The organism is Parasphingomonas caseinilytica (genome assembly GCF_036663755.1).
Classification (GTDB): Bacteria; Pseudomonadota; Alphaproteobacteria; order Sphingomonadales; family Sphingomonadaceae; genus Sphingomonas.
In genome coordinates this window covers 626,378-740,738 of sequence record NZ_JAXOJL010000001.1, presented here as the reverse complement: position 1 = coordinate 740,738, position 114,361 = coordinate 626,378, and the positions used below count along the sequence as shown (strand labels likewise).

Here is a 114,361-nt window from a genome sequence, read left to right as displayed (position 1 = left end):
GGCTTCCGCGTGATCATGCCGGACCTGCGCGGGCACGGCGATAGCGCGCGGCCGCACGACGCGGCGAGTTATCCGCCCGATGTGCTGATGCGCGACGGGATGGCTTTGATCGACCATCTCGGGCTCACCGATTACGATCTTGGCGGCTATTCGCTCGGCGCGCGAACGACCGTGCGAATGCTGGCGAACGGCGTTGCGCCGGGGCGTGTCGTGCTGTCCGGCATGGGGCTGCGCGGGCTGACCGATACCGAAGGACGGGGGAGCTATTTCCGGCGGATCCTGACCAATCTCGGCAGTTTCGAACGCGGCACGCCGGAATGGCTGACCGAAGCGTTTCTCAAGACCACCAATGGCGATCCCGAGGCTTTGGTCCGCGTGCTCGATACGTTCGTCGATACGTCGGAGGCGCAGATCGCTGCGATCCTGCAACCGGTGCTGGTCGTCTCGGGCGACGAGGATGAGGATAACGGCCCCGCGCCAGCGCTGGCCGATCTGCTGCCGCATGGGCAGTACCGCGCCGTGCCGGGCGGGCACATGAGCGCGGTGGTGAAGCCCGAACTCGGACAGGAGATCGCCGACTTCCTCGCCGCTTGACCGGGTGACGGCGGAGGGACACTCTGGGCAAATCTCCAATTTCCCCAAGGCAAATACATGATCCGCACCGGTATTTCGATTGTCGCGCTAACGCTGGCGATGGCGGCCGTTCCAGCTTTTGCCCAGAGCGCCCCCACCGCAGCGGTGGCCGATGCGTTCATCGCGCAATCCGAAAAGACGCTGTACGATTTCTCGATCCAGTCGAGCCAGGTGAATTGGGTCAACGCGACCTACATCACCGACGATACCGACGCGATGGCCGCGCGCATCAATGCGGAGGGTACCGAACTCTCGGTGAAGCTCGCGCTGGAAGCGGCGAAGTACGACAAGGTCGCGGACCTCTCGTCCGACACGCGCCGCAAGCTCGATCTGCTGCGTGGTGGCATCACCTTGCCGGCCCCCACCACGGCGGGTGCGGCAACCGAACTTTCCACGCTGGTGACCAAGATGTCGTCTTCCTACGGCAAGGGGAAGGGCACGCTCGACGGCAAGCCGATCAACGGCAGCGATATCGAAGCCGCGATGGGCACCGAGCGCGATCCTGCCAAACTGAAGGAGATGTGGGTCAGCTGGCACGACCAGGTCGGCGCGCCGATGCGCAGCGATTACGCGAAGACGGTGGAGATCGCCAACAAGGGCGCGGTCGAACTCGGCTACAAGGATGTCGGGTCGATGTGGCGGTCGGGCTACGACATGAGCCCGGAAGACTTCGCCAGGTTGACCGACAAATTGTGGATCGAGGTCGAGCCGCTCTACAAATCGCTGCACACCTATGTCCGCTGGAAGCTGAACGAGAAATATGGCGACGCGGTGCAGCCCAAGACGGGCCCGATCCGCAGCGATCTGCTCGGCAATATGTGGGCGCAGGAATGGGGCAATATCTATGACGTGGTCGCGCCGAAGGGGGCGGGCGATCTCGGCTTCGACACGACCGATCTGCTCAAGGCCAAGGGCTATGATCCGCTGAAGATGGTGAAGACCGGCGAGGGTTTCTATTCCTCGCTCGGCTTCGCGCCGCTGCCGACGACGTTCTGGGAACGGTCGCAGATCACCAAACCCGCCGACCGCGAAGTGATTTGCCACGCCTCGGCCTGGGATCTCGACAACAAGGACGACGTGCGGATCAAGATGTGCACCAAGGTGAATGGCGACGATTTCGTCACGATCCACCACGAACTGGGCCACAATTATTACCAGCGCGCCTATCAGAAGCAGCCGATGCTGTATTTGAACGGCGCGAACGACGGCTTCCACGAGGCGATCGGCGATTTCGTCGCGCTGTCGATCACGCCGGATTATCTCGTGCAGATCGGCCTGCTCGACAAGGCGAAGGTGCCGAGCGCCGACAAGGATATCGGGCTGTTGCTGCGCCAGGCGATGGACAAGGTGGCGTTCCTGCCGTTCGGCCTGTTGATCGACAAATGGCGCTGGGGCGTGTTCTCGGGCGAGATCCCGGCGACCGGATACGAAAAGGGCTGGAACGATCTGCGCCTGAAGTATCAGGGCATCGCGCCACCGGTCGCGCGCGACGAGACGAAGTTCGATCCGGGTGCCAAATATCATGTGCCGGCCAGCGTGCCGTACACGCGCTATTTCCTCGCGCGGTTGCTGCAGTTCCAATTCTATCAGGCGGCGTGCAGGCGGGCGGGCTGGAAAGGCCCGCTGCATCGCTGCTCGTTCTACGGCAACAAGGCGGTTGGGGAGAGGCTGAATGCGATGCTGGCGATGGGGCAGTCGAAACCCTGGCCGGATGCGTTGCAGGCGTTCACCGGCAGCCGGGAGATGTCCGGCAAGGCGATGGTGGCGTATTTCGCGCCGCTGAAGGCGTGGCTCGACCAGCAGAATAAAGGGAAACCGACGGGATGGTGATGATCTCTGTAGCGGCGGCATTGCTCGCCGGGGCCAGCGCGACGCCGGTTACGGTGGAGATCGTCGCGTCCGGACATGTCGAAACGCCGGCCGATCGCTACCGGATTACCGGCGGCGTGCTGGCGTGCGCGGCGACGCAGACCGAGGCGGATGCGATGCTGGCGCAGAAGATTGCGGCGATCACGCGAACGATGAGCGGGATGCGGGTCGCTCCGGCGGCGAGCGCAGGGGAGAAACTGTCGCTGGCCAGAATGATGGGGGCGATGTCGGCCGGGCGTGGCGCGAGCGAGTGCAACAAATCGGCGCTGGAAGACATGTTGTCCGGTGCCGGCGAGGAAAAGCCCAAGAACAAGCCTGCCGAAAAGGTGGGTGCGAGTGCGCCGCTGTCGTTCGACGCGCCCGATGCGGCGACGGCGGCGCGGGCTATAGTGGCGCTGAAGGCCGCAGACGCCAAGCCGTCCGACAAGGCGACGCCGGTGTTGCTGGACGAGACGGCGGCGAAGCGCGCGGCCAAACAGCAGGCCCTGGCGAAGGCGCGGGTGGAAGCGGAAGCTTACGGAGCGCCGCTCGGTCTGGGTGCCGCGACCCTGACAAAGATCAGCGAGCGGCAGGATTGGGGATCACTGGATTTCATGGGCCAGATGATGCGCACGATCGGGCTGGCGGGCACCGGCCCGAGCGACAGGGTGATGACGGATGTTGCGCTGACGGTGGAGTTCCGGCTGGACGGGCGGTGACTGACAGGGGGAGCGCGATCAGCTATCAAACGCTTCCCCGGCGAAGGCCGGGGCCCAGTAGCGATTGCCGGAGTTACGTCGCGCAACGCAAGACCATCACCGTTTCCCAACTGGGCCCCGGCCTTCGCCGGGGAAGCGCTAGAACGGATCTAAATATTACTCCGGAATAGTCCCCTCATCGGCGATACCGGCCTCGAACGACTTGCTCGAATCCTTGCCGTCGGCCTGATGCGCTTTCTTGCCCTTGTTGGGCTTGGCGACATCGTCATTGGCAGGCGTGCTGCCCCGGAGCGCAAGAAGCCCGGCGGTGAGCGCCGCGCCGACCGTGCCGACGACTGCGGCAATGCCCCATTTGCGGTTGTCGCCGGTAACGGCGGCTTTGGCCGAGGTGAAGGCCTTGGCGGTCGCCGATTTGCTGGTGGCCGTGACGGTCGTCCGCTTTGCGGCGGTCTTGGGCGTCGTGGCCGGCTTGGTCGCAGCGGCAGTGGCCGGCTTGCTCGCCGCAGGCACCTTGCGGGCGGCGGGCTTGGCGGCACTCGTCGCAGCGGTCTTGCGCACCGTCGTCTTGCGCGGCGTGGCAGGCTTGCGCGGGGCGGGGGGCTTGGTCGTGCCGTCGGTCGGCTTCTTCGGCGGGGTGGCCATCGCGAGGGACTCCTGAAATCGTTGCGCTAGGGTAACGCATAACTCGCCTCGGGTTTCCCTGCCACGCGGATTCGTCTCAGCGGAACGGCGGCTCGTTGAACGCGCGCAGCTTGCGACTGTGCAGCTTCTCGCCCTCGCGGCGCAGTTCCTCGCAGGTTTCGATGCCGATGCGCATATGTTCGTTGATCGCGCGTTCGTAGAAGCGATTGGCCTGGCCGGGCAGCTTCAATTCGCCGTGCAACGGTTTGTCCGACACGCACAGCAACGTGCCGTAGGGAACGCGGAAACGATAACCCTGTGCGGCTATCGTCGCAGATTCCATATCGATGCCGACCGCGCGGCTGAGCGAGAAGCGCAATGCCGACCGCGAATAGCGCAATTCCCAATTGCGATCGTCGGTCGTCACGATCGTGCCGGTGCGCAGGCGGCGCTTGAGTTCCTCGCCCGACTGGCCGGAGATCGTCTCCGCCGCGCGTGCCATGGCGACCTGCACTTCGGCGATGGCCGGCACCGGAATCTCCGGCGGCAACACATCGTCCAGCACATGATCGTCGCGCAGATAAGCATGGGCGAGGACGTAATCGCCGATCCGCTGGCTCGGACGCAGGCCGCCGCAATGGCCGATCATCAGCCATGCCTCGGGCCGCAGCACCGCAAGGTGATCGGTGATAGTCTTCGCGTTGGACGGGCCGACGCCGATATTGACGAGCGTGATGCCGGTGCCGTCGGCGGCCATCAGATGATAGGCCGGCATCTGGTGACGGCGCCACGCGCTGTCGCTGACGATCTTGTCGGCATCGTCGCCGGCATGGATCATGATCCCGCCCGCGCCGGACAGACCGGTGAAGCGGCTCGGATTGCCCTCCGCATCGGGTCCGAGCTGGCTCGCCGCCCAGCGGACGAATTCGTCGACATAGCGATGATAATTGGTGAACAGCACGTAGCGCTGCGCGTGCTCCGCCGGCGTGCCCATGTAATGGCGCAGGCGGGCGAGGCTGAAATCGGTGCGCAGCCCGTCGAACAGCGCCAGCGGCTGCGTGTCGTCGCTCGCCACCCACAGGCCATCGGCGATCTCATCGCCGATATGGGCGAGTTCGGTGGCAGGGAAGAAGCGCGCGAGATCCGAGGCGGACACCTCGTCCAGGCTGAGCGCGTGGCCGGGATCGATCACATAGGGAAAGGGGATTTCCTGGCGGCCGGCGACCGCCTCGACCTCGACATCGTAATCCTCGATCAACAGCGTGAGCTGTTCGATCAGATAATCGGCGAAGATCGCGGGCTTGGTGACGCTGATCTTATATTCGCCCTCGGTTACGAGGCGGCCGAACGAGCGCATCGGCGCGGGGCGATCGCTGCCGCCGCGATAGATCAGGCGGATTTCGGGATAGGCGAAGCTACCGTCTCGGCGCGCGGCGGGATCGGGGATCGTGCCATCGGCGATATAGGCGGTCAGCGCGGCCTGCAGGCGATCGACCGAGGCGCGATAGAGGGTGTCGAGTTCGGCGACGATGGCGGCGGCTTTTGTCATCTGCTGTCGCTAAGGCAGGATCGTTACGCTGGCAAGACAGGGGTGGATTAGGCCGGCGATTCTTAGCCCCTCCCCTTCAGGGGAGGGGTTGGGGTGGGGCAGTGCAATCTCATCGAGACCAATGCCAGAATTTGCGGCACGGCCCCACCCCAACCCCTCCCCTGAAGGGGAGGGGCTAAGAGGATCAGGCCTTCTTCGGCCCCGGCTTCTTGGCGGCAGGCTTGTCGTCCTCGAGCAGTTTGCTCACACCGAACGCAGCACCGGCGACGGCAGCGGCTGCGCCGGCGGCAATCGCTGCGGCGGTCTTGGGATTTTCCTTGGCGGCTTCCAGCGCGGTGTCGAATGCGGCGGTGACCGACTTGGTCGCGCTTTCGATCGCCGCCGTGACGGCTTCCTGCGCCTGATCGAAGATCGACTTGTCGCCAACAGCGTCCTTGGCGGCGCTCTTGATGTCTTCGGCGATCTTCTCTGCGGTATCGGTTGCGTCGGTCATGGCGATGTTCCTTTTTGGCCTTGGGTGTCGTTTCGATAACGCAACACCGTGCGGGCCGTTCCGTGCCTGCGCCACATTCGGGCGCAGGCACGGGGCATAATGGCTTAGAGTTCGCCGAGCAGATATTCGGCCGACGACACGTTGAACTCGCCGGGTGCCTCGACATTCAGCTGTTCGACCACGCCGTCATTGACGATCATCGAATAACGCTGGCTGCGCTCGCCCATGCCGAATTTCGATCCGTCGAAGGTCAGGCCGATCGCCTTGGCGAAATCGGCATTGCCGTCGGCGAGCATCGTGATCTCGCCCGCGTCGCTCGCCTTGCCCCATGCGCCCATCACGAACGCGTCGTTGACGGAGGTGAAGGCGATCTCGTCCACGCCCTTGGCCTTGATCTCGCCCGCCTTATCGACGAAGCCGGGCAGGTGGCGGGCCGAGCAGGTCGGGGTGAAGGCACCGGGGACGGCCACGAGTGCCACCTTGCGGCCGGCGAAATACTCTTCCGAACTGACCTGTTCCGGGCCGCTGCCGGTAACCTTGGTAATCGTGGTTGCGGGGATCTTGTCGCCGACGCTGATGGTCATGGGAAAACTCTCCTGTGCGCGGCGCAAAGGGCTGCGCTGCGTCCGGCACACATTTCGTACGGACGCGGACTGATTTCAAGCATGGCTAGGCCGCATCCGGGCGGCTAAGAGGCTAAGTGATGGACAGCGCGCGATATCTGACCGGGCAATTCCTGCTCGCCATGCCCGGCATCGGCGATCCGCGCTTCGAACGCGCCGCCATCGCGATGTGCGCGCATGACGGCAATGGCGCGGTGGGCATCGGGCTGGGCGAGGTGATCTCGGGGCTGGGGCTGCACACGCTGCTGGCGCAGTTCGAGATCGATCCCGGCGTCGCGCCCGATGCGCCGGTGCACCTTGGCGGGCCGGTCGAGCCCAGGCGCGGCTTCGTGGTGCATTCGACCGACTGGGCCGGGCAGGACACGGTCGATGTCGCGGGGCGCTGGGCCTTGTCCGGCACATTGGACGTGCTGCGCGCCATCGCGGCGGGCAACGGGCCGCGCCGGTTCGTGGTGGCCCTGGGCTATGCCGGCTGGGGCGAGGGGCAGCTCGACGAGGAGCTCACCCGGCACGGCTGGTTCAATGTCGGCGGCGATCTCGGGCTGCTCTACGATATTCCGGCGGCGGAGCGCTGGGCGCGTGGCTTCGAAGAGGCCGGGGTGGATTCGCGCCTGCTGGCGAGCGCGGCCGGGACGGCTTAAGCCGCGCGGCGGCGGATCGCGGCGACGCCGTGATGCACGATCACCAATGCCACGACCGCGACCGACATGCCGAGCAGGATGTCCGACAGATAATGCGTGCCCTCGACCGGGGTCGACAGCAGCATCGCGCCGTTCACCGCGATCAGCGGCCAGCGCAACCGCGCCACGCGCCACGCCGAGGCGGCATAGAGCGTGCCGGCGCAGGCGTGGAAGCTCGGTGCCGAGACCAGCCCGCGCAATTGGCCGAGATCCACGACATGGACAGTATGCGCGCGAAGTTGCGGGATCAGGTCCGGCTGCCAGAGTTCGCTTTCCGGCATGTAGGGGATCGCAGCGTGCCACAGATACGAGAAGGGGCCGACCGCTGGCATCAACGTGAACAGGCTGAGCGTGATGATCGCGGCGAGCCAGAAGGTGAAGATGAAACGGTGCGCTTCCGCACGTTGCGCCGTGACCGCATAATATCCCAGCAGCACGGCGGGCGTGATGAAGATGCTGCGATAGGCGGCGGTGCCGAGCAGTTGCAGCGTCGGGCTGGCCGCGACGGCGGTGTACCAGGCGAGCCAGTCGAAATGCAGCAGCACATCCACCGCCTGCAACTTCGCATCGGCATAACCCTGGGTCAGAGCGGAGACGGGGTAGCAGGAGACTGCTCCCATCAAGGCGATGGCGGTGAAGATGCCGTAATATTCGGCACCATCGGCGACCGTGCGGGCATGGCGCCACGTGCTGCCCGGCAACATCGTACGCGCGGCTATCGCGACGATGCCGACGACGTAGAAGGGCAGGGTGCTGCGACCCAACGGATCGACCGTCAGCCCGGCGCGCTGCATCATCAGCGCGAGGATCGCGAAGGTGGCGAACAGGCCGCTGGCGATCCAAACCGCCGGAATGCCGCGATTGGCGCGTGGCGTGCTGGCCGTAGCAACGGAGGCCGGAATGGCGAGGTCGGACAGGAACGCGTGCGGGCGGTTCACCGGTTCCGAGGATGTACCGCCGAGCGGTGGGGACATAAGCTTTACCTTATTCGACCGACATGGTTGAACAGGGTCGCCCTTACGGCATGCTGAACCGCGCGTCGATGCTACGGATTTGTTACGGCGGCGGTGCTGCTTTCGTGCAACATATAAAGACATCTTTATATTTGATCCGGAGCGCCGCAGACGCTAAGAGCGCGCCAACTTTGACACCTTCCGGAGACATCCCGTGGCCACCGTCCTCGACGCCAAGACCAAAGACTATGTCGTTGCCGACATCTCGCTCGCCGATTTCGGCCGTGCGGAAATCAATATCGCCGAAACCGAAATGCCCGGCCTCATGTCGCTGCGCAGCGAATTCGGCCCGACGCAGCCGCTGAAGGGCGCACGCATCACCGGGTCGCTGCACATGACGATCCAGACCGCGGTGCTGATCGAGACGCTGACTGCGCTCGGTGCCGATGTGCGCTGGGCGACGTGCAATATCTTCTCGACGCAGGATCACGCCGCCGCCGCGATCGCCGCGACCGGCGTGCCGGTGTTCGCGATCAAGGGCGAGAGCCTGGCCGATTATTGGGACTATGTCGGCGACATCTTCAACTGGGGTGCGGATACGGACGGCCAGACCGCCAACATCATTCTGGACGACGGCGGCGACGCCACCATGTTCGCGCTGTGGGGTGCCAAGCTCGAAGCTGGCGCGACGCTCGGCGAGCCGGAGAATGACGAGGAAGTCGAATTCCAGCGCGCGCTGAAGGCGTTCGTCGCCAAGTATCCGGGCTACCTGACCGAGACGGTCAAGAACCTGAAGGGCGTTTCGGAAGAGACCACCACCGGCGTGCACCGCCTGTACGAGATCGCGAAGAAGGGCGAGCTTCCCTTCCCGGCGATCAACGTCAACGATTCGGTGACGAAGTCGAAGTTCGACAACCTCTATGGCTGCAAGGAATCGCTCGTCGACGCGATCCGTCGCGCCACCGACGTGATGCTTGCCGGCAAGGTCGCCTGCGTCGCCGGCTTCGGTGACGTCGGCAAGGGTTCGGCCCAGTCGCTCCGCAACGGCGGCGCCCGTGTTATGGTGACCGAAGTCGATCCGATCTGCGCACTGCAGGCGGCGATGGAAGGCTTCGAAGTCGTGACGATGGAAGAGGCCGTGACCCGCGCCGATATCTTCTGCACCGCGACCGGCAATGCCGACGTCATCACCGCCGATCACATGAAGGCGATGAAGCCGATGTCGATCGTCTGCAACATCGGTCACTTCGACAGCGAGATCCAGATCGCCGCTCTGTCGAACTACGAATGGACCGAAGTGAAGCCGGGCACCGACTTGGTGAAGTTCCCGGACGGCAAGCAGATCATCATCCTCGCCAAGGGGCGCCTGGTGAACCTCGGTTGCGCAACGGGCCACCCGTCGTTCGTGATGTCGGCATCGTTCACCAACCAGACGCTGGCGCAGATCGAATTGTGGACCGCCGGCGAGAAGTACAAGAACGAAGTGTACGTCCTGCCCAAGCACCTCGACGAAAAGGTCGCCGCGCTGCACCTCGAAAAGCTCGGCGTGAAGCTGTCGCAGCTGACCGCGAAGCAGGCCGGTTACATCGGCGTGCCGGTGGAAGGCCCGTTCAAGCCGGATCACTACCGCTACTGATCGCAGGCTTCGGCCGATTACAAAGAGGGGCCGCGGAGCGATCCGTGGCCCTTTTTTGTGTCGAGTGAAGAACCGTCCGTCGGCTCGAAGCTTCGGGTAGAATTCAAGTCACTATATCAACTGTTCTTCTTCGATCGGATGGTCCGACAAGCTGGCAAGACCGCAGTCGTGGCAACAAGAAGGTGACGGCCGGTCCTCGTCGGACCCCGCCCGTCGTCGCATCATCTCTCCTATAATTGCCCGATAGAACCGAGATGCAGCACCTGGGGGACGGGTGACGATCACCGTTGTTCTGAATCAATCCTTTACCGGGGGGTAAGCCGCAATGAAGAACCTGACGATCATCGGACGCCTTAAATTCGGGTTCGGCGTAACCCTTGGCCTGCTTCTCCTTTTGTCTGCCGTCAGCATGTACCAGGTGCACAGCGTGACGGTGGAACTGGAGACGATGAACCAGAAGAACAGCGTCAAACAGCGGTACGCGATCAACTTTCGCGGTAGCGTGCACGATCGGGCGATCGGAGTGCGGGACGTTACGATGGTCGATGAATCCGAGCTGGCGGGCGTGATCGACACTATCGACACGCTTGCGGCGAAATATGCCGCGTCGTCCGCTCCGCTCGATGCGATGTTGACGCCGGACAAGTCGCCGTCCGCCGAGGAAACGCGGATCCTGGCAGATATCAAGCAAACCGAACGTCTGACTCTGCCGCTGGTGCAGCAGGTGATCGCCGAGCGAAAGCACGGTGACCTAGCCGCCGCGCGCGTCACCTTGCTGACCAAGGCGCGGCCGATGTTCGTGCAGTGGCTGGCGCAGATTAACCAGTTCATCGATTTCGAAGAAGCCGCCAACGCGGTCATCGCCAAGCAGGTCGATAAGGCGACGTCGATGTTCCAGATATTGATCGGGCTGCTTTGCCTTGTCGGCGTCGGTGTCGGACTGGCCATCGCCAGATGGGCGACGCAGGCGATCAGGCCGCTTCCCGTCATCGCGGACGCCATCCGTCGCATCGGTGAAGGCGATCGATCCGTCGTCGTGCCCTCGACCGACCTGGCCGACGAGCTGGGCCAACTGGCCCGCGCCACCGCCTCGGTTCGCGATCAGCTCGCCGCCGCCGAACAGGCCAAGGCTGAGCACACGCGCATCATCGTGGATAGCGTGGGGAATGGGCTGAATCGCCTGGCCCAGGGCGATCTCACGGCCCGGATCGATGCCGAACTGACCGGACCCTATGCCAGCCTGCGCAGCGATTTCAACGAAGCCGCATCGCAATTGCAAGTGTTGATCGGCGCGGTGAGCGAAAGCGCAACGACGATCCAGAGCGGATCGGGGGAGATCGCGCAGGCATCCGAGGATCTGGCGCGGCGCACCGAAAGCAATGCCGCTGCGCTTGAAGAGACGGCTGCATCGGTGACCCAGATGGACAATCGCCTGAAGGCATCGGCAAATGCCGCCGCCCGCACCGTCGAGCGCGCAGATCAGGCCATAGCCACGGTCGGCGGCGGCCGCGACGTGGTCGATGAGGCGGTGCAGGCGATGGGCCGCGTGTCGGACAGCGCCAAGGGCATCGATAGCGTCATCGAAGGGCTCGACAAGATTGCGTTCCAGACGCGCGTGCTGGCCATGAATGCGGCAGTCGAGGCCGGTCGCGCCGGCGAGGCGGGGCGCGGTTTCGCCGTGGTCGCCGATCTGGTTTCGGCTTTGGCGATGCGCGCGGAAGAAGAGGCGAAGCGTGCGCGCGATCAATTGACGGTGACGCAGACCGATATCGTCACGGCCGTGGCGGCCGTTACCAAGGTCGACGGCGCGCTGGCGAACATTTCAGGCGACGTGGGACACGTCCATGAACTGCTCTCGACGATGGCGGCGGACAATCAGGCGCAGTCGGCGGCGATCACGCAGATTGCATCGGCGATCGGGACGATGGACCGGGCGACGCAGCAGAACGCCGCGATGGTGGAGGAAACGTCGGCCGCCGCACGCAATCTGGCCGCCGAGATCGGCCATCTCAGCGATCAGGCCCGCCGGTTCGAGGTCGGTGCAGCTGCGTCGATCGCGAGCAAGCCGAATGTCGCGCGCACGTCACGCAAGGTCGATGCCCCGGCTTACGCCTCGCCGGTCAAGCCCTTGTCCAGTGGGCGCGACGCGGATCTGGTGCTTGCGGATGATGAATGGAACGCGTTCTAATCCTTCGACGAATGTCCTCCGTCGGGCTTGTCTTCGGACTTCGAGCGATCGCCACTTCCTAAGCGGGCAAACACCGGCTTAAAGGGTGGCCATGCATTTGCGTCGTGGCACTTCGTTTGATCTCCCGGATGGCCTGTCATGAGCGGTGAGCTTGCGCCCGTGCTGGGTGGGGTGGTGCTGGCTGTGCTCGTCGTGCTGGCGATGTGGGCGCTGTATCTGGGCTTGCGGGCGCAGCGCGGGGCGGCGTCCGCGATTGCCGCCAATGCCCGGCTGGAGGCACTGGTCGGGTCCGCGCCGGCGCTGGCGATGGTGGTACGTGCCGACGGGCGGCTGGAATTGCCGGATCGGCTGGCGGACTGGTTCGGGTTGTCGCCCGCGCCGGGGTATCTCGCCGATCTGTCCAGCGGGGCGACCGGGCTGACGGCGGCGGATGCTGCCGCATTGGCCGAAGATGTGGCGGCGGCGCAGAAGGCCGGGCGGCCGTTTACCCGGGCGGTGCAGGCGCAGGGGTCGCAGCGGTCGTTGATGATCCACGGCGGCCGCGCGCCGCGCGATCTGGCGGCGCCGGGCGGCGTGGTGCTGTGGATTTTCGACGCGACCGGCAGCCAAGCCGAGATCGCGCGGCTCGCCGATGCGGGCGCCGAGGCGCATGCCGCGTTCGATGCGCTGACCGGGCTGATCGAGGCCGCGCCCTTGCCGATGTGGTATCGCGGTGCCGATCTGCGTTTGGCGATGGTCAACTCCGCCTATGTCGCGGCGGTCGAGGGCGTGGATGCCGAGGATGTGGTGCGGCGTGGGGTCGAACTGGTCGAGGGATCTGGCGTTGGCGGGCCGCTGGCCAGTGCGGTGCTGGCGCGCGATACCGATCACCCGCAGATGCAGGCGATGCCGGCCACGATCAAGGGCGCGCGTCGCATGCTGCGTGTGCACGACGTGCCGTTGCCGGGCGGCGGCGTGGCGGGCTTCGCGGTCGATATCGAGGAACTCGAGCAGGCGCGCAGCGGCATCAAGCGTTTCGGCGATGCGCAGCGCGCGATGCTCGATCGGCTGTCGGCCGGCGTGGTGCAGTTCGCCGCCGATCGCACGCTGATCTTCAGCAACCAGCCATTCCAGCGCCTGTTCGCGATGAAGAGCGAATGGCTGTCCGATCGCCCGGAATTCGACCGCGTGCTGGAGCGCATGCGCGAGGCCAATCGCCTGCCCGAGGTGCGCGATTTTCCGGGCTGGAAGGCGGAGCGGCGCGACTGGTTCGTCGCCACCGGTGGCGCGATCGAGGAGAATTGGCATCTGCCCGGCGGGGTGCATCTGCGCGTGGTCGCGCAGCCGCTGCCCGATGGCGGATTGCTGCTGATCTTCGAGGATCGCACCGAGCAGGTGCAGCTGGCCAGCGCGCGTGACACGTTGTTGCGGGTGCGGACGGCGACCTTCGACAATCTCTACGAAGCGCTCGGCGTGTTCGCGGCGGACGGGCGGTTGCAGATCTGGAACAACAAATTCCGCGCGCTTTGGGGCTTCGACGAGGAATTCCTATCGACGCATCCACGCGTCGACGCGTTGTCCGAGGCGGCTGCGAGCAAGCTGTCCAATCCGGCACGGGCGGGGTTGATCGGCGATCTGGTGCGCGCGGCGACGGTCGATCGGCAGCAGCGCGCCGGCCGCGTGGCGTTCGCCGATGGGCGGCATTTCGAATTCGCCGCCGTGCCGCTGCCGGACGGCAACGGCCTGTTCACGATGCTCGACATCTCCGACAGCCGGCGGATCGAACGGGCATTGCGCGATCGCAACGAGGCGCTGGAGGCGGCGGATCAGGTGAAGACGGCCTTCGTCGCCAATATGAGCTACGAATTGCGTACGCCGCTCACCTCGATCAGCGGGTTCGCCGAGATGCTGAGCGAAGGCTATGCCGGCAAGTTGAGCAAGGCGGGCGATTCCTATGTCGATGCGATCCTGGAATCGGTCGGGCGGCTCGGCATGCTGGTCGATGAGGTGCTCGACCTGACGCAGAACGAGGGCAAGACGCCACCGCTGGAAATGCTCGACGTCGATCTGGAGCGGATCGCGCGGGTGGCGGCGGATGCGTGCGGGGTGTCGGCGAAGAAGAAGGGCCAGGATTTCGTGGTCGAGATCCAGCCCTCAACCGGCAGCATCAAGGGCGATGCGGAACGGCTGCGCCAAGTGATCGAACATCTTCTGAAGCATGCGGTTGCGGGTACGCCCGAAGGTGGCCGCATCTTGCTGCACACCGATGGCACGGCGGCGGCGGCGCGGATCGTGGTATCGGACGACGGTGCCGGAATGGCCCCCGCCGCGGTGGCGCGCGCGTTCGATCGTTTCGCGCAGGAAGGAGCGGTGCGCGGCGAGGAATTCGGCCTTGGCCTGCCGCTCGCCAAGCAGTTCGTCGAGGCGCACGGCGGCACGATCCAGTTGCTGTCCGAGCCCGGCGAGGGGACGCTGATCACCGTGGAATTGCCGCGGCGGTGAGTTGTTTTGACTGGAGGCAAAATCAGAGACAGCCTATGTTTGCAGCGTGACAAGAAACTCGCCCAGTCCGAGCCTGCGCGCCGAGCAACGTGCGCGAGAGATGCTCCTGACAAGAGAGGAGCGGGCGGAAATCGCCCGCCGGTGGACTGGTGAAAACAAGCTCGCGCTGGAAGCCTCCAATGCTTGGGTAGCCGAGCACGGGCTGCCCCTGGAAAGTACCGGCTCTTTTGAAGAAAATAATTAGATCGTCGGGTTCGACCTCTTGATCACTTTGCGGGATGCCGAGGCAACCGAAGCGTTTGGCGCGCGGCTGGCGATGTTGATCGCGCCCGGTGACGTCATCACGCTGGCCGGGCAGCTCGGCGCGGGGAAGACGAGCATCGCGCGCGGTTTGCTATCCGCCCTCGGCCTGGCCGGGGAGGCACCTTCGCCGAGTTTCGCGATCTTGCAGCCATATGCTCCGCCCGAGGTTCGTCTGCCGGTGCTGCATGTCGATCTCTACCGGATCGAGGATGTGGCGGAGATGCAGGAGCTCGGGCTGGACGAGGCGCTGTCCGATTCTGTGCTGGTCGTCGAATGGCCGGAACGGGCACCGGACCATTGGCCCAATGCACTCGCTTTGTCGCTAGAGATCCTAGCCGATGGGACGCGCGCCTTGACAGCGCAGGTGCCGGCGGCATGGAAGGCGCGATGGCAATCGATATGATCCCACCGGCCGGCGCGGCCGATTTTCTGGCCGAACATGGTTGGGGCGGGGCGGACATCCTGCCGGTTGCGGGCGATGCCTCTTTCCGGCGGTATTTCCGTGCGGTTTCAGGCGGGCGCAGCGCGATTTTGATGGATGCGCCGCCGCCGCATGAAGACCCGCGGCCGTTTATCGCGATCGCCGAGTGGCTGGTCGAGCGTGGTTTTTCGGCCCCGGCGATCCATGGCGTCGATCTCGATCAGGGCCTCGTGCTGATCGACGATTTCGGCGACGTGCGGATGTGCGAGACGGTGAACGAGGCGCCGGCCGATGCGACCGCTTTGTACGAAAATGCGATCGACATATTGATCCGGTTGCGCGGCCATGAGGCGGGCGATGTCGCTCCCTACGACGCCCCCGTGCTGCGCCGCGAGGCCGATCTGCTGACCGAATGGTATTGCCCCGCCGTCGGGATTACGCCGGATCTGGCGGGTTACGATGCCGCGTGGGACGCGGTGTTCGATGTCGCTCTGGCCGGCCCAAAAGTGCGGGTGCTGCGCGATTATCATGCCGAGAATTTGATGCTGATCGGGGACGGTGCGCTCGGGCTGCTCGATTTTCAGGACGCGCTGGCGGGGCATCCGGCCTATGATCTGGTGTCGCTGCTGCAGGATGCGCGGCGCGATGTGCCCGCCGAACTCGAAGCTGTCATGCTGGAGCGCTACAAGCGGATTACCGGTGAGGGCGATGCGTTCGATGCCGCCTATCACGTGCTCGGGGCGCAAAGGAACGCGAAGATCATCGGCATCTTTACACGGTTGTGGAAGCGCGACGGGAAGCCGCGCTATCCCACGCTCTGCCCGCGCGTCTGGAGCTATCTGGAGCGGGATCTGGCGCATGCGGCGCTGGCCCCGGTCAAGGCGTGGTTCGATGCCAACATCCCCGCCGGCAGGCGCGGCGACCCGATGGCGATCGGAGCATGAAGACGCTCGCGATCCGGCCCGATCCCGGCGGCGCGGTACCGGAAACGGCGATGGTCATGGCGGCGGGCCTCGGCAAGCGGATGCGCCCGTTGACGGCGACGCGGCCAAAGCCATTGGTCGAGGTGCGCGGCAAACCGCTGATCGATTACGTGTTCGACCGCTTGCGCAGCGCGGGCGTGAAGCGTGCGGTGGTCAATGTGCATTATCTGGCCGATGCGCTGGAGGCGCATCTGGTCCACCGGGTGAAGGGCATCGACGTGGTCGTGTCCGACGAACGCGGGCAGTTGCTGGAAACCGGCGGTGGCATCGTCAAGGCGCGCGACGTGCTGACCGAACAGGGCGGCGACAAACCGTTCCTGGTCGTCAATTCCGACAATCTGTGGCTCGACGGGCCGACTGATGCGATCCGTGCGCTGGCCGCGCGCTGGAATGACGAGACGATGGATGCGCTGCTGCTGATGGTACCGCTGGCCCGCGCACATTGTCATGGCGGGCAGGGCGACTTCCGGCTCGATCCCGACGGCAAGATCGTCGGGCGGCGTCTGCCGGGCAAGCCCGCGCCGTTCGTCTATACCGGCGTGCAGATTCTGTCGCCGCGCGTGATCTCCGACTGGCCGGAGGGGCCGTTCTCCACGATGCTGTTCTGGGAACGTGCGATCGCCGCAGGCCGCGCTTATGGGCTGGTGCATCAGGGGCTGTGGTTCGATGTCGGCACGCCCGGCGCGATCGGACAGGCCGAAGCGATGATGGCGGATGGCTGAGGGCCGCAAGCCCTCGCTCTACACGATCCCTGCCCACCGCGCGTTCGCCGACGCGCTCGCCGCCGGACTGATCCGCCGCGCGGGCGGCGACCGGATGCGGTTGGCGCGCGGGCTGGTCTTGCTGCCGAACAATCGCGCCAAACGGGCGGTGACGGATGCGTTCGTGCGCGCGAGCGAGGGCGGATTGCTGCTGCCCCGACTGGTGGCGATCGGCGATCCCGAACTGGACGAAGCGGCCGGCGCGGCGATCGATCCGGTTGACGATCCGGCGGACGAGCGCGATCCGGTGCCGCCCGCCGTGCCGCCGTTGCAGCGGCGGATGATCCTGGCGCGGCTGGTGTCCGAGGAACGTGACAAAGCCGGGCAACCGGTCGACGCGGCGGAGGCGGTGCGGCTGGCGGGCGAACTGGCCCGCACGCTGGACCAGTTGCTGGTCGAGGAGGTGCGTCCGAGCCGCCTGCGCGAACTGGAACTGACCGAGGAATTGTCGAGCCATTGGCAGAAATCGCTGGCGCTGTTCGGTATCGTGCTGGATCGCTGGCCGGGCGAACTGGAGCGGCTCAAGCGGATCGATCTGGCGACGCGGCGGTCGTTGCTGCTGGATCGACTGACTGCGCGGTGGAAGTCCGCTGCGCCCGCCGGTTTCGTTTGCGCGGCGGGCATAACCGATAGCGCGCCGGCGGTGGCGCGCTTGCTGCGCTGCGTATCGGAATTGCCCGAGGGAATGGTGGTGCTCGCCGATCTGGCGACCGAAATGGACGAGCGGGAATGGACGGCGCTTGGCCCTCACGCGCCCGATCCGGTGACCGGGCGGCGCAAGCGCAGCATCGAGACTCATCCGCAATTCCACCTCAAGCTGCTGCTCGACCGGATGGGCGTGAACCGCGCCGAAGTGGATGTGTGGCGCGGCGGCAGCGGCGGAGCGGATGCTACGCTGGCGCGCAGCCGCGCGGTCGCCAACGCGCTGGCCCCGGCGGATTTCACCGGCAAATGGACGACTTTGGATGCGGACCAGCGTCGCCTGTCGGGCATCGCCGCGGCCGAATTGGCCACTCCAGCCGAGGAGGCGCAGGCGATCGCTCTGGCGCTTCGGCAGGTCTTGGAGACTCCTAGTAAAACGGCTGCACTCGTCACGCCGGATCGTGCGCTGGCGCGGCGTGTGGCGGCGCACATGCAGCGCTGGGGCGTGGAGATCGACGACACCGCCGGTCGGCCGCTGTCGATCCTGCCGCCGGGCACGTTGCTGACCGCGCTGGCCGAGGCGGCGGTGCAGCGGTTCGCGCCGCTGGGGTTGCTGGCGTTGCTCAAACATCCGTTGGTTAAGAGTGGCGCGGGGCGCACGGCGTGGCTGGATGGCGCTCGCAGTCTGGACTGCGTGCTGCGTGGGCCGAGGCCAGCGGTCGGGTTGGTCGGAATCGACGGGCATTTGTCCGGGTCCGACGCCTTTCCTTCTCCCCTCCCTGGAAGGGAGGGGCCGGGGGTGGGTCGGTATGGGGAGATGACATCGCTCCCCGGAGAGCAACCCACCCCCAACCCCTCCCTTCCAGGGAGGGGAGCCAGTCAGCGTGCTCTGTTCGCGCAGGCCGCGGCATGGTGGCCGGAAGCACGCCCGTTACTCGCCCCGGTAGAAGCTTTGTTCGCAGGTGGCGCTCAGCCGTTGCCTGCGATGATAGCGGCATTGCGCGAGACGGCGCAGGCGCTGTGCGGCGATGAACTCTGGGCCGGGCCGGCGGGGCGCGCGGCGGCGGAATTGTTGTCCGATCTGGAGGTGCAGGCGGCGGCAGGACCGGCCTTGGTGGAGCCCGATAGCCTCGCGCCGCTGCTGAAAACGTTGATGGACGAGATCGCCGTGCGACCGCCGCAGGGCGGGCATCCGCGCCTGGCGATCTACGGCCTGATCGAGGCGCGGTTGCAGACCGCCGATCTGATGATCCTCGGCGGCCTTAACGAAGGAACATGGCCGGGCCAGCCCGCGCCCGATCCGTGGCTCGCGCCGCGCATCCGCAGCGAACTCGGTCTGCCGGGGTTGGAGCGCCGCGTTGGTGTTTCGGCGCACGATCTGGCCGGGGCGCTGGGGGCGCCGACGGCGCTGATGACGCGGGCGCGGCGCGATGCGAAATCGCCTGCCATCGCCTCGCGTTTCTGGCTGCGCTTGCAGGCGCTGGCGGGCGAGCGCTTCGAGCGGGCGCGTGCTCTGGAAGGCTGGACGCGAGCGCTGGATGCACCGGGCGATTACGCCCCGGAGCCTCAGCCTGCGCCGGTGCCGCCGGCCGAACTTCGCCCGAAACGCATCGCGGTGACGGATGTCGATCGCCTGAAGGCGGACCCTTACGCTTTCTATGCCAAGCGCATCCTGCGGCTGGCGGCGCTCGATCCGGTCGATGCCGATCCGAGCGCGGCGTGGCGCGGCACGGCGGTGCACGATGTGCTGGAGGCGTGGGCGCGCGAGGATGATTGCGACCCGGCCCTGCTCCGCCCGCGCGCGCTCCGGATGCTGGCCGACGAGCGCACGCATCCGATGATGCGCGCCTTGTGGCAGCCGCGCCTGATGGAGGCGATCGACTGGATTTCGGGCCGGATCGTCGAGGGTTTGGAGACGGGCCGCAAGGTGCTGGCGGTCGAGCAGGGGGGCAAGATCGCGATTGCCGGCGTGACACTGACGGGCAAGTTCGACCGGATCGATCGGATGGCCGAAGGCGGCCTGGCGGTGATCGACTACAAGACCGGGCAACCGCCCTCCGCAGCTGCGTTGCGCGCGGGCTTCAGCCTGCAATTGGGGCTGCTGGGGTTGATCGCTGAGCGTGGTGGCTATGAGGGCATTTCCGGAACGGCGACGGCGTTCGAATATTGGTCGCTCGGGCGCAAGGGCGACGGGTTCGGTTACGTGACGTCGCCGGTCGATCCGGAAGGCAAACGCGACCGCATCGTCACGTCCGAATTCACCGCCACCGCCGCGCATCACTTTGCCGAGGCGGTGCGCGAATGGCTGACGGGCGACGCGCCGTTCACCGCGAAGCTGCATCCCGAATATGCGCCTTATGCCGAATACGACCAGCTGATGCGCCGCGATGAATGGTATGGCCGTGAACGCTAAATCCGCGCTCCCGATCCTGAAGGACAATCAGGCGCGCGCGAGTGCGCCCGATGCGCATGTCTGGCTGTCGGCATCGGCGGGGACGGGCAAGACTCAGGTACTGGCGGCGCGGGTGTTTCGGCTGTTGCTGCGTGGCACCGAGCCGGGGGCGATCCTGTGCCTCACCTTCACCAAGGCGGGCGCGGCGGAGATGGCGGCGCGCATCTCCGGGCGGCTGGCGGCGTGGGTGCGTATGGCCGAGGCGGATCTGAAGAAGGATCTGTTCGCGCTCGGCGAGAACCATCTCGATCCCGAACTGATCGCATTCGCCCGCACCCTGTTCGCCAAGGTGCTCGACGCGCCTGGCGGGGGCATCCGCATCCAGACGATCCACGGCTTCTGCCAGGGGTTGCTGGCGGCCTTCCCGATAGAGGCCGGACTGGTGCCGGGGTTCCGGCCGCTTGAGGGACGCGAGGAGGCGCTGCTGGCGCGCGAAACGCTGGCGGCGATGCTCACCGATGCGCCGCCCGCCGTGATCGAACAGGTCGGCAAATTGAGCCTCAGGCTGGGCGAGGGCGAGGCGGAGAATTTCCTGCGCGCTTGCACCCGGGCTCCCGAAGGGATGGCGGCGCTCCCGCCGGAGATCGGGCCGTTCCTGCGCACCAGTCTCGGCCTGCCGCTGGGTGACATCGCGGTGCAGATGGCGCGGTGTGTCGCCGACGACGAGTTCGATACAGATGCCGTCGCCGCTTTGGCCGCCGCGAATCGGGCGTGGGGCACGAAAACGGGCGGAGACCGCGCCGATATCGCGGAATGTTGGATCGAAGCTGATCCTGAGATGCGCGTGCGCATGCTTGGAGATCTAATGGCGATCCCCTTCACCGCACAGCGCGTTGCAAGGGCACACCAAGCAAAGCTGATAACCGCCGAACCGGATTATGCCGAACTTGCCGAAGGCGTCGGCGGGCGCTGTCTCGAACTGCTCACGATGGCGGAACAGGCCGCTTATGCCGATCTGCTGGCCGAAGCACTGACCGTCGGGCGCGATTATGCCGCCGCTTATGCCTTGGCGAAACGCCGCGTCGGTGCGGTCGATTTCGACGATCTGATCCGTGCGACCGTCGATCTGTTCGATCAGCCGGGGATGGGCGAATGGATCCGCTACAAGCTCGACCAGACGACCGAACACGTGCTGATCGACGAGGCGCAGGACACCAATGTCGCGCAGTGGCGTATCATCCGCGCGCTGGCCGATGAGTTCTTCACCGGGCGAGGAAGCCATGCGCCGGGCACGCGCACTTTGTTCACTGTTGGCGATCGCAAGCAGGCAATCTTCGGGTTCCAGGGGACCGATCCGCAGAACTTCCAGGCCGCCGAGCTGCATTTCAGCCGCCGCGCGGCGGAAGCGTTGGGCGATGAGGATACCGATCCCGACGATCGCGGCCTGCCGATGGAGCAATTGTCGCTCACCCAATCGTTCCGATCGACCCGCCCGGTGCTGGAATTCGTCGATGCCGCGATCGAAGCGGTCGGCCCGGCGGCGATGGGCGCGGCTGAGGTCGAATTGCATGCGAGCGAAGTGCGCGGGCCGGGCACGGTGACGCTGTGGCCGCCGGTGGTGACCGGCGGCAGCGAGGAAGACGCCGAGGGCTGGATCCCGGACGCGACGCGCGCGCTGGCCGGGAACATTGCGAAGGCGGTGAAGGGCTGGCTCGACGGTCCCACGGCGCTGATGCTGGAGAGTAAGGGGCGTCCGCTGCGGCCCGAGGATATCATGATCCTGGTCAAGCGGCGCGGCGAACTCGCCTCGCTGATCGTCGCGCGGCTCTATGCCGAGGGCGTGCCGGTGGCGGGGGTAGACCGGTTACGGTTGAATGCGCCGCTGTCGGTGCAGGATCTGCTCGCCGCGATCCGCTTCGTGCTGCAGCCGGGAGACGATCTGTCGCTGGCGAGCCTGTTGGTGTCGCCGTTGATCGGGTGGACGCAGGACGAGCTGATGGCCGCCGCGCCGCGCGGATCGGGGAGTTTGTGGCAGCATCTGTCGCGTACGCAGCCGCGAGAACGGCTCGCGCCGTTGCTGGGGATGCTGGGGCGGGCGGACATCGCCACGCCGTATCGCTTCTTCGAGGAATTGCTGTCCGGGCCGCTCGACGGGCGGCGCAAGTTGCTGCGTCGGCTGGGGCAGGAGGCACGCGATCCGATCGAGGAATTGCTCAACGCCGCGCTGGATTTCGAAACGCAGACGACGCCCTCGTTGCAGCGCTTCCTCGACTGGTTCGATCGTGGCGATGTGGAGATCGTGCGCGATCCGTCCGCGCCGCTGGACGCGGTGCGCGTGATGACGGCGCATGGCGCGAAGGGGCTGCAGGCGCCGCTGGTGATCCTGGCGGACGCCACCGCCGATCCGTCGCGCACGCCGACGCGGGTGCTGAACTGGTCGCCGGACGGGGTGCAGAAGCCGGTGCCGATCTTTCGCCCGCGTGGTGGCGAAAAGAGCGGCGCGCTGGCCGAGGTGATCGAGGCGGCGGCGACGCGGGAATTGCAGGAACATTGGCGGCTTTTCTACGTCGCTGCCACCCGCGCGGAGGAACGGCTGGTGATCGCGGGGGCGCTCGGGCCGATGGCCGGGGGCGTGCCGCCGGAGCAGAGCTGGTATTCGGCCGCCGACCGGGCGTTTACGGCGCTGGGTATCGTCGCGGACGAGGGCGAGCGGGTGTTCGGCGGGCGTGAGCGGCAGGCCCCGGTGGCGTTGCAGCGCGGGGGCGACGAGGCGGATGCGGCGGTCGATGCCGTGCCGGATTGGGCGCGTCGGCAGGCCCCGCTCGAGGCGAAGCCGCCACGGCCGCTGGCACCGTCTTCGCTCGGCGAAGATGCGGTTGCCGATCCGCCGCCGTCGCCCGCGATGCGTGTGGCGGCGGAGCGTGGGCGGCTGATCCATGCGCTGTTCGAACGCCTACCTGCGGTGGCTGCGGAAATGCGCGCCGAGGCGGCCGAGCGGTGGTTGGCCAGTGCGGGTGGTGCCGAAGATGCCACCGCGCGCGCGGAAATCGCCGCCACTGTGTTGCGCGTGATCGATGCGCATGCCGATCTGTTCGGCCCGGAATCGCTCGCCGAGGCACCGATCGCGGCGGTGGTGGGGGAGGGCGTCGTCGTCTCCGGTACGGTCGATCGGTTGCTGGTGACGGAAGAGCGCGTGCGGCTGATCGATTTCAAGACCGGTCGGCATGCGCCGGCATCGCTGGCCGAGGTGCCGGTATACCATCTGCGCCAGATAGCGGCCTATGTCGCGGCACTCGGCGTGATCTTCCCCGATCGCCCGGTCGAGGCGGCGTTGCTGTACACGGCGGGGCCGATCCTGTTCGCGTTGCCGCAGGTGGTGATCGACACGCACAAGCCCGGCTTCGCTGGCACGGAGCAAAGCTTGATCTCAAGCGCTTGAGCCTGTGACGCGCGATCCCTAGATTGACGACAACAAGGAGAAACATGATGGCGACCAAGCAGATTACCGATGCCAGCTGGGACAGCGACGTGCTCAAGGCCGATGGCCCGGTGCTGGTCGATTTCTGGGCGGAATGGTGCGGCCCGTGCAAGATGATTGGCCCGAGCCTGGAAGAGATTTCCGAGGAACTGGGCGAGCAGGTGACGATCGCCAAGCTGAATATCGATGATAATCCCGACGCACCGGGCCGCTACGGCGTGCGCGGCATTCCGACGATGATCCTGTTCAAGGGCGGCGTCCCCGCCGCTACCAAGGTCGGCGCGGAACCGAAGGGCCGGCTAAAGGCTTGGCTCGAGGGTGAATTGGCCTGAACTGCGCTGGGACCGGGCGTCAACGCGCCTGGTCTTTACACTGCAATTCCATCTTCTGGATTGAGCACGAAAAAGCCGCCAGTCATTGGGCTGGCGGCTTTGTCTTTTCAGGCGCCCGAACCGATCGGGCACCCTGCCTGATCAGGCGAACGTAACCTTCGGCGCGCGGCGGCGATAGCGCATCGCCGATCCCATCATGCCGAAACCGACGATCATCAATCCCCACGTTGCGGGTTCCGGCACGGCGGCGATCGCGATATTGCGCAGGCCGGCAGTGTTGCCGAGCAGGGTTGCTGCCCCGGTCGTCAAATTCACCGAATAGAATTTCGTCCCGCTCGACAGGAACGCCTGGCCGCTGCTGGTGATGTCCAGGCTGGCATCGGCATCGACGTTGAAACCCAATGCGCCGATCGTGGTGATCGTGCCGCCGTTCGGCGCGTTGATCAGCGCGAGCGTATCGAGCATGTAATCGATGCCGTACAGCGTCGTGCTCGTCGCGCCTGCGAAGCTGTTGGTGTAGCCGACCGCGGTAATGGCGGGCGTGCCTCCGCCGGCATAGGTATAGGCGGTATCCGTGGCGGCGATGGCGCCGGTGATCGGGTTCAGCCGCAAATTCTGGCCGGTATCGCTCACCAGGCGGATGCGATCGACGGTCGGGTTGAAATCGAAGCCGAAATTGCTGCCCGAAAGCCCGGCGATCGGACCACCCACGGCGGTCGCGACACCGGTCGAGGTGCTGATCGTGTACAGCGTCGAATTGCCGCCGAGCGCGAAGAGTTCTCCGGTCGCTGGACGGAAATCGAGACCGAGGATCGCCGAACCGATCGCGCCGCTGATCGCGGTGGACGACAGGACCGTGCCCGGCGTCGAGGAATCGAAGGTCACGAGGCGACCGCTAAGGTCGATACCGTATACTGTGACTGCCCAGGCCGACGAGGAGGCTAGCATCGAACATGCGAGTGCCGCCGCTGTGATTATTTTGCGCATCTTATATCTCCCGACATCGACATACTTCCAGCGGACGCCGGACCCCGAGTGTCGATATGAAGTTAACGCCATTTTAACCATTGGCGAGTCAAGTATCCCGGAGCGGAAAAGTGATGATTTGGCCGATCAAATCGGCATATTTTTGTGGGACAAAAATATATTGCATCCGCAAGCAACTCTGCTGCGTATATACTTCCTTACCCCGCTCAAATCTTCAGTATTGTGGCCTAAAAAATAGGCTTTTTGAGAGATTTAAGCGCCGTTAGTCTGAAAATCGCAGCATCGCCGGTGACTGTATGGGATCGCGCCCGTCACTTCTTCGGCGTGTTCCCCGAATCGGATGGAGCCGCGTCTTGCGGAGCGGATTCGGGTTTCGGTGCGGGTGAAGCGGGAGGCTTGCTCTTCAGTCGGATCGGGCCGGTCGGGGCTTCGGACATCGGGCTGCTGTTGTTGATCGCCCGTCCGCGCAGATGGTCGATCTCGGCCTGGCGGCGCTGGAGGTAGAAGGCGCGGGTGTTGGCGTACGGATCCGGCACATTGTCGTGCAGCGTGTGCAGCGTCTCGTCGAACTCGGCGCGGTGATCGAGTACGCCGAGCACACCGAAGGGGATCGCGAATTGCGGTTTGGTGATGCGCCGGCCGAATGCGATCGGCAGGATCAGGCGATCCACCGTGCCGCCGAACAGATCGCGTACTGTCGTCGGGCCCACGATCGGCAGGAACATGAACGGCCCCGATGGCACGCCGTAAAAGCCCAACGTGTTGGCGAAGCCGTTGCTGCGGCGGGGCAGCTTGAAGGTCTTGCGCTTGGCCATGTCGAAGATGCCGAGCACACCGACGGTCGAATTGATCGCGAAGCGCGCGACAGTCTCCGCCGCCTTGCCGATTTTGTGCTGCAGGACGAAATTCACGAAAACCACCGGCTCACGCAGATTGTAGAGCACGTTGTGCACGCCACTGCGGAAAGGCGACGGAACGGTCCTTTTATAGGCCATCGAGATCGGGCCGATCAGCGCATCGTCAACCGCCTGCGTGGCGTTGAACGCGGTGACGTTGACCGAGCGCAGCGGATCGGGCGCGCTGGATGGATCGCGTCCGGTGACGACGATTTCGCCCTGATCTTCGGGATGCGCTGGCGCAGGCTTGGTCGTCTGGCCGACGACAGGCGGTTCGGCCGGCGCGGGCGAGGACGGCGTTTCCTGCGGGGCGGCGGTCGTCGTTGGCGCAGCCTCGACGGATTGCGGGGTGACCTGCGCCATCGGCGTGACGGCAAGCACCGTCGCAGTCGTCAGAATCAACAAGCCCAATTGTACGCCCTTCGCCTGATCCCCAATACGTACGAGGACTTATCCCTGAAACATAGTCTGCGATGATTTTGAACCGAAATCATCCACCGTCCGGGGGATGGAACAGCGTCAGGTGAGCGGAATCATCACACTGACGACGAATGCGGGCCGATCGCGCAGACGATCGTACCAATTTCGGACATTGCGGAGCGTCGGACGGGCGATGTCGAGCGTGAACCAAGTGTGGATGTAGACGCCCATCGGCACGTCGCCGAGCCCGAAACCGTCGCCCGACAGCCAGGGTCGATCCGCCAAAGTGGCGTCCAGGATAGCCAACAGCTTCGCACACGCCTCCGCCGACCGGACGATCGCCGCCTCGTCGCGATCCTGCGGTGCCTTGCGCACGAGATTCAAGAACGCGTCGCGCTGCGCATCGGCATAGCCGAATTGCCAGTCCATCCAGCGATCGGCCCGCGCTCTTGCCGCTGCATCTGCGGGCCAGAACGCCGGCGAGTGGGCGGCGGCGAGATAGCGCAGGATCGCGTTCGATTCCCACAAGACGAGGCCGTCATCCTCGATCGTCGGGACCAGCGCATTGGGATTGAGCGCGAGATATTTCGCGCTCATGCCGAATGGCCCGCCGACATCGTGGCGGACGAACGGCAGGCCGATCTCGTCGGCGAACCACGCGACCTTCTTCACATTGTGCGAATTGAGCCGACCCCAGATCGTCAGCACCGCGTTCAGCCGAACAGCACGCGCGCTGCGTGGTCCCACAGAGCCGGAGAGGCGGCGCCGATCATGCCGCGTCGCGTATCGCCGACGCGGTAGTCGCTGCCATCGGGACGGCGGACCACGCCGCCGGCCTCGGCGACGAACAACGCGCCTGCCGCGTGGTCCCAGGGCAGGGTGCGGTTGAACAAAGCGATGTCGTTGGTGCCGAGGACCAGCCGGGGATATTGCTCGGCGGCGCAGCGCGGGATCGCCGTGAGCATGAGTTCGCCGTCCGCGCGACGGGCGATATCGGCGCGTTCCTCGTCGGTCAGGAAATAGGTCGCGATGGCGGTGATCGGCAGCGCCTGGCCGCTCGGCCGGGCCATGATGCGCTGCCGGTCGATATGCGCGCCGCCATCGCGCACGGCATGGCACAGGCGGTCCGACACGGGGTCGAGAATCCAGCCGACCTGAGTCACGCCATCCTCGACCAAGGCGATCATGATGCCGAACGGGGACTTTCCGGCGGCGAAATTGTTGGTGCCGTCGATCGGATCGATAATCCACACCCGGCCACGATCGATACCGTCGAGCAAAGCGGGTTCGGCGGCGCAGGCTTCCTCGCCCACGATGCGCGCCCGTGGGTCGATCGCGGCAAGGCCGGCGGTCAGCGCATCCTCGCTTTCGCGGTCGGCGATCGTGACGAGATCGTCGGGCGCTTTTTCCTCGATTTCGGCGGCGGCGAGGTTCCGGAAGCGTGGCAGGACTATGTCGCGTGCGACCTGGCGCATCAGCGCGACGACGGCGTCGTGATGCGCGTTCGACTGCGCCATCAAGAACGGTAATCCGCGTTGATCGAGATGTAGCCGTGCGTCAGATCGCAGGTCCACACCGTGGCGCGGCCTTCGCCGAGGCCGATGTCCACGCCGATATCCACGTCGCTGCCTTTCAAGTGCGCGGCGACCGGGGCCTCGTCGTAACCCTCGACCGCGAGGCCGCCCTCGGCGACCTGCGTCTCGCCGAAGCGGATCGCGAGCTTGTCGCGCTCCGCCGCCTCGCCGGCCTTGCCTACCGCCATGACGATGCGGCCCCAATTGGCGTCCTCGCCGGCGATGGCCGTTTTGACGAGCGGCGAGTTGGCAATGCTCATCGCGATGCGGTGTGCGCTCTTGTCGCTTTCCGCGCCGTCCACGTCGATGCGGATGAACTTCGTTGCGCCTTCGCCGTCGCGTACGACTAGTTGAGCCAGTTGACCGCATAGATCGGCAAGTGCGGCGGCGAAGGCATCCGCGCCGTCGTCGTCGGAAGAGGCGAGGGGGGTGTTGCCCGCCTTGCCCGTCGCGAAGGCCAATACGGTGTCGCTGGTCGAGGTGTCGCTATCCACCGTGATGCACGAGAAGGTCTGGGCGTTGGCGGCGGTCAGGCAGCCTTGCAGGAACGCCGGATCGACCGCTGCGTCGGTGAAGATGAAGCCGAGCATCGTCGCCATATCCGGCGCGATCATGCCCGATCCCTTGATGATACCGACGAGGTTGACCGTCCTGCCCTGCACGATCGCGGAGGTCGTCGCGGCCTTGGGGAAGGTGTCGGTGGTGCCGATCGTATCGGTCGCGTCGCGCCAGCTGCACACCTCGGCCGCAAAGGCGGCGTCCAGCCCGGCCTCGGCCTTGTCGATCGGCAGCGGCACGCCGATCACGCCCGTGGAGGCGACGAACACGTCCGACGGCTGACAGCCGAGATGCTGGGCGGTGCGCGCGGCGATCGCCTCGACGGCGGCGCGTCCGCGGTTGCCGGTGAAGGCGTTGGAGTTCCCGGCATTGACCACCAGCGCCCGCGCCTGCCCGAGGGTCAGCGCCTTGCGGCACCATTCGACCTCGGGCGATGGGCATTTGCTCTGCGTCGTGACACCGGCGACCGTCGTGCCCGCATCCAGCGTGACGAAGGTCAGGTCGCAGCGATCCCATGTCTTGTAGTGCGCGCGGGCGACGCGCGGCGCGACACCGGGAATCGCGGGCAGGACGGGGTAGGGCGTTGCGAGCGGCGAGATGGTCATGTGCGCTCTCTTAGAGGGCGAGCCGCCCCAAGCAAATAACTGGTTCAGGCGGAGGAGCGCGCGTCGAACGCGGCGCGGCTGTCCTCGATCCGCCGCAAGTTCGCCTCCGCCCAGGTCCATACACCGCAAAATGCCTCGGACAGGCTGTGGCCGAGATCGGTCAGCCGATATTCCACCCTGGGAGGCACGACCGGATGGATCGTGCGAATGACGAGGCCGTCGCGTTCCATTTGCCGCACGGTCTGGGTCAGCATCTTCTGGCTGATTCCGCCGACCGCCTGCCCCAACCGCGTGAAGCGCAACTCGCCATGCTCGGTCAGCGCTTCCAGCACCAGCATGGTCCATTTGTCGGCAACGCGGCCGATGATCTCCGTGACGAGCGCCTCCACTTCGGGGGACACTTCGGGATAGGTTTTGGCTTGAGCGGTCATGCTTTCCTCGGGGTAAGTACCGCACATTACGGTGCCTACTTTCTGATGGAGAGCATGATTTCTATATCGCTCTTCACGCGTTGGCGAGACGCGAAATCATCGAAGGACACTCCCATGAACATTACCGGCAATACGATCCTGATCACCGGCGGCAGCGCGGGCATTGGCCGCGCGCTGGCCGAGGTGCTGCAGGCGGAAGGCAATACCGTCATCGTCACAGGCCGTCGCGAAGCGGCATTGAAAGAGGTCGTCGCGGCCAATCCGGGCATGGATCATGCGGTGCTCGACGTCAGCGACGCCGATGCGATCGTAGCGTTCGGGGCACGGGCCGCCAGAGACTGGCCGGCGCTGAACGTGGTGATCCACAATGCCGGCATCATGATCGCCGAGGATCTGACGGCGGACGCGTGGGACTTGGGTGTGGCGGAGGACATTATTGCGACCAACCTGCTCGGCCCGATCCGGCTGACGGCGGCGTTGCTGCCGCAGCTGAAAGCGCAGCAAAATGCGGCAGTGGTGACGGTGTCTTCGGGCCTCGCATTCGTGCCGTTGGCGATCACGCCGACCTATAACGCGACCAAGGCGGCGATCCATTCGTGGAGCCAGTCGCTGCGCCACCAGCTGAAAGGCAGCGCGATCGACGTGATCGAGATCGCCCCGCCGGCGGTCGCCACCGATCTGATGCCGGGTCATGCCGAAAACCCCAATTCGATGCCGCTGGAAGCGTTCATCGGCGAGGTGGTCGATTTGCTCAAGGCGCATCCGCAGGGGCCGGAAATTCTGGTCGAGCGCGTTAAGATGCTGCGCGGTGCGGAGGCTTCGGGCAATTTCGACACGGTGTTCGGAATGTTGAACGGGCAGCACTGATCTGAAAATTGCCGGCTCCCCGTCCCGCCATGGTCGGCACGACGGGGAGCCGGCGATCCGTTCCTCAAACCTGCGGCGTGATAAGATACTTCTCGCCAGTCGCGCGCTTGTTGTACGCGGCGATGGTGGCCGGATCGATCGCCTCGGCCAGCGTGATGCGGCTGGTATAGGCGCTGGCGAAGGTCGTCTTCAGTTCCGCGCCAACCTTGGTGCGCAGCTTCGCGCTTTCCTCCTGCCCGACGCGTTGAAGGAAGTAGGTCAGCAGATAACCGCCGATCCCCCACGACATGCCGAAGCCGCGCGTCAGTTCGGTCGGCGCGGTGTTGAGTCCGCCATAGAGATAGACCTGCTTATACTGCGTCGAACCGTACGGGCCGTTGGCCTTCTGCGTCTTGAGCGCGGCGGCTTCCATCGCGGTCAGGATCTGGTTGGCGAGGCGGCCACCGCCGGTCGCGTCGAATGCGAGGAAGGCCTGAGTCTCGCCGATCGCGGCGACCAGTTCGGTGTGGAAATCGGGCTGGCTCAAATCGCATACATATTTGGCGCCGAGCGATTTGAGCAGATCGACCTGTTCCTGGCTGCGCACGATGTTCACCAGATCGACACCTTCGTTGAGGCAAAGCTTCACCAGCATCTGGCCCAGATTGGAGGCGGCGGCGGTGTGGATCAGTGCCTTGTAGCCATCCAGCCGCATCGTGCCGATCATGCTGAGCGCGGTCAGCGGATTGACGAACGACGATGCGCCTTCCTCGGCGGACGTGCCTTCGGGCACGATCATGCAGGCCACCGCCTTGGCAGTGCGATACGTGGAATACATGCCGCCGCCGGCCAGCGCGACGGTCTTGCCGAGCAGGGCCTGTGCGGCGGGGGCGGAGCCGGCCTTCACCACCAGCCCGGCGCCTTCGTTACCGATCGGAATCGAGATACCCTTCCGCGCAGCGACCGCACGGGCGAGCTTTTCGGGGATCGGGGCGGAGGCGCTGTCGTCGCCCGCTTCGAACGTGTCGCTATCCGCCACGGTCAGCATCACACCGAGATCGGACGGATTGATCGGCGCGGCATCGACGCGGATCAGCACTTCGTCGTCGGCCGGTTCGCCGACGGGCACGGTGCGCATCGCCAGTTCGAGGCGGCCGTCTTCGGTGACGGTGGAGAAGAGCTGCTTGCCCTGGGTGGGGATCGTGTCGGTCATGGAAATCCTGCTCCTGCGGTTCTGATGCGTCCGGGTGGAGTGTGGGTATGAAGCTTGGCCGCGTTTGACCAGTGGCTTTTTGAAACTGGCTGGTTGAGCGGGGGCTTTTTGGGGCGGGGCGATGCCTGATCTTCTCCCCTCCCTGGAAGGGAGGGGCGGGGGTGGGTCGCTATCGAGGGAGCGCTGTCCTCTCCCCACACCGACCCACCCCCAACCCCTCCCTTCCAGGGAGGGGAGTAGAGACGCCAGAAAGCAATTTCCCGCTTTCCCCATTGTCCAGACGACCGCCTCATTCCAGCACGGCCCGATCACGCACGCGAGTGGACGGCGGCGCTTTCAATCCCTATGTCGCGATTCAATCGACTTAAGGGGCCCTACCGCTTGAACCTGTTGCTGTTCCTCTCCGCCATCCTGAGCGCGCTGACCGGCGTGATCTCGGGCGGGCGCGTGGCGGAGGTTCAGGTCGAGCGTAGCTATGGCGCGAGCGCGCAGGCTCAGGCCTCGTCCGTCGTTCTTATCGCCCCGGTGCGGGCGATTCGGTCCTGGCTGGCGCTGGCCGGCGTCTGGGCTTCACCCGCTGCCACGATGCTTTCGATCGTCACGGCTGCTGCGCCTACCGCGCTGGCACCGCTCTATCTGGACAAGCCGCGCGAATAAGCCCGGCGGGCGCGGTGCCTCGTGGTGCGCGTCCCTTCAACGATTCCACCTCTATCTGCGCCCGGCGAACGCTCGTCCGCGCCTCTCATATCCACAGGAAATTGCCATGCTCGGCGGGTTAGCCAAATCGCTCTTCGGATCGTCCAACGACCGGTACGTCAAATCGCTCGGCGGGATCGTCGCGAAGATCGCCTCGTTCGAAAGCGCCGTTTCGGCGATGTCGGATGAGGATCTCGCCACGCAGACGGTGAAGTTCCGCGCCCGCCTGGCCGAGGGCGAGACGCTCGATGCGCTGCTGCCCGAGGCGTTTGCCACGGTGCGCGAGGCGGCCAGCCGAGTGCTGGGCCAGCGCCATTACGACGTGCAGATGATCGGCGGCATCGTGCTGCATCGTGGCGAGATCGCCGAGATGCGCACGGGCGAGGGCAAGACTTTGGTCGCCACGCTCGCCACCTATCTCAACGCGCTGCCGGGCGAGGGCGTCCACGTCATCACCGTCAACGACTATCTCGCCGCGCGCGATGCGGAGTGGATGGGGCAGGTGTACAACTTCCTCGGCCTGACCACCGGTACGATCATCCCGAACCTGACCGACCAGCAGCGCCGCGATGCCTATGCCGCCGACATCACCTACGGCACGAACAACGAATTCGGCTTCGATTATCTGCGCGACAACATGAAGTACGAACGCAGCCAGATGGTGCAGCGTCCGTTCGCGATGGCGATCGTCGACGAGGTCGATTCGGTGCTGATCGACGAGGCGCGCACGCCGCTGATCATCTCCGGCCCGACCGACGACAAGTCCGATCTGTATCGCTCGGTCGATCTGGTGGTGAAGGAACTGGTGCCGGAGGATTACGAAAAGGACGAGAAGCAGAAGACGATCATCCTGACCGAGGACGGCACGGAGAAGGTCGAGCGGATGCTGGAGACCGCCGGGCTGCTGCAGGGCGACAACCTCTACGATTTCGAGAACACGCAGGTCGTGCATCACCTCAACCAGGCGTTGCGCGCGATCGTGATGTTCAAGGCCGACACCGATTACATCGTCAAGGACGGCAAGGTCATCATCATCGATGAATTCACCGGCCGCATGATGGACGGCCGGCGCTGGTCGGACGGCCTGCACCAGGCGGTCGAGGCCAAGGAAGGCGTGACGATCGAGCCCGAGAACCAGACGATGGCCTCGATCACGTTCCAGAACTATTTCCGCATGTATCCGAAGCTTTCCGGCATGACCGGTACGGCCGCGACCGAGGCGGCGGAATTCTACGACATCTACAAGATGAACGTCGTGACCATCCCGACCAATGTCGAGGTGAAGCGCGTCGACGAGGAAGACGAATTCTACAAGGACACGCCCGACAAGTTCGCGGCGATCGCCAAGAAGATCAAGCATCACGCCGAGCTGGGTCAGCCGGTGCTGGTCGGTACGGTTTCGATCGAGAAGTCCGAACTGCTCAGCGACTTCCTGGTCAAGGAAGGCGTCGAGCATAAGGTGCTGAACGCGCGCTTCCACGAGATGGAGGCGCACATCGTCGCGCAGGCCGGGCGCAAGTCGGCGGTGACGATCGCAACCAACATGGCCGGGCGCGGTACCGACATCAAACTGGGCGGCAATTTGGAATTCCGCATGCTCGACGAGCATCCCGATTTCGTCGTCGGCACGCCCGATTACGACAATGCGGCGGCGCGCATCACGACCGAGATCGAGGCCGAGAAGCAGGCCGTGCTGGCGGCAGGCGGTCTGTTCGTGCTCGGCACCGAGCGGCACGAGAGCCGGCGCATCGACAACCAACTGCGCGGCCGTTCGGGCCGTCAAGGCGATCCGGGCCTGAGCCGCTTCTACCTCAGCCTGGACGACGATCTGCTGCGCATCTTCGGGCCGGACACGCTGTTCGCACGCATGATGCGCAACAATATCGGTGACGGCGAGGCGATCGGCAGCAAGTGGCTGAGCAAGGCGATCGAGACCGCGCAGAAGAAGGTAGAGGCGCGCAATTACGACATCCGTAAGCAGGTCGTCGAATATGATGACGTGATGAACGACCAGCGCAAGGTGGTGTACGAACAGCGCAGCGACATCATGGATGCCGAGACGGTCGGCGAAGTGGTCGAGGACATGCGCACCGAGACGGTCAATGCGATCGTCGGCGCGGCGTGCCCGCCCAATTCCTATCCCGAGCAGTGGGACGTTGCCGGCCTGCGCGAGAGACTGATGACGACGCTGGCGATCGATCCGCAGATCGAGGCGTGGCTGGAGGAAGAGGCGATCGATCCCGAACTGGTCGAGGAGCGCGTGCGCGCGCAGGCCGACGAGCAGGTCGCGGCCAAGGCGGCGCAGCTCGAGCCGGACGTGTGGATTCAGGTCGAAAAGTCGATCCTTTTGCAGAATCTCGACCATCACTGGAAGGAGCATCTGGCGACGCTCGATGCGCTCCGCCAAGTCGTCCATCTCCGCGCCTACGCCCAGAAAACGCCGATCAACGAGTATAAGCAGGAGGCGTTCTCATTGTTCGAACGTATGCTCGAAAATATCCGTGAGGACGTGACCCGCACCATCGCCTTCGCCGAATTCCAGGCGCAGCAGGCCCCGGCATTGCCGGACCTGCCCGACTTCATCACGACGCATTTCGACCCGTTCACCGGCGACGACAATAGCAACGATGTGGATGCCGGGTCGCTGGGGCTGATCCAGACGCGCATCCCGCCACTGTCGATCCCGCAGCCCTCGGGCGAGGATTTCGGCAGCGATCCGGACGAATGGGCGGGCAAGGTGAGCCGCAATGCGCCGTGCCCATGCGGATCGGGCAACAAGTACAAGCATTGCCACGGGGCGGTTTGACGAGACTTCGAGTTGCCGCCTTTTTCAAAAAGGCCGTTACCCTGAACTCGGCTCAGGATCCATTTCGCCTCTCGGGCGATCGTTGGTGAGGCGCGATGGATCCTGAAACAAGTTCAGGATGACGGCAGCTTTTATATATCGATCAGGCACAAAAAAGGGCGACCCTCGGGCCGCCCTTTTTCGTCTCAGCAATCGGTGATCCGTTACTTCGGCACCACCACGCTCGGCCCGATGCTATCGACCACCGCGCGGGCGTCGAAGGAGCGGATGTTGTCGCGTGGCTTGGGGCCCTTGCCGAGCACGATTTCCGCATTGGCCTCGAACTTGTCGATCGTCTGGATATCGACGCCGCGATCCCAGAACGGATCGCCGCCGAAACCATCCCACGAACGCCAGCCGAAGCCCCGGCCGCGATAGCGCCAGCTTGGGCCCCAGCCGCCAAACCCGGCATAGCCGAAGCCGCCGCCATATCCGAACCCGCCGCCGATGCCCGGCGTGCTGTAGGTGCGGCTACGCAGATCGGTCTGCTTGTCCACCAGGATGAAATTGTCGAAGCCGCGCGACAGCGTCAGTTCGGCGGCGCGGAACAGCAGGTAGCGCTCGACCGTGTCGCGCGAAGTGTAGCTGTTACCTGAAAAGCTGACGAGATAGCGGTTCGGCTCGATCTGGCGATCGCTATACCCGGTGCGGGCGAAACCCGACCCGGTGGCCGGTCGGTACGACGTCTCGGTCGCGCATGCGCCCAAGGTGAGGGTTGCGGTAGCAGCGAGCAACGCGCCACTGAATTTCAATCTGGACTGCGACATGACTTCCTCCGGGTGGTCGTCCCGTGCGGCGGGGCGACCGAGACCTGCTATGAGATGGGGAACGAACGATCCGGCACAAGTGTCCCGATGGACACGCCGCAAATATCGAACGCTTTGTCTGAACACAGGCTGACGGAAATGGCGTGAAGACGCCGGACACCCGCTTTTTCAGCGATGTCTGAAGACTGGCTCCCTGAGTAGGATTCGAACCTACGGCCGCTCGATTAACAGTCGAGAGCTCTACCGCTGAGCTATCAGGGAATGAAGCCGAGGGCGGCTCTATAAACGGCTGAAACGAGGATGCAAGGCTGTTTCGACGCGATCTTTTCACGAGGCTTTTCAGGCGGCGAATTGCTCCATCGTGATACGGTCGTCGAGCGCGTGTTCGGGATCGAACAGAAGGGTCAATTCGCGGGTGCGATCGATCGAGATATCCACGCGTGCGACATCACGCACTTCGCGCTGATCGGCGACGGCGCTGACCGGGCGCTTGGCGGGCTCGAGCACGCGGAGCGTGATGCGGGCCTTGTCGGGCAGGATCGCACCCCGCCAGCGCCGCGGGCGGAACGGGCTGATCGGAGTGAGCGCGAGCATCGCCGAGCCGAGCGGCAGTATGGGGCCCTGCGCGGAGAAATTGTATGCGGTTGAGCCGGCAGGGGTTGCCACTAGGATGCCGTCGCAGGCCAGTTCGGGCAGGACGATGCGATCGTTGAGCGTCACCTCCAGCTTGGCCGTCTGGCGGGTTTCGCGCAGCAATGAGACTTCGTTGATCGCGGGCAGGGTGACGACCTCGCCATCCATCGTCTCGGCGGTCATCGCGAGCGGCACGACCTTGAACGGTTTCGTGCGCGCCAGGCGGTCGTCCAGGCCGTGGCGACGCCATTCGTTCATCAGGAAACCGACGGTGCCGAGGTTCATGCCATAGACGGGCACCGGCGGTTTGCGCCGTTCCAGCATCGCGTGGAGCGTTTGCAGCATGAAGCCGTCGCCGCCCAGAGCGACGATCAGGTCGGCCTGCTCGACCGGCACCCAATCATGTGCGTCGGCCAGCTCCTTCGCCGCCGCCTGGGCTGGCGGGGTGGGCGAGGCGACGAGCGCGCGGCGTTGTTCGCTCATCCGCCGGTCACGCTCATGTGGCGGGAGACGGCGGGGGAGGCTGCGGTGATGTCGAAATCGTGGCGCTCGGGCTTGGTGTGCATCGCGGCGTCGAGCGCGGCGTCGAGACCGGATACGCCGTGTTCGCGCAGGATCGTTTTCAGATCGACCCGGTCGTCATGGCCGAGGCAGGTGTAGAGCAGGCCTTCGGTGGTCAGCCGCACCCGATTGCAGGTGCTGCAGAAATTGGCGGTGAGCGGGGATATGAGGCCGAGCCGCGTGTCCGTGCCGTCGATCCGCCAATAGCGCGCAGGGCCGCCGCTGCTGTGCGTGTCGCGGACCAGCGGAAATTCAGACTTTAGTTCGTCCATCACAGCGGTGAGGGGCAGGAACCGGTCGGTGCGATCCTCGTCGATCGCGCCGAGCGGCATCGTTTCTATAAGTGTCAGGTCCAGCCCCTCGTCACGGCACCACGCCAGCATTGGCGCGATCTCGCGATCGTTCTGGCCCTTGAGGGCGACCATGTTGATTTTGACGCTAAGACCCGCGTCACGAGCGGCGAAGATGCCACCGATGACCCGCGCTACGTCGCCGTGGCGGGTGATGTGGCGGAACAGGTCGGGATCGCGCGTGTCCAGGCTGACGTTGATGCGGCGCAGACCGGCATCGACCAGACCCTGCGCGTGTTCGGCAAGATGGTTGCCGTTGGTCGTCATCGTCAGTTCGTTCAGGCCTGCGCCGATATGGCGGCCCAAGCGGTGAACGAGCTGATCGACATCGCGGCGCACGAGCGGTTCGCCACCGGTGAGGCGGATTTTGCTGATCCCGCGAGCGATGAAGCGCTCCGCGATGATCGCCATCTCATCGAGACTGAGCACCTGCGCGCGAGGCAGGAACGTCATATGCTCCGCCATGCAATACCGGCAGCGCAGATCGCAGCGATCGGTGACCGAAATGCGCAGATAGGTGATCGTGCGACCAAAGGTATCGATCAGGGTGGGCGCACAGGTCATGGACGAGAGCTAAGCCTTTGGCGAGAGCGCGACAAGGGTTGGATGACGAACGGGGTTTGATGACGAACGGGGGTTGGATAACGCAGACTGCCGCAGGACGGCTTGTTCTTACTTTGTAAACGTCGGAGAGTGAAAGAAGGGACCAGGGCATTTTGGGCGGAAGGGATATTGTTGACCGACATACACCCGCCCCCACTCTACATCCTGTCGTTCCGCCAGCGCGACGAACTGGCTGCGTTGGCTGCAAGCGCCGGATGGCAGGTGGTTGCGGCACGACGCGCGGAAGGCGCAGAACGGCGCTTCCTCCACAGCGGGTCGGCGGTTGCGGTGATCGATGCGCGCGGTGCTTTGACCGAAGGCTTGGCGGCGGCCGAGGCGTTGAACGGCGCGATCGGATCCAACGGTGGCGCGATGCTGGCTTTGGTGTCGCGTGGCGATATCGCGAGCGTAGCGCGGTTCCATGACGCCGGGGCGACGCATTTCCTGGCCAGCCCATTCAGCGAAACGGAATTCGTCCAGGCGCTGCGCTTCGCCGCACGCCACGCCGAGCGTATGGCCGGCGAATGGCGGGCCAGCGCACCGGCCGATCCATTGGGCTGGCGCTTCGATCTGCGCGGCGGAACGATGCAGCTCACTCCGGCCTTCGCGCGATTGCTGGAGATCGCCGAGGACGCTCCGCCACGCGCGGTGTTGCGGACACTGGACCGGGCGGAGCGGCATGCGGCGTTTCTCGCGCTCCGGCGGCTGGCGGGCGAACGGGCGGCGACCGCCTTTGCGCACGATATCGGCGGGATCGGGCGCGTGGTGCAGCATCTGCAGCATGATCGTAAGGCGCAACGTATCGATGCGCTGGTAGAACCGCTGGGCAGCGCGCCGGATTCGACCGCGGCGATGCGCGAGGCGCTGGCCGGGGCACGGGATGCCGGGGGCGCGCGGCGCTGGGTCGAGCGGCGTCTGGCGACGGGCGGGCCGCTGGCGGTGGTATTGGTGGCGCTGAACCGGTTCGAGGTGGTCAACACTGCCTATGGCCGCGTGGCGGGCGATGCGTTGCTGCGAGGCGCGCATCGGCGGATCGAGGAAGCGGTGCGCGAGACGCTGGAAAAAGGCGCGTTGATCGCGCGGGTGGGCGGTTCCGAATTTCTGATCGCCACCGACGGTGCGCGGGAGCGGATCGACCTGGCCGTGGAGCGCATCGCCGGCGCGCTGGCCAAGCCATTCGTGGTGGGGGATTCGATCGCCGTACTCGGCTGCCGTATCGGCATGGCGGAGCGCGGCGACGAGGAAAATGCTGCAACTTTGCTGCGCCGCGCGAGCGAAGCTCTGGCCGATGCGAAAGCCTCCGACAGCGCGACGTTGCGCGTCGCCGATGCAGGCGAGGACGATGCGCCGGTCGATCGGCTGGCGAGTGAACTCGGCCCGGCGATCGATCGTGGCGAGATCGACATCGTGTTCCAGCCGCAGGTATCGATGGCCGATGGCGTGATCGTCGGGGTCGAGGCGCTGGCGCGCTGGGAACATGCCGTGTTGGGGACGATCGGTGCCGACCTGTTGTTCGCCGCCGCGGCGCGGGCCGATCTGGAAATCGCATTGTCGGACCATATCCAGCGCATCGTGCTGGACCGGGCGGCAGCGTGGCCGGCGGTGCTGTCGAAGCTGCGATTGTCGTTGAACCTGACGGCGGGAGATATCGCGCGGCCGGGTTTTGCGGACCTGTTCCTAGACCGGATCGACCAGAGCGGTTTCCCGCGCGGTCGGCTGACGCTGGAGATTACCGAGAGCGGGTTGATCGAGGATTTGAGCGTTGCCTCGGCGTTGTTGACGGTGTTCCGCCAGGCGGGGTGCCGCATCGCGATCGACGATTTCGGTACGGGCTATTCGAGTCTGGCGTATCTTAAGTCGCTGCCGCTCGATTATCTCAAGATCGACAAGAAGCTGGCGCAGGACATTACCGGCACGGCGCGCGACCGCGTGGTAGTGCGCGGCGTGATCGACATGGCGCGCTCGCTCGGCCTGTCGGTGATCGCCGAAGGGGTGGAGACCGAGGAGCAGCTTGAGTTGCTGGCGAAGGAAGGGTGCCAATATTATCAGGGCTTCCTGTGTTCCGAGGCGATTTCGACCGCCGCACTGGCGGCATTGATGGAGGCACGAGCATGATCGGTATCGCAATCGTGATGGCGGCCGCTGCGGCGACGCCCGCCACCGTCGCGCAGGCGCAGATCATGGCGGCGATGGCGGACAGTGCGGCGGGGTGGAATTCGGGCGACCTGGACCGCTTCATGCGCGTCTATTCGGATGCGCCGGATACGAGCTTCGTGGTCAAGGATGGCGTGATCACCGGCAAGGCAAGGATCGCGGCGCGCTATGCTCCGCGCTTCGCGCCGGAGGGCGCGGCGAAGCGGGGCAGTCTGTCGTTCGAGACGTTGCGCTTCATGTTGATCGATGCGCGGCATGCTTTGCTGGTGGCGCGCTATCGGTTGAAGATTGCGGGCGTGGCGGATCAGTCCGGGCCGACGACGTTGCTGTTCGTTAAGGAACGCGGCGGGTGGCGGATTTCGGCCGACCATAGTTCTTAAGACGAGTTACTTCTCGCAAATTTTCCCGTCATCCTCGCGAAGGCGAGGATCCCGCTTCTTCCAATTCATGCGGGGCAAGGCAGCGGGATCCCGCCTTCGCGGGGATGACGAACTGGGCGGCAACAAGATGCCGATGCCGCCCAGCCCGGATCCCATCACCAGATGCGAACGCGATCGGCCGGGGCCAGGTATTGCTTGTCGCCCGGTTTTACGTCGAACGCCTTGTACCAGGCGTCGGCGTTGCGCAGCGGGTTGATCGCGCGGATCTGGCCGGGGGAGTGCGGGTCGCTGACCAGTTGCTGGCGTAGCGCTTCGGTACGGAACAGCGTCCGCCAGACCTGGCCCCAACCGAGGAAGAAGCGCTGGTCGCCGGTATAGCCGTCGATCACCGGCGCCTTCTTGCCGCCGAGCGAATTGTGATAGGCATCGAGCGAGATCAGCACGCCGCCGAGATCGCCGATATTCTCGCCCATCGAGGCGCGGCCGTTGATGTGGACACCGGGCAGGCCTTCGAAGCTGTACGCCTCGTACTGCCCGCCGAGTTTCACCGCCTGCACTTCAAACTTTGCGGCATCCTCCGCGGTCCACCAGTCGCGCAGCACGCCCTTGCCGTCCGACTTGCGACCCTGATCGTCGAAGCCGTGGCTGATCTCGTGCCCGATCACGCCGCCGATGCCGCCATAGTTCACAGCATCGTCCGCCTTGGGATCGAAGAAGGGCGGTTGCAGGATGGCGGCGGGGAAGACGATCTCGTTCTTCACCGAGTTGTAATAGGCGTTCACGGTCTGCGGGGTCATGCCCCATTCGGCCTTGTCGACCGGCTTGCCCAGGCGGACCCGGCGATAGTCATATTCGAACCGGCCGGAGCGTTCGGCATTGCCGACCACGTCGCCCGGCCGGATATCCAGCGCGGAATAGTCGCGCCATTTGTCGGGATAGCCGATCTTGACGTTGAAATTGGCGAGCTTGGCCAGCGCCTCCTGCTTGGTCGCCTCACCCATCCACGGCAAATTCTTGATCCGCCCGCCGAGCGCGACGCGCAGATTGCCGACGAGCGTGTCCATCTTCGCCTTGGAGGCCGGCGGGAAATACAGGGCGACGTAATCGCGCCCGATCGCCTCGCCCAGCGCGCGTTCCGAGAAGGCGACGCCGCGCTTCCAGCGTTCGCGCTGCTGCGGCTGGCCGTTGAGGAATTTCGAGCGGAATTCGAAATTGGCATCGACGAAGCGCTTCGACAGCATCGGCGCGATATCGTCGGCGGTGCGGAACGCTTCCCACGCCTTCAGCGTATCGAGATCGGTGGTGGCGAAGATTTCGGCGATCTTGGGAATCGCGGTGTTCTGCGCGACGATCACCTTTTCCGCATTGTTCATGCCGGTCGCGGTCCAGAACGTCGCCCAGGGGAAACCAGGGGCCTGAGCCTGCAGTTCGTCGAGCGTCATGAGGTTGTAGGTCTTGTCGCGATCACGGCTTTGCGCGCGGGTCCAATGGGCCTGCGCGATCTTCGTTTCCATCGCCACGATCTTCGCGGCAGCGGCCTCGGGTTCCGCCCAGCCGGACATGCCGAGCACTTGCGCTACATATTGCTGATAGCGTTCGACCTGCGGCTTGAATTTCGCATCGAGATAAAGGTCGCGATCACCCAGGCCGAGGCCCGACTGGCGCAGGTACAGCGCATAGACGTCCGGGTTCTTGGCGTCGTCACTGACGCCGGAGCCGAAGAAGCTGGCGCCGAAGCCGCCCATCGACTGGCCCATCAGCCTGGCAATGTCGTCCTTCGATGCGGCGGCCTTGACCGCGGCGAGGCGCTGCGTGAGCGGCGCGGCATCGGCCTTCTCGATCGCGGCTTCATCCATGAACCCGCGATAGAGCGTCGCGATCTTGGTGCGGTCGGGCTGGGTCGTGTCGCTTGGCTGGTAGCCCTCGATCAGTTTGCGCAGCCGTGCTTCCGAGACATCGCGCAGCACGGCGAACGCGCCGTAGGAGGAGCGATCGGCGGGGATCTTGGTATTCTTCGCCCAGGTGCCGTTGACGTATTCGAACCAGTCGTCGCCGGGCTTCACGCTCTTGTTCATGCCGGCGAGGTCGAAGCCCCATGCGCCGTAGCTGGCGGCGGCATCGGCGCTCGTGCCGGCATGAGCACTGGAATCTTGGGGTACGATCGACTGCATCGTGCAGCCGTCATCGAGACAGGCGTGATCCTGCGCGAGTGCGGGCATCGCGGCGCCGAGCGCGATGATCGAGGCGATAGCGGCTAACTTCTTGATCACAAGCAACTCTCCGGGGGAAGATGGTGCGCGGCCCGGGATCGGGCGCTGTGATCACGTTGCCCGAAGACGCCGCAGTCCGCAATCAGCCCGCTGCCTTGGCCAGCCCCTTCGACAATTGCAGCGCGCCGTTGAGGCGGGATTTGGGATCGCCCCAGATACGGTTAACCACCAGCTTGCTGTCCGGGCGCAGCTTCGCCACGCCGTTCAGCTTGTCGACCCAAGCCAGCAGCCCCGGAATGTTCGGTGGTGTATCGTCGTGGAAGGTGACGAGTGCGCCCTTGGGGCCGATATCGATCTTTGCGACACAGGCTTTCTTGGCGTTCAGCTTGATCTCGATGACTTTGACGAGATTTTCGGTCGCGTCGGGCAAGGCGCCGAAGCGGTCGATCATCTCGGCGGCGAACGCCTCCAGGCCGTCCTGATCGTCCACGTCGTTGAGGCGGCGGTACAGGCCCATGCGCAGATCGAGATCGGGGACGTATTCTTCCGGGATCAGGATCGGCGCGTCGACGGTGATCTGCGGGCTGAAATCCTTCGGGCGCAGCTTCTGTCCGCCGGCCTTGGCGTCCATGATCGCCTCTTCCAGCATCGACTGGTAGAGTTCGTAGCCGACCTCCTTGATGTGACCCGATTGTTCGTCGCCCAGCAGATTGCCGGCACCGCGAATATCGAGATCGTGGCTGGCGAGCTGAAACCCCGCACCGAGACTGTCGAGATCGGACAGCACCTTCAGGCGCTTCTCCGCCGTCTCGGTGACGATGCGGTTGGGCGGCGTGGTCATATACGCATAGGCGCGGGTCTTGGCGCGGCCAACACGGCCACGCAGCTGATAGAGTTGCGCGAGGCCGAAGCGGTCGGCGCGGTGGATGATCATCGTGTTGGCGCTGGGGATGTCGAGGCCGGATTCGACGATCGTGGTGGAGACCAGCACCTCGAACTTCTTGTCGTAGAAGGCCGACATGCGCTCCTCGACTTCGGTCGCGGACATCTGGCCGTGTGCGACGACGGCGCGGACTTCCGGAACGTGATCGCGCATGAACTGCTCGATCTCGGGGATGTCGGCGACGCGTGGTGTGACGAAGAAGCTCTGCCCGCCGCGATAATGTTCGCGCAGCAATGCCTCGCGCAGGACGACCGGATCCCACGGCATGATGTACGTGCGCACGGCGAGACGATCGACCGGCGGGGTCTGGATCACGGAGAGTTCGCGCAGGCCAGACATCGCCATCTGGAGCGTGCGCGGGATCGGCGTCGCGGTGAGCGTGAGGACATGGACGTCGGTCTTCAGCGCCTTCAGCCGTTCCTTGTGCGTCACGCCGAAACGCTGTTCCTCATCGACCACGACGAGGCCGAGGCGCTTGAACTCGATGCCCTTGGCGAGGATCGCGTGCGTGCCGATGACGACGTCGATCTGCCCGCCGGCGAGACCCTCCTTGGTCGCCTTGGTCTCCGTCGTGCCGACCAAGCGGGAGAGGCGGCCGACATTGATCGGGAAGCCTTCGAAGCGCGCGGCGAAATTGTTGAAATGCTGGCGCGCAAGCAGGGTGGTCGGGCAGACGATTGCGACCTGCATGCCGGCCATCGCCGCGGCGAAGGCGGCACGCAGGGCGACTTCCGTTTTGCCGAAGCCGACATCGCCGACGACGAGCCGGTCCATCGGCGTGCCCTTGGCCAGATCGCCCAGCACGTCGTTGATCGCGCGATCCTGATCGTCGGTTTCCTGATAGGGGAAGCGATCGACGAACTGGGTGTAGCCGTGGTCGATCTCGATCACGTCGGCCGGGCGCAGCGCGCGTTCGGCAGCGGTGGCAATGAGTTCGCCCGCGATTTCGCGGATGCGCTCCTTCATCCTCGACTTGCGGCGCTGCCACGCTTCCCCGCCTAGCTTGTCGAGCGACGCACCTTCGCTGTCGGAACCGTAACGCGACAGGACTTCGAGATTTTCTACGGGGACGAACAATTTGTCGCCGCCGGCATAGCTGAGCGCGACGCAATCGTGCGGGCTTTGGCCCACGGGAATCGAGGTCAGGCCCTCATAACGGCCGATGCCGTGATCGGCGTGAACCACGAGATCGCCCGGCGTGAGCATCGCCAGTTCGGCGAGGAACGCGTCGGCGGATTTCTTGCGCTTTTTGCGGCGGACGAGCCGGTCGCCGAGCATGTCCTGTTCGGTGAGCAAGGCGACGCCGGGCGCGGTGAAGCCGTGGTCGAGTTGCAGGACGAGAAGGGCGACATTGCTGGCGGCGATGCCTTGCGCTTCCTGCCATGTGTCGACCTTGGTCGCACTCTTCAGGCCGTGATCGGCGAGCAGGGAGGACAGCCGCTCGCGCGCGCCGATCGAATAGCTGGCGAGAATGACCTTCTTGTCGTTCTTGCGCAGCGCCTCGACATGCTCGACCACCGCCTCGTAGACGTTGACGCCGGACGAGCGTTCGGCCCCGAAATCGCGTGGGCCATCGACGTTGAAGTCGAGCACCGTCGCCGATTCGGGTTCGTGGAACTGGGTCGTCTGATGCGTGGGAATAGCATCGGCGCGTTCGGCGAATTCCTTCGCGGTCAGATAGAGCGCGTCGGCGGGCAGGGGGCGATAGCTGCCCGGATCGCTGCGTTGCGCGGCGACCCGGTTGCCGTGATAATCGGTGATCGCATCGAAACGCTGCTCCGCCGCGCCGATCACCCCGGCGTCGCGCACGACGACCGCGCCATCCCCGAGGTGATCGAACAGGGTCGCCATCTTCTCTTCGAACATCGGAAGCCAATGTTCCATACCGGCGAGACGGCGGCCTTCACTGATCGCCTGATACAGCGGATCGCCGGTCGCAGTGGCGCCAAAGCGTTCGCGGTAGCGGCTGCGGAAACGCTTGATACTGTCTTCGTCGAGCAGGGTTTCCGAGGCAGGCAGCAGCGTGAAACCCTCGACGCGGCCGGTGGTGCGCTGATCCTGCGGATCGAAGGTGCGGACGGATTCGATCTCGTCACCGAAGAAATCGAGCCGCAGCGCCTGGTCGCGCCCGCTGGGGAACAGATCGACCAGACCGCCGCGCACGGCGAATTCACCCGAATCCGCGACCGTCTCGACCCGGACATAGCCGTTGGCCTGCAACATCATCGCGAGCCGATCGCGATCGATCCGCGCCTTTGGTGCGAGCGTGGTGACGAGCTGGCGGATGCGGAACGGCGTCAGCGTGCGTTGCGCGGCGGCATTGGCAGTGGTGACGAGGAGCTGCGGGGCCTTGGTCGGCTGTTGCAGGCGATGGAGCGTCGCCATGCGTTCGGCCATGACGCCGAGCGTCGGGCTGGCGCGATCGTAAGGCAGGCAATCCCAAGCGGGGAAGGTCAGCACTTCCAATTCGGGTGCGAACACCTGTGCGGTCGCGGCGATCGCGCGCATCGCGGCTTCGTCCGGCGCGATGAACACGGCGCGCGTCGGCGCGGCGCGGGCGAGATCGGCAAGCAGCCACGGTTCGAACCCCGTCGGCACGCCGGACAGGGTGAGGGGGGACTTGGCGGCGAGGATTTTTTTCAGGTCGGGCATTTTCAACTCGATAGCCCCTCCCCTTCAGGGGAGGGGTCGGGGGTGGGGCGTGCGTCTGCACGCTTGAAAAGAATCCGGTATTCCGAGGAAACTTCCCGGTCTGGTATTTGCGGCACGGCCCCACCCCAACCCCTCCCCTGAAGGGGAGGGGCTAGAGATTACTCGGGCGCTTTCACGTAGTTCAGCAGTTTCAGCGCTTCCATGATCGACCCCTCGTACCGGGCCGGGCAGGCCTCGATCCCGATTGCCCAGGCCATGATATCCACGTCCTGTTCCTCCAGCAGATCTTCGAACAATTGCATTTCAGCCTCGTCCCATGACCGGCCATGCGCGTCGAAGAATCCGCCGATCAGCAGATCCGCTTCCTTCACGCCGCGGTGATGCGCGCGGAAGTGCAGGCGTTTCAGGCGTATCTCGCGATCCATGCAGACTCCAACGACGATTGCCGGCGGGCGCTAGCGGCGCACGTCGGGGAGGGGTAAGGCCATCAGATAGTCATGCGGCCCGATATCCTCAATCCATTGTTCGCCGAAGTCACGGCGCTGAAAGGCATCGGCCCCGGTCTGGCCAAGCCGCTGGAGCGGCTGGGGCTGGAACGGATCGTCGATGTTGCGTTCCATCTGCCGACCGGGTGGATCGATCGGGTGCCGCGCCTGATCCTCGACATGGCCGATGCCGGGCGCACGATCGCGATCACGCTGACCGCGCAAAGCTATCGCTCGGGCAACGGACGCGGGCCGACGCGGGTGCAGGCGACCGATGCGGCGGGCAATTACGTTAGCCTGGTCTATTTCGGCGGGCATCCCGGCTGGGCGAAGAAGCTGGCACCTTTGGGCGAGGCGAGGCGCGTCTCGGGTCGGCTGGAGATGTACGGGCAGGAATTGCAGATCGTGCATCCCGATTACTGCCTGCCGCTGGAGGAAGCGCCGGATGCTGGCGAGCGGGAGGCGATCTATCCCCTATCTGAGGGCATAACTTCGCGCCGCATGGGGCAACTCACGGCACAGGCGATCGAGCGTGCGCCGGAACTCCCTGAGTGGATCGAGCCGGGTTTGCTGGCGAAGCGCGAATGGCCGGCGTGGCGCGAGGCGCTGGCGCGGATCCATGCCGATCCGTCCGATGCCAAAGCGAAGGAGCGGTTGGCCTATGACGAGGTGTTCGCCAACCAGCTCGCGCTGAGCCTGGTGCGGCAATCGTCGCGGGCGCGGCGGGGGCGGGCGTTGCAGGGTGATGGGCGGCTGCGCGATGCGCTGAAGCTGCCCTATGATCTGACAGGCGCGCAGGCGCGGACGGTGCGCGAGATCGAGGGCGATCTGGCACAGGAGCAGCCGATGTTGCGCCTGCTGCAGGGCGATGTCGGATCGGGCAAGACGCTGGTCGCGGCGATGGCGCTGCTGATCGCGGTGGAGGCCGGCGCGCAGGGCGCGTTGCTTGCGCCGACCGAGATCCTCGCGCGGCAGCATTACGAGACGCTACGGCGGCAACTGGCAGGCCTCGGCGTCGAAGTCGCGATCCTGACCGGGCGCGACAAGGGCAAGGTGCGGGAGGCGACGTTGATGGGCCTCGCGGCGGGCACGATCGATATCCTGATCGGCACGCATGCGATCTTCCAGGAAGCGGTGTCGTACAAGGATCTGGGGCTGGTCGTGGTGGACGAGCAGCACCGCTTCGGCGTGGCGCAGCGAATGATGCTGCAGGCCAAGGCGAAGGCGGTTCCGCATCTGCTGGCGATGACCGCGACTCCGATCCCGCGCACGCTGACGCTGGCCAATTATGGCGAGATGGACGTCAGCCAGCTGGACGAAATGCCGCCCGGCCGCCAGCCGATCGAGACGCGAGTGATCTCGGAGGACCGTCTGGCCGACGTGGTCGATGCGCTGGCGCGGCACCTGTCCGATGGCGGGCAGGCCTATTGGGTGTGCCCGCTGGTCGAGGAGAGCGCCAAGAGCGACCTTGCCGCCGCCGAGGCGCGTGCGGAGACGTTGCGGGCGCGGTTCGGCGATCGGGTCGGGCTGGTGCATGGGCGGATGAAGGGGCCGGAGAAGGATGCGGTGATGGCCGACTTTTCCGGGGCCAGGACCGGCGTGCTGGTGGCGACGACGGTGATCGAGGTCGGCGTGGACGTGCCGAATGCGACGCTGATCGTGATCGAGGCGGCGGATCGCTTCGGCCTCGCACAATTGCATCAGTTGCGCGGGCGCGTCGGGCGGGGCGGGGGCAAATCGAACTGCCTGCTGATTCGCGGCAACGCTTTGGGGGAAACGTCGCGCGCGCGGCTGGCGCTGATGCGGGAAACGAATGACGGGTTTCGCATCGCGGAGGAGGATTTGCGGTTGCGCGGGGCGGGCGAATTGCTGGGGACCAAGCAATCGGGCGAGGCGGCGTTCCGGATCGCTACGCCCGAGATGCTGGGTGACCTGTTGCCGGTCGCGACCGACGACGCTCGCCTGCTGATCGATCGCGATGGGGGATTGAGCGGCGAGCGGGGGCAGGCGGCGCGGACGGCCTTGTATCTGTTCGAACGCGATGCCGGGGTGGCGTTGTTGCGGTCGGGCTAGCGGCCCTTCACCAGCACCGCGAGCAGGTCGTAATATTCCGCGACACCGATCGCGCTGTCCAGCTCGCAGCCGATGCGGCCGAGATGCGACCAGCGCACTTCCGCCACGACCACGCCGACCACCGGCAGGGTGACGCGCAGACGCGCTCCGACCGGCAGATCGTGATCGTAGCGCGCCATCAGCCCCTGTGCGGAGATGTTGACCACCAGCAGCGACAGGGCGCGCGCATCCGGGCCGAAGGCGCGGGCGCGGTAATGAACTTCGTCGCGTGGAGCGACGCGGCTGTCGGCGTAGGCGGCGCTGCCCATGGCCATGGTCTTTGATCCCCCAAATGATCGCGTTACCAACGCTATGGTCAGGGGCGTAAAGCAGATCGAAATGAACCTGCTTAACGATTTCGATCACGCAAAAAATTACGTAAAATGAGGCAGATCGACCCGTTCTGGGTGCGATAGGCGATTAGCCGGCGACGAGCAGGCCGTGGTTCTTCTTGCCCGCCGCGATCGCCACCGGTTCGCCGCCGACCGCGATGGTCATCGCCTCGTCGGTGACCTTCTCGCCCGACACCCGCGCGCCGCCGCCCTGGATCAGGCGGCGCGCCTCGCCCTTGGACTTGGCGAAGCCGAGGCCGATCAGCGCATCGACCACGCCGATGCTGCCGGACACGGCGAAGGTGGGGAGCGATCCGCCGACCGAGCCTTCCTCGAACGTGCGTCTTGCGGTCTCCGCCGCCTCGTCGGCCGCCACCGGGCCGCGGCACATCGCGGTGGCGGCGTTGGCGAGGATCTTCTTGGCCTCGTTGATCTCCGCACCTTCGAGCGATTCGAGGCGGGCGATCTCGTCGAGCGGCAGATCGGTGAACAGGCGCAGGAAGCGGCCGACGTCGCGATCGTCGGTGTTGCGCCAGAATTGCCAGTAGTCGTGATGGGGCAGCTGATCCTCGTGCAGCCAGACGGCGCCGGACATCGTCTTGCCCATCTTGCCGCCGTCCGCGGTAGTGATCAGCGGGGTGGTGATGCCGTAAACTTCGGTGCCGTCCATGCGGCGCGAGAGTTCGATGCCGTTGACGATATTGCCCCATTGATCGCTGCCGCCCATCTGCAATCGGCATGCCGCCCGGCGCGACAATTCCAGGAAATCATAGGCCTGGAGGATCATGTAGTTGAATTCGAGGAAGCTGAGCGACTGTTCGCGATCGAGCCGCAGCTTCACGCTGTCGAAGCTGAGCATGCGGTTGACGCTGAAATGCTGGCCGACATCGCGCAGGAACGGGATGTATTCGAGCGCATCGAGCCATTCGGCATTGTCGAGCATCACCGCGTCGGTGGGGCCATCCCCGAACGTCAGGAAGCGTTCGAAGATGCGCTTGATCGAGGCGACATTGGTCTGGATGCCGTCACCGCTGAGCAGCTTGCGCGCTTCGTCCTTGAAGCTCGGATCCCCGATCTTGCCGGTGCCGCCACCCATCAGGACGATCGGCTTGTGCCCGGTCTGCTGCAAGCGGCGCAGCAGCATGATCTGGACGAGGCTGCCGACATGGAGCGAGGGGGCGGTGGGATCGAAACCGATGTAGCCCGGCACGATCTGCGTATTGGCGAGCTTATCGAGCGCGGCCGCGTCGGTGGTCTGGTGGATATAGCCACGCTCGGCGAGGGTGCGCAGGAGGGGGGAGGTGTGCTCGGTCATGATGCGGTGGCGCTTAGCGGGTTTTTGCAGCGATCGAAACTATAGTGTCGGTAATTGCGCGACCGGATTCACCGGCGTCCGGCCTTTGCGCATCTCGAAATGCAATTCGGGGCGATCCGCAAAGCCCGAATCCCCCGACAGGGCGATCGTCTGGCCGCGCTTTACCGCCTGGCCGCGCTGGACGAGCAAGCGGCTGGCATGGCCGTAGACGGTGGTCCAGCCGTCGCCATGCTTGACGATCACCAGCCCGCCCAGCGCGGCGATCTCCTCGCCGGCATAGGCGACCACGCCGTCGGCGGCGGCCTTGATCGGCGTGCCGATCGGCGTGGCGATCTTGATGCCGTTATTCTTCTCGCCACTCGCGCCGGGGCCGAACTTGCCGACGACGCGGCCCTGCACCGGCCAGATGAAGGCGCCGCGCAGCCGCTCCGGTTCCTTGAACGGGGTGGTCGGCGGTAGCACGCGGGCGGGCGATTTAGTCGGCGCGGCGGGGCGCTCGGTCGCGGCGATGGCGGGCATGCTGCCGGTGACGAGATCGTCGACGTCCAGTTTGAAGGCGGCGGCGCGTTCCTCGATACTGCTGCGGCCCGGAGCATTGCCCGGGATGACGATGCGCGATCCGACGCGCAGCACGAACGGCGCGGAAAGATCGTTGGCGGTGACGATGCGCGACCAATCGATGCCGTAAGCGCGGGAGATGGCGATGCCGGTCTGCCCCTGCCGGACGAGGTGATAGCGTCCCGCCGGGATCGCCAGCCGCTGACCGGCGCGGATCGCATAGGGTGGCGGCAGGGCATTGGCGCGGGCGATCGCCTCCGATCCCGCGCCAGTGCGATCGGCGATCGCGCGCAACGTTTCGCCGGGGCGGACCGTGTAGCTGCCGGCGGGAATCGTCTGCGCATCCGGGGTGACGGGGCGGGATTGCCAGGCGGGCGGGGGGCTGGGCAATTGCCGCACGGTTTTACCCGCGTAGAAGGGGTCGGCGCGCTGTGGTTCGTAGGCGACTTGCGGATCGGTCTCGGGGCGGGGTGCCTGTCCGGCGGGCGGGTAACGATCGTAGGAGGCGGGGCGCTCGCCATTGGGGATGCAGCCCCCGAGCAGCGAAGCGCCGAGCGCGGCGGTGGCGATCAGTGCCGCGATCCGTCCGCCCATGCCTTCGCTCCCGCTATCGATACGCCGCGTTCAGCATATCGACCGATTCGTAATGTGTCAGGTCGAGATGCAGCGGGGTGACCGCGACATAGCCATCGGCGACCGCTTCGAGATCGGTGGCATGCGCCGGGGTCTGGATCACCGGCCCCAACGAGAACCAGTGATATTCGTAACCGCGCGGATCGCACCGCGTATCGACCTGCAGGCGGCCGTAATCACGCAGGCCCTGATGGGCGATGCGGATGCCCTTGACCTGATCGGCAGGGCAGGCAGGGAAGTTGATGTTGACGAGCGTGCGGGGCGCGAGCGGCGCATCGATCAGCGGTGCGAGCACGCGCTGGCCCCAGGCGGTGGCGGCCTCGAACGGCACGGCGTCGCCCATGCCTTCTCGGGCATAGACCTGGCTGAGCGCGATCGAGCGGACGCCGGCCAGCGCGCCCTCCATCGCGGCGGAGACGGTGCCGGAATAGGTCACGTCCTCGGCCAGATTGGCACCGCGATTGACGCCGGACAGGATCAGATCGGGTGGCGAGTCCTGCATGATGCGGGCGAGCGCCATCATCACCGCATCGGTCGGCGTGCCGGCGACGGCATAGCGTTTGTCAATATGTTTGCGGACGCGGATCGGACGGCTGAGCGTGAGCGAATGGCCTGCGCCGGATTGCTCGTCGGCCGGCGCGACGACCCAGATATCGTCGGAGAAATGCGCGGCGATATCCTCCAGCACCTTGAGGCCGGGGGCGTGATAGCCATCGTCGTTGGTAATCAGGATGCGCATACAACCTCCGTTCGCCCTGAGCCTGTCGAAGGGCATGCGCAGCGCGTGGGCTTCGACAGGCTCAGCCCGAACGGAAGTCGATTAGCGACCGTCACGCCGGCTCCAGCCGGTTGAGCCCCTTGAGGTATGGCTGCAGCACGTCGGGGATCGCCACCGATCCGTCCTCCTGCTGATAATTCTCGACCACGGCGACCAGCGTTCGCCCGACCGCGAGGCCGGAGCCGTTCAGCGTGTGGACGAAGCGGGTCGCCTTCTCGCCTTCCGGACGATAGCGCGCGTTCATGCGGCGAGCCTGGAAATCGGTGCAGGTCGAGCAGCTGGAAATCTCGCGATACTGGTTCTGGCCGGGCAGCCAGACTTCGAGATCGTAGGTGCGCGCGGCGGTGAAGCCCATGTCGCCGGTGCACAGCTTCATGCGACGGAACGGCAGGCCGAGCGCGTCGAGCAGGCCTTCTGCGCACGCGGTCATGCGCTCGTGTTCGGCTTCGGACGCGTCGGGCGTGACGATCGAGACCATCTCGACCTTCTCGAACTGATGCTGGCGGATGAAGCCGCGCGTGTCGCGGCCCGCCGATCCGGCCTCCGAGCGGAAGCAGGGAGTGAGCGCGGTAAAGCGCAACGGGAGTTCGGTTTCGCTCAGGATTTTTTCGCGCACAATGTTGGTCAGGCTGACTTCAGCGGTGGGTATCAGCCAGCGGCGGTTGGCTGGTGAACCTTCAAATATCTTCTTAAAACTCTCAAAAGAATCATTTTTGACTTTATCGGTCTGCTTCTCGGTGAGCGAAAGCTCGCCGTATTTATAAATCTCGTCATCAATTTTCGATTTTACGTCGTTATGATCGAAACTTAACATCGTTTTGAACAAATCTTCGGTAAACTTTGGTAACTGGCCGGTTCCAAACATCGCCTCGTCGCGTACCATTAACGGCGGCACGCAGAGTTCGTAGCCGTGCTGCTCCGTCAAAGTATCGAGCATAAACTGCCCCAGAGCGCGATGCAATTTGGCGGCGTCGCCGCGCACCAACGTGAATCGCGAACCCGACATCGCCGCGCCAGTTTCGAAATCGAGGCCGAGGGCTTGGCCGATATCGTCATGCTCCCTTGCACGGAAAGAAAAAATCGTGGGTGTTCCGCAAGTGTGAATGAGCTGGTTGTCGTTCTCGTCTGCGCCTTCTGGGACATCGATGAGGGGGAGATTTGGAATCGCCGCGAGGCGTTCGCTAAGACCGGTTGCGGCGTTGCGTTCCGACGCTTCAAGCGTCGGGACTCTCGTTTTGAGGTGTGCAACTTGATCCATCAAAGCGCGAACCGCCAGCTCGTTTCCTGCAGCCTTAGCTGCACCAATCGCTTTCGCTGCGGCGTTTCTTTCTGCGAGTTCGGCCTGAAGCTGGGTAGCAACTTTTCGCCGTTGCTCGTCAAGTTGAACCAATTCGTGAGCGATGGGCGACACACCACGCTTCGCCAGCGCGGCGTCGAAAGCTTGCGGGTTTTCGCGGATCAGGCGGATGTCATGCATGTCGCGGGCTATGCCGCCGCGTCCGCGCTCGCGCAACCCGCAGCCGTTGCGGGGCGTTACCCTGCATACGATCAACCAGAAAAAGGATATTCCGCATGCAGGTCCCGCACAATTCCGTCGTCGTCGTCGCCGATGGCCGCAAGATGCTGTTCCTGCGCAACGAAGGCGATGCCGTGCATCCCAATCTGATCGTGGAACGCGCGGTCGAGCAGGACAATCCCAGTGACGGCGCACAGAAGAGCGACCATGCCGGGCGGTCCTCATCCAGCGTGGGCGGCGGACAGAATTCGATGCAGGAGGTGGATTTCCACCAATTGGAGGAAGATCGCTTTGCTGCCGAGACGGCCGACCTGCTCAAACGTCGCGCGCTGAAGAACGATTTCGAATCGCTGATCATCGTCGCGCCGCCCAAGACGCTGGGCGAATTGCGCAAGCATTATCACAAGGAAGTGAGCAGCCGGCTGACCGGCGAGATCGACAAGGATCTGACCGGGCATCCGATCGACCAGATCGAGAAGGCGCTGCTGGCGGCGTGAGATAGGGGCCTGTCCCCAAATATGCCGTCATCCCGGACTCGATCCGGGATCCAACGTGCCGCACGCGTTCCTGCCAAATTCGGCCGCACTACCAAGCCGCTTGTTGGATCCCGGATCAAGTCCGGGATGACGGTGTTGAAACAGGAAAGGGCCACTGCCTCACGGCGGTGGCCCTTTCCTGTTTTGAGCAAAGCGTGAGAATGTCAGGCCGCGACTGCATCCTTCTTCGCGAACCGCTTGCGCGCCACCAAAGCCGCCGCTGCCGCGCCGAACAGCAGAACCATCGGAGGGGCCGGGACGGGGGCCGGGGTGCCGCCGGTCGATCCGGTGCTGCCGCCGTTCGATCCGCCGGGCGGATCGCCATGGCCGCTGCTGCTCCAGCCGCCGTTCGAGCTCCAGCCGCCGCTGCTGCCCCAGCCATGGCTGCTGGACCCGTAGCTGCTGGACCCATAGCTGCTCGAACTTGTCGAGCTGCTGTTGCCGCCGCTGCCGTTCGACGAACTGGCGGACGAGGTGCTGGTCGAACTGCCGTTAGACGAGCTGGCCGAGGAAGAGGACACGTTGCCGCTCGACGCGGAAGACGAGGAGACGTTGCCGCTGGACGACGATGAGGTCGACGACGACGACGACACGTTGCCGCTCGAGGAGGACGATACGTCGCCGCTCGAGGCCGAGGAAACATTGCCGCTGCTGCCGCCCGAGGCGGAGGAGATGTTGCCGCTGGACCCGCCCGATGCGGACGAGACGTTGCCGCTGCTACCGCCCGAGGCGGACGACACGTTGCCGCTCGATCCGCCGCTTGCCGAAGACGATGTGCTGGAGACCTGCGCGCCGCCGGTGCTGCTGCTGGTCGACGATCCGCCGCTGCCGCCCGACGAGATGTCGCCGCTGGAGCCGCCACTTGCCGATGAGGTCGAACCGCCGCTGCTGCTGGTCGATCCGCCGGAAGAACTGCTGGTCGAGGAGATGACGATACCGCCGCTGCCGCTCGATCCGCCGCTGCCGCCGAAGAAGCCGCCGCCGAAGAACCCGCCACCTCCGCCAAAGCCGCCGCTGCCGCCGATCACCGTCAGGCCGCCACCGCCACCGCCGCTCGAACCCGCGAAGGCGGGTGGGGGCAGCGGAATCGGCGCGCCCTGGCTGGTCAGCGTGACGACAGCGGGCGGGCAGGCCGTGCGCGTCTGCGTCACGATTCGGCGCACCCGGCTGGCCGAGTGGCCGGCGGCGCTGGCGACCTTCGTGGTGGTCACGCGGCGCACGACGCGCTTGGTCTGCTTCTGGGCGTAGACCTGACGTGCTTTCGCACCATCCGCGACGTGCACAGCACCGCCGCCGATCAGGGCGCCGCCACAGGTGCAAGCGCACAATTTAGCCAAGGCCATACGCACCGACATGATGTCACTCTCTTGTTACCGACGTTGCCGTCGACCCCGTTTCACAGCAGCTGATGGGCCGCTATTCCACCAAAGTGCCGAACAAAGAATTAAGTTCAAGATCGTTAACCAAGCTTTCTGAAGATGACTTGGCTTTTTTCTCGAATGACTGCGCTACATCACGGTTAACGTATCATTGCGGTACGGAACGACCGTTCATTACTATCATAATATTAACTTTATTGCATTGTTGATCGCGCGTGATGAATGATGTGCCGGAACCAAGATTTCACGAAACTGCAACCCCGCGCTGCTTAAGGCGGTGCGTTCATGAGCCCCGCCACCGGATTGCTTGTCGAGCGGCATCGGCGCTTGTATAGGCGCGCCATTAGGGGTGTGGGCAGCATGGGCGACACGGGCGCAAAAGCGTCGGGCGACCAAGGGAGAGTGGGATGGCAACGGTCTTGAATCGGTTTGACGACTCTGGAAAACCTTCGGCTCCGGCCAACGACGCGGGCTATCGGCCCAGCGCCGACGAAGAGTTTATGAACCCGAAGCAGCAGGAGTATTTTCGTGGCAAGCTTCAGGCGTGGAAAGATGCCATCCTGAAGGAGGCCGCGGGGACGCTGTCGCAATTGCAAGTCGACTCCCTGCGCGAGGCGGATCTTACCGACCGTGCATCGAGCGAGACCGACTGGTCGATCGAACTGCGCACCCGCGACCGGCAACGCAAGCTGATCTCGAAGATCGACGCGGCCATGCGTCGCATCGACGAGGGCGAATACGGCTATTGCGAAGTGACCGGCGAGCCGATCAGCCTGGCGCGGCTGGAGGCACGACCGATCGCGACGATGACGGTGGAGGCTCAGGAAAAGCACGAGCGCAACGAGAAGGTTTCGCGCGAAGACTGAGACGCGGTTCCGATTAAGCGAATTGGTAGCATTTTCGGCTTACCCACAGATCGAACGGAGGCCGTTTCGAGCGATCTGATGGACCATTTTCCTCACGACCCCTTCGACGGCCTGGCGGCCGAAGAGACCGAGCGCGGGCGCGACAGCCTATTCCTGATAGCGGACCTTCGCCCGACCGGGTCCGACCAGGGCAAACAGGTGCGCGTGCGCAATCTCTCGCCCGGTGGCCTGATGGCCGAATATCAGGGGGAATTGGCCGCCGGTACAGAGGTCGAGTGCGAGATGCGCGGGATCGGCAAAGTGTCCGGCGCGGTCGCCTGGGTGAAGGCTGGGCGGATCGGAGTTACGTTCGGTCGTCAGATCGACCCGATGCGGGCGCGCAAGTCCGCAGGCGTTGCCTCGAAAACTTCGGTCTATTTGAAACCAGCGCCGCGCCGCTGAAGCCTCGCGATCCGGCAACGTCCGGACGCGAGGCGAAACGGTCAGCCGCTATTGCGCGGTCATTTCTTCCTTGATGCGGAGTTTCTGTTTTTTGAGCGCCGCGAGCGTGGTCGCGTCTGGGAGGGGGCGCTGCGACTCGGCTGCGATCTTCTTGTCGAGGCCGGCATGCTTGGCTTCAAGTGCTGAGAAATGTGCGGTCTGCATGGAAGCAATCCTCCTTCAGTGCTTGTGCTGGGGACTGATAGAAACACGCCAAAGGTAAATTGTCTTCATCCGATTTGTAACATTTCGGCAGGCGGAGCAGATTTATGCGCCAGACCGTTTTGCCGTTCACGCTGGCCAGTGCAATTTGCTAGGGTGCGTGCGACGGGGGATGCATGGACGAAACGCAGATTGCCAAGCGACTTGAGGTTCTGCGCACGGAACATCGCGATCTCGATTCAGCGATTCTCGCGCTGATCGAATCCCGGTCCACCGACCAGTTGCAATTGGCGCGGCTGAAGAAGCGCAAGCTGCGCCTGCGGGACGAGATCGGAATGCTGGAGGATCAGCTGGTGCCGGACATCATCGCCTGACGCGCGCCTGCCGATCCATGAGCTTGCGGGCTCATGCTCCGCTTTGGGACGATCGATTCTTACAAATATACCGGCGCAGCTATGTCGCTGACCCGGGCTTTCTGCCACTCTGGTGCGAATGAGGGGTATTTTGACCGACCCGCGCATGCAGCGCCGCCTGATCGACACGTTGTATGTCGATGCGATGGTGCTTGCCGACGAGGCACGGAGTTATTTCGACGAGGCCGGGCGCGTGGAACGCGAGGCGCTGGACCCGATGTCGCGGGTGTCGTTCAGCTGTGAATCGCTGAAAGTGACGACGCGATTGATGCATGTGATCGCCTGGTTGTTGACGCAGCGCGCGGTCGATGCTGGCGAATTGCGGGCGGCGGATGCGCTCGATCCGTCGCGGCGGCTGGGGCCGGCACCGGTGAGCGAGCCCGGCGCGGTGGCGAACATGCCGCCCCAGGCGCGGGGCCTGATCGCGGCGAGCGCCGATCTTTATCGCCGGGTTGCCCGGTTGGATGATTCGCAGGCGGAGATCGTGGCGGCGAGCCCGGTGCAATCGCTGCATGCGCGGCTGGCGATGGCGTTTTAAAAGCCGGATATATCGCTGGCAGGAACAGCCTGATTGAATCCTGCTCGCGATAACCCGGCCACTATAATCAACCGCCGTTCGTCCTGAGCCTGTCGAAGGGCATGCTCAGGACGTGTGCTTCGACAAGCTCAGCACGAACGGGGTTTAGTCAGCTTCCAATCGAGAGGAATGCTCAAACCCCCAGCCGCGCTCGTGCCGCTTTGTATTCGCGCTCCATCCGATCGACGCGCACCGCGACCGATTCCACCGCCGTGACCGCGCCGATGCCCTGGCCCGAACCCCAGATGTCCTTCCACGCCTTGGGCTTAGATCCGCCGCCATCGTTGCCGCCGGAGCCGAAATTCATCGTCTTCAGATCGCCCTCGGGCAGATTGTCCGGGTCCATGCCCGCGGCCTCGATCGACTGGCGCAGGTAGTTGCCGTGTACGCCGGTGAACAGGTTCGAATAGACGATGTCCGACGCCTTGCCCGCGACGATGCCGTCCTTGTACGCCTGATCGGCATTGGCCTCCTCGGTCGCGATGAAGGGCGATCCGATATAGCCGAGATCCGCGCCCATCGCCTGCGCCGCCAGCACGGCATCGCCGGTGGCGATCGAGCCGGACAGGGCCAGCGGGCCATCGAACCATTGGCGGATTTCCTGGATCAACGCGAAGGGCGACAGGCGCCCCGCATGGCCGCCGGCACCGGCCGCGACCGCGATCAGGCCGTCGGCACCCTTTTCGATCGCCTTGCGGGCAAAGCGATCGTCGATCACGTCGTGCAGCGTGATGCCGCCCCAGCCGTGGACGGCGGTATTGAGATCTTCACGTGCGCCCAATGAGGTGATGACGATCGGCACCTGCCACTTGGCGCAGGTCGCCAGATCGGCCTCGAGCCGCTCGTTCGATTTATGCACGATCTGATTGACCGCAAAGGGGGCCGCCGGACGATCCGGGTTGTCGCGATTCCAGACCGAAAGTTCCTCGGTAATGCGATGCAGCCATTCGTCGAGCAGCGCCTGCGGGCGGGCGTTGAGCGCCGGAAAGGAGCCGACGATACCCGCCTTGCACTGGGCGATGACCAGATCCGGACCGGAGATGATGAACAGCGGCGACCCGATGATGGGCAGGCGCAGGCGTTGCAGGATGGGGGGCAGACTCATGGGTGCGTTTCATAGCGCAACTGAAATGACTGTCCAGCGCATCGCTCGCGTGCTTGCCGCGAGAGGCTCTTGCCAAGCGTGTCGATCGTATTAGGGCGGCAACACACAAAGATAAGGTCGTCCTCCCCATGAAGCGTGTCATCCCGTTCCTTTTGCTTGGAATTTCTTCGCCTGCTTTCGCCGCAGGACAATTGCCCACGACCGTCGCGCCGGTGTCCTACGACATCCGCATCACGCCCAATGCGGCGGCGATGACCTTTTCCGGCACGGAGACGATCAAGGTCGATGTGCGCGAGGCGACATCGACGATCACACTGAACGCCGCCGATCTGGCGATCGCCACCGCGACGTTCGACGGCGCGAGCGTGCCGGTGACGCTGGACAAGGAATCGCAGGAACTGACCGTCAAGCTGCCCAAGGCGGCGGCGAAGGGGCTGCACGATCTGCGCTTCACCTGGACCGGCAAGATCAACCAGTCGCCGCTCGGCCTGTTCGCGATCGATTACAAGAATCCGGATGGCAGCGCGGCGCGGATGCTGGCGACTCAGTTCGAGGCTCCCGACGCGCGCCGCTTCGCGCCGTTGTGGGACGAGCCGTCGTTCAAGGCGACGTTCAAGGTGAGCGCGATTGCACCCGCCGGGCAGCTCGCCTTTTCGAACATGCCGGCCACCAGCGTGACGAAGCAGGCGGACGGGACTCAGCTCTACAGCTTCGCAATCAGCCCCAAGATGTCGAGCTATCTGATGTTCCTCGGCATGGGGGACATGGAGCGCCATACGGTGATGGCCGGCAAGACCGAGATCGGCATCATCAGCCGTCGCGGCGTGGGCGCGCAGGGTGATTATTCGCTGAACGCCGCCAAGCGCCTGCTGTCTTATTACAACGATTATTTCGGCGTGCCGTATCCGCTGCCCAAGCTGGATATGATCGCCGGCCCCGGATCCAGCCAGACGTTCGGCGCGATGGAGAATTGGGGCGCGATCTTCTACTTCGAGAACGAATTGCTGTTCGATCCGGCACGGGCGACCGAGAGCAACCGGCAGCGCATCTACACCGTCGTCGCGCATGAAATGGCGCACCAATGGTTCGGCGATCTCGTCACGATGGCGTGGTGGGACGATCTGTGGCTGAACGAGGGCTTCGCCTCGTGGATGGAGAACAAGGCGACCACCGATCTGAACCCGAACTGGAACGCGAAGGCGACCGCCGTATCGACCGATCGCGAAAGCGCGCTGGGCGCGGACGCGACCGCCGCGACGCATCCGATCATTCGCAAGATCGATTCGGTGGACCAGATCGGCGGGGCGTTCGACGGCATCACCTACCAGAAGGGGCAGGCGGTGATCGGGATGCTGGAATCGACGCTGGGGCCGGACGTGTTCCGCGCGGGCATCCGCCGCTACATGGCGAAGTACAAATACGGCAACACCGTCACCGATCAGCTGTGGACCGAACTCTCAGCCGCGGCGGGGAAGCCGGTGGCGGATATCGCGCATGATTTCACGTTGCAGCCGGGCGTGCCGCTGATCACGCTGACCGGCGCGACGTGCAGTGGCGGGATGACCAAGGCGACGCTGACGCAGGGGCGCTTCGGGCTGGATGCGGTGTCGAAACAGCCGCTGACGTGGCGCGTGCCGCTCCGGCTCGGCGTGCTCGGGCAGACGGATAGCGACGTGATCGTGCGTGGGGCGGCACCGACGGCGGTGACGCTGAAGGGATGCGGCACGGTGGTGCTCAACCAGGGCAAGGGCAGCTATCTGCGTGCCAAATACGATGCGGCGGGCCATGCCGCGATCGTGCGGGATTTCACGAAGCTGCCGCTGACCGATCAGCTCGGCACGCTGGGCGACGATTTCGCGCTGGCGATGAGCGGGGATCAGGATCTGGCGGGCTATCTCGCCTTGCTCGACAGGGTTTCCGTGGAGGCCGATCCGATCGAATGGGCGATGGTCTCGGGGCAGATCGGCGGGATCGCCGAGCGGTTCGCGAACACGCCGCTGGGCGATACGCTGGACCGGCGCAACGCGAAGCTGCTGGCACCGGTGATGCGGCGCGTCGGCTATCAGGCGGTGGCGGGGGAATCGCCGCTGGTGACCAATCTGCGCGAGACGCTGATCCGCGGGCTGGGGGCGACGGGCGATGCCGAGATCATGGCGATGGCGCGCAAATACGTCGCGGCGCTGGCGACCGATCCGAACGCCATCCCGCCGGCGATCCGTGCGCCGATCCTGTCGACCTATGCGCTGAACGCCACCCCGGCCGAATGGGACGCGCTGCTGAAGATCGCGCTGGCCGAGAAGAACCCGGTGGCACGTAACGGCTATATCCGCGCGCTGGGTGGTGCGCGGAGTGATGCGTTGGCGCAGCGTGCGCTGGATCTGATCAAGACCGACCAGATCAGCGCGCCGCAGAAGGCCGGCCTGCTGCGCGCGGTGGCGGGACGGCACCCGGACATGGCGTTTGATTTCGCGGTCGCCAATTTCGCCCTGGTCGATGGCTTCACCGAGGCGAGTGCGCGGTCGAACTATGTGCCTGGGCTGGGCGGTGGATCGAACGATCCGGCGATGCCGGCGAAGATCACCGCCTTCGCCGCCAAGAATTTGCCGGCCGGCGCGCAGAATGGCGCGGCGCGGGTCGTCGCCGGGATGGCGGCGCGGCGCGAGACGACCGAGCGGTTGCGCCCGGCGGTCACCGCCTGGGCGGCGCGCTGAGCCGGATCAGTCGATACGCTTGAGCCCGGTGGCGCAGGCATGGGCTTTTTCGACATAATGTTGGGCGGAGATGCGGAGCATGGCCTCCGTATTTCCGTCCAGCTCCCGGATCGCGCGGGCCGGGCTGCCGACGATCAGGCTGTTCGGTGGGAAGACCTTGTCCTCGGTGACGAGCGCGCCCGCGCCGACGATGCAATTTTCGCCGATCGTCGCGCGGTTGAGGATGATCGCGCCCATGCCGATCAGCACGCGGTTGCCGATCGTGCAGCCGTGCAGGATCGCGTGGTGGCCGATCGTGCAATCCTCCCCCACGGTGAGTGGCGCGCCGGGGTCGCTGTGGCACATCGCGCCTTCCTGGATGTTGGTGCGGGCGCCGATCAGGATCGGGGTGTTGTCGCCCCGGATCACCGCCCCGAACCACACGTTCGCGTCCTCGGCCAGGTGCACGTCGCCGACCAGATCCGCGCTGGGCGCGACCCATGCGCCGGGGGCGAGGGCGGGGCGTTTTCCGTCGATTTCATATTGGGGCATGGCGCGTCGGTCTCTTAAGATTGACCCGAATGGGCGGGCGGGGGCGGCTATCTCGGCGCGAAGTTCACACAAGTTCACGCACTATCGGCGGTCGGGCCGAGCTGGCGGGTCGACCTCGTCCGTTCGGCAATCATGGACTTCGCAAGGATTGACCATACGGCATTGCTACAGCCTGACATGCCGATCGGATGTAGGACAGCGACTTTTTGGATCGTTCGGTTTTGGGTGATGGCGGCTGATATCGCCCAAATGCGGACATTGCTGAACGCAACAAGCGGTGCCAATCTTTGGCATGACCGAGCAAAATCTACAGATCGTCGCTACGAGCGTGCTTTACTATAGCCAATTGGATGAGCGGGCTTTTTTCGAATGGCTCGACAGAATGCCGTTCGTTGGCGGCTACCATGGAGCGGTAAGAGACTTGTTCATCAATCTTACCCGTCCGCCCACCTGCGAGGATCTCCGGGAGATCATTGGTCTTTGCAGGCGCTACGGTGTCGATCTCAAGCAGCTTGAAAAGTTCGTTACCGATGAGAACCGGTGTTGGCTTCCAGATGAGATTGCCTGAGACGCGTTGACGACGACCGGCAACTAAACATTCAGTTCTTGCTATCACCACGCCATTTTATGGGCGCTCGGGGGCATTTTCCTTCGGATCATTTGGTAGCCAAATTACCCCCTTTGCGGAAACTTCGAGACGGGCTGCGGTCCGAAGCTGCCTCCAGGGCGTCCAAGACGTGTCATATTCAATTACATGATAACGCCGACCACATGTTCGCCAGCTTGTGCAGGGGCAGGCATTGGGAGCCTCGTTCCAGGCGAGGGAAGCTAAGCGGCGCAATTCAATTTCCGCATCCGCCAAGGATGCAAATTCGCCGACGGGTTCGGCGTGCCATTCATCGTCTATCACAAACATTCTGATGCCCTACGGGATCGTCGCCGTAGCATCGGGTTGGCAGCAAACAAGCTCGCTAGCAACGTCTGCACCTCAATACCTGAATAGCCTTCCCTGATGGCCTTTCAACTGTCTGGGAGGCGGAATGCCGTCGTCCGACCAAGGCCCATTGCGCGCGCTCGCGCTTTGCGGTGTGATGGTGGCATGATGATCGCGCTGACCGAACCCGAGATTGCGGCGATGGCCCGGGCGATGCTCGCGCTGGATATACCGGCGGAATGTTTGTCCGGCGTGGCGGCCAATTTGGCGCTGCTGGCGGAACATGCGCGGCGCGTCGATCCCGAACTTGCCGCGCAGGCGTGAACGGGTCCGCCATCCATATTGCCGCCGAGGTGCGGGGCGGGCGGGTGCCTGCGGTGTCGGTCGCCCGGCACAGTATCGCGCTGATCCGGGAGCGGGATGGGACGATCGGCGCGGTGACGCGGTTGCTGGAGGAGAGGGCGCTGGCGGAGGCGGGGGCGGTGGATGCCGTCGTGGCGGCGGGCGGCGACCCCGGTCCGCTGGCGGGCGTTCCTTACGGCGTGAAGGATCTGTTCGACGTCGCGGGCCTGCCGACGACGGCGGGGGCGGCGATGCTTCGCGATGCGCCTCCGGCCGTGCGCGATGCCGAGGCGATCGAGCGGATGCGCGCCGCCGGGGCGGTGCTGGTCGCGACGCTGAACATGGACGAGTTCGCGTATGGCTTCGCGACCGTCAATGCGGCGTTCGGCACGACCAAGAACCCGCACGATATCAGGCGATTGGCGGGCGGCTCTTCCGGTGGTTCCGCGGCGGCGGTGGCGGCGGGCATGATGCCGATCGCGCTGGGATCGGACACCAATGGGTCGGTGCGCGTGCCGGCGGCCCTGTGCGGTCTTTATGGTTACAAGCCGGCGCATGGCAGCTTGCCGATGGCCGGAGTGTATCCGTTCGTCGACAGCTTCGACGATATCGGGCCGTTCGCGAATTCGATCGCCGAGCTGGAATTGGTGTACCGGGTGCTCGGCGGCGAGGCGTTCGAAGCCGAGACCGGCGAACCTGAGACAGGTTTTCGGGTGGCGAAGTTAAGCGGTTGGTTTGTCGACAATCTGTCGGCCGAAATGGCGGACGCGTTGAGGCCGTTCGATACCCTGCCCAAAGTCGTTTTGCCCGACGTGGATGCCGCGCGTTCGGCGGCGTTCCTGATGACCGCGGCGGAGGGCGGGGCGCGGCATCTGTCGGAGCTTCGGCGCCGGGCGATGGCATTCGACCCGGCGACGCGCGACCGGTTGATCGCCGGGGCGATGCTGCCGGCGGCGCAATATCTTGCCGCGTTGGAGGTGCGCGCGCGCTTTCGGGCATCGGCGGACGCGGTGTTCCAGCATTGCGACATCGTGGTCGCACCCTGTGTGGGGGAGGTAGCGCCGTCGATCGAAGATCCAGTCGTCACCGTGGATGGGGAGCGCGTGCCGGCGCGCGCGCATCTTGGGCGGTTGACGCAGCCGATCAGTTTCATCGGCCTGCCGGTGATCGCCGCTCCGCTACGCCGACCGGGGAAATTGCCGCTCGGCGCGCAGCTGATCGGGGCACCGGGGCGGGAGGGGGCGTTGTTTGCTTATGCCCGGCAGCTGGAGGCGGCCGGGGTGATCGGGGTGTCACCGTCAGAGGGGACTTCCCCTTCGCGATCAGCGTGATACGCTGCATCCAAATCCGGCGCAGACCGGCGTGGCGGGAGCGGGCCTGAAAATTTGGGGGATCGCCGCATGCCGACCGAACAGGGACCGAATTCGCTGCCGTCCGGTGGCGACGGCGCGATGGGTCGGTCTCGTTGCCGCCGTGCCCGACCGGGGGCATAGAGGGCCATGCTTCATAGTGTGACGAGCCTACAGGGCATGGTGACCGCACCGCATCATCTGGCGGCGCAGGCGGGATTGAGCGTGCTGCGCGACGGCGGCAATGCGGTGGAGGCGACGGTTGCGGTCGCGGCGACGCTGGCGGTGGTCTATCCGCATATGACCGGGATCGGCGGGGACGGGTTCTGGCTGATCGCGGAACCGGACGGGCGGACGCATGCGATCGATGCGTGCGGCGCGGCGGCGCGCAGTGCGGATCTGGCGCTTTATGCCGGGCTTCAGAGCATTCCGTGGCGGGGGCCGCTGGCGGCGAATACGGTGGCGGGGACGATCTCGGGCTGGGCTGCGGCGCTCGCGGAAAGCGGCGGGACTTTGCCCCTTGGGCGACTGTTGCGCGATGCGATCCTGTATGCCGAGCGTGGTGTTCCGGTGACGCGCGGCGGGGCGGAGATTGGCGCGGCGAAGGGTGCTGAATTACGCGATCTTCCCGGGGCTTGGGCAGCGACGTTCGAGCCGAATGGCAGGCCGCTGCGCGAGGGCGAGATTTTGCGCCAGCCGCTGTTGGCCGGCACGCTGACGTTGCTGGCGCGCGATGGGTTGGAGGGGTTCTACACCGGATCGCTCGCGCGGATGATCGAGGCGGATCTGAAGGCGGTGGGCAGCCCTGTGACCGGGATGGATCTGCGCCTGCATGCCGCGACCCGGCCTGCGCCGCTGCGGGTCGGCATTGCAGGCGCGACCCTGTTCAACACCGCGCCGCCGACCCAGGGCATGGCGTCGCTGCTGATCCTGGCCTTGTTCGATCGGCTGAAGGCTGAGGATTTCGAGGGCTTCGACTATATCCACGGGCTGGTCGAGGCGACCAAGCAGGCGTTTCTGTTCCGCGACGCGCATGTCGGCGATCCGGCGTACATGACGGTCGATCCGCAGGCCGTGCTGGACGATGCGGCCGGGCTGGAGGCTATGGCGGCGCGTATCGACCCGGCGTGGGCGCTGCCCTGGCCGCAGCCGGCGAGCGCGGGGGATACGTGCTGGTTCGGGGCCGCCGATGCGCAGGGGCGCGTGGTGTCTTGCATCCAGAGTACGTATTTCGAGTTCGGATCGGGGATCGTGCTGCCGTCCACCGGGATTACCTGGCAGAATCGTGGGAGTTCGTTCCGGTTGGCGGGGGATGGGTGGAACGCGTTGAAACCGGGACGCAAACCGTTCCACACATTGAACCCGGCGCTGGCGCGGTTCGATGACGGGCGGGTGATGGCGTACGGCACGATGGGCGGCGAAGGTCAGCCGCAGACTCAGGCGGCGATCTTCTCGCGCTATGCCCGGTACGGCGTGTCGTTGCAGGAGGCGATCACCCGGCCGCGCTGGTTGCTGGGCAAGACGTGGGGCGATGCCAGCACCAGCCTGAAGATCGAGGATCGCTTCCCGCTGGCTTTGTACGATGAGCTGCGTGCGGCGGGGCATCAGGTCGAGTTGCTCGATCCGTTCACGGCGACGATGGGGCATGCCGGGGCGATCGTGCGGCATCCCGACGGTGTGTTGGAGGGGGCGACCGATCCCCGCAGCGATGGGGCGGTGGCGGCGTGGTAGGTGGCGGCGCGCGGGCGGTGGCGCGATGCGATGCGCTGGGCGTGGCACCGTATAGCGATGCGCCGGACATGCTGTTTCGCGCGTGGCTGACGCCGGGCTTCGTCGCGACGCAGGCGCAGGTGGCGGAGTGGATGATCGCGGCGGGGATGACCGTCTGGTACGATGCCGCGACCAATCTGATCGGGCGCTACGAGGGCGTGACGCCGGAGGCTCCAGCGCTGCTGATCGGCAGCCATATCGACAGCGTGCGCGACGCCGGACGGTATGATGGGCCGCTGGGCGTGATGCTGGGGATCGAATGCGTTTCGGCCTTGCGCGATGCGGCGCGGCGGTTGCCGTTTGCGATCGAGGTGATCGCGTTCGGGGACGAGGAGGGGTCGCGATTTCCGACCGCGATGCTGACGAGCCGGGCTTTGGTGGGGCCGGTGGCGGGGGATGTGCTGGCGGTTTGCGATGCGGATGGCGTTTCGGTTCGGGAGGCGCTCGCCGATTATCGTCGTCGCGGCGGAGGCCGGGACCGCTGGGGGGCTGGTGTCGCTTCCGACAACGCAGCGGCCCCGGCCTTCGCCGGGGTGACGGACCTTTCGGGGGCGCTACGCGATCCGGGGTCGGTTATCGCCTATCTCGAAGCGCATATCGAGCAGGGGCCGGCGCTCGACGGCGAGGGGCTGGCGGTGGGCATCGTCACGGGGATCGCCGCGCAACTGCGCTATCGGGTCGTGGTCGACGGGATGGCGGGGCATGCCGGCACGACCGCGATGACGCTGCGGCGCGATGCGCTGGCCGCGGCGGCCGAAATGGTGCTGGCGGTGGAGCGGCTGGCGCATGGCGGGCCGGCCGATCTGGTGGCGACGGTCGGGCGGATGACCGTTTCGCCGAATGCGACCAACGTGATTCCGGGGCGGGTGGAGTTCTCGATCGATATCCGCGCGCTGGATGCCGGTGTGCGGGATGCAACCGCCAGGGCGATCCGTGACGCGATCGACGCGATTGGCACGGCGCGGGGCATTGGCGTGACGATCGAGCAGACCAATGATCTGCCGGCGAGTTTATGCGATCCGAAGTTGGTCGGTCTGCTCGCCGATGCGGCGCGGGCGGCGGGGCAGCCGGATCGGCGGTTGGCGAGTGGCGCGGGGCATGACGCGATGATCATGTCGGCGCTTTGCCCGACGGCGATGTTGTTTATCGCGTGTGCAGGCGGCATCAGTCATAATCCGGCCGAGCAGGTCGCCGTGGCCGATGTCGAGATCGCGCTGCAGGTGATGCTCGGTTTTATCACGCGTTTAGGAGCCGATTTTGACGCCTGACCTGTTTGGAGAGATCGATCCGCCGCAGCGGCTGTTGATGGGGCCGGGCCCGGTCAACGCGCATCCGCGCGTGCTGCGCGCGATGTCGGCGGATCTGCTCGGGCAGTTCGACCCCGAGATGACGGCGTATATGAATCAGGTGATGGCGCTGTATCGGCCGGTGTTCGGGACCGAGAACCGCTGGACCTTCCTGATCGACGGCACCGCGCGCGCGGCGATCGAGGCGAGCCTGGTGTCGCTGGTCGCGCCGGGCGACACGGTGCTGGTGGTGGATTTCGGGCGCTTCGGGTTGCTGCTGACCGAGATCCTCGAACGGATCGGTGCGATGATCGAGACGGTGAGTGCGCCCTGGGGGCAAGTGGTGCCGATGAGCGCGATTGCCGATGCTATTGCGCGGGTGAAGCCGAAGGTGGTGGCGACGGTGCACGGCGATACCTCGACCACGATGGCGCAGCCGCTCGACGGGCTGGGCGATCTGTGCCGGGCGGCGGGCGCGCTGTCCTATGTCGATGCGACGGCGACGTTGGGCGGCATGCCGATCCTGACCGATGCGTGGGGCGTGGACGTGGTGACAGGGGGCTTGCAGAAGTGCCTCGGCGGGCCGTCCGGGTCGGCACCGATCACGGTTTCGGACGCGGCGGCGGAGCGGATCTTCGCGCGGCGGCATGTCGAGAAAGGCATCAGGCGCGACGATATCGTCGACGGGGCAGGTTTGCGGATCGGATCGAACTATTTCGATCTGGCGATGGTAATGGATTATTGGTCGGAGAAGCGGCTGAACCACCATACCGAGGCGACGACGATGCTGTACGGCGCGCGGGAATGCGCGCGGGTGGCGCTTGGCGAGGGGCTGGAGGCGCGGTTCGCGCGGCATGCGGCGGCGGGCCGCGCAGTGGTCGCGGGCGTGCGGGCGATGGGGCTGACGGTGTTCGGCGACGATGCGCACCGGATGACCAACGTGACCGGCATCGTGATCCCCGAAGGCGTGGATGGCGAAGCGGTGCGGCGGCGGATGCGCGAGGATTTCGAGATCGAGATCGGCGCGGCGTTCGGGCCGCTCCAGGGGCGGATCTGGCGGATCGGCGCGATGGGCTACAATGCGATGAAGCATAAGGTGCTGATCACGCTGGGGGCGCTGGAGAGCGTGTTGCGGGCGGAGGGGTTTGTGGTGCCGGCTGGGGCCGCGGTGGATGCGGCGCTGGAGGCTTGGACTTCTTCTAGCCCCTCCCCTTCAGGAGTTTGGCCGCAGCCCTGTCCCCCGGACAGGGCCAAGAGCGGCCAAACTGGATTGGGGTGGGGCCGTGCGGCTAAAGCAGGCGCGGGTCTCGGTGAGACTTCCCCCACCCCAACCCCTCCCCTGAAGGGGAGGGGCTAATGGATCGCGACCTTGTCGGTTACGGCCAGCATCCACCCGATCCGCGTTGGCCGAATGGCGCACGGGTCGCGGTGAATTTCGTGATCAATTACGAGGAGGGGGCGGAGAATAGCGTCCTCAATGGCGACGAGCGTTCTGAGGCGTTCCTGTCCGATATGGTCGGCGCGGCCTCGCATCCGGCGCGGGCGATGGCGATGGAGAGTTTGTACGAATACGGTTCGCGTGCAGGCTTCTGGCGGCTGCACCGGCTGTTCACCGCGCGGCGGGTGCCGGTGACGGTGTTCGGCGTGGCGGCGGCGCTGGATATGAACCCGGAGGCCGTCGCGGCGATGCAGGCCGCGGAATGGGAGATTGCGAGCCACGGGTTGCGCTGGATCGACTATCAATATGTGCCGGAAGACATCGAGCGCGCCCATATCGCCGAGGCGATCGCGCAGCACACCCGGCTGACGGGCGCGCGGCCGCTCGGCTGGTATCAGGGGCGGACTTCGCCCAACACGGCTCGATTGGTCGCGGAAGAGGGCGGGTTCCTCTACGATGCGGACAGCTATGCCGACGATCTGCCCTATTATGATCACCGGAACGGCAAGGCGCAGTTGGTGGTGCCCTATTCGCTGGATGCGAACGACATGAAGATGGTGTCGTTGAACGGCTTTACCGAGGGCGTGCAGTTCTTTCGCTATCTTGTCGATACGTTCGAGCAATTGCGCGAAGAGGGCGGGCGGATGATGTCGGTCGGCCTGCACGGGCGGATCGCCGGGCGGCCGGGACGGGCGTTGGCGGTGGCGCAGTTCCTCGATCATGTGCTGGACAGCGGCGACGCGTGGGTGGCGCGACGGATCGATATCGCGCAGCATTGGATGGAGGTGCATCCGGCATGATCCTGGACGATCCCGTGTCGCTGGCCGAGGTGACGGCAGCATTTCAGGCGTACGAGCGCGCGCTGATGTCCGATGACATTCCGGCGATGGATGCGCTGTTCCACGATGCGCCGACCACCAACCGCTATGGGGTGGGTGAGGTGTTGTACGGCATCAACGAGATCCGCGAATTCCGCAAAGGGCGGGGCGGCTCGCCACAACGTCGGCTCGGGCGGGTGGCGATCACGGTGTACGGGGATAGCTTTGCCACCGCCGATGCCGAATTCTTTCGCGAAGGCAGCGATCGGCGTGGACGGCAGACTCAGGCCTGGGTGAAGTTCGCAGATGGCTGGAAGGTCGTATCGGCGCATGTCTCGCTGGAAGGGACGACGTCTTGAACGACGATCCGGACGCCTTCATCCGCCGCTACGGCGCGCTGTTCGAGCATAGCCCGTGGGTGGTGCGGCGTGCCGTTGCACGCTTGCCGATGGGCGATGCCTATGCGGGGATGATGGCGGTGGTGCATGACGCCACTTCGGAGGAGCGGCTGGCGTTGATCCGGGCGCATCCGGAGCTGGCCGGCAAGGCGGCGGTGGATGGATCGCTGACCGAGGCTTCGACGGCGGAACAGGCGTCGGCCGGGCTGGACCGGTTGACCCAAGGAGAGTTCGATCGGTTTCATGAGTTGAACGCGGCTTATGGCGCGCGGTTTGGGTTTCCGTTCGTTATTTGTGTTCGGATGACAGACAAGGCGGGCATTCTCGCGGCGATGGCGGCGCGGCTGGAGAATGATCGCGAGACCGAGATCGCCACGGCGATCGAGGAGATCGGCAAGATCGTGCGCTTGCGGCTGGATCTGGTGGCATGAGTCTCGCCGACCTCGAAGCGCGGGTGGCGCATGATCTGACGATGCTGGATCATCATGCGCCGGATTGGGTGCGGGCGCGTGATGACGTGATCGACGTCGTGATCGTCGGCGGCGGGCAGAGCGGACTGGGTGCGGCGTTCGCCTTGCAGCGCGAGCGGGTTTCGAACGTGTTGGTCATCGACGAGAATCCGGCCGGGTTCGAAGGGCCGTGGGACACCTATGCGCGGATGCGGACGCTGCGCACGCCGAAACAGTTGACGGGCATCGATCTGGGCGTGCCATCGCTGACGTTTCGCGCGTGGTGGGAGGCGCAGCATGGCGCCGACGGCTGGGAGGCGCTGGGCAAGATCGCGCGGGCGGACTGGATGGCGTATCTGCGCTGGTATCGGCGGGTGCTGGATCTGCCTGTGCGCAATGGAGTGCGGCTGGACCTTATCACGCCGCTGGCGGGCGGAGTGTACCGGCTCGACCTCAGCGATGGATCCGTGCTGACCGCGCGCAAGGTGGTGCTGGCGACGGGCATTCAGGGGGGCGGGCAATGGCATGTGCCGCGCTTCGTGTCCGAGGCGTTGCCGCGTGGTCGCTATGCGCACACGTCGGAGACGGTCGATTATGGCGCGCGTAAGGGCAAAAGGATCGCGATCCTCGGCGGCGGCGCGTCGGCGTTCGACAATGCGGCGGCAGCGCTGGAAAGCGGGGTGGCGGCGGCGCATGTCTTCATCCGAAGGGCGGAACTGCCGCGCGTTAACCCGATCCGCTTCATGGAGCGGGCCGGGGTGATGCCGCGCTTCCCGGCGCTGGACGATGCGACCAAATACGAGATCATGGCGAGCTTCTTCGATCGCAATCAGCCGCCGACGAGCGATATGTTCGATCATGCGGCGTCGTTCGCCGGGTTCGCCTTGCATAGCGGAAGCCCGTGGCTGGAGGTGGCGGAGCGGGACGGGGCGGAGCGGGACGGGGTGGTGAAGGTGACGACGCCGAAGGGGGTGTTCGATTACGACTTCCTCGTCCTGTCGACCGGGTTGGTGACCGATCCCGCGCTGCGGCCAGAACTGGCGCTGGTGGCGGACGGGATCGCGCGCTGGGGGGACCGGTATGCCGCGCCCGCCGGGATCGCCAATAAGGTGATCGATGCGCATCCCTGGCTTGGGCCGGATTTCCGCTTCCAGCCCAAGCGGCCTGAAGATGCGGCGGCGCTGCACGGGCTGTTCGCGTTCAATTATTCCGCGTTAATCAGCCATGGCCTGTCGGCGTCTGCGCTGTCGGGGTTGAAGTTCGCGTTGCCACGGCTGGCGCGGGGGGTGGCGGATCAATTGTTCCTCGATGACGGGCAAGCGATCCTGGCCGATTACCATGCGTTCGACGAACAGGAGTTCGTGTCCGTCTGGCCGGCGGCGCGGGAGGCGGCGGCATGAGCGGGCTGACCACGCATGTGCTGGATACGGCGCTCGGCAAGCCGGCGGGCGGCGTGGCGGTGCGGCTGTTCCATGACGGCGCGCTGATCGCTTCGGGCATGACCAATGCCGATGGGCGGTGCCCGGAACTGCTCGGCGGTCGCGCGGTTGGCGTGGGGCGCTATGCGCTCGAATTCTCGGTGGCGGACTATTTTCGCGCAGGCGGCGTCGCGCTGGCCGATCCGCCGTTCCTGGATGTGGTGCGGATCGATTTCGGCATCGCGGAGGCAGGCGCGCATTATCATGTGCCGCTGCTGGTCAGCCCCTATGGCTATTCGACCTATCGTGGCAGCTGAAATCCGCTTCCTGCTCGACGGCGAGATCGTGTCGGTGGCGGCGGGGGCGACCGACAGCGTGCTGGATCTGCTGCGCTATCGGCTGCGTCGGACGGGCACGAAGGAGGGGTGCGCCGAGGGCGATTGCGGGGCTTGCACGGTTCTGGTCGGCGAACTGGCCGGCGATGATGTGCGCTGGCGGGCGGTGAATGCGTGCATCCTGTTCGTGCCGATGCTCGACGGCAAGGCGGTGAAGACGGTGGAGAGCCTGTCGGCGGACGGCGATCTGCATCCGGTGCAGCGCGAGATGGTGGAGCGGCATGGGTCGCAATGCGGTTTCTGCACGCCGGGCTTCGTGATGTCGCTCTATGGGCGGAGCATCGGCGCGGCGGGGACGTGCGGCGTGCCGGTGGCGGATGTGATCGCGGGCAATCTGTGCCGGTGTACCGGCTATGGCCCGATCCTGGATGCGGGCGCGGCGGTGCCGGTCGGGGTGAGCGACGACCGGGCGGTGGCGGTGGCGTTGCGCGGGCTGGAACGGTCGGCGGCGGGGGCGGACTGGTTCGCGCCAGCGACGGCGGACGAACTGGCGGAATTGCTGACCCGGCATCCCGGCGCGCGGATCGTGGCGGGGGCGACCGATGTCGGTTTGTGGGTAACGAAGCAGCACCGTGATCTCGGTACGGTGGTCTTCATCGGCGATGTGGCGGAGCTTCAGCGGATTGCGGAAAGCGATGATGGTCTGACGATCGGGGCCGGGGTGCGCTATACCGATGCGCGCGCGGCGCTTGGCCGGTTGCATGGCGATCTGGACGAGCTGGTGCGGCGGATCGGCGGATTGCAGGTGCGCAATTCGGGGACGATCGGCGGGAATATCGCTAATGGATCGCCGATCGGGGATATGCCGCCGGCGCTGATCGCGCTGGGCGCGACGCTGAAATTGCGGCGTGGGGAGCAGCGGCGGACGCTGCCGCTGGAGGATTTCTTCCTGCGTTATGGCGCGCAGGATCGGGCTGCGGACGAGTTCGTTGAAAGCGTGTTCGTGCCGCGCCCGGCGGCGCAGACGATCGTGAAGATCGTAAAGCTTTCCAAGCGCTTCGATAGCGATATTTCCGCGGTGTGCGGGGCGTTCGCGATCACGGTGGTGGACGATGTCGTGTCGGCGGCGCGAGTGGCGTTCGGGGGGATGGCCGGGACGCCGAAGCGGGCTGTTGCCTGTGAGACGGCGCTGGTCGGGCACCCCTGGTGCGAGGCGACGGTGGAGGCTGCGGCGCTGGCGCTGGCGGGGGATTACCAGCCGCTCGACGATGTGCGCGGGTCCAGCGCGTATCGGTCGCTGGCCGCCGCCAATCTGTTGCGGCGGTGGTGGGCGGAGCAATCGGGGCAGGCGGTGAGCGTGCTCGATCCGGCGCTGGCCGATGGCTGAGGTCGGCGCGCCGCTGCGGCACGATAGCGCGGAGGCGCATGTCGCCGGGCGGGCGATGTATATCGACGATATCGCAGAGCCGCCGGGCATGCTGCATCTCGCGTTCGGATTGGCGGCGGATGGGCATGCGCGGCTTGGGTCGATCGATCTGGCGGCGGTGCGGAGCGCAGGCGGCGTGGTCGGCGTGTATGCCGCCGCCGATATTCCGGGGATCAACGATGTCAGCCCGGTGAAGGGCGACGACCAGCTGTTTGCGGACGGGGAGATTCTCTATCCCGGCCAGCCCTTGTTCGTGGTGGCGGCAACGAGCGTGGAGGCGGCGCGGCGCGCGGCGCGTCTGGCGGTGGTGGAGACGGAGCCTTTGCCGGCGCTCGTCACCATTGCTCAGGCGATGGCGGCGGGATCGGTGATCGAGGACACGCAGCGCATGGCGCGGGGCGATGCCGAGGCCGCGTTGGTTGGCGCGCCGCATCGGATCGCGGGCGCGCTTGAGATGGGCGGGCAGGAGCATTTCTACCTCGAGGGGCAGGTCGCCTTGGCCACACCGGGCGAGGGGGGGCAGATGCATGTGCTGTCCTCGACCCAGCATCCGAGCGAGGTGCAGCATCTGGTCGCCAAGGTGCTGGGCCTGTCGCATGCCGACGTGACGGTCGAGGTGCGGCGGATGGGCGGTGCGTTCGGGGGCAAGGAGACACAGGCGGCGGCCTATGCGGTGGCGGCGGCCTTGGTTGCGGCGAAGACCGGGCGGCCGGCGAAGATCCGGGCGGATCGTGACGACGACATGATCATGACGGGCAAAAGGCACGAATTCTCGGTCGGCTATGACGTCGGGTTCGACGATGCGGGGCGGATCGCGGGGATCAGGATCGAACTGGCGTCGCGTTGCGGGGCGACATGGGATCTGTCGTCGGCGATCAACGACCGGGCGATGTTCCATGCCGACAATTGCTACTGGCTGCCGGCGGTGGAGATTTTGAGCCACCGGCTGAAGACGCATACCGTTTCGAACACCGCCTTCCGGGGGTTCGGCGGGCCGCAGGGGATGTTGGCGATCGAGCGGGTGATGGATGCGATCGCCAGCCATCGGGGGCTCGATCCGCTGGCGGTGCGGCGGGCCAATCTCTACGCGCCGGGCCGGGATGTGACGCCGTATCACATGACCGTGACGGACAATGTCGCGCCGGACCTGATCGACGCGCTGGCCGAGCGCGCGGGATATGAGCGGCGGCGGGCGGCGGTGGCCGAGTTCAACGCGGCGAACACGGTGCTTAAGAAGGGGCTGGCGCTGACGCCGGTGAAGTTCGGGATCAGCTTCACGACGACGCATCTCAACCAGGCGGGCGCGCTGGTGCTGGTCTATGCCGACGGGTCGATCCAGATCAATCATGGCGGCACGGAGATGGGGCAGGGCCTGATGACCAAGGTGGCGCAGATCGTGGCCGACGTGTTCGCGGTTCCGGTCGCGCGCGTGCGGGTGACGGCGACGCGGACCGACAAGGTGCCGAACACGTCGGCGACGGCGGCGTCCTCGGGCGCGGACCTGAACGGCATGGCGGCGTTCCGGGCGGCGGATGCGGTGCGCGGGCGGCTGACGGATTTCCTGGGCGAGCGGTTCGGGAGTGCGCCGGGGGATGTGCGGTTCACGGCCGAGGGCGTGGTTGCCGGGGAAGAAATGCTGCCGTTCGATGCGGTGTGCCGGATGGCGCATCTGGCGCGGATTTCGCTGTCCTCGACCGGTTTCTATGCGACGCCGCATATTCAGTACGATCGGGCGACGCACAGCGGCCGGCCGTTTCTGTACTTCGCTTATGGTGCGGCGCTGTCCGAGGTAGTGATCGATACGCTGACCGGGGAACACCGGGTACTGGCGGTGGACATCCTGCATGACGTCGGCAAATCGCTCAATCCGGCGATCGATCTCGGGCAGATCGAGGGCGGGTTCGTGCAGGGCATGGGCTGGCTGACGACCGAGGAGCTTGTGTACGACGATCGCGGACGACTGCTCAGCCACGCGCCGTCGACCTACAAGATCCCGACGGCGAGCGACCGGCCGGCGCGGATGGATATCCGGCTGTGGGAAGCCGGGCGGAATGTCGAGGCGACGATCCACCGGTCGAAGGCGGTGGGCGAGCCGCCGTTCATGCTGGCGATTTCGGTATTTTCCGCGCTGACGGCGGCGGTGGCGGCTGCTGCTCCGGGGAAAGGGCTGCCGAGGCTGGATGCGCCTGCGACGCCGGAGCGGGTGCTGGCTGCGGTGGGCGAGTTGCGTGGCCGTGGCTGAGTGGGCCGATCTTGTGCGTGCCGCTTTCGAGCGCGAGGCGGTGGCGTTGGTGACGGTGCTGGCGACCGAGGGGTCCGCGCCGCGCGGGGCGGGAACTCGGATGGCGGTGACGGCGGCGGCGCTGGGCGGGACGATCGGCGGCGGTGCGCTGGAGCATCGGCTGATCGCGCAGGCCCGGGCGATCCTGGCGCATCCGGCGGGGACGTGGCGGATGCAGGATTATCCGTTGGGGCCGCTGCTGGGGCAATGTTGTGGCGGGCGGGTGCGGGTGCTGGTGGAGCGGCTGGCGGAGGTGGATTGGGTTGGTGCTGTCGAGGGCGGTGTTGTCGTTCATAGCGAGTTGGCGTCGAACCAAGTCCTGCGCTTCTCCGGCGCAGGCCGGGGAAGCGTTGGGGCGAGGGGGGCGCTTCCCTTTGTGGGTGATGCCTTTATCGAGCCTTTCGAAACGCTCGGCACGCCGCTGCTGTTGTTCGGCGCGGGGCATGTGGGGCGGGCGATTGCCGGCATGATCCCCGGCCTGCCGCTCAATCTGGCGTGGTTCGATTGCCGCGAGGAGGAAGCGCGGCATCCGGGCGTCATGCTGTCGGACGAGGCGGCGTTGGTCGCCTGTGCCGGGTCGGGCTCGGCCGAGACGGCGGTGGTGATCGTCACGCATGACCATGCGCTGGATTATCACCTTGCGGCGGCGGCGCTGCGGTCGCCGGCGCGGTTCGTGGGGCTGATCGGATCGCGGACCAAACGGGCGCGGTTTCTGTCGCGGTTGGCGGCGGACGGTGTGGATGCGGCGCGGCTGGCCTGTCCGATCGGTTTGCCGGGGATCAGCGGCAAGGAGCCGGCGGTGATCGCGGTGGCGGCGCTGGCGCAGATCCTGTCGCTGCGGAGCGTGGCGGCGTGACCTTGCGGGCGTATCGCGCGGAATTGCTGAGTGTGCCGGACGATCCGGCGCAGGGCGGGACCGTGCGGCATCATGCCGACGGGTTGCTCGTGGTCGAGGACGGGCTGGTCGTCGCGTTCGGCGATCATGCTGAACTGGCGCCGCGCTTCGCCGACGTGCCGGTCGAGCGGATCCATGGGTTGATCGTGCCGGGCTTCGTCGATTGCCATGTCCATTATCCGCAGACCGACCGGATCGCGGCACATGGCGCGCAATTGCTGGAATGGCTGGAGCGGCACATCTTTCCGGCCGAGGCGGCGTTTGCCGACCGGGCGCATGCGGACGGGGTGGCGGCGTTCTTCCTGGACGAATTGTTGCGCAACGGGACGACGAGTGCGCTGGTGTTCGCGACGGTGCATGCGCAGTCGGTGGATGCGTTGTTCGAGGCGGCGCTGGACCGCAACATGCGGATCGTTTCGGGCAAGGTGCTGATGGACCTCGGGCCGGACACGCTGCGCGACGATGTGGCGAGCGGTCGGGCGGACACGGAGGCGCTGATTGCGCGGTGGCGGGGGCGCGGGCGGCTTGGCTATGCGGTGACGCCGCGCTTCGCGTTGACGTCGTCCGATGCGCAACTGGCGGATGCGGGCGATCTCGTCGCGGCGCATCCGGATGTGCTGATGCATACCCATCTGGCCGAGAATGTCGGCGAGTGCGCGGCGGTGGCGGCGCGGTTTGCGTCGGCGCGGGATTATCTCGACGTGTACGATCGCTTCGGGCTGGTTGGCCCGCGATCGGTGTTCGCGCATTGCATCCATATGGACGATCCGGCGATGGCACGGATGGCGGAGGCGGGTGCGGGGATCGCATTCTGCCCGACGAGCAATTTCTTCCTCGGCTCCGGTCTGTTCGATCTGGCGCGGGCCACGGCGTGCGGGGTGAAGACCGGGATCGGCACCGATGTGGGGGCGGGAACGAGCTTCTCGCTGCTGGCGACGCTTGGTGAGGCGTACAAGGTCTGCCAATTGCGCGGCGACAGCCTCGATCCGTTCCGGGCACTGTATCTGGCAACGGCGGGCGGAGCGAAGGTGCTGGGGCTGGGCGACCGGATCGGCGGATTGCAGCCGGGGCAGGAGGCGGATTTCATCGTGCTGGATGCGACTGCTACGCCTTTGTTGGCGCGGCGGACGGCGGGGGCTCCGCTGCGCGATCGGCTGTTCGCGTTGCAGGTGCTGGGGGATGATCGGGCGGTGGCGCGGACTTATGTGGCGGGGGTGTTGGGCTGGGCGCGGGATACAATACCCTAACTCCACCACCGTTCGGGCTGAGCCTGTCGAAGCCCAAGCGCTGCGCTTGCCCTTCGACAGGCTCAGGGCGAACGAGTTTTGTGCTGGGACTTACCCCCTCAGCCAACTCCCCTCGCGGAACCATTTCGTGACGATGTACTTCGTGCCTTTCACCACCGGCATGCCTTCGTGGAGCGTGGCGACGTTGGGGCTGCCATCTGGATTCATATTGTTCCATGCGAGCAGCAGGCCGCGCTTGGGGGCGACGCGGATGCCGGCCTGGGGGAACCAGGTCGCACCGCCCTCCGGCACGTCGTTGAGGTAGATCATCGCGGTCCAGGTGCGCTGCCCGCCAGCCTCGACTACCTTGTCGTAATAGCTCTCACCAGCGTGGAAATAATCGTGGTGGGCGCGGAATTGCTGGCCGGGGGCGTAGCGCTGGCCCTGCATCGTCTCGCCATGGCTGGCGTCGATGCCGAGCAGAGCGGCGATCGCCTCGTCGGTCGGGCGCACGTCCGGCGACCAGCGATCCATGTCGCAGCTTTCGGAGGTGCGGAAGGCGGCGTCGGGATTGGTGCTGAGCAGGGTGGAGGGCCGGCGGTTGGCGTCGATCATCTTCACCAGCGCGGCACATTGCACGGGATTGAGGAAATCCTGATGATGATAGATCTGCGCGACGTCGACCTTGGCGCGCTTGACCGCCGGATTGGCTTCGAGGCGGCTGGAGGTGAATTCGCCGGAGAGGCGGCGGACGGGCGATGCTGCCCCGGCTTTCTGAGCTGCGGTCATGACGGGGCGCACTGTGCCGCCGCGACCCCAAAAGGCAAGGCCCGCCGGATATTCTCCGGCGGGCCCGACCCTGACGAAACCTCAATCTTCGACGACGCCTACCAGAAGATGTCGTAGACCGTATCGACGACCTCACCGGAATAGACATCGACGAGTAGCGCATCGTTGTAATAGCGCACCCAGCGATATGGGCCGTAAGCCTCCGGCAGGCCGTAATAATACGGATCCTCGATCCAGTAATTGTTGGCGAACAGGCCGGCATTCAGTGTGAAGCCGATCGTGAAGCGGCGATAGCCATAGTTCCAACCGTGCGGCGCATAATAACGCGGCAGATGGAACGCGTTGCGATCGTACTGCCGGCGGCGGCTCCAGTCGTAGCGATTGTCGCCGCGCCAGTCGCGATTCCACGCGCCACGATTATTGCCGCCGCGATCGGCATAGCGGTTGTCGTTGCGACCCGCATTGCCGCGCCAATCGTTGCCGCGATTGCCATTGTTCCGCCAATCACCGCCACGATTGTCGTTACCGCGTACGTTGCCACCGCGATTGTCGTTACCGCGCCAGTCGTTGCGGCGATCCGGAGTGCCGCCGCGATCCCCGCGATAGCCCGGCACGCCCTGAACGTTGGGGTTCACGCCGCGATCGCCGCGATCGCCACGCCATTGGCTCCCGCCTTGACCGTTGCCGCCGCGGAAATCCGGACGGCCGCCGCGATTCTGATCGGGGTTGAACTGGGCCTGTGGCTGCGGGCGCGGTTGATCGACCTGTTGCTGGGGCCGGGGCTGCTGGGCCTCGTTCTGTCCGCGATCGGGGCGGTTGCCGCGATTCCAGCCCCCACCACCATTATTGCCGCGATCGAAACGCGGCTGATCCGGACGGGGCTGTTCCGCACGCGGTTGTTCCTGACGCGGTTGTTCGGCGCGTGGTTGTTCGGCACGTGGTTGTTCGGCACGTGGTTGTTCGAAACGGGGCTGCTGCTGACGGGGCTGCTCGGCCTGGGCATCAGCGCGTGCCTCCATCCGTGCCTGACGGTTGCTGCGACCATCGGCACCGCGATCCACGTCCTGCGCAAGCGCGACGCCCGGCACGAAGGCGGTTGCGGCCAGCAGGGCCGAGATAAGGGAAATGCGCATTCACGTTTCCTCGAAAGAACGCCGGCACAAAGAGTTGGCCGGTCGATAGGCGTGTTGTGCGCTATTGGCGATGAGCCGCTTCTGAACTGTGCTGTCAGCGATCAGAAAGGATTGGTTACTTGTGCGTGTCTTGCGAGGGTGTGAGCGCAGGCACGCGCCGGGCCGCATCGGCAGGATCGATTCCGGGTGGGGCACCGGCGGCGATCGTCTCGTCGCCGCGCTGCACACGCGCCGCCGCCAGTACCGCCTCGACTATTCGCGGGTACGTGCCGCAGCGACACAGATTGGTGATGCCGGTGCGGATGTCGTCTTCGGACGGATTGCGATTCTTCTTCAGCAGCACCGATGCCGCCATGATCATGCCGGGGATGCAGAAGCCGCATTGCGGCACGTTGTGCGCGATCCAGGCGAGCTGCACCGGATGATCGCGTTCGCGTGACAGGCCCTCTATCGTGGTGACGAAGCTGCCCTCGATCGCGCCGATCGTCGTCTGGCAGGCGTGCACCGCCTCGCCATCCACATTGACGGTGCAGGCCCCGCACTGGCCGTTGCCGCAGCCATATTTGGTGCCGGTGAGGTTGGACGCATCGCGCAACGCCCAAAGCAGCGGCGTGTTCGGGTCCATGCGATACTGGACCGGCTGATTGTTGACGGTGAAACGGGTCATCGGGTGGCAGCTTAGGCGAAGGCGGGTGGATCGGCCAAGCGAAACGACGTGTTTCCGTGGTGATGATTGTCGTCGATCCCTGGCGCGCCGATATCCGCTGCATGACCCTTCCCACCCTCTTCATTCCGCATGGCGGCGGCCCTTGCTTCTTCATGGACGGAAGCGGCGGCCCGCCCGATCCGATGTGGCGCAAGATGCAGGCGTATCTGGCCGGGCTGATCGCGTCCTTGCCCGAACGGCCCAAGGCGATCCTGATGGTGTCCGGTCATTGGGAGACGCCGGAGGTGACGCTGAATGTCGGGGACGGGCAGCCGTTGATGTATGATTATTACGGCTTTCCCGAACATACCTATCACCTGCAATGGCCCTCGCACGGCGACGCCGGCGTGGCGCGGCGGGCGGCGGATTTACTGAATGCGGCGGGCTTCGCGACGGCCGAGGAGGCCGAGCGGGGCTGGGATCACGGCGTGTTCATCCCGATGATGGTGGCGGTGCCGGGGGCGGATATACCGCTGGTGCAGATGAGCCTGCGCCAGGATCTCGACCCGGCGGCGCACATCGCGATCGGGCGGGCGCTGGCCCCGCTGCGCGACGAAGGCGTGCTGATCATCGGATCGGGCATGAGTTTCCACAATCTGCGCGCGCGTGGGCCGCAGGTGACGCCGGTGGCGGACGAGTGGGATGCCGCGCTGACGGCGGCGGTGACCGAAGCCGATCCTACGCGTCGGGCGGAGCGGGTCGCGGCATGGGACGGACTGCCGCACGCCCGGTTCGCGCATCCGGAGGCCGAGCATCTGTTGCCGCTGATGGTCGCGCTGGGGGCGGGCGGCGATGATGCGGCGGTGCGCGACTACCGCGACGTCGTGCTCGGCTGGGTGGTGAGCGGGTATCGGTTCGGTTGATCATTTTCGCGCGTTGCGGGGATCGTCCTGTGGCCTGATGTATTTGATCGTGAAGGGGCCGGTGCCGTTGACTTGGATTACCGCAGGGCTGTTGGTCGTCCAGACCGAATGCGGCATGTCCGGCGGAAGATAGACGAAATCGCCCTGCGCGACGGCCTTTCCGGCGGCCTTCTGGAACGTCCGGCCCATGCCATGATACAGGCGGCCCGAGATGACGGTGATGTTCTCCGCTGCCGGATGGGTGTGGGGCATGACGACGTAACCGGGCGGCATCTTGAGACGGAATGCGAAGGGGCCGGGCTTGACCGGATCGCCCGCGATCAGGGCGAATTGCGCGCCCTTGGGCAGGGTATCCGGTGCCGGGCCCCAGGCAACCGCCGCCTGCCGGACGATATTAAACTGCTGCGCCACCGCCGCCGTCGCGACGATTGCCACCGCCGAGATCAGGCCGATCGCTCGTAACATTTTGGTCTCCCTTACGAATTGCAGGCTGATACCTATCGCATTCCGCAAGCGCGCAGCATTCGACCTTGGTGCTGGATCAGTTCCGCCAGCTCGTGTCGATCTTGTCGACCTTGCGGACCATTGCGGCGAAATCCGCTGCGCCGGCACCGCCGGGGACTTGCGCCATGTGGAGATCGCGCTGGTGGACCTTGACCACTTCGTCATCGACCAGCAGCGGTTTGCCCATGCTCATCGTGGCGATCTGGATCTCGCAGGCGCGTTGCAGCGACCAATGCTTGATGAAGGCTTCGGGCAGGGTCTTGCCCATCACGAGGATGCCGTGATTCTTGAGCAGCATGACGCGTTTGCTGCCGAGATGTTCGAGCAGGCGTTCGCCTTCCTCGTCGCGGACGGTGACGCCCTCGAAATCATGGTATGCGATCTGGCCGGCGAAATTGCAGGCGTAGAAATTCACCGGCTGCAACCCGCCCTCGACCGAACTGACCGCCATGCCGGCGGTCGTGTGGGTGTGCATGATGCAATGCGCGTCGGGCAGATGGCGGTGGAACAAAGCGTGCTGGACGAAGCCGGCGCGGTTTACCGGGTAGGGCGAGTCGTCGAGCTTGTTGCCGTCGATGTCGATCTTGACGAGGCTGCTGGCGGTCACTTCGCTAAAATGCAGGCCGAACGGGTTGATGAGGAATGCACCCTCTTCATCCAGCTTCACGGTGATGTGGTTGTAGATCATCTCGGACCAGCCGAGCATGTCGAAGATGCGGTAGCAGGCGGCGAGTTCCTGCCGCGCGGCCCATTCGGATTCGCTCATCTGGCTGTTGCGGATGATTGCGGTGGCCATGGTGCTCTCCAATCTGAACTGTCGGTATGATTATCGCACGGCGGAGCGCGGTCTGCAAACTGGTGCTGAGAGACGCCGAAGAAGCGGGATCCCGGATCAGGTCCGGGATGACGACAGGGTGGCGATATCTTCCTCGCTGAACCCCAGTTCGGTGAGAAGTGTCGCGTCGTGCCCCTCCGACATTGCCGGCGCGACCGTGGGGCTGGCAGAATAGCGCGGCGCGGGGGCGGGCTGTGTGAGCCCGCCTGCCTCCACGAACGCGCCGCGGGCGACGTTGTGGGGATCGGCGACGGCTTCGTCGAAGCTCAGGACGGGGGCGAAGCAGATTTCGTGGCCCTCAAAGGCGGCGCACCATTGGTCGCGGGTCTTCGTCTTGAACTGGTCGTTGAGGCGGCCCTTGAGCGCGGGCCATTGGCGGGGATCGAATTGCGCGGCCCATTCGTCGCCGTCGAGCGCCATGACGCGGCGCAGGGCGGCATAGAATTGCGGTTCGATCGCGCCGATCGAGACCCATTTGCCGTCCGAGGTTTCATACGTGTCGTAGAAATGCGCGCCGCCATCGAGCATGTTGGTGCCGCGTGCGTCGCTCCAGCGGCCCGAGCCGCGAAAGCCCCAGATCATGCTCATCAGCACGGCCGAACCCTCGGTCATCGCGCAATCGACCACCTGGCCTTCGCCCGTCCTCTGCGCGTGGAGGATCGCGGCGAGCATGCCGAAGGCGAGCATCATGCCGCCGCCGCCAAAATCACCGACCATGTTGATCGGAAATTGCGGCTTGCCGCCCGCCGAGCCGAAGGCGTGGAGCGCGCCGGACTGTGCGATGTAGTTGATGTCGTGGCCCGGCTGCGGCGCCATCGGGCCGGTCTGGCCCCAGCCGGTCATGCGACCGTAGACTAGCTTTGGGTTGGCTTCGCGCAAGGCGTCCGGGCCGAGGCCGAGGCGTTCCATGACGCCAGGGCGGAACCCCTCGATCAGGCCGTCGGCGGTGGCGACGATACGCTTGACCGCGGCGATGGCGGTTGGGTTTTTCAAATCGAGCGCTATGGTGCGGCGGGAGCGGAGCAACGGGTCCTTGGCGAGCGCGGTGACGGTGGCGTCACCGGGGCGCTCGATGCGGATCACCTCCGCGCCGTGATCCGCCAGCATCATGCCGCAGAACGGGCCGGGGCCGATGCCGGCGATCTCGACGATGCGGATGCCGTGGAGGGGCGGGGTGGTCATGGGGAGTCTCCGGGTTACGGGCGGGGCGGGCTGGGCGTGTCGGAGACCATGCGCTGGCCGTCGATGACGATTGGGGACGCGACGCCGGGAATGCCGTGGCGTTCGATCGCGAGGCCGCGCGCGACGACCTGTGCGTCGGCGAAGACCTCGTCGACGCGGTTGATCGGGCCGGCGGGGACGCCGGTTTCGTCCAGTGCCCAGGCCAGGTCGGCCTTGCGCCAGGTGGAGATCGCTTCGCTCAGCAGCGGGATCATCACGGTGCGGTTCTGCACGCGCGCGGGGTTGGTGGCGAAGCGGGCGTCGTCGGCGAGCGGGAGTTTCAGGATCGTGCAGAGCTTGCGGAACTGGCTGTCGTTGCCGACGGCGATGATCAGGTCGCCGTCGCTGGCGGCGAAGGCCTGATAGGGCGCGAGATTGGCGTGGCCGTTGCCCATGCGGTGCGGCACCCGGCCGCTGGCCATCCAGTTGAGCGCCTGATTGGCGAGGACGGCCACCTGCGTGTCGAGCAGGGCCATGTCGATATGCGCCCCGGTTCCGTCACGGTCCCGCGTCCTGAGCGCGGCGAGGATCGCGACGGCGGAATAGACGCCGGTGAAGATGTCCGCATAGGCGATGCCGGATTTCTGCGGTGGGCCGTCCGGCTCGCCGGTGAGCGACATGATGCCGCCCATGCCCTGGATGATGAAATCGTATCCGGCGCGATGGGCGTAGGGGCCGGTCTGGCCGAAGCCGGTGATCGAACAGGTGATCAGGCGCGGGTTGAGCGCGGCGAGCGATGCGTGATCGAGGCCGTATTTGACGAGGCCGCCGACCTTGTAATTCTCGATCACCACGTCGGATTGTGCGGCGAGGGCGCGAATTTCTGCCTGGCCTTCGGGCGTGGCGATATCCACCGCGCAGCTCGTCTTGCCGCGATTGGTGGAGTGGTAATAGGCCGCGTCGAGATTCTCGCCGCCCGGGCCGGTCATGAAGGGAGGGCCCCAGTGGCGGGTATCGTCGCCGGCGCCGGGGCGTTCGATCTTGATCACTTCTGCGCCGAGATCGGCGAGGAGTTGGCCGCACCAGGGGCCGGCTAGGATGCGGGCGAGTTCGAGAACTTTGATGCCGGCGAGGGGTTTGTCAGCCTTTAGCCCCTCCCCTTCAGGGGAGGGGTTGGGGTGGGGCCGTGCCGCAAGTTCTGGCGTTGTGCCCATTTCTACACTTCCCCACCCCAACCCCTCCCCTGAAGGGGAGGGGCTTTTAAGAATTTAGAACGCGGCGATCCCGGTGATCGCGCGGCCGAGGATCAAAGCGTGGACGTCGTGCGCGCCTTCGTAGGTGTTGACGGTTTCGAGGTTCATCATGTGGCGCATGACCTGATATTCGCCACTGATGCCGTTGCCGCCGTGCATATCGCGAGCCATCCGCGCGATATCGAGCGCCTTGCCGACATTGTTGCGCTTGACGATCGAGATCATTTCCGGCGCGAAGCGGCCTTCGTCCATCAGACGGCCGACGCGTAAGCTGGCTTGTAGGCCGAGCGCGATCTCGGTCTGCATGTCGGCGAGTTTCTTTTGATACAATTGGTTGGCGGCGAGCGGCTTGCCGAACTGGTGGCGGTCGAGGCCGTATTGGCGGGCGGCGTGCATGCAGAATTCCGCCGCACCCAGGCTGCCCCAGCTGATGCCGTAGCGGGCGCGGTTGAGGCAGCCGAACGGACCCTTCAGGCCCTGTACGTCAGGGAGCAAAGCGTCTTCACCGACCTCGACCTCGTCCATCATGATCATGCCGGTGATCGAGGCACGCAGCGACAGCTTGCCCTCGATCTTGGGGGTGGCGAGGCCCTTCATGCCCTTTTCGAGGATGAAGCCGCGAATGCCGCCGCCATGCGCGTCGCTCTTGGCCCAGACGACGAAGACGTCGGCGATCGGCGCGTTGCTGATCCAGGTCTTGGCGCCGGAGATGACATAGCCGTTGTCGGTCTTCTTGGCCCGCGTGGTCATGCCGCCGGGGTCGGAGCCGGCGTCTGGTTCGGTCAGGCCGAAGCAGCCGATGTATTCGCCGGTAGCCAGTTTCGGCAGATACTTCATCTTCTGCTCTTCCGAGCCGTAGGCGTAGATCGGGTACATCACGAGGCTGGACTGGACGCTCATCATCGAGCGGTAGCCGGAGTCGATCCGCTCGACCTCGCGCGCCACCAGCCCGTAGGCGACATAGGACGCGCCGACGCCGCCATATTGTTCGGGCACCGTAGGCCCAAGCAGACCGAGTTCGCCCATCTCGCGGAAGATCGACACGTCGGTCGTCTCGTTGGCGAAGGCATCGATGATGCGAGGCGCGAGCTTTTCCTGGGCATAAGCGCGCGCGGTATCGCGGATCATGCGTTCGTCGTCTTCGAGCTGATCGTCGAAGAGGAAGGGGTCTGCCCAGTCGAATTGGCCCATGCCGGTCATTTTAAGCTCCAGACTATTTGGTCCCCGCGAAGGCCGGGGCCTAGTCGGAAGATGGCGGTTACTGCGCGCTGCGCTTCATTACCACCGCCTTCCCGGCTGGGCCCCGGCCTCCGCCGGGGAAGGGATTAGCGAAAGGTCAAAGGCTCAGCACCCGATCGTCGAACAATCCGAACGCCAAAGTGGATGCATAGAAAGCGATGGCGCGGTCGCGGGGCATGGTGCCCGCCCATTTGCGCATGTCGAATGCGGCGTTCTGCAGCGCCATCAGCGCCTGGGCCGCGACCAATGCGTCGACCGGGCGGATCGAGCCTTCGGCGATGCCGTCCATCATCGTGCCGGCGAAGCGGCGGGCGATGCGGTTCGAGCGATCGATCATCGTGTTGCGGACGCCGTGCGGCAGGCCGCTGAGCGCCGTGGTGCGCAACAGGGGGCCGCGTTCGGAGAATTGCACGTCGAGCAGGGTGGCGATCGTGCTCGACAGGCGCTGCCAGTAACTGCCGCCGGCATCGTCGGCGAGGTGCTGGGCATCGGCGATCGTATCGAAGCTGCGCTTGTAACAGGCGATCACAAGATCGTCCTTGGCGTCGAGATGGTGGTAGAAGCTGCCCTTGGTGACGTTCAGTTCGGAGGCGATTTTCTGCACCGACGCGCCGCGATAGCCGAGCTGGTTAATCAGGCGGGTAGCGGCGAGCAGGAAGGCGGCGCGGCCGGGTTCCGACGTGCCGTGATCGAGATCGATCAGTTCGGGTGCCCAGACCTGCCCGGGCGCGGCGATGCCGTGTTCGAACACGTGCATCAGGCGTTCTTCGATCCGGCTGAATTCGTCGGCATCGTAGCGCGTCAGCCAGACCGGCAGCCAGAAGGTGTTTTCGAGCAGCACGTGCGCGCGCGCGCCGCGCAAATCGGTTTCGGCGCGGGTCTTGGCCGGACCCCAGAGCGTGCGGGTCTTGCGGAACACGTCGCGCCAGCCGGACATCAGCTGGCCGAGCGCGGGTTCCTCCATCGCGCGCAGATCGGACAATACGGCGAACGGCGTTTCGGTGCCGCGCTGGATATCGGCGAGGCGCGCCAGGTTGATCGACAGGTATTTCGCGACGCGCGCCTGCGGCGTGGCTTCCTTCAGCGCCTCGTCGAGCATGGCCTGGAGCTTTTCCAGCGTGTTTTCGAAGCACGCGGTGGCGAGGTCTTCCTTGCGCTTGAAATAATAGGTCACGCTGGTGGTATTGAGGCCGACGCGGCGGGCGACGTCGGCGAAGGTCATGCCCTTCGCGCTCTGTTCGTTGATCGCCTGGGCGGCGGCGGCGAGAATGGCATCGCGCTTGGCACGGAATCGCTTCGTGCCGCTCTCTTCCTCTAGCAGGGTCGCTTTGATCGCCTCCATCATCAGGCAATCTATCAAGTTCCTTTAGAAGAAACAGTCTTTTTTCCCAACCGCCTGCGCGGCGCAAAATATGTCGCCCGCAAGCTTTACCGAAAATGCGGTACGGTCTAACGACCATCTCAAACGGATTGGATGGAGAGCGAACATGGACTTCACGCTGAGCGAGCGCGAGAACTATTTCCGGGATCGGGTGCGCGATTTCATCGATCAGAACATCCGTCCGCGTCAGCACGAATATGACGAGCAGTCGCATACCGGCGAGCGCTGGAAGGTGATCCAGGTGATCGAGGACATGAAGGCCAAGGCCAAGGAAGCGGGCCTGTGGAATTTCTTCATGCCGCCGCATTCGGGCCAGACGCATGTCGACGACACGTTCGAGTTCGAGGGCACGCAGCTCACCAACCTCGAATACGCCTTGTGCGCCGAGGAGATGGGCCGGGTCGGCTGGGCATCGGAAGTGTTCAACTGTTCCGCGCCGGACACCGGCAACATGGAGGTGTTCCACCGTTACGGCACGGTGGAGCAGAAGGAGAAATGGCTCCGGCCGCTGATGAACGGCGAGATCCGTTCGGTCTTCCTGATGACCGAACCGGCGGTGGCATCGTCCGACGCGACCAATATCGAGACGAGCATCGTGCGAGACGGCGACGATTACGTGATCAACGGCACGAAATGGTGGTCTTCGGGCGTGGGCGATCCGCGCTGCAAGGTCGGCATCCTGATGGGCAAGACCAATCCGGGTGCGTCGCGCCACAGCCAGCAGAGCCAGATCCTGGTGCCGATGGATGCGCCGGGCGTGACGATCAAGCGCATGCTTTCGGTTTACGGGTATGATCACGCGCCGCACGGGCATGGCGAGGTGGTGCTGGAGAATGTTCGCGTGCCGGTGGAGAACGTGCTTCTCGGCGAGGGCCGCGGGTTCGAGATCGCGCAGGGGCGGCTCGGGCCGGGCCGCATCCATCATTGCATGCGCACGATCGGCGTGGCGGAAGAGGCGATCGAGGCGATGGCCAAGCGCCTGCTGACCCGCGTGGTGTTCGGCAAGCGGATCGCGGATCACAGCGTGTGGGAGGAGCGGATCGCGCGCGCGCGGATCGATATTGAGATGACGCGTTTGCTGTGCCTGAAGGCGGCGGACATGATGGATCGTGCCGGCAACAAGAGCGCCCAGCAGGAAATCGCCATGATCAAGGTGCAGGCCCCGACGATGGCGCTGAAGATCATCGACGATGCGATCCAGGCGCATGGCGGCGGCGGCGTGAGCCAGGATTTCCGCCTGGCGCACGATTGGGCGGCGATGCGCACGTTGCGCTTCGCCGACGGCCCGGACGAGGTGCACAACCGGGCGATCGCGCGCAACGAGTTCGGGAAATATGCCGAGCTGCCGGCGGCGGTGGCGGCGAAGGATGCGGTGCGGCGTTAATTGCGTCGTCCCGGCGAAGGCCGGGACCGCTGTGTTCGGGGCAGCGGAATCGCGAGATAGGCTGGCGGCCCCGGCCTTTGCCGGGGTGACGGGAGTTTGCGGGTGACGGAGTGGGTATGAAAGCAGCAGTCCTGTTCGAGGCGAAGACGCCGCTCAGCATCGAGGACGTGACGGTCGACAAGCCCGGCGCGCGGGAGGTGCTGATCCGCACCGTCGCGGTCGGCGTGTGCCGGTCGGACTTGCACTTCGTGGATGGTGCCTATCCGCATCCGATGCCGACGATTCCGGGCCATGAGGCGGCGGGCGTCGTGGAGGCGGTGGGCGAGGACGTGCGGATGGTAAAGGTTGGCGATCATGTCGTGACCTGCCTGTCGGCGTTCTGCGGGCAGTGCGAGTTCTGCGTGACCGGGCATATGTCCTTGTGCCTGGGCGTGAACGTGAAGCGGGCGAAGGGCCAACCGTCGCGGCTGATGCTCGGCGACCGGCCGATCGCGCAGATGCTGAACCTGTCGGCTTATGCCGAAATGATGCTGGTGCACGAAAATGCCTGCGTGGCGATCGACCCCGACATGCCGCTGGACCGAGCGGCGCTGATCGGTTGCGCGGTGACGACGGGGGCGGGGGCGATCTTCAACGCGGCCGAGGTCGTACCGGGCGAGACAGTGTGCGTGGTCGGCTGTGGCGGAATCGGGCTGGCGGCGGTGAATGCCGCGAAGATCGCCGGCGCGGGCAAGATCATCGCGATCGATCCGGTGGCGTCGAAGCGCGAGACGGCGATGAAGCTGGGCGCGACTCATGTCGTGGACGCGATGAGCGCGACGGCGACCGAAGAGGTGGTCGAGATCAGCAGGGGCGGCGTGCATCACGCGATCGAGGCGGTCGGGCGCGGCAAGGCGGCGGCGACGGCGGTTGGCGTGCTGCGACGTGGCGGGACGGCGACGATCCTGGGCATGATGCCGTTGAACGAGACGGTTGGCCTGTCGGCGCTCGACCTGCTCGCCGACAAGAAATTGCAGGGCGCGAAGATGGGGCGCAACCATTTCCCGGTCGATATCCCGCGACTGGTCGATTTCTATCAGCGCGGGCTGCTCGATCTCGACACGATCATCGCCGAGCGGATGCCGCTGGCGCGGATCAACGAGGCGTTCGACGAACTGCGCAAGGGCGATGCGATGCGCTCGGTGATCGAGTTCGCATGATGGACGAATCCCCGCAGACGATCGACGTGCCCGAGAAGGACCGGCTGGACGAGGCGAAGCTGACCGCTTGGATGCAGGAGAATGTCGAGGGGTTCGAGGGGCCGCTTCGCTATTCGAAATTCTCCGGCGGCCAATCCAACCCGACGTTCAAGATCACCGCGCCTTCGGGTGAGTATGTGCTGCGGCGCAAGCCGTTCGGGCCGCTGCTGCCGTCGGCGCATGCGGTGGACCGCGAGTATCGCGTGATCGCCGGCCTGTATCCGACCGGCTTTCCCGTGGCGCGGCCTTACGGGCTGTGCACCGATCCCGAGGTGGTGGGGACGGATTTCTACGTGATGGGTTTCGCCGACGGGCGGAATCTGTGGGACGGGACGTTGCCGGATTATGCGCCGGCCGATCGCACCGGCATCTACAATGCGATGTGCGACACGCTGGCCGAGTTGCACAACACCGATCACGTCGCAGCCGGGCTGGGCGAATATGGCCGGCCGGGGAATTATTTCGAACGGCAGGTCGCGCGCTGGACCAAGCAGTATCGCGCGTCCGAGACCGAGCGGATGGAGAATGTCGAGAAGCTGATCGACTATCTCGGGCGGACCGTGCCGGAGCAGACGCGCACGTTGGTGGTGCATGGCGATTACCGCATCGACAACATGATCTTCCACAAGACCGAACCGCGCGTGATCGCGTTGCTGGATTGGGAATTGTCGACTTTGGGCGATCCGCTGGCGGATTTCTCGTACTTCCTGATGAGCTGGGTTACGGCGCCGGAGGGGCGTTCGGGTGTGCTGGGACATACGGGACCGGAGACGGGCATTCCTACGATCGAGGACATGGTCGCGCGCTATTGCGCGGCGACCGGGCGGGATGGGGTGCCGGACCTCAACTGGTATTTCTCGTACAATCTGTTCCGGCTGACGGGCATCGTGCAGGGCATCAAGAAGCGGATCGTGGAGGGTACGGCGTCCAGCGCACAGGCGGAGAAGTCTGCGGCGGGGGTGTACCGGCTGGCGGATGCGGCGTGGGATTTCGCGGTGAAGGCGGGGGCGTAGGCGCTCCCGTTCGTCAACACCGGCGTCATCCCAGCGAAGGCTGGGATCTCTGTGGGGCGGATGCTGCGTGCGCCTCATCGAGACTCCAGCCTGCGCTGGGATGACGATTGTTTGGTGGAAGGAGTACGAATGTCGCTGTTCGATCTGACGGGTAAGGTTGCCATCATCACCGGCTCGACCAAGGGCATCGGCAAGGCGAGCGCGTTCGAGCTGGCGCAGCATGGCGCGAAAGTAGTCATCTCCAGCCGCAAGCAGGATGCGTGCGATGCGGTGGCGGGCGAGATCAACACGAAATACGGTGCCGGCACGGCGATCGCGGTGGCGGCGAACATCTCCGACAAGGCCGGGTTGCAGCATCTGGTGGACGAGACACGCGCGGTGTTCGGGCAGATCGACGTGCTGGTCTGTAACGCTGCGTCCAATCCCTATTACGGGCCGCAAAGCGGGATTTCGGATGAGCAGTTCCGCAAGATTCTCGACAACAATATCATCTCCAACCACTGGCTGATCGCGATGGTCGCGCCGGAAATGCGGGCGCGGAAATCGGGCGCGATCGTGATCGTCTCTTCGATCGGCGGCATCCGTGGAACGACGACGATCGGCGCCTATGCGATCTCCAAGGCGGCGGACATGCAGTTGGCGCGCAACCTGGCGCATGAATTCGGGCCGGACAATGTGCGCATCAACTGCATCGCGCCGGGCCTGATCAAGACCGATTTCGCGCGCGCTTTGTGGGAGGATCCCGAGCGGATCGAGGCCGCGAACACGCGCGTGCCGCTGCGCCGGATCGGCGTGCCGGAGGAGATTGCCGGAGCGGTGGTGTTTCTGAGCAGCCCGGCGAGTGCGTTCATGACCGGGCAGTCGATCGTGATCGACGGCGGGGTTACGATCTAGCCCCGGTACGTCGTCCCGGCGGAGGCCGGGACCGCCGCGTTTGGTGCGCGACGGGTGCCTGAAACATAGCGGCCCCGGCCTCCGCCGGGGCGACGGAGATGGACATGACACAGCGTTTCACCGGCAAATCGATCATCGTCACCGGCGCGGGTTCGGGCATCGGGCGGGCGGCGTCTTTGCTGTTCGCGAGCGAGGGCGGGCAGGTGCTGTGCGCCGATATCTCCGATGCGGCGGAGGAGACCGCGGACCTGATCGTCAAGGCGGGCGGCACGGCGCATGGCATCAAGATCGACGCGGGCAAGGAAGAGGACGTGATCCGCGCGGTGAACGTGGCGTGCGAATATTATGACGGGCTGGACGTGATGTTCGCCAATGCCGGCATCTCGGGCGGGATGGCGAATATCTTCGATACCGACGTAGCGCTGATCACTGAAGTGCTGCGCGTGAATTTGATCGGCCCGTATCTGGCGATCAAGCATGCCGCGCCGAAGATCGCCGAGCGTGGGGCCAAATTTGGAAGAGGGGGGGCGATCGTGCTGACGGCGTCGGTCGCGGGTATTCGATCGGGTGCGGGGTCGCCGGCCTATTCCGCGTCCAAGGCGGGGGTGATCAATCTAGCGATGGTGTCGGCGCAGCAGCTTTCCGGATCGAACGTGCGCGTCAACGCGATCTGCCCCGGCCTGACCGAGACGGGCATGACCAAGCCGACGTTCGATTATGCGCGCGAAGCGGGCAAGATGGAGAAGGTCGGGCGGCTCAACCCGCTGCGCCGCGGTGCGCAACCGGAGGAACTGGCGAAAGTGGCGGCGTTCCTGGCCTCGGACGATGCGAGCTATGTCAACGGGCAGGCGATCGCCGTGGATGGCGGCCTGTCGTCGAGCCACCCCGTGACGCGCCAGGAATATGGCCGAACGGCGGTGTGATGAGGCGGATATTAACCATTCTTCCGTAGCCGTATTCCGTGACGGAGGAATTGGTGGCTAACAGTTTTCGCGACGAGCCTTTGTGGCAGGCGATCGATCGGTCCCAATTGGTGATCGAGTTCGAGCCTGACGGCGTCGTTGCGTCCGCCAACGAAAATTTCCTGAAGGCAATGGGTTACGGCCTGCACGAAATCGTTGGGCGGCATCACGGCATGTTCTGCGAGCCCGTATATGCCCGTTCGTTCGAATATTCCGCATTCTGGCGCAAGCTGGGGCAGGGCGACCATGATTCGGGCGAATATTGCCGGTTGGCGCGCGACGGCCGGCAGGTGTGGCTTCAGGCTACGTATACGCCGATTCTGGATGACGACGGCAATGTCGTCCGGGTCGTGAAGTTCGCCAGCGATGTGAGCGACAAGGTGCGGCTGGGCAGCGAAGTGACGCGACGGCTGGAGGAAAGCCAGCGCTTCCGCGCCGAGGCGGATGCGCGACGCAGTGACATGGAATCCCTGATCGGACGCCTGGCGGGCGTGGTCGAATCGATTGCCGGGATTGCCACGCAGACCAATTTGCTCGCGCTCAACGCCACGATCGAGGCAGCGCGGGCGGGCGATGCCGGGCGTGGCTTTGCCGTGGTCGCCAGCGAGGTCAAGAAATTGGCCGTCGACACCCAGAATGCGACCGCCAATGCACGGCGCATGATTGCCGCGTAAAAATCGCCGCGTAATCAGTCGCGCAGCCGCATCAGACCTTCCTGCGCGACGCTGGCGACGAGGCGGCCGTCGCGACTATAGATCTTGCCGCGATTGAAGCTGCGCGCATGGCCGGCCCATGGGCTTTCGCAGGCGTAGAGCAGCCAATCGTCGACGCGGAAATCCTCGTGCAGCCAGAGCGAATGATCGAGGCTGGCGCTCTGCAATTTATGCGTCATCCAGTTCACGCCGTGCGGCAGCGTGCCGGTGCCGAGCAATGCCATGTCGGAAGCGTAAGCGAGGATCGCGCGGTGCATGGCGGCATCGTCTCCGATGGGTGCGCAGATGCGGAACCAGCTGTCCTGGCGCGGCTCGGTTTTGCCGGGGTTGAGGAAATCGCGCGGGGCGACCGGGCGGATCTCGATCGGCCGGGGGCGGGTGAAGTGCGCGCGGAAGCGTTCGGGGATCGAATCGACCATCGCCGCGCGGACCTCGACATCGGATTTCAGTTCCTCCGGCGGCGGCACGTCAGGCATCGCATCCTGATGATGCAGGCCGTCTTCGGGCACTTGCAGCGAGCAGGCCATATTGAGGATCGGCTGCCCTTTCTGCATCGCGATGACGCGGCGGGTAGCGAAGCTCTTGCCGTCGAAATCGCGCACGACGCGGAACAGGATCGGGTAATCGTCATTGCCCGGGCGCATGAAATAGGCGTGGAGCGAGTGGGCGACTTTCGGGGCGTCGGTCGAGCGTTGCGCGGCCTGGAGCGCCTGGGCGATGACCTGACCACCGAACACGCGACCATGGCCGTGACCATTGGCGATGCGCCTGCCGCGATAGAGATCGGTATCGAGTTCCTCGACATCGAGGAGATCGCAGAGATCGGCGGCGAGCGCGGCGGGGGATGGGTTGGTCATGCTCATCTTTCGATCCTCCCCGGAACGGGGAGGGGGACCGTTCGCGTTCTTCACGCGAATGGTGGAGGGGGTTCTCCACTAGCGTAGCGTTTGCGGCACGCCCCCTCCACCACTTCGTGGTCCCCCTCCCCGTGCCGGGGAGGATTTTAGTAACCCGACAAAGTCGCCAGCCGATCGGCGTGGAAGTTTGCGTCGCCGAACATCTCGGCCAGCACGCGGGCGCGCTTCATGTAGAAGCCGATGTCGTATTCGTCGGTCATGCCGATGCCACCGTGCATCTGCACGCCTTCCTGCACCGACAGGGTGGTGGCGAGCGCGGTCATCGCCTTGGCGACGGAGACGGCGTGGTCAGCTTTATCCGAACCTTCGTCCAGTAGTTGCGCGGCCTTGAGGACGGCGGCGCGGGCGACTTCCATTTCGCTGTAGAGGTGTGCGGCGCGGTGTTGCAGCGCCTGGAAGCTGCCGATCGTCGCGCCGAACTGCTTGCGTTCCTTGAGGTAGTTGACGGTGAGGTCCATCGCGCCGCCGCCGACGCCGAGCAGTTCGGCGGAGGCCCCGGTGCGGCCGGCGCGCAGCAGGCGACCGAGCGGATCGGCACCGGCATCGACTTCGCCGATGACCGCGTCGGCATCGATCTGGAAGTTGTCGAAGGTTATGCGCGCGGCGAGGCTGGAATCGGCCAGGCGTTCGGCATCGCGTTGTATTCCGGGCAATGTTGGATCGACGGCAAACAAAGTAATGCCGTCAACGTCGCTGGCCGACCCGGCGGTGCGCGCGGCGACGATGATCAGATCGGCGACATGGCCGTGGGTGACGAACTGTTTCTTGCCCGAAAGCTTGAAGCCGTTGCCCGAGCGTTCGGCCTTGAGCGCGACGCTGTCGCGGTGCTTGGGGCCTTCGTCGATCGCGAGCGCGGCGATGGTTTCGCCGGCGAGGATGCCGGGGAAATAGCGCGCGGCGTGGGGGCTGTTCTTCAGCGCCTCGACCGCCGCGACGGCGGTGGTGAGAAAGGGCGAGGGGCTGAGATTGCGGCCGATCTCCTCCAGCACGATGCCCGCCTCGACATGGCCGAGGCCAAGGCCGCCGTCCTGCTCGCCGATCAGGATGCCGGTGAAGCCCATCTCGGCGAACGACTTCCAGAGGTCGCGGGAGAAGCCGGCTTCATCCTTGGCGTCACGCAGCGCGCGCATGTGGCTGACGGGGGCGTGTTCGGCGACGAAATCCTTCGTCGTGTCGCGCAGCATTTGTTGTTCGTCGTTGAGGTAGAGGGGCATCGTTCACTCCGTCGCCCCGGCGAAGGCCGGGGCCGCTAAGTTTGTGCAGTCGCTGCGTTTCTTCACGCAGCGGTCCCGGCCTGCGCCGGGACGACGATCAGGTCGAAGGCAATTCCAAAATGCGCTTAGCGATGATGTTGAGCTGCACTTCGCTGGTGCCGCCCTCGATCGAATTCGCCTTGGTGCGCAGCCAGGCGCGGGGGGTGCCGCCGCCGGACGAGCGGTCGCTCTCCCACTCGAGCGCGTCCGAGCCGCCGGCGGACATCATCAGTTCGTAGCGGCTCTTGTTCAGCTCGGTGCCGTAATATTTCATCATCGAGGGCTGGGCGGGGTGGGCGCGGCCGGCCTTCAGTTCGTCGATGAAACGCTCGCTCATCATGCCGAACGCTTTCGCGCGCACCTCGAACATGGCGATGTTGGCGCGCAGCAGCGGATCGGCGAGCTTGCCGTCATGATCGAGGCCGATCGTGGCGATCGCGCCGTCGATCAGCGGATTGCCGCCGGTCGAAGCGAGGCCCATACCGGAGATCATCTCGCGTTCGTGGCCGAGCAGATATTTGGCGACGTCCCAGCCCTTATTCTCTTCGTAGACGCGGTTCGCCTTGGGCACGCGGACATTGTCGAAGAAGGTTTCGCAGAACGGGGAATAGCCCGAGATCAACAGGATCGGCTTGGTCGAGACGCCTTCGCTCGCCATGTCGAACAGGACGAAGCTGATGCCGCCCTGCTTATTGGTCTTGTCGGTGCGGACGAGGCAGAAGATCCAGTCGGCCTTGTCGGCATAGCTGGTCCAGACCTTCTGGCCGTTGACGATATAATCGTCGCCGTCGCTCTCGGCTGAGGTGGCGAGGCTGGCGAGATCGGATCCGGCGTTCGGCTCGCTATAGCCCTGGCACCAGCGGATTTCGCCCTTGGCGATCTTGGTCAGGTGGGTGAGCTTCTGCTCTTCGGTGCCGTATTTCAGCAACGCAGGCCCGAGCATCGAGATGCCGAACGAGTTGAGCGGATTGCGCGCGCGGATCGCGGCCATTTCCTCGCGCAGGATCTTGGTTTCGGCCGGGGTGAGGCCGCCGCCGCCATAGGCCTTGGGCCAATCGGGGACGGTCCAGCCGCGTGAGGCCATCGCATCCATCCAGGATTTCTGCGCAGGCGTGAGCATGGACTGATCGCGGCCGCCCCAGACGGCGTCCTTTTCGGTCTTGAGCGGCTCGCGCATTTCGGGCGGGCAGTTTTCGGCGAGCCAGGCGCGGGTTTCGGTGCGGAACTGGTCGAGGTTGGTGTCGGTCATGGTCATTACCTGTCTCCGTCAAACTCTTTCGTCACCCCAGCGCAGGCTGGGGTCTTTGCGAGGCTGGCGCTGTGCCTACCCCGAGAGACCCCAGCCTGCGCTGGGGTGACGATCTTGGGGGTAGGCGGAGCGCTTGCCCCCCGGTTATCGGTTGAACTTGCCCCCGGCTTCCGCCTTGCTCTTGAGCAGTTCGGCGACCTCGAAGCAGTGCTTTTCCAGACCGGCGACGATCTTCGGCAGGCCTTCGGTGTCGGCCCAGAACATCGGGCCGCCGCGATAGACCGGCCAGCCGTAGCCGTAGATCCACACGACATCGATATCGGACGCGCGCTGCGCCATCTTTTCTTCGAGGATCAGCGCGCCTTCGTTGACCATCGTGTAGAGCGTCTTCTCGATGATCTCCTCGTCGCTGATCTCGCGCTTCTGCAGGTTCGACTTGCTGCGGAAATCCTCGATGATCTCGGCGACGCGCGGGGACGGGGTGGGGTTCCGCTTTTCGTCGTAATCGTAGAAGCCCTTCTGCGTCTTCTGGCCCCAGCGGCCTTCGGCGGCGAGCGCGTCGCGGATGCTTTCGATACGGTTGGGATCGCGGTGCCAGCCGATATCGACGCCGGCCAGATCGCTCATCTGGAACGGCCCCATCGGCATGCCGAACGCGACATGGACCTTGTCGATCTGTTCCGGCGTCGCGCCTTCCATCAGCAGTTTCATCGCCTCGACCTGGCGGGGCTTGAGCATGCGGTTGCCGATGAAGCCGTCGCACACGCCGGCGACGACCGCGACCTTCTTGATCTTCTTCGACAGCGCCATGACGGTGGCGAGCACGTCGTCCGCGGTCTTCGCGCCGCGTACGACCTCGAGGAGTTTCATGACGTTGGCGGGGGAGAAGAAGTGCATGCCGACCACGTCCTGCGGACGGCTGGTGGCGGCGGCGATCTCGTTGACGTCGAGATAGGAGGTGTTCGAGGCCAAGATCGCGCCGGGCTTGCAGATGCCGTCGAGCTTGGCGAAGATCTCCTTCTTCACGTCCATATTCTCGTACACCGCCTCGATGATCAGGTCGCAATCGGCGAGCGCGGAGAAATCGAGCGTCGGGATGAGCGCGCCCATCGCGGCTTCGACCTGTTCGGGCTTCAGGCGGCCCTTGGCCGCGCTTGCCTCGTAATTCTTGCGGATGACGCCGGCGCCGCGATCGAGCGCTTCCTGCGCCATCTCGACGATCGTGACGGGGATGCCGGCGGACAGGAAGTTCATGCTGATCCCACCGCCCATCGTGCCGGCACCGATGACGCCGACCTTGTTGATCGGCCGGAGCGCGATGTCGGCGGCGATGCCGTCGATCTTGGCGGCCTGACGTTCGGCGAAGAAGATGTGGCGCTGGGCGGCGGATTGCGTGCCCATCATCAGCTTCATGAATTCCTGGCGCTCGAACGCGATGCCTTCCTCGAAGCTGGAACCGTCGGCAGCCTTTTCGACGCAGGCGATGTTGGCGGCAGGCGCGTCGAAGCCGCGGAACTTGCGGGCGTTGTCCTTCTTGAAGGCGGCCAGCGCCTCGGGATCGGCCGTTGCGGTCTTCTGGCTGGCGATCGGGAGCGGCTTCACATCGGCGACTTCGCGGGCGAAGGCGATGGCGTCTTCCACCAGGGTCGCTTCACCGGCGAGGCGATCGATCAGGCCGGCGTCGAGCGCCTTCTTCGCGCTGATCGGGTCGCCCTTGGCGGTCATTTCGAGCGCGACGGGCACGCCGGCGATGCGGGGAATGCGCTGCGTGCCGCCGGCACCGGGAAGCAGGCCGAGCTTCACCTCGGGCGTGCCGATCTTCGCGCTGGGCACGGCGATGCGGTAATGGCAGCCGAGCGTGACCTCGCAGCCGCCGCCGAGCGCGGTGCCGTGGATCGCGGCGACGACCGGCTTGGCCGAGGCCTCGATCAGGTCGATCACTTCGCCGAGGCCGGGGCCCTGCATTGGTTTGCCGAATTCGGTGATGTCGGCACCGGCAAAGAAGGTGCGACCGTCGCAACGGATGACCATCGCCTTGATATTCGCATCGGCGATGCCCTGCTGGATACCCGCTTCCAGGCCCTGACGGACGGCGGCACCGAGTGCGTTCACCGGCGGATTGTTCGAGATGATGACGAGGACGTCGTCGTGGATTTCGGTGGTGATCGGGCTGGTCATGATGGGTCTCCTGGAATTCGCGTCATCCCGGCGGAGGCCGGGATCGCTGGGTTTGAGGCGAGCGTTCCGCGTAAAACGCGGCGGCCCCGGCCTTCGCCGAGGTGACGGCTAGGTCAGCGCGCTGTAGATCAACGTCTTCAACTCGCGGCGGATCGGGTACGTGGAACTGGGCGACATCTGCGTCATGAACACCATCGTCAGGCGTTCGACCGGATCGACGAAGAAGGCGGTCGAGAACATGCCGCCCCAATAATATTCGCCGACCGAGCCGGGGATCATCGACCGGGCGACGTCGATATTGACTGCGAAACCGAGGCCGAAGCCGGTGCCGGCATTGGCCGCTTCGCTGAACAGGGATTTGGACATCCTGGAGAGGTCCGATCCGCCGGGCAGGTGGTTCATCGTCATCAGGTCGATCGTCTTACGCCCGACCAGACGCGCCCCGTCCAGCTCGCCGCCGTTCAGCAGCATCGTATTGAATCTGTGATAATCGAGTGCCGACGACACGAGGCCACCGCCGCCGGATACGAGCTTCGGCATATTGGCCCACAGGCTCTCCGCGCCGCGATCGTACATCACGCGGCCCTTGCCGGGGACGAAGGCGTAGCAATCGGTGAGGCGGTCGATCTTGTCGGCGGGGACGGCGAAGAACGTGTCGTGCATCTTGAGCGGCGCGAAGATGCGCGTTGCAAAGAAGTCTGCGAGCGGCAGGCCCGACACGCGCTGCACGACCGCGCCGAGCACGTCGGTAGCGACGGAATAATTCCACGACGTGCCGGGCGAGAATTCGAGCGGCAGCTTGGCGAGCGCGCCGATGAAACCGTCGAGATCGTGATTGCCATGCCAGTTTTCGATCTTGCCGGCGCGATAGGCGGCATCGACGTTCGAGCGATACTGGAAGCCGTAGGTCAGGCCCGACGTGTGGCGCAGCAGATCGACCATGCGCATCGGTTCGGCGGTGGGGAGCGTGCCGAACGGCACGTCACCGCCGCCGCCATTGAATACGCCGATATCCTTGAATTCGGGCAATACGTGGTGGACCGGCGTATCGACCGCGACCTTGCCCTCCTCGACCAGCATCATGAACGCGATCGAGGTGATCGGCTTGGTCATACTGGCGATGCGGAACAGCGAGCTTTCGTCGACCGGCTTGCCGCCTTCTCGTGCCGGGCCCTGGCTGCCGAAATGCACGATCTCGCCATCGCGGGCGAGCAGGATCTGGGTGTTCGCGAGCTTGCCGGAATCGATGTAGCGTTCCTTCAGCAACGCATCGATGCGGGCGAGGCGGCTGCCATCGAAACCCAGCTTTTCCGGCTTTGCGATTTTCATGGGGTCGCCCATACCTCTAATTCGAAACCGGCAATGAACCGGCACGCACCCTATTGCCTTGAGTGGGGCGTGAATCAACACTAAACGGGCGCAAAGTGGCAGATAAGCCAAACCCGAAGTTCAGATTTGGAGAGACATGTCTTGCAGACCGAATCGTTGATCGCGCTCGATCCGTCCTGGCCAGCGGTCACATTGCCGCAGGCGCAGGAGATGCTGACCGCGGCCGGCAGCAAGTTCGAGATCGAGACGATCGAGATCCGCGGCGTGCCGACGCGGGTGTGGAAGCATGCGCCGCCCAACCTGTCGTGGCTGATCCAGGCCGCGCGCGCCTACGGCTCAGGCGTGTTCATGGTCTATGAGAACGAGCGCGTCACCTATGAGGCGAATTACCGCGCGGTGGCGACGCTGGCGGTGAAGATGCAGGCGATGGGCATCGGGCGCGGCGACCGCGTTGCCATCGCGATGCGCAATTTGCCGGAATGGCCGGTGATCTTCTTCGCCGCCGCCAGCATCGGTGCGATCGTCGTGCCGCTGAATGCGTGGTGGACGGCGGGCGAACTGGAATACGGCATCGACGATTCGGGTGCGCGCTTGCTGTTCGTGGACGACGAGCGGCATCAGCGGCTGGTCGAGGCAGGTCTGTCTTTGCCGGCGGTGGAGCACGTGATCGTGTCGCGCGCGTCGGGCGCGCTGGACGGGCGGGCATCACGGCTGGAGGATATGATCGGCACGCCGCACGATTACGCCGCGCTGCCGGACGTGGACTTCCCGCAGGTGGCCATCGCGCCCGACGACGATGCGACGATCTTCTACACCAGTGGTACGACCGGGAATCCGAAGGGGGCGCTCGGCACGCATCGCAACCTGATGACCAACATCCTGTCGGGCGGGTATGCCGGCGCGCGGTCTTCGTTGCGGCGGGGCGAAGCGGTGCCGGAGCCGACGCCGCGCACGATGCTGACGGTGATTCCTTTGTTCCATGTGACGGCGTGCAGCGCGAGCCTGATGGGCGTGATCGCGACCGGATCCAAGATGATCTTCATGCGCAAATGGGATGTCGTGCGCGCGATGGAGATCATCGAGACGGAAAAGGTGAACATCACCGGCGGCGTGCCGACGATCGCCTGGCAGTTGATCGAGCATCCCGACCGGCACAAATACGATCTCTCCTCGATCGAGGCGATCGCGTACGGTGGGGCTCCCTCCGCGCCGGAACTGGTGCGGCGCATTCATGAGGAATTCGGCGCGCTGCCCGGCAATGGCTGGGGCATGACCGAGACGATGGCGACGGTGACGAGCCATGCGGCGGAGGATTATCTCAACCGCCCGACCAGCGCCGGGCCGCCGGTGGCGGTCGCCGACCTGAAGATCGTGGCGGACGACGGCGTGACCGAGCTGCCGATGGGCGAGGTCGGCGAATTGTGGGCGCGCGGGCCGATGATCGTGAAGGGCTATTGGAACAAGCCCGAGGCGAGCGCGGAGACGTTCGTACAAGGCTGGGTGCGCACCGGCGATCTGGCGCGGCTGGACGAGGAGGGGTTTCTCTACGTCGTGGACCGGGCGAAGGACATGATCATCCGTGGCGGCGAGAACATCTATTCGAGCGAGGTGGAGAACGTGCTGTACGAGCACCCCGCCGTCACCGATTGCGCGCTGATCGGCATCCCGCACCGCACCCTGGGCGAGGAGCCGGCGGCGGTGGTGCATCTGGCGCCGGGCATGGCGGCGAGCGAGGCGGAACTACAGGCGTGGGTGAAGGCGCGGCTGGCGGTGTTCAAGACGCCGGTGGCGATCCGCTTCGTGCACGAGACTTTGCCGAGAAACGCGAACGGGAAGATTTTGAAGAAGGATCTGAAGGTGTTGTTCGAGGATCGGGTGGGCGTGGCGGCTTAGGCGGCACCGACTTGTGATCTGGTGGATTCGAGACGGGCGGATTTAGGGGCAACGGTCGGTGATCGCTGCCATCGCCCGACACGTTCCGTTTTCTCGAAAAAGATGCTGAATTGGAAATAGCGTCCCGTTCGCCATAATAGCATATCTGCACACGATTGCGGCAGAATAGGGAACGGTGGTGCTGACATTGATGCTCATGCTGGCGACGCCGGCCTACACCGTACCGCCGGGTCTGGCAGGAGTGGCCGGCTTGCAAGGTTGCTGGCGAGTAAGCGGGCAGGTTCAGGGCAAAGACTCGCCGTCGATCGCGCGAGGCGAGTGGCATTTGGGCCGGCGCTATTTCACCCTGCACCTGCGCGCGACCGGTTCGGACCCGTACGAGGCAGCAATCACCTATGGCGCTGGCGAGAAGCCCCAAGCCATAGGGTCGGTATTTTCCGACACCTTCGGTGGCCTGTACGAGCCGTCGCTGGGTCTTGGCGAGCTGGAACAGGGCGGGTTTGTGCAACGCTACCGCTTCTCGGACGCGACGTATGTAAATCGGTTCAACCGCTCCGGCACTGGCTGGCGTTGGACCATCACCGAGGAGACAAAGGACAAGCCGCCCTCAGTTTTTGCAGACTATCGCCTGCGCCCGGCTTCATGTCGCGGAATGAAGTTCGATTACTGAGGTAACAGACCGAAGCGCCTTCCGACAACGAACGGCGATCGATACGACCGGCGCATTCCCTTTGGGATTGAGAAATGGGAATTTTGTTACGCCGGCCTAGGGTGAGCCTCTAACCAGTTGACTGCGAACGCCAGCATCGGTTTCGCGTCCACGAGAAGGGATGGGGCAAGGCCAATCAAACCTTCGCAGCCTGCTCCTCCTACGACGTAGGCGGTGACGATCTGCTCAATATAGTCCTCCGGGAGTCCCTCCATCACCGGCTCCGTCGTGTCGAACTCCTCGACAACTCGCCACGTCTTTCCCGCCGCTCCTGCGAACGGCACCTCGTAGCGGCGGACCAGTTTGTCCGGCAAATCGGCAAGATGATCGGCATGGTGGACGAGCGTCATAGTGTCCCAAGGCGCTCCAACCATTAGAACTCGGCCGCCCCGTTCGACCAGCTTGGCAAGGGGTGATCCCTCACCATAGCCATAGTCCTGCGGATGATCGGCGGTCATCCATTCGGCCAGCTTGCCGATCGCCGCCACGGAAGCACCGGGATTGGCGCTCCTGTGCGCTCCGGGCATCGTCCGAACGAACTCGGCGATGATACCGTTCATCCGCACCGCTCGCGACGCTTGCCGGTCGAACCCCGGCACATGGTCGCGCCATTCGGGTAGGACACGGTCATCGTCATCCATCAGGTCATCATGAAAGCTATCCCAGCTTGTATAGACAAGCACCGTGCCTTCGGGGCCGACGACATCAAGGACGGCGTTCGACAAGGCATCGGGACCGTTGAGAAGCGGCCCGACCTTCCTCATTGCAGCATGGACCATAACGGTATCACCTGCGCGCAACCCGATACGGGTCAGGTCGTCGCCTAGCGAAGCACGGGTGCGGAAATCGGGTAACTCATCGTCCATAGAGAGATTGATGCCTCATTCCGATCGGCCGTCCAAGTGTGTCCATCGCCTGCTCCGGCTTTCCCACAAACGAACGTCTAACTAGAAAACGCGACTGCGATGTCCGCCGCACATTCCTGCCGGAGGGTGCATTCCCGAAATCTGTTCCCGATTCGGTTTTGCCAAAACTGCCTATCGGACACGGAGAAACGGGAATATCGCAAGGAGTGTGGCGACCGTTTTGAGATCGCGTGCCCATCTATCGAGCGGTCGGGAATGAGTGAAAGTAGGCCAAGCACATTTACCGTCATCCTGACACAGCGACGACACTGTTCACCGCTCGCTCCCAGCCATCCAGGCGATCCTTTCGAGCGTCAGGACTCATAGTCGGCCTGAACGTCTCCACCTTGCCGCGCATCACGCTCGCCGCCTCCAGATCCTTGAACAGCCCGCACCCGATCCCCGCCAACATCGCCGCGCCCAACGCGGTCGTTTCGGCGAATGCCGGGCGTTCGACGTCCACGTTCAGGATGTCGGCCATGTCCTGCGCCATCCAGTCGTTGGCGACCATGCCGCCGTCGATGCGGACGCAGTTCCAGTCTATGCCGTCGGCGGCGAAGGCGGTTTTCAGGTCGTGGGCCTGGTGGGCCATCGCCTCCAAAGCGGCGCGGACGATGTGCGCTTTGCCGGTCGAGAAGCTCAAGCCCGAGATTGTGCCGCGGGCCTCTGGTTCCCACCATGGTGCGCCGAGGCCCGACAGCGCAGGGACGAGATAGGTGCCGCCATTGTCGGGCACGCTGCGGGCGAGGGCTTCGGTTTCGGCGGCGTTACCGATCAGGCCGAGCGAGTCGCGCAGCCATTTGATCAGGCTGCCGGCGACGAACACCGATCCCTCCAGCGCATAGGCGCGGCGGCCGTCGATCTGCCACGCGATGGTGGAGAGCAGGCGGTTGCGTGAGGTGGGCGGGGTGGGCCCGGCTTGCGTGAGGACGAAGGCACCGGTGCCGAAGGTCGCCTTGGTCTCGCCGATCTTGAGACAGGACTGGCCGATCGTCGCGGCCTGTTGGTCGCCGGCGATGCCGCAGATCGGGATGGGGGTGCCGAACAGGGTGGTTTCGCCGAACCGGCCCGCGCAATCGACGATTTCGGGTAGCGCCTTGCGGGGCGCGCCGAACAGTTCGATCAGGCCGTCGTCCCAATGGCCGCTGCCGATCGCCATCAGGGCGGTGCGGCTGGCGTTGGTGGCATCCGTGACGTGGACGCCGCCCCGATTTTCGTTGGCGGTAAGTTTCCAGATCAGCCACGATTCGATCGTGCCGACCGCGAGGCGATCACCAGCCTCCTTCAGTTGCGGCCAATGCTCCATAGCCCAGCCGATCTTGCTGCCGGAAAAATAGGGATCGAGCAGCAGGCCGGTCTTGGCCTGGACGGCGGCCTCGTTGCCGGCCTCCTTCAATTCGCGGCAGCGGGCGGCGGTGCGGCGATCCTGCCAGACGATCGCGGGGGCAAGGGGTTCGCCGCTCTCGCGGTCCCAGAACACCACGGTCTCGCGCTGGTTGGTGATGCCGATCGCGGCGATGCGATCCGCGCCGCCGGCCTGTTCGATCACCGCGCGCGTGACGGCGAGCGTCTTGTCCCAGATTTCGGCGGCGTCGTGTTCGACCCGGCCGGGCTCGGGATAATGCTGTGTCAGTTCCTCGGACCGGACGGCGGTGCATTTGCCGTCGGGCTGGAACAGCATGGCACGGGTCGATGTGGTGCCTTCGTCGATGACCAGAATGAGTTCGCTCATGAGGTTCACGCTAGCCGGGATTACAAGCCGGGGGAATGCCGCTAGGGTCGTGAATGGAGAAGGTGAACGATGACCCCGGTGAGCGACGATACGACCAATCCCCTGCCGCCCGCCGCGCCCGCGTCGGGGGCGTTTGGCCTGCCGCTCGCGGCGAGCCAGGACGAGGGGGAGGATGCGCGGATAGCGCAGCGGCGCGACCGGCTGCTTGCCGCGTTGACGCTGATCTCGGGCATCGGCCTGGCGCTGGCGATGCCGTTCGCGTTGAAGGCGGGGGCGGAATTCTTCCTGCCGACGACGACCGCGTTGGTGATCGCGATCGCGCTGATCCCGTTGCTCGAATGGCTGGAGCGCAGGCGCGTGCCGTCGCCGCTGGCGGCTTTGTTCTGCGTGCTGATGTTCCTGATCGTAGCGAACATCGCGCTGGCGGCAATCGTCGTGCCGGCGACGGAATTCTTCCGCCTGCTGCCGACGCGTATCGATCGCATCCAGAGCAATCTGGCGCCGCTGCTCGATCTGTATTCGAGCCTGGAAAAATACGTCAACAAGACGCTGCGGCAGATCGCATCCACGCCGATCAAGCCCGCGCCGACTGCCGGGGTCGCGCCGCCGAGTTCGATTCTCGAACTGGCGGCGACGTCCGCGCCGGCGGTGCTGATCCAATTGTTCTTCGGCATCCTGACCGCGTATTTCTTCCTCGCCGGGTGGACGCGGATGCGCAAGCGCACGATTACCAGCCGCACCAGCTTCGGCGGCGCGATGGCGACGGCGCGGGTGATCCAGGACGTGGTGGACGATGTGTCGTCCTATCTGGGCACGATCACCGCGATCAATATCGCGCTGGGACTGTGCATCGCGGGCGCGCTTTACGCGCTGGGCATGCCGTTTCCGCTGATGTGGGGCGGCATCGTGGTACTGCTGAACTATGTGCCGTATTTCGGGCCGGTGGTGGCGGCGTTGCTGCTGGCGGTCGGCGGACTGATGACCTTTTCCGACATCTGGGTCGCGTTGGCACCGCCGGCGATCATGTACGGGCTGCACCTGATCGAGGCGAACGTGGTGACGCCGCTGATCGTCGGGCACCGGCTGACGATCAATCCGATCATGATTCTCATCTCGATCAGCTTTTGGGGCTGGGTGTGGGGGACGACGGGCGCGCTGCTCGCGGTGCCGCTGTTGATCATCCTGCAGACTGTGATCGGCGCGGCGGGCAAGCCGGATATCGCCGGCTTCCTGTTCGAACACGGCACGCTGACGCAGCAAAGGAAGCGGCGTGGGCGCGAGATCGACACGCGCGCGGATACCGGAGGATAATCGCGGCGGATAATTGTCGCGCAAGGGGCAGAAACCGCGTTGACAGGGTGCCCGCTCACGCATAGTGAGCCGCCTCCACGCTTTACAAGCGGGTGTAGCTCAGTTGGTTAGAGCGCCGGCCTGTCACGCCGGAGGTCGCGGGTTCGAGCCCCGTCACTCGCGCCATTGCCCTGTTCGGGCATGGTGGAAGTTGGTTTTTCACCATGCGATATACTCTGCCGTCATCCCGGACTTGATCCGGCATCAACGTGCCGAAAGCGCAGCGCACGAAAACCAAACGCATCGAAAGCCGCAAGTTGGATCCCGGATCAAGTCCGGGATGACGGCGTCACTTGAGGCACCCTACCGCCAGCGCCCGGTTTCCATCCATTGCAGCAGGCGGCGCATCGGCAGCACCCAGAGCCAGACGATGCCGGTGAAGACATAGAACACTAACTGCAACAGCCAGTGCCATTCGGCCACGATGTTCGACAGGCTGGCGACGCCCACCACCCAGATCGCGATCAGCAACAGGATGAACAGCATGCCTGCGGGTTTGCGCCAGCTTGGCGTCATCGGGTGATCCAGTCCAGTTCGGTGGCGATGGCGTGCAGTGGCACATCCCATGGGTCGGCGGGAAGCGCCTCGACCTGCTGCATGCTCCACGCAACCCCGATGCGCCATGCGTCGGGGAAGGCGACGAAGGCGCGGTCGTAATGGCCGGCACCCTGGCCGAGCCGGTTGAGCGCGGAATCGAACGCGACGAGCGGTGTAAGGATGATGTCCGGCACGCGTTCTTCGGCGGTTTCGGCGGGCTGGTGCAGGCCGAACGGGCCGGCGACCAACGCAGCCTCGGTATCCCAGGCGAGAAAGCGCAATGGCGGTTTCGCACCGGTGACGTGGGGCAGGACGATCTCGCACCCTGCCTCGACGGCGGCGCGGGCGAGGGAGGAGGGATCGGCCTCGCCGCCCATCGGAACATAGGAGGCGACGGTCATGCCGTGTTCGAGGCGATCGCGGAACGCTTGCGGCACGGCGATCTCGGGCCGCGCGCGCGCTACGAACAGGTCGCGATCGGCGCGCATGCGGGCGCGGAGGGATTTCTTGTCCAGAGCGGGGTGGCTTTCGCTAGGCATCGTTGCGACCAGGAACGGGCTGCTTCCCCGGCGAAGGCCGGGGTCCAGTCGGGACACAGACGTGATCGGGCGCTGTGCGACGTAACATCGACCTTCCCGACTGGGCCCCGGCCTTCGCTTGGGAAGCGGGTGATAGATTCGCGTGTAAGTTGGGTGATGATGGCAACGGGCCGGATGGAGTGGCGGGACCACCGTGGCCGTTTGCCTGAATATCCTCTGACGCCAAAAGCATCAGGTGGGGATCATGTACGACAGACCAGGATCTGCGCAGGGACAACCCCCTAGGAAGAAGAATCGCCTCAGGGATAATCGGTAAAGCTCGTACCGGGCAGTGCCCGCCACCGGCATATATAGCGCGCGAGAGGTTAATTCTCAAGGCTCGCGGCCAGCGCTTCGAGCCGGTCGGCGAGCTTTTCCAGCAATTCTGCGCCCGGCCCCTCGAGCGGCCTGTTCTGCGCATCGTTCAGGGCGTCGGCGAGCATCAGCGCTACGAACAGCATCGCGCGTTCTCCGCCGATCCCGCCCGAGGCGCGGGCGGCGGCGGGCCAGCGCGCGTCGAGCAGCGCACCGATGCGGAACAACTGATCCTCCTCGCCATCGCGGCAGGCGACGATGTGGCGGTGGCCGCCGATGGTGAGCGTGACGTCTGCCATCAGTCGGCGCTGCCGCGTGCGATGACGTCGTCGAGTGCGGCGACGGCATCGGCCATGCGCGTGCGCAGGGCGGCATGTCGCTGGACAAGGGCTTCGCCGGCGCGTTCGCGCTTGGCGCTGGCCGCTTCGATCCGCGCGATGGCGGCATGAATGCGGTCGATGGGAGGAACGGCCATCGCCTTCAGATAGCACGGCTTGTCCCCGCGACAACATGGATTTGCCGTTCCTGCGGTTGACGCGGGGGACAAGCCACCGCAAAGACCGCGCGAATTATCGACGGCCGGGGGGCGTGTCGCCCGGCACCTGCGAAGGATTGCGCGCGCCAGTAGCCGTTGCGGACTTCGATCCCGCCACCCGCGATTCGCGGGGCAGGGATCGCTGCTGCGGCTGCGACGCGACTGATTTCGGCCCGCTTGGGCGTGATATGACGGGAGACAGGATATGACGGTCAAGGTAGCGATCAACGGGTTCGGGCGCATCGGTCGCCTCGTCGCGCGTGCGGTTCTGGAGCGTGGCGACACGGGGCTGGAACTGGTGGCGATCAACGATCTGGCCGATGCCAAGTCGAACGCGTGGCTGTTCAGCCGCGACAGCGTGCACGGCAAGTATCCGGGCGTCGTCTCGGCCGAGGGCAACGATCTGGTCGTGGACGGCAAGCGTATCCGCGTGACCGCAGAGCGCGATCCGGCGAACCTGCCGCACAAGGAACTGGGTGTCGATATCGTGCTGGAATGCACCGGCTTCTTCACCGATCGCGAGAGCGCGCAGAAGCATATCGATGCGGGTGCCAAGAAGGTGCTGATCTCCGCCCCGGCCAAGGGCGTCGACCTGACCGTGGTGTACGGCGTGAACAACGACAAATTGGAGGCGAGCCACAACATCGTTTCCAACGCGTCGTGCACGACCAACTGCCTGGCACCGGTCGCCAAGGTGCTGAACGATGCGATCGGCATCGAGCGCGGCCTGATGACGACGGTGCACGCGTATACCAACGACCAGAAGATCCTCGATCAGATCCACCCCGATCTGCGCCGTGCGCGTGCGGCGGCGATGTCGATGATCCCGACCACGACGGGCGCGGCGCGCGCGGTGGGCGAGGTTCTGCCGGAACTGAAGGGCAAGCTGGACGGATCGGCGATCCGCGTGCCGGTGCCGGATGGCAGCCTGATCGACCTGACCTTCACGCCCAAGCGCGACACGACCGTCGAGGAAGTGAACGCGATCCTGAAGGCGGCGAGCGAGAGCGGCCCGATGGTCGGCATCCTGGTCTATTCGGACGAGCCGCTGGTTTCGATCGACATCGTGCATACGCCGGCATCGTCGACGATCGACAGCCTCGAGACGGCAGTGCTGGACGGCAAGCTGGTCCGCGTGGTTAGCTGGTACGATAACGAATGGGGCTTCTCGAACCGCATGATCGATACTGCGGGTGCGATGGGCAAGTTCCTCTAATGGATAAAGTCGCCCCGGCGCAGGCCGGGGCCGCGGCGTTTGTGGCCGATGACAGCCCCACACACCCAGCGGCCCCGGCCTGCGCCGGGGTGACGGGCACGCTCGCCGGAATCGCCCGGCACGGCCGGCCCAAAGGCCCGATGGAAACGATCGACCATGCCGTCGTCACGATCGAAGGCGGCATCGCCGGCGATTTTCGCGGTGGCATGAAGGGCCGGGCACACAAGCGGCAAGTGTCGCTGATGGAGCGCGGCGACTGGGATCTGGCGATGGCCGAGGTCGGCCATGCCATTCCGTGGCAGGAACGGCGCGCGAACCTGCTGGTCGACGGGCTGGACCTGCCGCAGACCAAGGGTGTGCACTTGCGGATCGGCCGGGACGTGGTGTTGCAGGTTATGGTCGAGACCGATCCGTGCGAGCGGATGGAGAAGCTGGCCGTCGGGCTGCGCGCGGCGTTGACGCCGGACTGGCGCGGCGGCGTGTGTACGATGGTGCTCGCCGGTGGCGAGATCCGAATCGGTGATGAGATCAGGGTGGAGCAAGCATGAGCAGAGCCTTTAAAACGCTGGACGATATGGGCGATGTTTCCGGCAAGCGCGTGCTGGTGCGCGAAGACCTGAACGTGCCGATGGCGGATGGCGTTGTGACCGACGATACGCGGCTGCGCGCCACGCTAGCGACGGTCGGCGAGCTGGCCGACAAGGGCGCGATCGTGCTGGTGCTGGCACATTTCGGGCGGCCCAAGGGCGAGCGCAACCCGGCGATGTCGCTGGCGCTGGTGACCAAGCCGTACGAAGCTGTGCTGGGCCGCGCGGTACGCTTCATCGACTGGGACGGGGCGGAGGATGCGGTCGCCACGTTGCAACCGGGCGATGTCGCGGTGCTGGAGAATACGCGCTTCTTCGCGGGCGAAGAGAAGAACGATGCCGAACTGACGGCGCGGATCGCGAAGCTAGGCGATCTGTATGTCAACGATGCTTTTTCTGCGGCGCACCGTGCGCATGTTTCGACCGAAGGTTTGGCGCATGTGTTGCCGGCATTTGCGGGCCGGGCGATGGAGGCGGAACTCGATGCGCTGGACAAGGCGCTGGGCAATCCTGAGCATCCGGTCGCGGCCGTCGTGGGCGGCGCGAAGGTGTCGTCGAAGCTCGACGTGCTGAAGCATCTGGTGACGAAGGTCGATCATCTGATCATCGGCGGCGGGATGGCCAACACCTTCCTCGCGGCGCGGGGCGTGGATGTCGGCAAGTCGCTTTGCGAACATGACCTGACCGGTACGGCGGACGAGATTTTCGACGCGGCGGAGCGGGCGAACTGCACGATCCATCTGCCTTACGATGTCGTCGTGGCGAAGGAATTCGCCGCCAATCCGCCGAGCGTGCGCACCTGCAATGTGCACGAGGTTGCGGCGGACGAGATGATCCTGGATGTCGGGCCGGCAGCGGTCGAGGCGCTGGCCGACGTGATGAAGAATTGCCGGACACTCGTCTGGAACGGGCCGATGGGCGCGTTCGAGACGCCGCCGTTCGATGCGGCAACGGTGGCGCTGGCGCGCACGGCGGCGGCGCTGACGCGCGATGGTTCGCTGGTGTCGGTGGCAGGCGGCGGTGATACGGTTGCGGCGCTGAACCAGGCTGGGGCGGGGGGCGATTTTACCTTCGTGTCGACCGCTGGCGGTGCGTTTCTGGAGTGGATGGAGGGCAAGGACTTGCCCGGCGTGGCTGCGCTTTCGCGGTAATGCTTCACCGCGCATCTGCATACTTCCCCGGCGGAGGCCGGGGCCCAGTCGCGAAGGTCGATGTTACGTTGCGCCGCGCCCGATCACTTCTGTTTCCCGACTGGGCCCCGGCCTTCGCCGGGGAAGCAGAATATAAGTGTCGGAACTGCGCAATCACCCTGACAGTCCGATGAAATGGTCTTTACAGATCACCGCGCCTTGAGCAGCGGCCCCACCAGTCGTTCGATCGAACGCGCATCGAACGACTGGTTCTCGATATATTCCAGCCGGCCGCTGCGCGCGAAGACGTAGTTGGTCGGCACCGACGCCACCGTCAGATCGCGGCCGTAGACGTGGCGGGCTTGTGGATAGGCGATCCCGGGTGAGACCATCTGGTCGCCGCTGGCCTTGCCCGGATCGACGGCAATGCCGATCACGATCAGCCCCTCCGCGCGATGGCGGCGGTAATAGGCGTTGAGCAGGGGAAGCTCGGCGCGGCAGGGCAAGCACCACGTGGCCCAGATATTGACGATCACGACCTTGCCACGCAGATTTTCCAGCTTCACCCGAGCGCCATCTGCGAGCAGGAAATCGCGCGGCATGCCGCTTTGCATGGGCGCCGGCGCGGCGGACCCCATGCCGCCGATCAGCGCGAGGGCAGCGAACAATCTATAGATGCGGGGCCGGGCCATTCCGGCAAAGCTGAACGCTGCGGCGCGCGGGGTCAATCATCCTCGGAAGCGATCGGCGCACGTTTCAGCTCTGCGGCACCGGCTCGCTGAGGAGTGGTACGAGCTCGGCGTTCAGTCCGTCGAGCGTGAAGGCTGCGGCCTTGGCGTAGCGAATGCGGCCGGCGCGATCGATGATGTAGTTGGTCGGCACGGCCCTGACATTGCCATACGGGCCGTTGATCTTGCGGGCGGCCGGGATCTTCATCACCGCGAACAGTTTTTTCAACTGAAAGAG

The 114,361-nt window shown here is 65.2% G+C and carries 105 protein-coding genes and 2 tRNA genes (2 of these 107 cut by a window edge); 58 read left to right on the top strand and 49 right to left on the bottom strand.

Annotated elements, in window-relative coordinates:
• The 3 genes in view from U1738_RS03430 to U1738_RS03420 are tightly spaced (at most 57 nt apart) and all read left to right on the top strand, a layout consistent with a single transcriptional unit that may run on beyond the window.
• On the top strand, positions 1-594 hold the 3' portion of the coding sequence (locus U1738_RS03430) for an alpha/beta fold hydrolase (RefSeq protein ID WP_332787613.1). It extends 168 nt beyond the left edge of the window; only the last 594 of its 762 coding nucleotides appear in the window; its start codon lies off the left edge, out of view; its stop codon occupies positions 592-594.
• 57 nt (positions 595-651) lie between these two features.
• Positions 652-2,463, top strand: coding sequence for a M2 family metallopeptidase (locus tag U1738_RS03425; RefSeq protein ID WP_332787612.1), 1,812 nt, complete (start codon positions 652-654; stop codon positions 2,461-2,463).
• The gene (locus U1738_RS03420) at positions 2,463-3,200 is read left to right on the top strand and encodes an SIMPL domain-containing protein (protein ID WP_332787611.1); all 738 of its coding nucleotides are present in this window, start codon (positions 2,463-2,465) and stop codon (positions 3,198-3,200) included. The genes U1738_RS03425 and U1738_RS03420 overlap by 1 nt, the downstream gene beginning before the upstream one ends.
• 156 nt (positions 3,201-3,356) lie before the next feature.
• On the opposite strand, the gene U1738_RS03415 is transcribed toward U1738_RS03420, so the two are convergent.
• From U1738_RS03415 to U1738_RS03400, 4 genes are all read right to left on the bottom strand, one after another.
• Positions 3,357-3,842, bottom strand: coding sequence for a hypothetical protein (locus U1738_RS03415; RefSeq protein ID WP_332787610.1), 486 nt, complete (start codon positions 3,840-3,842; stop codon positions 3,357-3,359).
• Positions 3,843-3,918: 76 nt separating this feature from the next.
• Positions 3,919-5,370 (bottom strand): AMP nucleosidase, encoded by a 1,452-nt coding sequence (locus tag U1738_RS03410; protein WP_332787609.1) that lies wholly within the window; start codon positions 5,368-5,370, stop codon positions 3,919-3,921.
• Between the two features lie 184 nt (positions 5,371-5,554).
• A complete protein-coding gene (locus U1738_RS03405; protein ID WP_332787608.1) occupies positions 5,555-5,863 on the bottom strand; it encodes a hypothetical protein in 309 nt (102 codons plus the stop codon).
• Between the two features lie 104 nt (positions 5,864-5,967).
• Positions 5,968-6,447 carry a peroxiredoxin gene (locus U1738_RS03400; RefSeq protein WP_332787607.1) on the bottom strand — a complete coding sequence of 160 codons (480 nt, stop codon included), beginning with the start codon at positions 6,445-6,447 and terminating at the stop codon, positions 5,968-5,970.
• A gap of 119 nt (positions 6,448-6,566) precedes the next feature.
• Here U1738_RS03400 and U1738_RS03395 point away from each other — a divergent pair, with 119 nt between their 5' ends.
• Entirely contained in the window at positions 6,567-7,127 is a 561-nt protein-coding gene (locus U1738_RS03395) for a YqgE/AlgH family protein (protein ID WP_332787606.1), read from the top strand.
• Here the strand turns inward: U1738_RS03395 and U1738_RS03390 are convergent.
• On the bottom strand, positions 7,124-8,104 hold the full coding sequence (locus U1738_RS03390; RefSeq protein WP_332787605.1) for a phosphatase PAP2 family protein: 981 nt from the start codon (positions 8,102-8,104) through the stop codon (positions 7,124-7,126). The two genes, U1738_RS03395 and U1738_RS03390, sit on opposite strands and share 4 nt — an antisense overlap.
• Positions 8,105-8,333: 229 nt before the next feature.
• Here U1738_RS03390 and ahcY point away from each other — a divergent pair, with 229 nt between their 5' ends.
• From ahcY to trxA, 10 genes are all read left to right on the top strand, one after another.
• The gene (ahcY, locus tag U1738_RS03385) at positions 8,334-9,755 is read left to right on the top strand and encodes an adenosylhomocysteinase (RefSeq protein ID WP_332787604.1); all 1,422 of its coding nucleotides are present in this window, start codon (positions 8,334-8,336) and stop codon (positions 9,753-9,755) included.
• Positions 9,756-10,080: 325 nt separating this feature from the next.
• Positions 10,081-11,943 carry a methyl-accepting chemotaxis protein gene (locus tag U1738_RS03380; protein WP_332787603.1) on the top strand — a complete coding sequence of 621 codons (1,863 nt, stop codon included), beginning with the start codon at positions 10,081-10,083 and terminating at the stop codon, positions 11,941-11,943.
• Between the two features lie 138 nt (positions 11,944-12,081).
• Positions 12,082-14,424 carry a sensor histidine kinase gene (locus tag U1738_RS03375; RefSeq protein ID WP_332787602.1) on the top strand — a complete coding sequence of 781 codons (2,343 nt, stop codon included), beginning with the start codon at positions 12,082-12,084 and terminating at the stop codon, positions 14,422-14,424.
• A 100-nt stretch (positions 14,425-14,524) separates the two neighbouring features.
• The gene (locus U1738_RS20250; RefSeq protein WP_443026982.1) at positions 14,525-14,668 is read left to right on the top strand and encodes a type II toxin-antitoxin system CcdA family antitoxin; all 144 of its coding nucleotides are present in this window, start codon (positions 14,525-14,527) and stop codon (positions 14,666-14,668) included.
• Positions 14,669-14,689: 21 nt separating this feature from the next.
• On the top strand, positions 14,690-15,130 hold the full coding sequence (tsaE, locus tag U1738_RS03370; protein ID WP_332788215.1) for a tRNA (adenosine(37)-N6)-threonylcarbamoyltransferase complex ATPase subunit type 1 TsaE: 441 nt from the start codon (positions 14,690-14,692) through the stop codon (positions 15,128-15,130).
• On the top strand, positions 15,127-16,092 hold the full coding sequence (locus U1738_RS03365; RefSeq protein WP_332788214.1) for an aminoglycoside phosphotransferase family protein: 966 nt from the start codon (positions 15,127-15,129) through the stop codon (positions 16,090-16,092). Before tsaE ends, U1738_RS03365 begins: the two co-directional genes overlap by 4 nt.
• A complete protein-coding gene (locus tag U1738_RS03360; protein ID WP_332787601.1) occupies positions 16,089-16,853 on the top strand; it encodes a nucleotidyltransferase family protein in 765 nt (254 codons plus the stop codon). Before U1738_RS03365 ends, U1738_RS03360 begins: the two co-directional genes overlap by 4 nt.
• Entirely contained in the window at positions 16,846-19,947 is a 3,102-nt protein-coding gene (gene addB / locus U1738_RS03355) for a double-strand break repair protein AddB (RefSeq protein WP_332787600.1), read from the top strand. The genes U1738_RS03360 and addB overlap by 8 nt, the downstream gene beginning before the upstream one ends.
• Complete coding sequence (gene addA / locus U1738_RS03350; RefSeq protein WP_332787599.1) at positions 19,931-23,365, top strand: double-strand break repair helicase AddA; 3,435 nt, start codon at positions 19,931-19,933, stop codon at positions 23,363-23,365. The genes addB and addA overlap by 17 nt, the downstream gene beginning before the upstream one ends.
• 47 nt (positions 23,366-23,412) lie before the next feature.
• Positions 23,413-23,736: a thioredoxin TrxA gene (trxA, locus tag U1738_RS03345; RefSeq protein WP_332787598.1), complete on the top strand. Its 324-nt coding sequence runs from the start codon at positions 23,413-23,415 to the stop codon at positions 23,734-23,736.
• A 141-nt stretch (positions 23,737-23,877) separates the two neighbouring features.
• Here trxA and U1738_RS03340 read toward each other — a convergent pair whose 3' ends face one another.
• The 6 genes from U1738_RS03340 to U1738_RS03315 form a co-directional block, all read right to left on the bottom strand.
• Positions 23,878-24,723, bottom strand: a complete 846-nt coding sequence (locus U1738_RS03340; protein WP_332787597.1) for a DUF4394 domain-containing protein — start codon at positions 24,721-24,723, stop codon at positions 23,878-23,880.
• Between the two features lie 311 nt (positions 24,724-25,034).
• Positions 25,035-26,021 carry an MlaA family lipoprotein gene (locus tag U1738_RS03335; protein ID WP_332787596.1) on the bottom strand — a complete coding sequence of 329 codons (987 nt, stop codon included), beginning with the start codon at positions 26,019-26,021 and terminating at the stop codon, positions 25,035-25,037.
• A gap of 117 nt (positions 26,022-26,138) precedes the next feature.
• Positions 26,139-26,747, bottom strand: coding sequence for a glutathione S-transferase family protein (locus U1738_RS03330; protein WP_332787595.1), 609 nt, complete (start codon positions 26,745-26,747; stop codon positions 26,139-26,141).
• 5 nt (positions 26,748-26,752) lie between these two features.
• Complete coding sequence (locus U1738_RS03325) at positions 26,753-27,556, bottom strand: inositol monophosphatase family protein (protein WP_332787594.1); 804 nt, start codon at positions 27,554-27,556, stop codon at positions 26,753-26,755.
• Positions 27,556-28,776: a bifunctional glutamate N-acetyltransferase/amino-acid acetyltransferase ArgJ gene (argJ, locus tag U1738_RS03320; RefSeq protein ID WP_332787593.1), complete on the bottom strand. Its 1,221-nt coding sequence runs from the start codon at positions 28,774-28,776 to the stop codon at positions 27,556-27,558. The genes U1738_RS03325 and argJ overlap by 1 nt, the downstream gene beginning before the upstream one ends.
• 44 nt (positions 28,777-28,820) lie before the next feature.
• Positions 28,821-29,207 carry a winged helix-turn-helix transcriptional regulator gene (locus U1738_RS03315; protein ID WP_332787592.1) on the bottom strand — a complete coding sequence of 129 codons (387 nt, stop codon included), beginning with the start codon at positions 29,205-29,207 and terminating at the stop codon, positions 28,821-28,823.
• Positions 29,208-29,321: 114 nt separating this feature from the next.
• Between U1738_RS03315 and U1738_RS03310 the strand changes: the two genes are divergently transcribed.
• Complete coding sequence (locus U1738_RS03310; protein ID WP_332787591.1) at positions 29,322-30,074, top strand: SDR family oxidoreductase; 753 nt, start codon at positions 29,322-29,324, stop codon at positions 30,072-30,074.
• 64 nt (positions 30,075-30,138) lie between these two features.
• Here the strand turns inward: U1738_RS03310 and U1738_RS03305 are convergent, their stop codons facing one another.
• A complete protein-coding gene (locus U1738_RS03305) occupies positions 30,139-31,266 on the bottom strand; it encodes a zinc-binding dehydrogenase (protein ID WP_332787590.1) in 1,128 nt (375 codons plus the stop codon).
• A 381-nt stretch (positions 31,267-31,647) separates the two neighbouring features.
• Here U1738_RS03305 and U1738_RS03300 point away from each other — a divergent pair, with 381 nt between their 5' ends.
• Positions 31,648-31,923, top strand: coding sequence for a hypothetical protein (locus tag U1738_RS03300; protein WP_332787589.1), 276 nt, complete (start codon positions 31,648-31,650; stop codon positions 31,921-31,923).
• A 106-nt stretch (positions 31,924-32,029) separates the two neighbouring features.
• Positions 32,030-34,768 carry a preprotein translocase subunit SecA gene (gene secA / locus U1738_RS03295; RefSeq protein WP_332787588.1) on the top strand — a complete coding sequence of 913 codons (2,739 nt, stop codon included), beginning with the start codon at positions 32,030-32,032 and terminating at the stop codon, positions 34,766-34,768.
• 203 nt (positions 34,769-34,971) lie between these two features.
• On the opposite strand, the gene U1738_RS03290 is transcribed toward secA, so the two are convergent.
• The 4 genes from U1738_RS03290 to moaA all read right to left on the bottom strand — a co-directional run bounded on the left by U1738_RS03290 (position 34,972) and on the right by moaA (position 37,682).
• Complete coding sequence (locus U1738_RS03290; protein WP_332787587.1) at positions 34,972-35,574, bottom strand: CC0125/CC1285 family lipoprotein; 603 nt, start codon at positions 35,572-35,574, stop codon at positions 34,972-34,974.
• Positions 35,575-35,760: 186 nt separating this feature from the next.
• A tRNA-Asn gene (locus U1738_RS03285) sits at positions 35,761-35,835 on the bottom strand.
• A gap of 78 nt (positions 35,836-35,913) precedes the next feature.
• Complete coding sequence (locus tag U1738_RS03280) at positions 35,914-36,690, bottom strand: NAD kinase (protein WP_332787586.1); 777 nt, start codon at positions 36,688-36,690, stop codon at positions 35,914-35,916.
• Entirely contained in the window at positions 36,687-37,682 is a 996-nt protein-coding gene (gene moaA / locus U1738_RS03275) for a GTP 3',8-cyclase MoaA (RefSeq protein ID WP_332787585.1), read from the bottom strand. Before moaA ends, U1738_RS03280 begins: the two co-directional genes overlap by 4 nt.
• Before the next feature lie 171 nt (positions 37,683-37,853).
• On the opposite strand from moaA, the gene U1738_RS03270 reads away from it, so the two are divergent.
• Both U1738_RS03270 and U1738_RS03265 read left to right on the top strand, forming a co-directional pair.
• On the top strand, positions 37,854-39,836 hold the full coding sequence (locus U1738_RS03270) for a putative bifunctional diguanylate cyclase/phosphodiesterase (RefSeq protein WP_332787584.1): 1,983 nt from the start codon (positions 37,854-37,856) through the stop codon (positions 39,834-39,836).
• Positions 39,833-40,255, top strand: a complete 423-nt coding sequence (locus U1738_RS03265; protein ID WP_332787583.1) for a YybH family protein — start codon at positions 39,833-39,835, stop codon at positions 40,253-40,255. Before U1738_RS03270 ends, U1738_RS03265 begins: the two co-directional genes overlap by 4 nt.
• Positions 40,256-40,410: 155 nt before the next feature.
• Here U1738_RS03265 and U1738_RS03260 read toward each other — a convergent pair whose 3' ends face one another.
• The 3 genes from U1738_RS03260 to U1738_RS03250 form a co-directional block, all read right to left on the bottom strand.
• Positions 40,411-42,426 carry a M13 family metallopeptidase gene (locus U1738_RS03260; RefSeq protein WP_443026981.1) on the bottom strand — a complete coding sequence of 672 codons (2,016 nt, stop codon included), beginning with the start codon at positions 42,424-42,426 and terminating at the stop codon, positions 40,411-40,413.
• 181 nt (positions 42,427-42,607) lie between these two features.
• Positions 42,608-46,060 (bottom strand): transcription-repair coupling factor, encoded by a 3,453-nt coding sequence (gene mfd / locus U1738_RS03255; protein WP_332787581.1) that lies wholly within the window; start codon positions 46,058-46,060, stop codon positions 42,608-42,610.
• Between the two features lie 158 nt (positions 46,061-46,218).
• Positions 46,219-46,485 (bottom strand): FAD assembly factor SdhE, encoded by a 267-nt coding sequence (locus U1738_RS03250; RefSeq protein ID WP_332787580.1) that lies wholly within the window; start codon positions 46,483-46,485, stop codon positions 46,219-46,221.
• A gap of 72 nt (positions 46,486-46,557) precedes the next feature.
• On the opposite strand from U1738_RS03250, the gene recG reads away from it, so the two are divergent.
• Positions 46,558-48,618, top strand: coding sequence for an ATP-dependent DNA helicase RecG (gene recG, locus U1738_RS03245; RefSeq protein WP_332787579.1), 2,061 nt, complete (start codon positions 46,558-46,560; stop codon positions 48,616-48,618).
• Here the strand turns inward: recG and U1738_RS03240 are convergent.
• The 5 genes from U1738_RS03240 to serS all read right to left on the bottom strand — a co-directional run bounded on the left by U1738_RS03240 (position 48,615) and on the right by serS (position 53,750).
• Positions 48,615-48,932 (bottom strand): PilZ domain-containing protein, encoded by a 318-nt coding sequence (locus tag U1738_RS03240; RefSeq protein ID WP_332787578.1) that lies wholly within the window; start codon positions 48,930-48,932, stop codon positions 48,615-48,617. The genes recG and U1738_RS03240 overlap by 4 nt on opposite strands.
• Before the next feature lie 145 nt (positions 48,933-49,077).
• A complete protein-coding gene (gene tyrS / locus U1738_RS03235; protein WP_332787577.1) occupies positions 49,078-50,304 on the bottom strand; it encodes a tyrosine--tRNA ligase in 1,227 nt (408 codons plus the stop codon).
• 39 nt (positions 50,305-50,343) lie between these two features.
• The gene (locus U1738_RS03230) at positions 50,344-51,456 is read right to left on the bottom strand and encodes a peptidoglycan DD-metalloendopeptidase family protein (RefSeq protein WP_332787576.1); all 1,113 of its coding nucleotides are present in this window, start codon (positions 51,454-51,456) and stop codon (positions 50,344-50,346) included.
• Between the two features lie 13 nt (positions 51,457-51,469).
• Positions 51,470-52,234 (bottom strand): 5'/3'-nucleotidase SurE, encoded by a 765-nt coding sequence (surE, locus tag U1738_RS03225; RefSeq protein ID WP_332787575.1) that lies wholly within the window; start codon positions 52,232-52,234, stop codon positions 51,470-51,472.
• A 91-nt stretch (positions 52,235-52,325) separates the two neighbouring features.
• Positions 52,326-53,750: a serine--tRNA ligase gene (serS, locus tag U1738_RS03220; RefSeq protein WP_332787574.1), complete on the bottom strand. Its 1,425-nt coding sequence runs from the start codon at positions 53,748-53,750 to the stop codon at positions 52,326-52,328.
• Between the two features lie 95 nt (positions 53,751-53,845).
• Between serS and U1738_RS03215 the strand changes: the two genes are divergently transcribed.
• The 5 genes from U1738_RS03215 (at position 53,846) to U1738_RS03195 (ending at position 57,011) form a co-directional block, all read left to right on the top strand.
• Positions 53,846-54,286: a host attachment family protein gene (locus tag U1738_RS03215; protein ID WP_332787573.1), complete on the top strand. Its 441-nt coding sequence runs from the start codon at positions 53,846-53,848 to the stop codon at positions 54,284-54,286.
• Between the two features lie 237 nt (positions 54,287-54,523).
• A complete protein-coding gene (locus U1738_RS03210) occupies positions 54,524-54,724 on the top strand; it encodes a hypothetical protein (protein ID WP_332787572.1) in 201 nt (66 codons plus the stop codon).
• Between the two features lie 39 nt (positions 54,725-54,763).
• Positions 54,764-55,573 (top strand): hypothetical protein, encoded by an 810-nt coding sequence (locus tag U1738_RS03205; RefSeq protein WP_332787571.1) that lies wholly within the window; start codon positions 54,764-54,766, stop codon positions 55,571-55,573.
• 538 nt (positions 55,574-56,111) lie between these two features.
• Positions 56,112-56,570, top strand: coding sequence for an RNA polymerase-binding protein DksA (gene dksA / locus U1738_RS03200; protein WP_332787570.1), 459 nt, complete (start codon positions 56,112-56,114; stop codon positions 56,568-56,570).
• Positions 56,571-56,648: 78 nt separating this feature from the next.
• Positions 56,649-57,011 (top strand): PilZ domain-containing protein, encoded by a 363-nt coding sequence (locus U1738_RS03195; protein WP_332787569.1) that lies wholly within the window; start codon positions 56,649-56,651, stop codon positions 57,009-57,011.
• 48 nt (positions 57,012-57,059) lie between these two features.
• Here U1738_RS03195 and U1738_RS03190 read toward each other — a convergent pair whose 3' ends face one another.
• Positions 57,060-57,215: a YdcH family protein gene (locus U1738_RS03190; protein ID WP_332787568.1), complete on the bottom strand. Its 156-nt coding sequence runs from the start codon at positions 57,213-57,215 to the stop codon at positions 57,060-57,062.
• 173 nt (positions 57,216-57,388) lie between these two features.
• On the opposite strand from U1738_RS03190, the gene U1738_RS03185 reads away from it, so the two are divergent.
• On the top strand, positions 57,389-57,586 hold the full coding sequence (locus tag U1738_RS03185; RefSeq protein WP_332787567.1) for a YdcH family protein: 198 nt from the start codon (positions 57,389-57,391) through the stop codon (positions 57,584-57,586).
• A gap of 118 nt (positions 57,587-57,704) precedes the next feature.
• Entirely contained in the window at positions 57,705-58,163 is a 459-nt protein-coding gene (locus U1738_RS03180) for a DUF1465 family protein (protein ID WP_443026967.1), read from the top strand.
• A 172-nt stretch (positions 58,164-58,335) separates the two neighbouring features.
• Here U1738_RS03180 and U1738_RS03175 read toward each other — a convergent pair whose 3' ends face one another.
• Positions 58,336-59,307 carry an NAD(P)H-dependent flavin oxidoreductase gene (locus U1738_RS03175; RefSeq protein WP_332787566.1) on the bottom strand — a complete coding sequence of 324 codons (972 nt, stop codon included), beginning with the start codon at positions 59,305-59,307 and terminating at the stop codon, positions 58,336-58,338.
• 191 nt (positions 59,308-59,498) lie between these two features.
• Here U1738_RS03175 and U1738_RS03170 point away from each other — a divergent pair, with 191 nt between their 5' ends.
• Positions 59,499-62,018: a M1 family metallopeptidase gene (locus U1738_RS03170; RefSeq protein ID WP_332787565.1), complete on the top strand. Its 2,520-nt coding sequence runs from the start codon at positions 59,499-59,501 to the stop codon at positions 62,016-62,018.
• 6 nt (positions 62,019-62,024) lie between these two features.
• Here the strand turns inward: U1738_RS03170 and U1738_RS03165 are convergent, their stop codons facing one another.
• A complete protein-coding gene (locus U1738_RS03165) occupies positions 62,025-62,549 on the bottom strand; it encodes a gamma carbonic anhydrase family protein (protein ID WP_332787564.1) in 525 nt (174 codons plus the stop codon).
• 292 nt (positions 62,550-62,841) lie between these two features.
• Between U1738_RS03165 and U1738_RS03160 the strand changes: the two genes are divergently transcribed.
• From U1738_RS03160 to guaD, 15 genes are all read left to right on the top strand, one after another.
• Complete coding sequence (locus U1738_RS03160) at positions 62,842-63,117, top strand: hypothetical protein (RefSeq protein WP_332787563.1); 276 nt, start codon at positions 62,842-62,844, stop codon at positions 63,115-63,117.
• A gap of 531 nt (positions 63,118-63,648) precedes the next feature.
• On the top strand, positions 63,649-63,807 hold the full coding sequence (locus U1738_RS03155) for an AtzG-like protein (RefSeq protein ID WP_332787562.1): 159 nt from the start codon (positions 63,649-63,651) through the stop codon (positions 63,805-63,807).
• Positions 63,804-65,156, top strand: coding sequence for an AtzE family amidohydrolase (locus U1738_RS03150; protein WP_332787561.1), 1,353 nt, complete (start codon positions 63,804-63,806; stop codon positions 65,154-65,156). Before U1738_RS03155 ends, U1738_RS03150 begins: the two co-directional genes overlap by 4 nt.
• 168 nt (positions 65,157-65,324) lie before the next feature.
• Entirely contained in the window at positions 65,325-66,905 is a 1,581-nt protein-coding gene (locus U1738_RS03145) for a gamma-glutamyltransferase family protein (RefSeq protein ID WP_332787560.1), read from the top strand.
• Entirely contained in the window at positions 66,899-68,212 is a 1,314-nt protein-coding gene (locus U1738_RS03140; RefSeq protein WP_332787559.1) for a Zn-dependent hydrolase, read from the top strand. Before U1738_RS03145 ends, U1738_RS03140 begins: the two co-directional genes overlap by 7 nt.
• Positions 68,213-68,249: 37 nt before the next feature.
• Positions 68,250-69,587 (top strand): pyridoxal-phosphate-dependent aminotransferase family protein, encoded by a 1,338-nt coding sequence (locus U1738_RS03135; protein WP_332788212.1) that lies wholly within the window; start codon positions 68,250-68,252, stop codon positions 69,585-69,587.
• Positions 69,587-70,468: an allantoinase PuuE gene (gene puuE, locus U1738_RS03130; RefSeq protein WP_332787558.1), complete on the top strand. Its 882-nt coding sequence runs from the start codon at positions 69,587-69,589 to the stop codon at positions 70,466-70,468. Before U1738_RS03135 ends, puuE begins: the two co-directional genes overlap by 1 nt.
• A complete protein-coding gene (gene hpxZ, locus U1738_RS03125; RefSeq protein WP_332787557.1) occupies positions 70,465-70,845 on the top strand; it encodes an oxalurate catabolism protein HpxZ in 381 nt (126 codons plus the stop codon). Before puuE ends, hpxZ begins: the two co-directional genes overlap by 4 nt.
• Positions 70,842-71,315, top strand: coding sequence for a 2-oxo-4-hydroxy-4-carboxy-5-ureidoimidazoline decarboxylase (uraD, locus tag U1738_RS03120; RefSeq protein ID WP_332787556.1), 474 nt, complete (start codon positions 70,842-70,844; stop codon positions 71,313-71,315). The genes hpxZ and uraD overlap by 4 nt, the downstream gene beginning before the upstream one ends.
• Positions 71,312-72,733, top strand: coding sequence for an FAD-dependent oxidoreductase (locus tag U1738_RS03115; protein WP_332787555.1), 1,422 nt, complete (start codon positions 71,312-71,314; stop codon positions 72,731-72,733). The genes uraD and U1738_RS03115 overlap by 4 nt, the downstream gene beginning before the upstream one ends.
• Positions 72,730-73,068 (top strand): hydroxyisourate hydrolase, encoded by a 339-nt coding sequence (gene uraH, locus U1738_RS03110; RefSeq protein ID WP_332787554.1) that lies wholly within the window; start codon positions 72,730-72,732, stop codon positions 73,066-73,068. Before U1738_RS03115 ends, uraH begins: the two co-directional genes overlap by 4 nt.
• A complete protein-coding gene (gene xdhA / locus U1738_RS03105) occupies positions 73,058-74,473 on the top strand; it encodes a xanthine dehydrogenase small subunit (protein ID WP_332787553.1) in 1,416 nt (471 codons plus the stop codon). The genes uraH and xdhA overlap by 11 nt, the downstream gene beginning before the upstream one ends.
• Entirely contained in the window at positions 74,466-76,754 is a 2,289-nt protein-coding gene (gene xdhB, locus U1738_RS03100; RefSeq protein ID WP_332787552.1) for a xanthine dehydrogenase molybdopterin binding subunit, read from the top strand. The genes xdhA and xdhB overlap by 8 nt, the downstream gene beginning before the upstream one ends.
• The gene (gene xdhC, locus U1738_RS03095) at positions 76,741-77,649 is read left to right on the top strand and encodes a xanthine dehydrogenase accessory protein XdhC (RefSeq protein ID WP_332787551.1); all 909 of its coding nucleotides are present in this window, start codon (positions 76,741-76,743) and stop codon (positions 77,647-77,649) included. Before xdhB ends, xdhC begins: the two co-directional genes overlap by 14 nt.
• Positions 77,646-78,935, top strand: a complete 1,290-nt coding sequence (guaD, locus tag U1738_RS03090) for a guanine deaminase (protein WP_332787550.1) — start codon at positions 77,646-77,648, stop codon at positions 78,933-78,935. The genes xdhC and guaD overlap by 4 nt, the downstream gene beginning before the upstream one ends.
• Before the next feature lie 90 nt (positions 78,936-79,025).
• Here guaD and U1738_RS03085 read toward each other — a convergent pair whose 3' ends face one another.
• A complete protein-coding gene (locus U1738_RS03085; protein WP_332787549.1) occupies positions 79,026-79,703 on the bottom strand; it encodes a prolyl hydroxylase family protein in 678 nt (225 codons plus the stop codon).
• Between the two features lie 98 nt (positions 79,704-79,801).
• Positions 79,802-80,338: an RcnB family protein gene (locus U1738_RS03080; RefSeq protein WP_332787548.1), complete on the bottom strand. Its 537-nt coding sequence runs from the start codon at positions 80,336-80,338 to the stop codon at positions 79,802-79,804.
• A 120-nt stretch (positions 80,339-80,458) separates the two neighbouring features.
• On the opposite strand from U1738_RS03080, the gene U1738_RS03075 reads away from it, so the two are divergent.
• The gene (locus U1738_RS03075) at positions 80,459-80,980 is read left to right on the top strand and encodes a hypothetical protein (RefSeq protein ID WP_332787547.1); all 522 of its coding nucleotides are present in this window, start codon (positions 80,459-80,461) and stop codon (positions 80,978-80,980) included.
• Here the strand turns inward: U1738_RS03075 and U1738_RS03070 are convergent.
• On the bottom strand, positions 80,952-81,503 hold the full coding sequence (locus U1738_RS03070; RefSeq protein WP_332787546.1) for a (2Fe-2S)-binding protein: 552 nt from the start codon (positions 81,501-81,503) through the stop codon (positions 80,952-80,954). The genes U1738_RS03075 and U1738_RS03070 overlap by 29 nt on opposite strands.
• A gap of 101 nt (positions 81,504-81,604) precedes the next feature.
• Between U1738_RS03070 and U1738_RS03065 the strand changes: the two genes are divergently transcribed.
• Entirely contained in the window at positions 81,605-82,405 is an 801-nt protein-coding gene (locus U1738_RS03065) for a DODA-type extradiol aromatic ring-opening family dioxygenase (protein WP_332787545.1), read from the top strand.
• Here U1738_RS03065 and U1738_RS03060 read toward each other — a convergent pair whose 3' ends face one another.
• The 6 genes from U1738_RS03060 to U1738_RS03035 all read right to left on the bottom strand — a co-directional run bounded on the left by U1738_RS03060 (position 82,406) and on the right by U1738_RS03035 (position 88,742).
• Complete coding sequence (locus U1738_RS03060; protein WP_332787544.1) at positions 82,406-82,870, bottom strand: cupin domain-containing protein; 465 nt, start codon at positions 82,868-82,870, stop codon at positions 82,406-82,408.
• Positions 82,871-82,946: 76 nt separating this feature from the next.
• Entirely contained in the window at positions 82,947-83,705 is a 759-nt protein-coding gene (locus U1738_RS03055; protein WP_332787543.1) for a class II aldolase/adducin family protein, read from the bottom strand.
• Positions 83,706-83,801: 96 nt separating this feature from the next.
• The gene (locus tag U1738_RS03050) at positions 83,802-84,926 is read right to left on the bottom strand and encodes a CaiB/BaiF CoA transferase family protein (protein ID WP_332787542.1); all 1,125 of its coding nucleotides are present in this window, start codon (positions 84,924-84,926) and stop codon (positions 83,802-83,804) included.
• A gap of 14 nt (positions 84,927-84,940) precedes the next feature.
• Positions 84,941-86,119, bottom strand: coding sequence for a CaiB/BaiF CoA transferase family protein (locus U1738_RS03045; protein ID WP_332787541.1), 1,179 nt, complete (start codon positions 86,117-86,119; stop codon positions 84,941-84,943).
• Between the two features lie 54 nt (positions 86,120-86,173).
• The gene (locus U1738_RS03040) at positions 86,174-87,358 is read right to left on the bottom strand and encodes an acyl-CoA dehydrogenase (protein WP_332787540.1); all 1,185 of its coding nucleotides are present in this window, start codon (positions 87,356-87,358) and stop codon (positions 86,174-86,176) included.
• Between the two features lie 136 nt (positions 87,359-87,494).
• Positions 87,495-88,742: a TetR/AcrR family transcriptional regulator gene (locus U1738_RS03035; protein WP_332787539.1), complete on the bottom strand. Its 1,248-nt coding sequence runs from the start codon at positions 88,740-88,742 to the stop codon at positions 87,495-87,497.
• Positions 88,743-88,884: 142 nt separating this feature from the next.
• Between U1738_RS03035 and U1738_RS03030 the strand changes: the two genes are divergently transcribed.
• The 6 genes from U1738_RS03030 (at position 88,885) to U1738_RS03005 (ending at position 94,943) form a co-directional block, all read left to right on the top strand.
• Entirely contained in the window at positions 88,885-90,162 is a 1,278-nt protein-coding gene (locus tag U1738_RS03030) for an acyl-CoA dehydrogenase family protein (RefSeq protein ID WP_332787538.1), read from the top strand.
• A gap of 116 nt (positions 90,163-90,278) precedes the next feature.
• Positions 90,279-91,361, top strand: coding sequence for a Zn-dependent alcohol dehydrogenase (locus U1738_RS03025; RefSeq protein WP_332787537.1), 1,083 nt, complete (start codon positions 90,279-90,281; stop codon positions 91,359-91,361).
• Complete coding sequence (locus U1738_RS03020) at positions 91,361-92,413, top strand: phosphotransferase family protein (protein WP_332788211.1); 1,053 nt, start codon at positions 91,361-91,363, stop codon at positions 92,411-92,413. Before U1738_RS03025 ends, U1738_RS03020 begins: the two co-directional genes overlap by 1 nt.
• Positions 92,414-92,542: 129 nt before the next feature.
• The gene (locus U1738_RS03015) at positions 92,543-93,307 is read left to right on the top strand and encodes an SDR family NAD(P)-dependent oxidoreductase (RefSeq protein ID WP_332787536.1); all 765 of its coding nucleotides are present in this window, start codon (positions 92,543-92,545) and stop codon (positions 93,305-93,307) included.
• A gap of 104 nt (positions 93,308-93,411) precedes the next feature.
• Entirely contained in the window at positions 93,412-94,230 is an 819-nt protein-coding gene (locus U1738_RS03010) for an SDR family NAD(P)-dependent oxidoreductase (protein ID WP_332787535.1), read from the top strand.
• Between the two features lie 53 nt (positions 94,231-94,283).
• Positions 94,284-94,943: a methyl-accepting chemotaxis protein gene (locus U1738_RS03005; protein WP_332787534.1), complete on the top strand. Its 660-nt coding sequence runs from the start codon at positions 94,284-94,286 to the stop codon at positions 94,941-94,943.
• Positions 94,944-94,957: 14 nt separating this feature from the next.
• Here U1738_RS03005 and U1738_RS03000 read toward each other — a convergent pair whose 3' ends face one another.
• The 5 genes from U1738_RS03000 to U1738_RS02980 form a co-directional block, all read right to left on the bottom strand.
• Positions 94,958-95,839, bottom strand: coding sequence for an acyl-CoA thioesterase (locus U1738_RS03000; RefSeq protein ID WP_332788210.1), 882 nt, complete (start codon positions 95,837-95,839; stop codon positions 94,958-94,960).
• Between the two features lie 146 nt (positions 95,840-95,985).
• Positions 95,986-97,113 (bottom strand): acyl-CoA dehydrogenase family protein, encoded by a 1,128-nt coding sequence (locus tag U1738_RS02995; protein WP_332787533.1) that lies wholly within the window; start codon positions 97,111-97,113, stop codon positions 95,986-95,988.
• A gap of 97 nt (positions 97,114-97,210) precedes the next feature.
• The gene (locus U1738_RS02990; RefSeq protein WP_332788209.1) at positions 97,211-98,401 is read right to left on the bottom strand and encodes an acyl-CoA dehydrogenase family protein; all 1,191 of its coding nucleotides are present in this window, start codon (positions 98,399-98,401) and stop codon (positions 97,211-97,213) included.
• 144 nt (positions 98,402-98,545) lie between these two features.
• The gene (locus tag U1738_RS02985; protein ID WP_332787532.1) at positions 98,546-100,579 is read right to left on the bottom strand and encodes a 3-hydroxyacyl-CoA dehydrogenase NAD-binding domain-containing protein; all 2,034 of its coding nucleotides are present in this window, start codon (positions 100,577-100,579) and stop codon (positions 98,546-98,548) included.
• A 108-nt stretch (positions 100,580-100,687) separates the two neighbouring features.
• Positions 100,688-101,908, bottom strand: a complete 1,221-nt coding sequence (locus U1738_RS02980) for a serine hydrolase domain-containing protein (protein ID WP_332787531.1) — start codon at positions 101,906-101,908, stop codon at positions 100,688-100,690.
• Positions 101,909-102,049: 141 nt separating this feature from the next.
• Here U1738_RS02980 and U1738_RS02975 point away from each other — a divergent pair, with 141 nt between their 5' ends.
• Positions 102,050-103,801 carry a class I adenylate-forming enzyme family protein gene (locus tag U1738_RS02975; RefSeq protein WP_332787530.1) on the top strand — a complete coding sequence of 584 codons (1,752 nt, stop codon included), beginning with the start codon at positions 102,050-102,052 and terminating at the stop codon, positions 103,799-103,801.
• Between the two features lie 190 nt (positions 103,802-103,991).
• Positions 103,992-104,471 (top strand): hypothetical protein, encoded by a 480-nt coding sequence (locus U1738_RS02970; protein ID WP_332787529.1) that lies wholly within the window; start codon positions 103,992-103,994, stop codon positions 104,469-104,471.
• 86 nt (positions 104,472-104,557) lie between these two features.
• Here the strand turns inward: U1738_RS02970 and aac(3) are convergent, their stop codons facing one another.
• Entirely contained in the window at positions 104,558-105,376 is an 819-nt protein-coding gene (aac(3), locus tag U1738_RS02965; protein ID WP_332787528.1) for an aminoglycoside 3-N-acetyltransferase, read from the bottom strand.
• Between the two features lie 286 nt (positions 105,377-105,662).
• Entirely contained in the window at positions 105,663-107,147 is a 1,485-nt protein-coding gene (glpK, locus tag U1738_RS02960) for a glycerol kinase GlpK (protein WP_332787527.1), read from the bottom strand.
• Positions 107,148-107,216: 69 nt separating this feature from the next.
• On the opposite strand from glpK, the gene U1738_RS02955 reads away from it, so the two are divergent.
• Positions 107,217-108,458, top strand: a complete 1,242-nt coding sequence (locus tag U1738_RS02955; protein WP_332787526.1) for an AI-2E family transporter — start codon at positions 107,217-107,219, stop codon at positions 108,456-108,458.
• A gap of 88 nt (positions 108,459-108,546) precedes the next feature.
• Positions 108,547-108,623, top strand: a tRNA-Asp gene (locus U1738_RS02950).
• 177 nt (positions 108,624-108,800) lie between these two features.
• Here the strand turns inward: U1738_RS02950 and U1738_RS02945 are convergent.
• The 4 genes from U1738_RS02945 to U1738_RS02930 form a co-directional block, all read right to left on the bottom strand.
• Positions 108,801-109,013 carry a DUF2842 domain-containing protein gene (locus U1738_RS02945; protein WP_332787525.1) on the bottom strand — a complete coding sequence of 71 codons (213 nt, stop codon included), beginning with the start codon at positions 109,011-109,013 and terminating at the stop codon, positions 108,801-108,803.
• Positions 109,010-109,573: a 5-formyltetrahydrofolate cyclo-ligase gene (locus tag U1738_RS02940; RefSeq protein WP_332787524.1), complete on the bottom strand. Its 564-nt coding sequence runs from the start codon at positions 109,571-109,573 to the stop codon at positions 109,010-109,012. Before U1738_RS02940 ends, U1738_RS02945 begins: the two co-directional genes overlap by 4 nt.
• A 365-nt stretch (positions 109,574-109,938) precedes the next feature.
• Complete coding sequence (locus U1738_RS02935) at positions 109,939-110,226, bottom strand: cell division protein ZapA (RefSeq protein WP_332787523.1); 288 nt, start codon at positions 110,224-110,226, stop codon at positions 109,939-109,941.
• Complete coding sequence (locus tag U1738_RS02930; RefSeq protein ID WP_332787522.1) at positions 110,226-110,402, bottom strand: hypothetical protein; 177 nt, start codon at positions 110,400-110,402, stop codon at positions 110,226-110,228. The genes U1738_RS02935 and U1738_RS02930 overlap by 1 nt, the downstream gene beginning before the upstream one ends.
• Before the next feature lie 265 nt (positions 110,403-110,667).
• On the opposite strand from U1738_RS02930, the gene gap reads away from it, so the two are divergent.
• The 3 genes from gap to U1738_RS02915 are packed head-to-tail and all read left to right on the top strand — an operon-like array spanning position 110,668 to position 113,416.
• A complete protein-coding gene (gene gap, locus U1738_RS02925; protein WP_332787521.1) occupies positions 110,668-111,678 on the top strand; it encodes a type I glyceraldehyde-3-phosphate dehydrogenase in 1,011 nt (336 codons plus the stop codon).
• On the top strand, positions 111,678-112,226 hold the full coding sequence (locus U1738_RS02920; RefSeq protein WP_332787520.1) for an MOSC domain-containing protein: 549 nt from the start codon (positions 111,678-111,680) through the stop codon (positions 112,224-112,226). The genes gap and U1738_RS02920 overlap by 1 nt, the downstream gene beginning before the upstream one ends.
• Complete coding sequence (locus tag U1738_RS02915) at positions 112,223-113,416, top strand: phosphoglycerate kinase (RefSeq protein WP_332787519.1); 1,194 nt, start codon at positions 112,223-112,225, stop codon at positions 113,414-113,416. Before U1738_RS02920 ends, U1738_RS02915 begins: the two co-directional genes overlap by 4 nt.
• 188 nt (positions 113,417-113,604) lie before the next feature.
• On the opposite strand, the gene U1738_RS02910 is transcribed toward U1738_RS02915, so the two are convergent.
• Both U1738_RS02910 and U1738_RS02905 read right to left on the bottom strand, forming a co-directional pair.
• On the bottom strand, positions 113,605-114,087 hold the full coding sequence (locus U1738_RS02910) for a TlpA family protein disulfide reductase (protein WP_332787518.1): 483 nt from the start codon (positions 114,085-114,087) through the stop codon (positions 113,605-113,607).
• A 64-nt stretch (positions 114,088-114,151) separates the two neighbouring features.
• A protein-coding gene (locus U1738_RS02905) for a TlpA family protein disulfide reductase (RefSeq protein WP_332787517.1) crosses the window boundary here: on the bottom strand, positions 114,152-114,361 show its final stretch. It continues 300 nt past the right edge of the window; 210 of the gene's 510 nt are visible here — the last part of the coding sequence; its start codon lies off the right edge, out of view; it ends in the stop codon at positions 114,152-114,154.

Excerpts from the sequence above, each read along its gene's own strand:
- moaA (WP_332787585.1), bottom strand. The coding sequence starts at position 37,682 with ATGACCTGTGCGCCCACCCTGATCGATACCTTTGGTCGCACGATCACC.
- U1738_RS20250 (WP_443026982.1), top strand. The coding sequence starts at position 14,525 with ATGCTCCTGACAAGAGAGGAGCGGGCGGAAATCGCCCGCCGGTGGACT.
- U1738_RS03145 (WP_332787560.1), top strand. The coding sequence starts at position 65,325 with ATGCTTCATAGTGTGACGAGCCTACAGGGCATGGTGACCGCACCGCAT.
- U1738_RS03395 (WP_332787606.1), top strand. The coding sequence starts at position 6,567 with ATGGACAGCGCGCGATATCTGACCGGGCAATTCCTGCTCGCCATGCCC.
- U1738_RS03405 (WP_332787608.1), bottom strand. The coding sequence starts at position 5,863 with ATGACCGACGCAACCGATACCGCAGAGAAGATCGCCGAAGACATCAAG.
- U1738_RS03400 (WP_332787607.1), bottom strand. The coding sequence starts at position 6,447 with ATGACCATCAGCGTCGGCGACAAGATCCCCGCAACCACGATTACCAAG.
- surE (WP_332787575.1), bottom strand. The coding sequence starts at position 52,234 with ATGCGCATCCTGATTACCAACGACGATGGCTATCACGCCCCCGGCCTC.
- U1738_RS03260 (WP_443026981.1), bottom strand. The coding sequence starts at position 42,426 with ATGCAGTCGATCGTACCCCAAGATTCCAGTGCTCATGCCGGCACGAGC.
- U1738_RS02970 (WP_332787529.1), top strand. The coding sequence starts at position 103,992 with ATGCTCATGCTGGCGACGCCGGCCTACACCGTACCGCCGGGTCTGGCA.
- U1738_RS03240 (WP_332787578.1), bottom strand. The coding sequence starts at position 48,932 with ATGGCCATGGGCAGCGCCGCCTACGCCGACAGCCGCGTCGCTCCACGC.
- U1738_RS03425 (WP_332787612.1), top strand. The coding sequence starts at position 652 with ATGATCCGCACCGGTATTTCGATTGTCGCGCTAACGCTGGCGATGGCG.
- U1738_RS02995 (WP_332787533.1), bottom strand. The coding sequence starts at position 97,113 with ATGCCCCTCTACCTCAACGACGAACAACAAATGCTGCGCGACACGACG.
- addA (WP_332787599.1), top strand. The coding sequence starts at position 19,931 with ATGGCCGTGAACGCTAAATCCGCGCTCCCGATCCTGAAGGACAATCAG.
- U1738_RS03085 (WP_332787549.1), bottom strand. The coding sequence starts at position 79,703 with ATGACCGCAGCTCAGAAAGCCGGGGCAGCATCGCCCGTCCGCCGCCTC.
- argJ (WP_332787593.1), bottom strand. The coding sequence starts at position 28,776 with ATGACCATCTCGCCGCTCGCAACGCCCTACCCCGTCCTGCCCGCGATT.
- U1738_RS03055 (WP_332787543.1), bottom strand. The coding sequence starts at position 83,705 with ATGGCCACCGCAATCATCCGCAACAGCCAGATGAGCGAATCCGAATGG.
- U1738_RS03250 (WP_332787580.1), bottom strand. The coding sequence starts at position 46,485 with ATGGATCGCGAGATACGCCTGAAACGCCTGCACTTCCGCGCGCATCAC.
- U1738_RS03050 (WP_332787542.1), bottom strand. The coding sequence starts at position 84,926 with ATGACCACCCCGCCCCTCCACGGCATCCGCATCGTCGAGATCGCCGGC.
- glpK (WP_332787527.1), bottom strand. The coding sequence starts at position 107,147 with ATGAGCGAACTCATTCTGGTCATCGACGAAGGCACCACATCGACCCGT.
- U1738_RS03305 (WP_332787590.1), bottom strand. The coding sequence starts at position 31,266 with ATGACCGACACGATCCCCACCCAGGGCAAGCAGCTCTTCTCCACCGTC.
- U1738_RS03190 (WP_332787568.1), bottom strand. The coding sequence starts at position 57,215 with ATGCAGACCGCACATTTCTCAGCACTTGAAGCCAAGCATGCCGGCCTC.
- U1738_RS02910 (WP_332787518.1), bottom strand. The coding sequence starts at position 114,087 with ATGGCCCGGCCCCGCATCTATAGATTGTTCGCTGCCCTCGCGCTGATC.
- U1738_RS03180 (WP_443026967.1), top strand. The coding sequence starts at position 57,705 with ATGAGGGGTATTTTGACCGACCCGCGCATGCAGCGCCGCCTGATCGAC.
- U1738_RS02915 (WP_332787519.1), top strand. The coding sequence starts at position 112,223 with ATGAGCAGAGCCTTTAAAACGCTGGACGATATGGGCGATGTTTCCGGC.
- U1738_RS03115 (WP_332787555.1), top strand. The coding sequence starts at position 71,312 with ATGAGTCTCGCCGACCTCGAAGCGCGGGTGGCGCATGATCTGACGATG.
- U1738_RS03020 (WP_332788211.1), top strand. The coding sequence starts at position 91,361 with ATGGACGAATCCCCGCAGACGATCGACGTGCCCGAGAAGGACCGGCTG.
- U1738_RS03315 (WP_332787592.1), bottom strand. The coding sequence starts at position 29,207 with ATGACCGCTCAAGCCAAAACCTATCCCGAAGTGTCCCCCGAAGTGGAG.
- hpxZ (WP_332787557.1), top strand. The coding sequence starts at position 70,465 with ATGATCCTGGACGATCCCGTGTCGCTGGCCGAGGTGACGGCAGCATTT.
- gap (WP_332787521.1), top strand. The coding sequence starts at position 110,668 with ATGACGGTCAAGGTAGCGATCAACGGGTTCGGGCGCATCGGTCGCCTC.
- U1738_RS03175 (WP_332787566.1), bottom strand. The coding sequence starts at position 59,307 with ATGAGTCTGCCCCCCATCCTGCAACGCCTGCGCCTGCCCATCATCGGG.
- U1738_RS03215 (WP_332787573.1), top strand. The coding sequence starts at position 53,846 with ATGCAGGTCCCGCACAATTCCGTCGTCGTCGTCGCCGATGGCCGCAAG.
- U1738_RS03035 (WP_332787539.1), bottom strand. The coding sequence starts at position 88,742 with ATGATGGAGGCGATCAAAGCGACCCTGCTAGAGGAAGAGAGCGGCACG.
- U1738_RS03045 (WP_332787541.1), bottom strand. The coding sequence starts at position 86,119 with ATGGGCACAACGCCAGAACTTGCGGCACGGCCCCACCCCAACCCCTCC.
- U1738_RS02980 (WP_332787531.1), bottom strand. The coding sequence starts at position 101,908 with ATGAAAATCGCAAAGCCGGAAAAGCTGGGTTTCGATGGCAGCCGCCTC.
- U1738_RS03195 (WP_332787569.1), top strand. The coding sequence starts at position 56,649 with ATGGACCATTTTCCTCACGACCCCTTCGACGGCCTGGCGGCCGAAGAG.
- U1738_RS03375 (WP_332787602.1), top strand. The coding sequence starts at position 12,082 with ATGAGCGGTGAGCTTGCGCCCGTGCTGGGTGGGGTGGTGCTGGCTGTG.
- U1738_RS03310 (WP_332787591.1), top strand. The coding sequence starts at position 29,322 with ATGAACATTACCGGCAATACGATCCTGATCACCGGCGGCAGCGCGGGC.
- puuE (WP_332787558.1), top strand. The coding sequence starts at position 69,587 with ATGGATCGCGACCTTGTCGGTTACGGCCAGCATCCACCCGATCCGCGT.
- xdhB (WP_332787552.1), top strand. The coding sequence starts at position 74,466 with ATGGCTGAGGTCGGCGCGCCGCTGCGGCACGATAGCGCGGAGGCGCAT.
- U1738_RS03065 (WP_332787545.1), top strand. The coding sequence starts at position 81,605 with ATGACCCTTCCCACCCTCTTCATTCCGCATGGCGGCGGCCCTTGCTTC.
- U1738_RS02930 (WP_332787522.1), bottom strand. The coding sequence starts at position 110,402 with ATGGCCGTTCCTCCCATCGACCGCATTCATGCCGCCATCGCGCGGATC.
- U1738_RS02985 (WP_332787532.1), bottom strand. The coding sequence starts at position 100,579 with ATGACCAGCCCGATCACCACCGAAATCCACGACGACGTCCTCGTCATC.
- U1738_RS03025 (WP_332787537.1), top strand. The coding sequence starts at position 90,279 with ATGAAAGCAGCAGTCCTGTTCGAGGCGAAGACGCCGCTCAGCATCGAG.
- U1738_RS03365 (WP_332788214.1), top strand. The coding sequence starts at position 15,127 with ATGATCCCACCGGCCGGCGCGGCCGATTTTCTGGCCGAACATGGTTGG.
- addB (WP_332787600.1), top strand. The coding sequence starts at position 16,846 with ATGGCTGAGGGCCGCAAGCCCTCGCTCTACACGATCCCTGCCCACCGC.
- recG (WP_332787579.1), top strand. The coding sequence starts at position 46,558 with ATGCGGCCCGATATCCTCAATCCATTGTTCGCCGAAGTCACGGCGCTG.
- U1738_RS03030 (WP_332787538.1), top strand. The coding sequence starts at position 88,885 with ATGGACTTCACGCTGAGCGAGCGCGAGAACTATTTCCGGGATCGGGTG.
- U1738_RS03160 (WP_332787563.1), top strand. The coding sequence starts at position 62,842 with ATGACCGAGCAAAATCTACAGATCGTCGCTACGAGCGTGCTTTACTAT.
- tyrS (WP_332787577.1), bottom strand. The coding sequence starts at position 50,304 with ATGACCGAGCACACCTCCCCCCTCCTGCGCACCCTCGCCGAGCGTGGC.
- U1738_RS03010 (WP_332787535.1), top strand. The coding sequence starts at position 93,412 with ATGACACAGCGTTTCACCGGCAAATCGATCATCGTCACCGGCGCGGGT.
- U1738_RS03360 (WP_332787601.1), top strand. The coding sequence starts at position 16,089 with ATGAAGACGCTCGCGATCCGGCCCGATCCCGGCGGCGCGGTACCGGAA.
- U1738_RS03000 (WP_332788210.1), bottom strand. The coding sequence starts at position 95,839 with ATGACCAACCCATCCCCCGCCGCGCTCGCCGCCGATCTCTGCGATCTC.
- U1738_RS03410 (WP_332787609.1), bottom strand. The coding sequence starts at position 5,370 with ATGACAAAAGCCGCCGCCATCGTCGCCGAACTCGACACCCTCTATCGC.
- U1738_RS03290 (WP_332787587.1), bottom strand. The coding sequence starts at position 35,574 with ATGTCGCAGTCCAGATTGAAATTCAGTGGCGCGTTGCTCGCTGCTACC.
- U1738_RS03015 (WP_332787536.1), top strand. The coding sequence starts at position 92,543 with ATGTCGCTGTTCGATCTGACGGGTAAGGTTGCCATCATCACCGGCTCG.
- trxA (WP_332787598.1), top strand. The coding sequence starts at position 23,413 with ATGGCGACCAAGCAGATTACCGATGCCAGCTGGGACAGCGACGTGCTC.
- serS (WP_332787574.1), bottom strand. The coding sequence starts at position 53,750 with ATGCATGACATCCGCCTGATCCGCGAAAACCCGCAAGCTTTCGACGCC.
- mfd (WP_332787581.1), bottom strand. The coding sequence starts at position 46,060 with ATGCCCGACCTGAAAAAAATCCTCGCCGCCAAGTCCCCCCTCACCCTG.
- U1738_RS02990 (WP_332788209.1), bottom strand. The coding sequence starts at position 98,401 with ATGACCGACACCAACCTCGACCAGTTCCGCACCGAAACCCGCGCCTGG.
- U1738_RS03415 (WP_332787610.1), bottom strand. The coding sequence starts at position 3,842 with ATGGCCACCCCGCCGAAGAAGCCGACCGACGGCACGACCAAGCCCCCC.
- U1738_RS03185 (WP_332787567.1), top strand. The coding sequence starts at position 57,389 with ATGGACGAAACGCAGATTGCCAAGCGACTTGAGGTTCTGCGCACGGAA.
- U1738_RS03420 (WP_332787611.1), top strand. The coding sequence starts at position 2,463 with ATGATCTCTGTAGCGGCGGCATTGCTCGCCGGGGCCAGCGCGACGCCG.
- U1738_RS03380 (WP_332787603.1), top strand. The coding sequence starts at position 10,081 with ATGAAGAACCTGACGATCATCGGACGCCTTAAATTCGGGTTCGGCGTA.
- U1738_RS03060 (WP_332787544.1), bottom strand. The coding sequence starts at position 82,870 with ATGTTACGAGCGATCGGCCTGATCTCGGCGGTGGCAATCGTCGCGACG.
- U1738_RS03165 (WP_332787564.1), bottom strand. The coding sequence starts at position 62,549 with ATGCCCCAATATGAAATCGACGGAAAACGCCCCGCCCTCGCCCCCGGC.
- U1738_RS03135 (WP_332788212.1), top strand. The coding sequence starts at position 68,250 with ATGGGGCCGGGCCCGGTCAACGCGCATCCGCGCGTGCTGCGCGCGATG.
- U1738_RS02920 (WP_332787520.1), top strand. The coding sequence starts at position 111,678 with ATGGATAAAGTCGCCCCGGCGCAGGCCGGGGCCGCGGCGTTTGTGGCC.
- U1738_RS02955 (WP_332787526.1), top strand. The coding sequence starts at position 107,217 with ATGACCCCGGTGAGCGACGATACGACCAATCCCCTGCCGCCCGCCGCG.
- U1738_RS03280 (WP_332787586.1), bottom strand. The coding sequence starts at position 36,690 with ATGAGCGAACAACGCCGCGCGCTCGTCGCCTCGCCCACCCCGCCAGCC.
- dksA (WP_332787570.1), top strand. The coding sequence starts at position 56,112 with ATGGCAACGGTCTTGAATCGGTTTGACGACTCTGGAAAACCTTCGGCT.
- U1738_RS02935 (WP_332787523.1), bottom strand. The coding sequence starts at position 110,226 with ATGGCAGACGTCACGCTCACCATCGGCGGCCACCGCCACATCGTCGCC.
- secA (WP_332787588.1), top strand. The coding sequence starts at position 32,030 with ATGCTCGGCGGGTTAGCCAAATCGCTCTTCGGATCGTCCAACGACCGG.
- U1738_RS03230 (WP_332787576.1), bottom strand. The coding sequence starts at position 51,456 with ATGGGCGGACGGATCGCGGCACTGATCGCCACCGCCGCGCTCGGCGCT.
- U1738_RS02940 (WP_332787524.1), bottom strand. The coding sequence starts at position 109,573 with ATGCCTAGCGAAAGCCACCCCGCTCTGGACAAGAAATCCCTCCGCGCC.
- uraH (WP_332787554.1), top strand. The coding sequence starts at position 72,730 with ATGAGCGGGCTGACCACGCATGTGCTGGATACGGCGCTCGGCAAGCCG.
- U1738_RS03265 (WP_332787583.1), top strand. The coding sequence starts at position 39,833 with ATGATCGGTATCGCAATCGTGATGGCGGCCGCTGCGGCGACGCCCGCC.
- U1738_RS03070 (WP_332787546.1), bottom strand. The coding sequence starts at position 81,503 with ATGACCCGTTTCACCGTCAACAATCAGCCGGTCCAGTATCGCATGGAC.
- U1738_RS03040 (WP_332787540.1), bottom strand. The coding sequence starts at position 87,358 with ATGACCGGCATGGGCCAATTCGACTGGGCAGACCCCTTCCTCTTCGAC.
- U1738_RS03155 (WP_332787562.1), top strand. The coding sequence starts at position 63,649 with ATGATGATCGCGCTGACCGAACCCGAGATTGCGGCGATGGCCCGGGCG.
- U1738_RS03340 (WP_332787597.1), bottom strand. The coding sequence starts at position 24,723 with ATGCGCAAAATAATCACAGCGGCGGCACTCGCATGTTCGATGCTAGCC.
- U1738_RS02945 (WP_332787525.1), bottom strand. The coding sequence starts at position 109,013 with ATGACGCCAAGCTGGCGCAAACCCGCAGGCATGCTGTTCATCCTGTTG.
- U1738_RS03325 (WP_332787594.1), bottom strand. The coding sequence starts at position 27,556 with ATGGCGCAGTCGAACGCGCATCACGACGCCGTCGTCGCGCTGATGCGC.